This is a genomic window from Mycolicibacterium sp. Y3, from assembly GCF_051188035.1.
GTDB lineage: Bacteria > Actinomycetota > Actinomycetes > Mycobacteriales > Mycobacteriaceae > Mycobacterium > Mycobacterium fluoranthenivorans.
The window spans coordinates 115,344-230,385 of the sequence record NZ_JAVQLT010000002.1 but is presented as its reverse complement, the minus strand read 5'-3'; the positions used below and the strand labels follow the sequence as shown (position 1 = coordinate 230,385).

Below are 115,042 nucleotides of genomic sequence, written 5' to 3'. Positions count from 1 at the left end.
CGCCCCGGCCGAAACCCGCGACGCCACAGGCACACTCGTCCCGTCGTCGTACGTGGCGCGTCAACTACGACCCGGCCTGTACCAATTGTCGGAGGTCATCGACCCCCGCCCGGACACCGTGTGGCCGGTCTTCGTCGACCCGCCGCTGCATGTCGGTGGTTTGGGTGGGGCACCGCTGCCGACCGGATTGTTCGACTCGATCACCTCCACGATCAGCAGTGCTGCCAGCGCAGTGGGCAACGCGGTCACCACTGCCGCCTCGGCCACGGTGTCCGGGGCCAAAGCTGTGGGCACGTTCGTGAAGAACAACCCAATGGAAACCGCGATCATCGTCGCCGGTGCCGCGGTCGCGGTCACCGGTGTGGGCGGGCCAGCCGGGGCAGCCGCGATCGCCGCCGCCGTCGCCAATGTGAGTGCTGCCGGTTTGCAGATCGCCTCACAGGCCATGCCTGACAACCAAGCCCTGGGTGTGGCGTCCACGTTGGCTGACGCCGCGACGATGTTCACCCCGACCGGTGCGGCGAAGAAGATCGCCGAAGAAACGGCCGAAGTCGTCGCTGAACAGGCCCTCAAACACACCGACGACATCATTGATGCGACTAAAGTCGTGCCCAACCCAGCTCAGGTCCGCGAGGAGATCACCGCGGCTGGCGCGGCAGGGAAGCCACCGCTGCCCGGTGTCGGGACTCCGAAAGCCCCCAACGCACCACCAGCGGTGAAGGCGCCCGAAACTCCGGTGACGCCGTTGGCGCAGCGGGTTCCGTGTGCGGGGCAGTCGTTCAGCCCGGACACGCTGGTGCTACTCGCTGATGGATCAAAGCGACCGATCGCGGCCCTACAGGTGGGGGATCGAGTCTGGTCCACCGACCCGGACACCGGACGCGCCAGCGGCCAGGCGGTGGCGGCGGTGCTGGTCAACCACGACACCGACCTGCTCGACCTCACGATCACCAACCCCGCCGATGTCACCTCAGTGGTGCACACCACCGCCAGACACCCGTTCTACAGCCCTGTCCGCGCCCAGGCGCAGACCACTGGGTCGACGATCACCGGTTTGGCCAACACCACCACCCAGGCGCCTGCAGACACTGCCGGGTGGGTTGACGCCACCGACCTGCGCCCCGGCGACCAGCTCGCCACCCCGTTCTACGACAGCGTCGCCCACGTCGCCGGCCACACCCAGGTCCCTGGTACAGCCGACATGTGGGACCTCACCATCGAGACCACCCACACCTTCTACATCGCCACCCTCACCGCAGCAGTCCTCGTCCACAACTGCCCGACGCCGGCACCCATGGGGCCCGACGGTGCAGTCCCCAAAGTTCGGCCCGGGAACATCCCTTTGTCTGAACGTGTCCCGCCGGCGTCACCCACTCAACGAGCACTGGCCGGTGAACGCAATGCCGCCCGCAACGGGGACACCGCGGTGCATTGTCTGTATTGCGGAAAAGTAACTGATGGGCAGACCGAACATATTGTCCCAAGCGCCAAGGGGGGCAAGAACACAGAGGTCAACCTCGACCGTGCGTGCACGGGGTGCAATCAGTCGAAACGCGATCAGCCAGTGATGGATTGGCTCAAGCGCAAAGGAATGCAACCGTCCCAACAATCAATGAAGGTGATCCGGCGCGCATTGCGCGATGCCCAACGTCGGCCTTCTAGCCCAGCTGAACAGCGCCAAGTGCAACAGGAACGGGTTCAGGAAGTCACCGAGACACAGCGAACCAATGCTGCCAACTCCGCTCGGCAGTCGGACTCGCAAGGGACCCGCGGGAGCACAAGCGATAGCTCCGGGCACGATGGCAACAAACATGGCGACAAGAAGAAGCCGAGAAGGAAGAGCAAGATCAATCACCCTCGCCCCTAGGGTGGCCATCGTGCCGGGAGAATCTCGTTGAACACCCTGACAGATCTGGGTTTAGTCATAGGAAGGGGAAACCTTCGTGTCTGGTGAGCGAATATTTATCCTCGAGCCCAACCCGTCAACACGTCCAGAAGGCAGCCGGTACCTGCAATTCAAACTCGACGTCGATGATCGCGGGTGGCCGCCAGCTGACTGGGAATCGGTATGGGCTCAGCCCGATGAGGCCTTCTTTACCTACCGAATAGCGAGCATTCCTGCGTTTGTCGTTGACATAGCGGTGGGTGACCTAGTGCAGGGAAAACTTGGACCAGACGATGATCTTCACTTCGACCACAAGATCAAATCGGGTGGGCACTCAACTATCCGTGTCTACATGGACCACGAATTGCCCGACTCCCGTATCGCCGCAGTGCGAGCGGGGGTCACCTCTGCAGGATGCACCTACCAACTGACAAGCTGGGATGCCATCCTCGCCGTCGATATTCCTTCCGAAACGGCCTACGAGAGACTGTATTCTGACTGCCTCATTCCTTACGGCGAGGCCGGCGATCTCACAGTCGAAAAAGGATGTTGGACTTTCGACTGAGCACGCTTAGGTCAGAGTGCGCCGCCGGAAGCCACAAACCCGCCCGGTCTGGGCCAGCTGTGATGCGAATCAGATTGGCGGAGTTGAGGTACGGGCGCCGCGTGTGTGAGCTGATGGCGTCGGGTATTGACGGCTGGTTCTTTTCCCGTCCTCGGTCTATTTGCAAAGGATCGTCAATCATGAGACCTCACCCGCGATCTGCGGTACGTGCCACCACCGCCGCGCTGATGGTGGTGGCTTTGGCTTCTTGCAGCCAGCCCAATCGGAATGTGTCGTCACCGCCCAGCGACCCCGCCCCGGGCACGTGCCCGGCGGCGACTGCGGACCGCTGGGCCACTGCCGCTCCAACAGCTGACAGTCCCGGCGTCCGAGTACCCCAGCCGCCCTCATGGGACTCTGTGCCCGAGCTGATCAACGCCACTGCACCCATCGTGCTGCGCAACATAAGCCTTCAGCAGGGGAACTACGCGCCAGCGCTCACTGCCGTGGTCGGGGACTCTACAAATCAAAAGACGCCACAACACCTGCTAGACGGCAGCTACAAAGCCCTCACCAAGAACCGCACCAACCCCCAGCTCAAGAGCCAGCAGAGCACCGTCGTATGTGGGTACCCCGCCCTCACCCTCAACTACACCGTGGATGCGGCACCAGGCGGTCCCACTCAAACCGTGACCGCCCTCATCGTTGCCCCCACGGTCGGCGACAAGCTCTACACCGTGGCCGTCACCAGCATTACCACCCAGCCCAGCGACCCGACGTATCAACGTGATTCACAAGCCATGCTGAACGGAACCCAAGTCTTAGCACCCACCTAAACGTTCGGGACTGAGATATGAGGGGTGGTGTCTCGTATCTGAAGAAACGAGGTCAATCAGATCTTGTCGCACAACCGCTTCCGTGAAGGACGCTCAGCTTCACGAACTCGGTTCGCAGTGCGAGCGGAAGCCTTCGAGCCCGCCATCCAGGATGTTCTTTCACAGTCCGACTGGCGAGTCCCCGTTTCTGAGTCCACCCGTTTCTAGAGTCGGGTTGGTGTGATCCAGATTCAGTTGATGCTGCAGGCCACCGGGGTGTGGGTGCACCTGCAGGCCGCAGCGTACTCGGCCGGCGTTCGGTAGCCCAAGGCCGAGTGTCGGTGCCGTCGGGTGTGGTCATCCTTGAAGTCGCCGATGACCACGCGGGCCTCCAGCAGGGTGTTCCAGTGGTTGCGGTTGAGGCACTCCTTGCGTAGTCGGTTGTTGAACGATTCGATGTGTCCGTTGTTCCAGGGTGTGCCCGGCGGGATATACGACATACCGAACCGGCCGTCGCAGAACTGTTGCAGTGCTTGAGAAATGAACTCTGGTCCGTTGTCCATCCGGAGTACCTTCGGTGGTCCGCCTGCCGCGGCGAACACCTTCTTGAGCTCGTCGACGAGCCGCTCGGCGGTGATCGACCGCTCGACGATGTTCAGCAGCGAGACCCGGGTGTGTTCGTCGACCATCGACGCGATCTTGATGGCTTTGCCATCGATCGTGGAGTCGAACTGGAAGTCAATCGCCCACACCACGTTCGGGGCGTCGGCCTCGATCGGCGGGATCGAGGACACCCCAGCCCGCTTGCGCGGACTACGAATCTTGACCTGTAGGCCTTCCTCGCGCCACAGCCGGTGGATCTTCTTCTTGTTGACCTCACGGCGCTCGTCGTAGCGCAACGCCGCCCAGGCGCGGCGGAACCCATGGCACGGGTGTTTGGTGGCGTAGGAGCGCAGCCAGGCCCTCATCTCGGCGTCCGGATCAGCCGGGGTCTGCGCTTGCGGGAGGCGGCGACAAGTGGATCGGGCCAGCCCAACGGCTTTGCACGCCAACCGTTCCGACATGTCCAGCGTGGTGCTGAGCATGTCGACGGCGCGGCGCTTGGCAGCTGGGCCCAGAATTTTCCCTTCGCGACCTCCCGCAAAGCGTCCTTGACCAGCTCGGCCTCGGCGAGCAGCCGCTTGAGCCGGGCGTTTTGCTCGCGCAGCTCTTTGAGCTCCTTGGCGGCGTCGGTGTCCATCCCGCCGTAGGAGCGGCGCCAGTTGTACAACGTCGCCGCCGACACCTCGAGCTCGGCAGCGATCTCCTCGCCAGTCTTACCCTCGGCAGCCAGCTCATCAGCGCGGCGCAGCTTGCGCACGATGTCCTCTGCGGAATTCCGCTTCCGACCAGCCATACGTTTCATCGTCCCTTCTCGCCCGACATCGGGCCACAGGACTCTAAGACCGGCTGGACTCATTCAGCGGGAACACGCCAGTTCCACCGACTGACTCCAAATGAACTGTGGGTCACTGACATTACGCAACATCGCACGCGGGAAGGATGGCTGTACTGCTGCGCGGTGCTCGATGCGTTCAGCCGCCTGATCGTGGGCTGGTCGATGGACTCGAAGGCCGATGCCACGTTGGTGGTCAACGCGTTAGATATGGCCATCCGCAATCGTAGCCCCAAAGCCGGTGGCATCGTCCACGCCGACCACGGAACCCAGCCAGTTCACCTCTTGGGTTTTCGGGGAGAAGATCCGCTCTGCCGGGCTGGTTCCGTCGTTCGGATCCATCGGCGACGGCCTCGACAACGCCATGATGGAAAGCTTCTGGTCGTCCATGCAGATCGAGCTACTCGACCGCCAGAAGTGGAAAACCCGCGTCGAGCTGGCCAACGCGATCTTCGACTACATCGAGATCTTCCACAACCGCCAACGCCGCCACTCGGCGCTGAGCTACCGCACCCCGATCGAGTACGAACTATCCTTCACCAACGACACCCTCACCGCCGTCAGTTAGCCACCACGACTGGAACCCAACAGGTAGGGCAGGTCAAACTGTCACCTATTCGTGCAGCAGACCCGATCCTGTCTCGCACGCATGGGCGCGAATCGGTTAGTGGGCCTGCGGTATGCGCTGACGGGGGCTTTGAGTTGAGTGGCGTCGGTATCGGTGTTCGCGCCGGGTACCTGTGATGCGGATCGCGTGAGCGGGGTGGGGGGTGGGGGTTACGGGTGTGAGCTAATGGGGGCGACTCGGCGGCCCGGTTTTGTCCCCCGTCCCTTTGTCTACCCACCCCCCCCGGGTAGACATCTAAACGATCTCCCCCGATCGGGGACGGCGCGGCGGGCCGCCGAGTCCCCCCGCTTCGCATGACGTGGCGGTCAGTGCGCGCCGATGACGGCTTCGGCGGTGATGATGGCATCGATTGTTGCTCGTTGTTGTGACGTTGTTGGTGATTGATATTTCAGTCCGGTATATGTGACTGCGCGTGCTTTTGGCCTGGTCCAGGGGCTTTCGGCTTGATTGGTGCGTCGCGTGGGCGGGGTTCCTGTCCTGGGCGCCGACCTTCCTGGACCGTTGCTGTGAGCGAGGTCACGGTTTAGTGGGCGTTCGGTTTCGGGCCTGGCGCCCGACTACACCTGCAAATGCTCGTCGTTGCCGACGAGCGGGGGATCTGATGTAGGGGGAATGTCGTGGGGGATTTTCTGCCGGGCGACCGGCCGTGGTGGGATGCGCGTCGGTGGTGGCAGGTCGCGTTCGCGTTGGTCGTCACGGTGGCGCTGACCGTGGGTGGGGTGCACTGGCTTTCTGACCGCGAACGGACCGCCGGTGGCGAGGACGGGCCATCGGTGTCGGTGGCGCAGGGGTTCGCCGACGCGGCGTTGGCCGCGTTCAGCACCTCCACTACCGTCGCGGCTGGGCCGGCTTTGACGCCTGCGCAGCGGTCTGCGGGCCTGCCTGCCGAGCCGGTGGCCGGTTTGACCAGCCACACCCCGGCAGGGCCGGTGCAGGTGGTGCTCCCGGGTGGTTTGGGTGCTGCCCAGCACACGAGCGGTGGGCAGGTGGTCTACCCCGATACCGGTGCCGGGTTCGACATGCTGGCCGAGAACACCGGTACCGGGACCCGCACGGTGGCCCGCATCAACACCGCTGGTGGGGTGCGGATGGTCACCACCTTCGTGCGCACCCCGGCCGATACGGTGATGCTGGCCCACACCAACGGCTACCTGACGATCAACCGGGCCACCCCGACCGCCGAGACCGTCGGCATGTTCGCCCCGGCGGAAACCCGGGATGCCACAGGTCGTTTGGTGCCTGCATCGTATGTGGTCAAGAAGGTGGCCCCGCAGCTCTATGCCCTGGCCGAGGTGATCGATCCCCGCCCCGACACCGTGTGGCCGGTCTTCGTCGACCCGCCGCTGCATGTCGGTGGTTTGGGTGGGGCACCGCTGCCGGCTGGATTGTTCGATTCGATCACCTCGACGATCAGCAGTGCTGCCAGTGCGGTCGGGGATGCGGTCACTACCGCCGCCTCGGCTACGGTGGCCGGTGCCACCGCGGTCGGGACGTTCGTGAAGAACAACCCCTTGCAATCCGCGGTCCTGGTCGGCGGGGTCGCCCTCGCACTGACCGGGGTCGGCGGGCCGGCTGGGGCGGCGATGATCGCCAGCTCCGCGGTCAACCTCGCCTCAGCAGGGGTCGATATCGCCGCCGCGTTGAACCCCGAGAACCAGGCCCTGGGTACCTGGTCGAACGTGCTGGGTGTGATGTCGATGGTCACCCCGCAAGGCGCGGCGAAGGCCGCGGTCAAAGAGGTCGCCGAAAAGGCCACCGAAGAATTGGCCACCCACGCCGACGATGTAGCCAACGCCGCCAAAAAGGTCATCGACACCGCCACCGGAGCCCCTACCCCACCCACACAGCTGGCCAACGACATCGCTGGGGCACCGGCCGCAGCCAAACCACCCCTGCCCGGCGTAGAAACCCCCAAAGCACCGAACGCGCCACCGGGGCCTGATCTCCCGGTTCCAGGTGTCGCGCCCAAGCCTACGGGCGGAACGATTTCACCGAAAGTGAAAGATCTTGTCACCGAGGATCGAGTGGCGCGCAACCCCGACAGGAATCTTTACTGTGAGAACCCGGCGTGTGGGCAGCGGGTGTATCGCCAGGAGGGCACATTGGAGACGGGGGACAAGATCCCGCCCAACCGTGCCCAGTTCGATCACGATCAGACTCCAAAGTCTGCCGGCGGTACCGGCGGCAAGAATGGCGAAGACACCAAAATCCTCTGCATCGGCTGTAACGGCCCGGCCGGAAAAAGTGCGAAGACGCCCGAAGAATGGGCAGCGGTACAGAGGAAGGCCGGGGAGCGGTCGAGCGAGAGGATCCAGGCTTACGTCCGTGAAAATGGCGAACCAGAAGATGGTGTGATCCATTCGCCAAACATCCGTCCACAAGCCGCCGAACGGAACGCTCAAGCCCAACAACATTCCGAATCGTCCGCCAATCAGCATCGCGACAATGCGGTTTCCCAAGCCCGAAAATCCAACGCCGCTACTGAGTCACGCAACGGCAACACCAGTAGCGGCCAGAAGAAGCCCAAGAAGAAGACAACTAAGAAAAAGAGTAAGATAAACCACCCACGACCCAAATAACATTGGATACGGTTATATCAGATGCCCGATAGCATGACTGCCCGTAGCGCTTTCCTGCCCGGGTGCCAAACGAGTAAGGGCGTTCCGTGTGAACAGTGAAAAATCGGCTGACGACGAACGGTATCGACGCGTGGGGCCCTCGCTCACAAGTCAAATGCTGGCACCGTTGCCCGCGGAGTCTCCTGGAATTTCGCTGACCGAGCCGCTCTCAGATGCTGAATATAAGCAACTGGGAGAATTTCTCGCAGACTATCCAGACAAAGAGCTATTTGTAATGCAGGTTAAACCTGCTGAGTGGAGTGGTAAACCTTTGGTGGAGCGCGAGATCGCAGATCTCGAATTTCTACGATTATTTCCAAAGCTGAAGCGGTTCGCGTGCGATATGTTCTACCTAGAATCGTTCGATGGACTACGCCACCTAAGAGGTGAGTGCACATCGCTCATGATCAACAATCCCGCTCCACGGCGGATGTCGGTGAGAGTGCTCAGCGAATTGTCCAAGTTGGAGTACTTGATGCTCGATGGGCCGACTCGCGACTTGGACGCACTTAAGTCGTTGCCGAATCTGACGACGCTGAGCTTGGGCTACGCCCGAAAGCTGCCTGGCTTGGACTTTCTTCCAAGCAGCCTGCGTTCGTTCACGATGAACCTCGGCAGCATCACCGATATCAGTGCCATTGCCGACACCGCGCTGGAAACGTTGGCGTTCTTCAAAGTTGGCGGACTCGCCGACCTCGGTCCGATATCGCACCTCACCTCGCTGCGCGCACTTCGGCTGTACCACCTCAAGGAAGTCGCTAATTTGCCCGACATGTCGGCGCTGACCCAACTCACCGAACTCGTCATCGACGACCTCAAAAAACTCTCAGACACCCGCCCAGTCTTGACAGCCCCCAACCTGACCGAGCTCACAGTCACCAACCTGGCAAACATCGATCCCCAAGCTTGGGAAACCACTTGGAAAACCTGGATCGCTCAAGGTCGACGCCCCTTCTGGGATCAGTAAGCAAAGCGTCTTAGCGCGGTGTCTCGTTTTTAGAGAACCGAGGCGACTCAGATCCTGTCTCGCACGCATGGGCGCGAATCGGTTAGTGGGCCTGCGGTATGCGCTGACGGGGGCTTTGAGTTGAGTGGCGTCGGTACCGGCGTTCGCTCTCCCCCCGATCGGGGACGGCGCGGCGGCCGCCGAGTCCTCCCCTCGCCAAAACCACCCCAAACCCAAGGGCAAATAGCACCGTCCGTCAGCCTGAACCGTCCCGAGTTTGATGCCGGCTTCATGTTTGAGACATCGCCGGCTCGGACGCTCGGAGTTGAGCGTAGTAGGTGCTCTCGTATTCCTCGGGTGGGATGTAGTCCAAGATGCTGTGCAGACGGCGGTTGTTGTACCAGTCGACCCATTCCATCGTCGCGTACTCGACGTCGTCGAGGGTCCGCAACGGCCCAGGCCGAAACGGGCTCCCGGTGCTGATGGCCTCGGTCTTGAACAACCCGATGGTGGTCTCCGCCAACGCGTTGTCGTAGGCATCCCCAACGCTGCCGATCGATGCCGCAATACCCTCTAGCACAAGGGTTTCCGCGAAAGAGATCGACGTATACTGCGATCCGGCATCGCTATGGTGGATCAACCCTTCAGACACCTGCCGGCCGTGATGATCACGGCGCCACAACGCCATCTTCAGCGCAGTGGTGACCATGGCGGTGTCCTTGACCTTGGACACTTGCCAGCCCACGATCGCCCGGGAGAAGCAGTCGATCACCAACGCCACATACACAAACCCCGCCCAGGTCGGTACGTAGGTGAAGTCGGTGACCCACTTGCGGTTGGGTGCGGCGGCGCTGAAGTCGCGGTCCAGCAGATCGACTGGCCGATCGGCACCCTTGTCGGCAATGGTGGTGCGGTGCCTTCGGCCGCGAGTGATGCCCGACAGGCCCTCGTCGCGCATCAGCCGGTCCACCGTGCATCGGGCGACGCGGTGGCCCTGCCGGCGCAGGTAGGCGGTCATCTTGCGCCGCCCGTACATGCCCTCGGGAGTGCCGACGGTGGCCAGCAGCGCGTCTGTGAGCTGCGCATCCGAGCGCTTCCGCGCTGAGGGGCCGGCGGTCTTCCAGTTGCGATACGTCCGTGGGGCAACCTGCACACCCTGCTCACGCAGGACTGCGCAGGTCGACTCGACCCGGTATCCGGCCGCGCGCATCTGGTCGATGAAACCGCAGATCAGCGGTGGCGCGGGTCGAGCTCCCGCGCGAAGAAAATCGAGGCCGCCTTCAGAATCTCGTTTGCCTCCTTGAGATCCCGAACTTCACGCTCGAGTTCGCGGATGCGCTGCGCCTCAGCAGTCGTGACACCCGGACGCTCGGTGGCATCGACCTGGGCCTGCAACACCCACCGACGCAGCGACTCCACACCAACCCCGACCTTCGGACCGATCGCCTGGCAGGCGGAATACACCGACCGATACTCACCGAGATGATCGAGCACCATCTTCACCGCACGCTCGCGCTGCCCGACCGGGTAATGCTTGGCCATACTCGCCATCCTTCTCACAGAAGGAAGCGGCATCAAACCCGGGACGGTTCACCCCGCCACGGGAGGGCAGGTTGGGGCGTCGATAGGTGAGAAATGTTCACCGTCCGGGGCCGGCTCCACACCCAGTGGCCGACGTCTTGCTGATAGCCACTCCCGGACCGCCCTCCACTGAAAGCGTTGCCGGCGGTTCCACCACTGGACTTGCGGTGCGCCGCCGCCGTTAGAGTGACGGTGTGACCGGGGCCCCGCAGTTCGAGTACGGCGCGACTTCGCCAGCACCTTTGCGCGGGGCTCAGCCTCGTCGTGGCCGTGGGGGTGTGTGGGTGCTCGTCGCGGCAATTGTGGCGGTAGTAGTGCTCGCGGTGGGGGCCGTGATCTGGCGCGCCGGCGAGGACAACGCTCACGGTGGCCAGGCAGGCCGAGCAGCGTCAGCAACGGTGTCCGGAGATTATGAGCAGTGGGTTGCTGCGGTGTGTGCGCCGGGGTCTGTGTTGCAGAGTTCGGCACCGCAGTTTCTGGGCGCGCGCGACAGTGCGTCCTGCGCGGCTATTGACACCCCTGCCGGCTCTGCGCCGGTGGCATTGACCATCCTGACGTGGCCGACGTCGGTGGATGTGGCCGACCGGATGGCGCACTTTCCCGCGGCCCACGTGTACGCCGTGGCTGCAGGCAAGGACCGGGGCACCGTTTTCACGGCGTTGGGCAGCACCGATCGTTCGGTGCTAGAGCCGTTGACCCGTTTCGGGTTCATGATCATCGCGCTACCCTGAGACCCGTGGGCTGCCGGTCTAGGTTCTAGCTGCCCGTACTAGGCCAGAGCCGCGGCGTGTCGCGGGATGCGCTGAGTGAATCGGTACTGACAGTGATGCCCTCGGGCGTACTGCGATACGGCACAAGGATGTCGATCGCCGGTCCGGCGCGGTGTTCAAGGCGAACGTTCACCGCATCCCCTTCGAAGGGCTCGCGCACTGTCACATCGAGCACGGTGGCACGGGCCCGCAGGTCGGAGACGTCACCTTTGTTTTGCAGCGCGGCGATCACCGTGTCGACGCCGGTATCGGGGATCGGTGCGGAAAGTGATCGCATTCCGCGGTCCCCCGTATTGGCGATAACCAGCATGAACGGGGCCAAATTCTGGTGCGCCAACCCCTGCACAGCCAGCTGTATGCTGTCACGAAGAAGAAGGTCAAGGTCAGTTTGGGCGGCGGGATCTGTTGTGGCGCGCCAGTCCATTTCTCACCTCGATTCGCCGGGGGGCGTTTTGGTAGACAACAGTTTACGGGTCAATCCCGACGCATTGATCGACGGTGCGCAGCAGTTGAAAAACGCCCATGAAGAGTTAGCCGCCCTGCTGACCAAAATCGCCCATAGCCAAGACGCCTTGCGCGCAGTGTGGACCGGTAGCGCTGCCACCCGCGCCAACAGCAACTGGTCGACCCTGCATGACGCCTTCGGCGCCCATATCGACCAGCTAGCCGACCACGCCGAGGATCTGCATACCGCCGCCAGGGCGTATCGCGACCGCGATCAGCAGTCCCAAACTGCCCTCGATCAGCAGATGTGAGCATCGATGCCGACCTTTCAGTACGACCTGGCCGAGATGAGTGACTTCCTGGACCTGATCGACGACTCGATCGAACAGATCGGTACCCATCTCGATGCTGCGAGGGCAACGGTTTCCGCACTGCTGGAACAGTATTCGGGATCTGCGGCAGATGCCTTCACACACCTGCATCAGGACTGGCAGGACAGAGCCCACCAATATCTCACCGAATTGGGCGTCTTCCGCACCTTTGTGGCGACCGCGCGTGACAACTATGCCGAGGCGTTGCGCGCCAACCTGGATATGTTCGGGTCGTAAGGGGCCGATGCGATGAGTCACGTGACGCCCGAGCAGTTCTATCAGGTCGCCAACTCGTTGTGTGCCGCGTCCACGTCGATCGAATCGAGCCTGCGGGCACTCGACAACAAACTCGACGTCGCCCAGTCAGCGGGCACGTACACCACGGGCGGACCGGTGTGGGCGCAGAGTTACGACCAGTCGGCCTCCGATGTTTTCGAGCTCGGCTCCACGACCTCCATCGCCGCACGTGAACTCGGCTACCAGGTACACCAAGCCGGGCTGAACTGGGCGCACGCAGAAAACGAGTCCGGCGGCAACGGCGAGCAACCCACGCCGCCGCCACCGCAGGGCTCCACCTTGAGCACCAACCTGCACCCGACCAAGCATGCCGTCGGCGGGACGCACGAAAAACCCGAGCATTGGGACCTGATCGCGGACTACGTGCAACGCGAGTGGGCCGACTGCAAAGAGGGTTTGATCGGCACCGCGGGCACGAATTTCACGTCCTTTGGCGCCGAACGCAAAACGGCCGCAGAGACCCTGTGGACCGAGATCACCGGCGTGTTCACTACCGCTGCTCAGGACGAAAGCCCCGAGGTCAGCGGAATTATGGACGAGGTCGCCCACGTGTGCTCAGCACTCAATGCCTCCGGTGACACCGCGACGGCGTTGGGCGCGGCGTGCGCTGAGGTGCATCGTGTCGCCGACATCGATAAAAGCACCGGCCGCACCTCGCTGAAGGTATTGAGTGCCGTCATCATCTTCTACGAGCTCCAGAAGGCCACGACCTACGCCTCGCCCTGGGGCAAGATCTTGCGGGCCGGCATCGACAAGATGATCGAAGTCAACAAGGTCGCCTACGCGCGCGCCATGGACGCACTGATCGACGGCATCAACGACACCGTCGACACGGCCGCGAAATCCAACACCGGCATCTACACCACCGCCACCAGCAGCGCACAACTGCTGTCATCAATCCTGGACCGTAGCCCCCGTCAAACCCACCCGGTGCGCAATCGCGACGAGAGCGACAACTCCGAAGCCGGCAAGGAAGGCGAGCGTCGCGCCGGCATCCCCGACGGGACGCCCAAGCAGAAGGTGAACGTCACCCTCGACGGACACAACGTCGAGGTCGTCCCAGACTTGATCGACGACAACAACCACAACGTTGTCGAAGTGAAAAACACCAATGAAGTCCGGCCCTACAGCGAGCAGATCCGCGCCGAAGCCGAGTACGCCAAAGAGCGCGGATACACGATGACCCTCGTTGTCGATCACCGCACCCAGATCAATGACCCTCAGATCCAACAAATGATCGACTCCGGTCAGATTCAGTTGGTACGCAAGGAACTTGACGACAATGACGACCACTAACCACACCGCGGACAACGGTGGCGCGCGATGAGTGTTCCCCCATCCCACAGCAGGGCCCAGGCGCTCGCGCAGCTGCGAAACGCCATCGGAGCAATCGAATCGACCAGCGCCGACCTGGCGCGCAAAACACCGTCCCCACGCACTGCTAACCAGCCGTCATCCGGATCGGCGGACACCGGCACACCGCGCATTAGCTACCCCGGGATGCCCGAGGGCAAAGACTGGATGGACAACCTGCCGGCGTGGTGTCACGACGGTGAAAACGGCTTCGTCCGCCGCCTCATGGAGGACCTCGCCGCCGTCGGCGTGCCGTGCTACACCGTCAACGACTTGACCAAGGTCCGGTCGATTCCGCAAGGCATCCCGATCTTCCTGGACTGGCTGACGCACTTGGAAGAGCGCATCCCCGGCCCAGAAACACCGCACCGGGAAGCCATCCGCGGCAATCTGATCCGCAACCTCAACGATGCCGCCGCGCGCGGCAACCCGCAAGTTGTCAATGCGCTCATCGACCAGCTGAAGCGACAGCCCCGACCAAAAATTGGTGTGCCCGACTACGCTGCCCACGCCCTGGCCAAAGTCGCGACCAAACGAGAGTTCCCTCAGATCGCTGCCGTGCTGGCGGCCCTGCCGGCTGACGGGCCGAAAGGGCCCCTCATCGAATACATGGGCAAGGTGAAAACCCCAGAAGCCCGCGACATCGCACTGGCCTATCTGGACACCGAATGGGCCTACTACGCAATCAAAGCCCTCATCGCCATGAAAGCCGAAGGTGCCCGTGCCCGCATCGAGGCGCATCTGAACAGTCCCAACTCCGCGGTACGCCGCTACGCCCGCCAAGCCATGGAGAAACTGCCCGAATGAGCGAGGACCGTTACATCGACGTCACCAGTGTTGACGGCCAAGCCGCCCTGCTGGCACAGACACAACAAGCCATTAACGACATTGGCGCCACTTCGGCCACCTCGCCCGACGACTCGGTATGCGTGTGGGTGGACGTCAACGGCGCGGTCCTCAACATCGAACTCGACGACACCACCCGGCGCCTCGACTCCGACGAGCTCGCACGCCTGATCACCGCCACCGCTCAACAAGCCGCCCGCAACGCCGCCCAACGCGTCGCACGAGTGCTCATCGAAGTCGACCAGCGTCGCTCCGAAATGCTCGAAGAACTCAGCGAACTCGACCCCGGGATCGCCGACATCCTGCGCACCATCACAGACAAGAACCGCCCCGATACCGGCCCGTCGAACAACCCGTTCAGCTTCTTGTGACAGCGGTGCCCGCCGCGGCCTCGCGACCAATCAAGGGGTCAACTGAGGATCAGGGCAACGTTGGCAATAAGGTTGAATTGATTGTGGGACAGAGCCTCTCGCGGTTCGGTTGCGTCCAGCAGAGTGGTGTACGAGTCGGGCCTGATCAGCGGTACCGGCGTGTCGTAGCCGAGTGATTGAAGGTCATCGCGTGATTCTTCGAGGGACCGTCCAAAGTCACTCGAGCAAAGAAGGAACACACGCGATGACCGCTGCCCAGAATATCGACCTGCCCACCGTGCTGGCCGAACGACTCACCACCACCCACCCCGATGTGCTGCGCGAGTTGCTCGCCACGTTCATCCACACCCTGATGGGTGCTGAGGCCGATGCCCTGTGCGGCGCCGAGTACGGCCAGCGTTCGGCGCAGCGCACCAACTCCCGCAACGGCTACAGGCACCGCGAATTCGATACCCGTGCAGGGACATTGGATCTCGCGATCCCTAAGCTGCGGCACGGCTCGTACTTCCCGGAGTGGCTGCTGGAGCGTCGCAAACGTGCCGAGCGGGCCCTGACCACCGTGGTGGCGACCTGTTACCTGCTCGGGGTCTCGACACGGCGGATGGACAAACTCGTCGAAACGTTGGGCATCACCAGCCTGTCGAAGTCCCAGGTCAGTGTCATGGCCAAGGAACTCGACACCGCCGTCGAGGCGTTTCGCACGCGGCCCCTAGACGCCGGCCCGTATACGTTCATCGCCGCCGACGCGCTGGTGCTCAAGGTCCGCGAGAGTGGTCGGGTGGTCAACGTGCACGCGCTGATCGCGGTCGGGGTGAACGCCGAGGGCTATCGGGAGATTCTCGGTGTCGACGTCACCACCGCCGAGGACGGGGCCGGCTGGTTGACGTTTTGGCGGTCGCTGACCGCCCGCGGCCTGTCCGGGGTCAAGCTCGTCACCAGTGACGCTCACGCCGGCCTGGTGGCCGCGATCGGTGCCACCCTGCCCGGCGCAACGTGGCAGCGCTGCCGCACCCACTACACCACCAACCTGATGGCCGTCACCCCGAAAGCCTCGTGACCGTGGGTGCGCACCCTGCTGCACTCAGTGTTCGACCAACCCGACTCCGAATCGGTTGCCGCCCAATATGACCGGATCATCGACGCACTGACCGACAAACTTCCCAAGGTCGCCGACCACCTCGAAGCGGCCCGACCGGATCTGCTGGCATTCACCGCGTTCCCCAAACAGATCTGGCGCCAAATCTGGTCCAACAACCCCCAAGAGCGACTCAACAAGGAGATCCGCCGACGCACCGACGTCGTGGGCATCTTCCCCGACCGCGACGCCCTCATCCGTCTCGTCGGCGCCGTACTGGCCGAACAACACGACGAATGGGCCGAGTCCCGGCGCTACCTGGGCCTGGACGTCCTGAGCAAATCACGCACCGTCAACAACACCCCGGCAGAACAGGAGGCCACCCCCGCGGCACTACCCGCCTGAACCATCACATCGAAGAATCACACGACGACGTCGTACACCACGTCCCTGGACTTGACCCGCGGTTCCCTTCGGCGCACCTGCACTGGCCGGTGCACAGGTGTATGGACGCGAGGACAACGGTCGACTTCACCTGATGTCGCGCAATCCACCCTCTGTCTCACTCTGACTTGCGAGCGTGACCTGACCGGCCAACTCATCGACCATCCGTCACCCTTTCAGTCGAAGCGCATCCCGCAGTCGCCCATCGACACCAGGGTCTTCCGTGACGGGTGAACCTGCACGAACTGTGCGTCCGCTGAGCCGGCAACGCTGCGATCCAGTTGGACTCTGGAGCGTGCGTGGACGCCTTGTGGCCGCCGCATGTTGGCTTCTACGCGGCGGGGTGCCGACTACGCCCCGACAAGCTAGACGAGAAAGTCCGCTAACTGCTGATGTACACCTGCAATTTCCTGATCGATCCGGGGGCGATTCCAGACCTCTGAGCCGCCAAATGCCCACATCACGCCCAGCTCCCTGAGCTTGCCGATGATGAAGGAGAACTGCGGTAGCTTGAGGGGCGGTTGGTAGGAGGCCTGGTTGAAGTGGTCCAAGAGGTCACCGCGGAGGCGGTTTTGCATGGCCTCGTGGATGACGGGCGGACCCGCGATACCACCATTTTCCGGCAGGGACAGCCACAGTTCAACGTCGCTGGCACGCACGTCCCCGCGCAGGCAGAGCACGCGATAAGCAGCTGCGAGCGTTGACTGAGCCGGGCTCCACGCGGTGTAGTTGCCGACGAACGGAACGTCCTTGGCTATATCTGCCAGCTCACAAACCGTGTCAGGTGTAGCGGTCAGGCGAAGCAACATCGCTGGCTCAAAGAGCAACTGCATGCCAATGTGCCCGCGAATGGTCCCCTTGCTGATCGCCCTATCAACGATTTTGACACCACGTGTAGAGAATAGCTGCCCTGCGCCATCGTATACAGTCTTCAATCTGTTTATAATGGCGTCATTTGATTCGGCGCGCTGTAGCTTGACTGACATTATCTTGCTACTTCTCTTTCGCAAATCTCAATCGCGGCGGTGGCTACCCTGGGCCATTTTTAACACCGTGCTCCCCTAGCTGTCGATGCCCTGCGCAAATTCTGCCGCGGTCATGTCTGCGCGCCGATCCCGATGAGCGGCAGGCCCTCCACCACCAGCGCTTTGGCGCTGCCTGCCCAGAAGGCTTAGCGGCCGCGGCCTCCGCAGGCGTCCCATCGGCCTCTGCGCTAGGTCGTAACTGGAGGGCCGACCGATATCGTTATGTCACTTGTCGGAAGCGGGCAGCTATCCCCGCTAGCCACGAGGCGTATGTTTCTGGCGCAATGGCGACGTAGTAAGAGTGCCAGGTATCGAATAGCGCTCGCTTCAACTCCGATTCCGGGTGTGTCGCGACGATCTGATCGATTTTTGCCGCGAGCTTGGCCGCTTGCTCGGGTGACACCTTGTTTTCCGCCAAGTAATCTTCCACGACCTCCTGGCTGTCGTTTGCATCGAGTGACCAGTCCTCGTGAAAGTACGCTCCGAAGAACTGTCTCAACCTCATCGATGTATCGAAATCGTCTGTGCGCGTCATGGCTTCGGAAACCCAGTCAGCACACGAAAATCACCCGCACCATTGCTTACCAACGAGTCGGTCATCCGTCCCTATCCATCCAGGATGCCGCCTCTTCAGGGCGCACCGAATGTCACTGCTGTTCTCGCTGTGCGGCGAGGCGGCGCATGTCCTCTTCGACGCTGCGGGCGATTTCGCGGCCGCGGTCGGTCTCGGTAGCTGCTGCGGTGCCCTTGTCGGTGATCTGGAGCCAAATCCAGAACGCCCACTCGATAGGGGTGTCGTAGTAGCCGACGTAAATATGACGAATCTTGGCCATGGACTCGTCGAGAGGTTCGGCGAATGCGGCGAACCGATCATCTGGGGTATCCCGATGCCCCAGGAGAAACAAGCCTTCGGCGACCAGGGTGTACAGGGTGCTAAGGACCAGCTCTTGCCGTTGCGCCTGGGGGACGTCGGGACAGTACTTCGTCGCCATCGAATCCGCGTCGGCCAGACTGACCCAGTCGGACAGTCCGTCGTACAGCAGTTCTTCGCGCAGTTTGCCCGCGCAGTCTGGTGGTGTATCGGTGTTCATGGTCACGACCCTAGAACCTCCTGTTCGTGCCGGGTGCGGTGTTGTGGACGAATTGGTTGGTGGTGTGCATTGATGCGGCTCCTTATCCGTGACCCTCGAAGTCACGGATACTCTCCGACAGATCGCCTTCGCCCAGGATGGGGAACGGATGGTCGATACTGCCGGGCAGGTGCACCAGTTCCGGCCCCAATAATGCACCGGGGCCACCCTCGCCGAGGACCGGCAGGCCCTCCACCACCGGCGCCTCGGCCACCGGCGGTTTCGGTGCGGCGGGCTCCAGCACTGGTGCTTTCGGCGTAGCTGACGCGGCCGAACCTGATTCGGGTACCTCCGCGGCCTGCGTAGCAGCCTCGGCCGGCTCCGCAGGCGGCGGTGGGGTCGGGAAGTTGATGTCACCACCCTTGACGGGGTCCACGTGCAGTTTGATTCTGCCGCCGTCGGGCAGCGTCACCTGATCCGCCGGTAAAAGTATGTCGCTAGTCGGTCCGTACTTTGTGCTCTCCCCAAAGGGGTCTGCTGCACGAATAGGTGACATCTGAGTTGGCTTGCCCGGGACGGGTGAGCTGGAAGGATGTCCTTGTGCCCAGGCCCTACCCCCGAGAGTTCCGTGACGATGTTGTGCGGGTCGCTCGTAACCGCGATGACGGTGTGACGATCGAGCAGATCGCTACTGATTTCGGTGTGCACCCGATGACGCTGCACAAGTGGATTCGCCAAGCCGATATCGATGAGGGCACCAAGCCCGGGAAGAGCACCGGCGAGTCTGCGGAGCTGCGGGATGCGCGGCGGCGGATCAAGTTGTTGGAGCAGGAAAACGAGGTCCTGCGCCGGGCGACCGCGTATTTGTCGCAGGCCAATCTGCCGGGAAAAGGGTCTACCCGCTCGTGAAGGAGCTCGCCGCCGACGGGATTCCCGTCGCGGTGACGTGCCGGGTACTTAAGCTCGCCCGCCAGCCCTATTACCGCTGGCTGGACCAGCCGATCACTGACGCCGAACTCGTCGAGGCCTACCGCGCCAACGCCCTGTTCGACGCCCACCGCGACGATCCGGAGTTCGGGTATCGCTACCTGGTCGAAGAGGCCCGCGATGCTGGTGAGCCGATGGCCGAGCGGACCGCTTGGCGCATCTGCTCGCAGAATCGGTTGTGGAGCGTGTTCGGCAAGAAGCGCGGCAAGAACGGCAAAGTCGGGCCGCCGGTGCACGACGATCTCGTCGAGCGCGACTTCACAGCAGATGCACCAAATCAGTTGTGGCTCAGCGATATCACCGAACACCGGACCGGCGAAGGCAAGCTCTACCTGTGCGCAATCAAGGACGTGTTCTCCAACCGCATTGTCGGATACTCGATCGACTCCCGGATGAAATCCCGGTTGGCCACGACCGCGCTCAGTAGTGCGGTTGCACGACGAGGTGGAGTGGCCGGTTGCATTCTGCACAGCGACCGCGGCAGTCAATTTCGAAGCCGAAAGTTCGTTCACGCCTTGGGTCGTTACGACATGGTCGGCTCGATGGGCCGCGTCGGTGCCGCCGGCGACAATGCGGCCATGGAGAGCTTCTTCAGCCTCCTACAGAAGAACGTGCTCGATCGCCGCCGCTGGGCCACCCGCGAGGAGTTGAGGATCGCCATCGTCACCTGGATCGAACGGACCTACCACCGACGCCGACGCCAGGCCGGCCTCGGGCGCTTGACCCCGATCGAATACGAAGCGAGTATGACCACACCGGCCAGTCAGGCTGCGTGACCGCAACTGTCACCTGATCGTGCAGCAGACCCTCCCGCCGACGATCAGGCCGGCCGCGTTCTTGTGGTCAACGTGGCTGACATCGCACAGTTTATTGACGATAACGAGTTTCGGGTTGATCGGTTGATCACCGGCCGAGTCGAGGCCGACATCTTAGCCATGTCCGCCTTGCCTCTAGATGCGTTCTCGGATCGATCGCATACTCGTGTGCCGCTGATGCTTGCGCACGACGGGCGATCTGGCACCTGGGTGGGGATCGACCATGCAGTACCGGGCTCCTTCGATGGTACGGGCCCAGCGAATGTGTACAGGGGCGCGGTCGAATTCGGTGTCCATCGTGTCCTCGCTGAACAGATCGCCTACGCCGATCATCCCTCAGATCTGGATGTCCTTGCCGGAGTATTGAGTGCTGTGAAGGTCGACGGTTCGGCGTTTCCGCTTCGATTGCCCGCCCCGCAGCGATCCGACCCCACTGTTTACGTCGCCGATTTCCGCGTGAGCGAAGTCGAGGAGTGGGCGAAGGGCGTAGTAACCAGCGCATTCGCTGTGTACATAGATTCGTGGCTGGACGCCTTGATCCATCCTTGTCCGCCAGAGTGGTGCAGTGGCCCGTTGCACGCTCGGATTTACCTCACCCGGGACGCCGCGATGACAGACGGCTTCGCCCGTGAAGGATTCTATGGCGGTGACAGCGCATGTCAGCTGATTCTGGAGCGCGGGCGCACCCAGCTGTGGTTGTCGCTGCCGGCGCCCGAGAATCCCACACAGCGCGTCGCCGAGGCAGCTTATTCGGTGCTCGATCGAGTGGGATTGTCACCCAACCGCGATCCGGCCGGCAACGTCGAGGAGCACGTTCTGCCCCACTCGAACGAAGCCAACTGGTCACGGCCAGAGTACGTCGATATGCCCAATCTGGACGGTGGGCTCAAGCACGTCCCCCGAACGGCACTGCAGCGCTGACCGTGGTCGGTCCAATGACGCATTAAGCATCGACGCCGACCGGCGCGGGAACTGCTTGCAATAAAAAGCATCTCGTGAACGAGAATGTGCCGCCGCCGGTGCTGCCGTTGCGGCCATTCAATGCCATCGTCGACGTCCCGGCGCGCACTCGTGGGCGCGTAGCGCATTCCGAAGCAATGCGGGCGGTTTGCAAAACTCCAGCTCGCTTGTAAAAATCACGCAAACCTGGCAAATTTCCAGCACCAAGTTGCGCAACCCCCTGTATCGTCCGTGAAGTCCGTTAACAGTTGAGCCGGGCCGGGTTGACATGTGTTTGCCCGACTCACCATGGAGGGGGATCCTATGGGGGCATGGGCACTAAATAGTCAGGGCGACGACAACGATCTTGACCATCCGCGAGAACTCGAACGCCACGCGCGCCACCGCGCCTATCTGTTCGGATATCTGAGGATGTACCGGTGTTGACGACGGTCCAAACCCAGGCCAGAAGCGACGGTGAAAAGTAGGCCACGTGGTCGTGGTTATTGTGCCGTGTTGTCGGCTCTGGCGGAGGGCAGGGTGTCGATTCCGGTGTCCTTGAGCCGGTAGCTGGAGCCTTTGAGGGTCAGGACGTCGGCGTGGTGGACGATGCGGTCGATCATCGCCGCGGCCACGACTTGATCGCCGAACACGTCGCCCCAGCGGGCGAAAGGCAGGTTGGAAGTCAGGATCAATGAGGCATGTTCGTAGCGGCTGGAGACCAGCTGGAAGAACAGGTTCGCCGCATCTTGCTCGAATGGGATATAGCCGACTTCGTCGACGACGAGCAGCCCGATGCGGCGCAGCTTGGCCAGCTCGGCGGGAAGCCTGCCGGCGTTGTGGGCGGCCTTGAGACGGGCGACCCAGTCCACGGCGGTGGCGAACGCGATGCGATGCCCGGTTTGAGCGGCCTTGACCGCCAGTCCGATGGCGAGGTGGGTTTTGCCGGTCCCAGGTGGCCCGAGGAGTACGACGTTGGAGGCCTTGGTCAGGAACGCGCCGGTGCCTAGGTGGGCGATCATGTCCCGGTTCAGTGCTGGTTGGTGGTCGAAGTTGAGTGGATCGCGCCGACTTGTCAATCGGCTTACCATGACTCGGGATTCCTCACTATAAGTCCGAAACATGAAGTGATCTACGTAGTTTGGATTGAGAGGATGGCTGATTTGCGAGGGACTGGGGCGCGGCCGACCCAGCCGGAGGACTGGCCGCGATCCGGCGGGCGCCACGTCAGAAGGGCACAGTCGGCAGGTATTTGCCCTCCATCTGATCTTGCAGCAGACCCTGATGGCGTCGAACCTTGGACGGCTTCCCAGAGTACTCTACGAATCCTCTTGGCACTGAGGGCATTCAATGACGAAGGCCCACCGCGAGTTAATGACCAGTGGTGTCCACAACTGCTCAGCAGGATGGCCCACCGGCGGGGCTGTCTGCAGACAGCGCGCACAATGGGTGTCGATCGATGTATGCGGCACACATTGAGCCTAGAGTCTGCGCGACGCAGAGCGGTTCGCTGTAGGGGTAACGGCTGACACACTTCGCCTCCGCAGTTAACTAGTACACAGTCTGGATGTGCAGACAGGGCTGCCGCGGCCAGCCGGCACCGCCGAATCTGCAGCCGGGTGAAGCACGCCGGTATCAGTGGACCGATTTGGGGGTCTAGGGGCCATCTGGCTGGGGTTGGGGGTCGCGCTCCACCCTAGGCGAGCTGAACCGTCCCGGGTTTGATGCCGCTTCCTTCTGTGAGAAGGATGGCGAGTATGGCCAAGCATTACCCGGTCGGGCAGCGCGAGCGTGCGGTGAAGATGGTGCTCGATCATCTCGGTGAGTATCGGTCGGTGTATTCCGCCTGCCAGGCGATCGGTCCGAAGGTCGGGGTTGGTGTGGAGTCGCTGCGTCGGTGGGTGTTGCAGGCCCAGGTCGATGCCACCGAGCGTCCGGGTGTCACGACTGCTGAGGCGCAGCGCATCCGCGAACTCGAGCGTGAAGTTCGGGATCTCAAGGAGGCAAACGAGATTCTGAAGGCGGCCTCGATTTTCTTCGCGCGGGAGCTCGACCCGCGCCACCGCTGATCTGCGGTTTCATCGACCAGATGCGCGCGGCCGGATACCGGGTCGAGTCGACCTGCGCAGTCCTGCGTGAGCAGGGTGTGCAGGTTGCCCCACGGACGTATCGCAACTGGAAGACCGCCGGCCCCTCAGCGCGGAAGCGCTCGGATGCGCAGCTCACAGACGCGCTGCTGGCCACCGTCGGCACTCCCGAGGGCATGTACGGGCGGCGCAAGATGACCGCCCACCTGCGCCGGCAGGGCCACCGCGTCGCCCGATGCACGGTAGAACGGCTGATGCGCGACGAGGGCCTGTCGGGCATCACTCGCGGCCGAAGGCACCGCACCACCATTGCCGACAAGGGTGCCGATCGGCCAGTCGATCTGCTGGACCGCGACTTCAGCGCCGCCGCACCCAACCGCAAGTGGGTCACCGACTTCACCTACGTACCGACCTGGGCGGGGTTTGTGTATGTGGCGTTGGTGATCGACTGCTTCTCCCGGGCGATCGTGGGCTGGCAAGTGTCCAAGGTCAAGGACACCGCCATGGTCACCACTGCGCTGAAGATGGCGTTGTGGCGCCGTGATCATCACGGCCGGCAGGTGTCTGAAGGGTTGATCCACCATAGCGATGCCGGATCGCAGTATACGTCGATCTCTTTCGCGGAAACCCTTGTGCTAGAGGGTATTGCGGCATCGATCGGCAGCGTTGGGGATGCCTACGACAACGCGTTGGCGGAGACCACCATCGGGTTGTTCAAGACCGAGGCCATCAGCACCGGGAGCCCGTTTCGGCCTGGGCCGTTGCGGACCCTCGACGACGTCGAGTACGCGACGATGGAATGGGTCGACTGGTACAACAACCGCCGTCTGCACAGCATCTTGGACTACATCCCACCCGAGGAATACGAGAGCACCTACTACGCTCAACTCCGAGCGTCCGAGCCGGCGATGTCTCAAACATGAAGCCGGCATCAAACTCGGGACGGTTCAGACTACCACGGCAATCATGGACAACCGAGCACGTCCGAAATGAAGGCACCTCATAGACTCCCCCTGCAGTATCCCGAGGATCACGCCACCGGGTGACTGTGATCGAGCGCTGACTCGGAGTCGGACCTTGCAGCAAACGCGTAGTTGCCTCAGATCCGACCGCCGGCATAAGTACACCAGGGCAGACCCACTCGTGAGGCTCTGAGCGATCTATCGTGTTGACAATCACCAGAATTCTTCATCGTGTCCAGAATCACTTCTACTTGTGTTCGATCACGTCAACGGCCTTCCGCCGATGCGGAGCTGTGACGGCGTGGCTGGCACCCGCGGCGAGCGGCACCATGACGATCAACGCGAAGCCCACCTGCCACCACCGATGCGCACTCCACCCCGACTGGTCACCCGGCAGAAGATCCCCCACGATCATCACTGTTACCTTCTTCGTGGCCCATGCCAACAGGTTGTGAGGGTCGCTGACCAAATTTCGACAGCGATGGTCGAGGGGCTCCGGGTCAGGGGGAAGTCGGTGAGTTGGCCCCCGTGCCCCGATGGAAACATGCCGATGAAACCGACCGTCGTCGACGACCAGGCCATGTGGGTATCCCCATACCAACGGCCGACAATTCCACCAACACCAATTGGCGACTGAGGCCGCTGACCATGACCTTTCACAAACGTGCCCGTCTGGCACTCGTTATCTGCCTGGCGCTTTCCGTCGCCGCGTGCACCAATACCCCCGCTGCGCAGCCCAATCAGCTCAGTTCGGCAACCACTGCACCACCCGCGCCCGACTACGCACATATCCCCGGCCAATTCCCAGTTCCCGCCGCCACCACCGACCAAGGTGAGACCCAAGCGCCGGTGGGCGGCTGCGGCAACGTCGAAGGCATCGCTGAACAATCACAACTCAACATCGTTGACTGTTCAAAACCCCACGCCTACATCGTGATTCAGCGAGTCACCGTTCCCCAAGAATGTGTCGAAGATGCCGACCGATATCTGCACTTTCGGGATACCGGACAGGAATGGACGGCATGCCTCGATCTCGCGTGGGACGCCGCCGGCTGCATCAGCCTTGGCATGCAAATCACCAAAGTAGCGTGTGACGACGCAGCGGCAATCAACCGATTCAAAGCCGCCAACCAGCTCCTGAACACCACCACCGTGCAAGGCTGCCCAGACGGCGGCTACACCCACCCCATACGCCGATTCGCCATCTGCACCAAACCGGTGAGCTAGCGAACAACGACCGTGCCCGGAGCGCGAATTAGTAAGTGGGCTGACCCTCCCCGGTGTGTCGGGAGGTTCTCTTATCTGAGTGCCTCCTCGGTCTGAGGGTGCCGCTGGCGATGGTAGTAGAGCGCTTCAGCTCGGTCTGGCGTGAGGTCCTGGCAGTAGCCGTTAGGCCGCTGGCGGTTGTAGAAGGCGACCCATTCGGCGGTGACCAGGGACAGCTCGGTGGCGCCGGGCTAAAGCGGTTGGTGGTCAATGAGCTCGGTCTTGTAGCTGCTGTTCACCGATTCGGCCAGGGCGTTGTCGAAACTATCGCCTACCGATCCCACTGAGGGCAGGATGCCTTCGGCGGCCAGCCGTTCGGTGAAGGCAATCGCTGTGTATTGCGAGCCCGCGTCGCTGTGATGAATGAGCGACTCCAACGCTGTTGTACCGGAACGCTTTCTAGCGTCGATGGCGTGGTTGATCGCATCGGTCACGAGCCTTTGGGTCATCTCGGTGGCCACCTTCCAGCCGACGATCTTGCGGGCGTAGACGTCGGTGACGAAGGCGGTGTAGGCCCAGCCGGCGCGGGTTCGGCAGTAGGTGAAATCGGCCACCCACAAGAGGTCAGGAGCCTGGGCGACAAATCGCCGCTGCACCCGATCCGGTGCCCGTGTCGCGGCCGGGTCAGCGATGGTGGTGCGGACCCGGCGCCGCTTGCAGGCGCCGCGCCATCCCATCTCCCGCATTACCCGCTCCACCACGCACCGTGAGACATCGAGTCCGTTGGTGCGCAACACAATCCATGTCTTGCGGGCACCCAGGACGCGATACAGCGGGTTGGATTGACGGAGACGGTAGATCGCGTCGATCACCTGCGCGTCAGCCCAGTCAGCCTTCGATGGGCCGCCGCGGGCGCGGTGGGAGTAATACGTCGACGGGGCGATCGTGACGCCGCACTCGGACAGAACGGCGCACATCGACTCGACACCCCATTTGAGACCATCGGCACCCACCCGCTGGTGCTGGTGGGCGCTGATGAACTCCACGACTACGGAGAGGGCCGGTCGAGTTCGGCGGCGAAGAAAACCGATGCCGCTTTCAAGATCGCGTTGGCCCGCTTGAGTTCGGCATTCTCGCGGGCAGCTTGCGCAGTACCTCGGATTCCTCGGTGGTCTGCCCGGCTCGCTGCCCGGCGTCGATCTCGGCCTGGCGGACCCATTTGCGCACCGTTTCAGCGGTGCCGACACCCAGTAGGTCAGCGACCCGGCCCATCGCTTCCCACTCCGAGGTGGTGTCGCTGCGCAGATCGGCCACCATCTGCACCGCCCGCTGCTTCAGCTCGTCTGGATACCGCCTTGATGACTTCGAACCCACGTGTCCATCCTTCCCAACAGGAGAAGTCTCCGGACACCCCGGGGCAGATCAACCCCGAACAGTTCGTCGCGCTGGTGGCCAACCGCCTGGACTGGTTAGCAAGGTCGCCCCATGCGTTCAATCTCGGTACCTTGCCGTCGGTCGGTGGCAGCGAAGCTTTCGCGTAGTCCGTCCACGACGCCATCGGCGCCAGCGTCGAGCGGCATCCGATTCTGTACCCGCCCCAGATACCCGTCGGAGTGACGGCGTTCTACGTTCCGGGTCCAGACGGGAAAGATGTCGACAACATCTTCCGAGAGTTCGTTTTGCCCGTCCTGCTCACGCAATGTCATCTACCCCAGGAATTGCGTCATCCCTACGGTTCTGTCGATGAAGGGCAGGAGGAACGAGCCGACGCCGCGGGCCGCCGCACGTCGCATTCATCGAAGCTGTTGCCCTCAAAGGAGTTCCCCGGTCACCGAGAACTGTCGTCGTCGCACTATCTGACGGATGGCGCCATCGCAGTTGGTGGCAAGCGACAATCGACCACGATCAGCACTCCGACTTCAATCCTTACTGACGACCGAAATGTCCAGCGGCAGCCAAGGATGTCCACCGGCCCGGAGCGCCATCCTCGGTGTGCACATGTATAGCTTGCCCGACAGGCCCACAGACCTTATACACATGTGGCACTGGGATGTACGAGCGGAAACGGCGCGCCGTGGACACTACGTACAGATAAGGCCACCCAATCAGGAGTCACGGTTGTTCTCGCTGCGCGGAGAGTCGGCGCACGTCCTCTTCGGCCCGGGCGGAGGCGGCTACGGTGCCGGCAGGGTCGGGAAATTGATATCACCGCCGTTGGCGGGGTCCACGTGCACCTTGATCAACCGACCGTCTGGCAACGTGGCCTGGCCCTTGGGGATGGATATGGCGATAGTTGGCCCGAACTTCTTACTGTGTCCGAACCGGACCACGGTGCTGTCGGGGAGTCGGTACTGGCTGCCTCGACCACCCCGGTAGAGCGGGTCGCTCTGCAACTCCTGATCTGCGGCGAGGCGGCGCACGTCCTCTTCGACCCCACGGGCGAGCTCGCGGCCGTAGTCGGTCTCGGTCGCTACCGCGGTGCCCTTATCGGTGAGCTCGAACCAGAACCGGAACACCCAGTGCGACGTGTCGTCGTTGCAGTCGATGTAGGCGTGGCGGATCCGTGCCATGACCTCATCGAGTGGTTCGTCGAACGCGGCGAACCGGCCGTCCGGGGTGTCCAGACTCCCCGCGTCGAACAGACCCTCGACAACCAGTTCACGTAGGGTGTCGAGCAGGAGCTCGCGCCGCTGCGGCTCGGGGACGTCGGGGCAGAACTTGTCCGCGTCCGAATCCGCTTCAGCCAGGCTAACCCAGTCGTACAGCCCGTCGTAGAGCAGTTCCTGGCGCAGGTTGCGCGCAGATTCTGGTCTCACCATCGTGATCTTAGGGCCCCCCGAGCAACCCATACGCGGTCCACCTGCCGTCTTTCCACCGCAGGTAAACACCCGTGCTATCGCGTGTCCCGCACGGTGATCCGTCAGGTCCATCCTTCACCGCCGCAGCGATTGGGTAGTCGAACGGGAACATCGTGTCAAACACGCAGTAATGCGGGGCAGGCGCACGGTCGTAGCCTCGCTCGTAATCGCGGCCGTTGATTTTGAGGAACTCAGGCTGGGCGGACCACCAGTCGAAGACGCCGTAGCGGTCCCACATGGTGTATTGCGCCGACATCACGGGGATACCTACCAGCGCAACGACGATGATGGCGAGGCGTTTGCGACTGGCCATCACGGCTACTCCCCGGGGTATTGGATATGGAGAAAGCGGTAGGTGACCGCTTGCGGCTGGATTTGCCCGGCCTTGTCCACGAACGGTGGGTGACCAACGGTTCGTAGACACCATCCCCGACACGAGGCTGAGACCAGCGAAGAACGTCTGCAGTGTCATATTTTCCAGCGGACTCAGGGTGAGCCGACGCCGAAGGAGATGACGAGTTTGACGGCGGCGGGGTCGTCAGGTTTGTCGCGGTCGTGTTGGCGGTAGATGCCGCCGTACCCGCCGCCGCTGACGCTGTTGATCGGTTTGCCGGTTTTCGCGCGCGGGTCGGTGAACATGGTGGGCGGGATGTCCCAGGAGTCCACCTCGGCGCAGGGGTCGAAAACCCCGTTGGCGTACCACCGTTGCACCCCTGCCCCGATCTCCTGCGGGGCGGGGCGGTCTAGCGTTTCGGTGGAACCGGGGCGGGCAGACCCAGAGGTGGGTGCGGGTACCGCTGAGGGGCACGAAGGCGCGTGGCTGTAGCGGGTCAGGTCACCAGCCTGCACGCGGGCAAGATAAGCGTCGCTTGCGGCCATGGTGGTGGTGAACGCCACCTCGATGTTGTGGTAGTCCTCCATCCAGGTCGTTTCACTGGCCCACGCCTTGAACGGGGTGAAATCGGCGGGGACCGCCGCCGCCGGGACCAGCTCCGCATTGAGCTGGCGTACACCCTCCGCGGGCCGAGGCTCGGTGACACGGGTGACGTCGTCAGACCATCCGAAGAACAGCCAGCACAAGAAGAACAGGAAGACGCCCACGATCGAGACGCCCACCACCACGACGCCGGCCACCACCGCCCACCCCGACGCGGCAGCAGCGCGACCAACGTTGCGGCGGGATACCAGCTCCATCTAGCGATGACCTTGAGTGAACAACACCGACCCTGAACCGGTGAAGAGAAATCTTATCGCGGCGCCGGTGGCCTGCCGATCGTGCGCGGCATTGGACAAATCGTGCGTCACGGTGTCCATGGCCCTGGTCTCGGAGTTGCGCCAATCAGAGACATCGGTGCGGTAGGTCATCGTGTCGATCGACGCGACGGTGCCCGATCGCGGGTCACTGTTGTTCTCGCTGCGCGGCGAGGCGGCGCATGTCCTCTTCGACGCTGCGGGCGATTTCGCGGCCGCGGTCAGTCTCGGTGGCGGCAGCGGTGCCTTTGTCGGTGAGCTTGAACCAGAACCGCCACACCCAGTGGTCGCGGTCATTGTTGTTGTCGATGTAGGCGTGGCGGATTCGCGCCATGACCTCGTCGAGTGGTTCGTCGAACGCGGCGAATCGGCCGTCCGGGGTGTCCAAACTCCCTGCGAGGAACAAGCCCTCGGCCACCAGTTCACGCAGGGTGTCGAGCAGGAGTTCGTGTCGCTGCGGCTTGGGGAGGTCGGGGCAGTACTTCGCCGCTCGGGCATCCGCGTCAACCAGACTGACCCAGTCGATCAGTCCGCCGTGGAGCAGTTCCTGGCGCAGCCTGCGCGCAGATTCCGGCATGTTATCGGTGTTCATGTTCACGACCCTAGAACCTCCTGTCCGTGCAAGGGTGCGGTGTTTATGGGTAAACGGGGGATCGGGGTGTGCATGGTGTTGCGGTTGCTCATTCGTGGCCTTCGAAGTCACGGATACTCTCCGACAGGTCGTCGACACCCATGATGGGGAACGGATGGTCGATACTGCCGGGTAGGTGCACCAGCGGTGGCCCTAATGAGGCGCCGGGGCCACCCGCGGGTTGCGTCCAGCAGAGTGGTGTACGAGTCGGGCCTGATCAGCGGTACCGGCGTGTCGTAGCCGAGTGATTGAAGGTCATCGCGTGATTCTTCGAGGGACCGTCCAAAGTCACTCGAGCAAAGAAGGAACACACGCGATGACCGCTGCCCAGAATATCGACCTGCCCACCGTGCTGGCCGAACGACTCACCACCACCCACCCCGATGTGCTGCGCGAGTTGCTCGCCACGTTCATCCACACCCTGATGGGTGCTGAGGCCGATGCCCTGTGCGGCGCCGAGTACGGCCAGCGTTCGGCGCAGCGCACCAACTCCCGCAACGGCTACAGGCACCGCGAATTCGATACCCGTGCAGGGACATTGGATCTCGCGATCCCTAAGCTGCGGCACGGCTCGTACTTCCCGGAGTGGCTGCTGGAGCGTCGCAAACGTGCCGAGCGGGCCCTGACCACCGTGGTGGCGACCTGTTACCTGCTCGGGGTCTCGACACGGCGGATGGACAAACTCGTCGAAACGTTGGGCATCACCAGCCTGTCGAAGTCCCAGGTCAGTGTCATGGCCAAGGAACTCGACACCGCCGTCGAGGCGTTTCGCACGCGGCCCCTAGACGCCGGCCCGTATACGTTCATCGCCGCCGACGCGCTGGTGCTCAAGGTCCGCGAGAGTGGTCGGGTGGTCAACGTGCACGCGCTGATCGCGGTCGGGGTGAACGCCGAGGGCTATCGGGAGATTCTCGGTGTCGACGTCACCACCGCCGAGGACGGGGCCGGCTGGTTGACGTTTTGGCGGTCGCTGACCGCCCGCGGCCTGTCCGGGGTCAAGCTCGTCACCAGTGACGCTCACGCCGGCCTGGTGGCCGCGATCGGTGCCACCCTGCCCGGCGCAACGTGGCAGCGCTGCCGCACCCACTACACCACCAACCTGATGGCCGTCACCCCGAAAGCCTCGTGACCGTGGGTGCGCACCCTGCTGCACTCAGTGTTCGACCAACCCGACTCCGAATCGGTTGCCGCCCAATATGACCGGATCATCGACGCACTGACCGACAAACTTCCCAAGGTCGCCGACCACCTCGAAGCGGCCCGACCGGATCTGCTGGCATTCACCGCGTTCCCCAAACAGATCTGGCGCCAAATCTGGTCCAACAACCCCCAAGAGCGACTCAACAAGGAGATCCGCCGACGCACCGACGTCGTGGGCATCTTCCCCGACCGCGACGCCCTCATCCGTCTCGTCGGCGCCGTACTGGCCGAACAACACGACGAATGGGCCGAGTCCCGGCGCTACCTGGGCCTGGACGTCCTGAGCAAATCACGCACCGTCAACAACACCCCGGCAGAACAGGAGGCCACCCCCGCGGCACTACCCGCCTGAACCATCACATCGAAGAATCACACGACGACGTCGTACACCACGTCCCTGGACTTGACCCGGTTTTACTCTCGGCCACGGACCGATCGTAAAGGCCCTTCACGCCGAGCAACCTGAAGGGATGGCTCGGCGGCCCGAGGCCAGACATGCCAGAGAGGTGCAGACAGAACCCCGGAGATCGGGCCGACAGGGGGGGCTCACCCGAATCGATGAGCTGGACTGGCGGTCGTCGCGTACATACCTACAGACATAGGTGTCCTCCATTGTCTGTGACAGTTTGATGTGGCTCCGGTAGGACGGTTTCACTTGGCCCCTTTTTTGACTCGCCGGTGTGGTTGTGACGGTTTGAGTTGGCCCCACCTCAGTGTTGATCCATCGGATCAGGGTTGCGATGAAAGGGGCCGCCGGTGGTCGCGCTGGAGGTACGAGTGGAACAGTTCGCCGCTATTCGCCGGGACGCCCGGGTGGACGGGTTGTCGATCCGGGAATTGTCGATGAAGTACCGGGTGCACCGGCGCACGGTGAGACAAGCGCTGACCGATGCGGTGCCCCCACCACGTAAGACCCCGGTGCGCCGGTCGCCGAGACTTGACCCGTTCAAATCGGTGATTGATGCGATGTTGTGGGCTGATTCGACAGCCCCGCGCAAGCAGCGCCATACCGCGCGGCGGATTCTGCACCGCCTGATTGAGAACACGGCGCGGTCGATCTGTCGTATTCAACCGTCCGGGACTACGCCCGTGTGCGTCGTGCCCAGATCGATATCGAAGCGGGCCGCCGGGTGGAGGTGTTCGTCCCGCAGGAACACCCGCCCGGGGCGGAAGCCGAGGTCGATTTCGGTGAGGTGTGGGTGATGCTGGCCGGGGTGAAGACCAAGTGCCACATGTTCGTGTTCTGGCTGGCGCACTCGGGTAAGGCGATTCACCGGGTCTACCCGACCCAGGGCCAGGAAGCGTTCCTGGAGGGCCACATTGAGGCGTTCTCGGCGATCGGCGGTATCCCGACCCGCCATATCCGCTATGACAATCTGACGTGCGCAGTGGCTGCGGTACTGCATGGCACGGATCCGCGTCGCACCGAAAACCAGCGTTGGATCCTGTTTCGGTCACACTTCGGGTTCGATGCCCTCTACTGCCAGCCTGGTATCGCCGGGGCGCATGAAAAGGGCGGTGTGGAAGGCGAAGTCGGCCGCTTCCGCCGCAACCGCTTGTCCCCGATGCCGGAAGTGGATTCGCTGGCTGAGCTTAATGAGCGGATCCGCGGCTGGGAAGCCGAGGATGATCACCGGCGTGTCGGTGATCGGATCCGCACGATCGGGGAGGATTTCGCCACCGAGCAACCCCTGTTGGCGGCGTTGCCGTTTGAGCCGTTTGATCCTGGTTTGGTGCTGACTCCGCGGGTGGATCGTTCGGCGTTGATCACGGTGCGGATGGCGAAGTATTCGGTGCCGGTGCGGTTCATCGGCCGCAAGGTCCGGGTCTCTTTGCGGGCCAACGAAGTGGTGGTCTTCGACGGACGCACCCTGGTCACGACGCATCCACGGATCGCGATCCGGGGTGGGTCCAGTGTCCTGTTGGATCACTACCTGGAGGTCCTGACGGCCATCGCTGTCCGCCATCTCACGGTGTCAGTACCGCGGTGTACCTGCGCTGGAGAGACCACCAATGGACAACCTATGGGCTCCTCGGGGCGCCGTGACGCAGATCGGTAGATGTTCACTGCTCTTGATGAGTTCGAGCTCCACGCCGCTGTGCCGCCTTCGGTCAGGACATGTTGCTGCGGTCGGATCGTAGCGCGTGTCCATACCGGTAAGGCTGTGTGCGAGGTCACCGCCGGGTGGCGTTCGGTTTGGCGCCCGGTTCCCGACTACACCACGTAAGCCTCGGCCATTATTGCTGGCCGAATTGGGGACGCGGGAAACAACTGGGGGGTAGTCATGACGGGATACTCGACCGGGAGCCGGCGTAGCCGAGGATCACACGCAGCGGCTCGCGGCAGCCGAACAGATCTTTGCTCCACCAACCCGCCGGGGTGGCCATCAGTGCTGGTCGCACCGGTGCAGGTCCCCGCAGGAGGTGCAGTGCCCAGCCCGCTGCGTGCTACCACCGCTGGTGGGCGGCACCGCGCGGTACCGGCCCGATCGATCGGTGATCGCGGCCGCTGGGTACGCCTCGGTGTCGCGGCCGGGATGACCGCACTGCTGGTCCCCGTCGCGGGTCTGGTCATCCCGCTGATCAGCGCTGATCCCGCGGTGATAGCGCAGGCCTCTGCGACACCGAAACCAGGGTCTGCGGGTGGGAATCACTCCAAACCCGGGGACAACAAGAAAAAGAAGAAGACCGACAACAAGAAATCGAACAACAACCGGCAAGGTTCGTCGACCCGCAGCTCCAGCAGCGATTCGAGCGCGCAGCGCTCAGGGTCGAGCTTTTCTGAGCAGACCAACGCCAACAACCGCTGGAGCGCCGATGGTGCGAATCGCAGTGTGAACACCCGGATCTCCAGCCAAGCGCAACCGTCACAGCCGGCGCAGACACCGAGCCAGGTGCGGGAAGCGCCGCCGACCCGCGGGCAGCAGAACACCGCCCAGTCAGCCACGGCCCCGCAGGACACCACACCGGCACAGACCTCGCCGCCGGCTGCGCAGCAGCAGACCCCGACCGTGGTCATCCCCGCTCAGGGCGAATACGCCCCCGGCGAGCAGTCCACCACCACGGTCACCCCGGCAGCACCCAATGATCCGACCGGGCCCGCGACAGCGCTGGTGGTCGGGTTGGCTGCGGCCGGCGCCGGAGCGGCGTCACGGCGCAACGGCTCCCGCTCGTTGTCGGCCCCGTCGACTGCGACCGATCCCACTCAAGGCGTGCGGGGCGGGTTCAGCGTCACCCACATCGGCCAAACCGACGGCGACCAAACCCTGGTCACCCTGACCGACCCGTCCTCACCCGACCGCTACAACTTCGACGCCTCCCAGGTCGTACCCGACGGTGGCAGTCTGCGCGTCAACCCCGACCAAACCGTCTCCATCCTCGACGCCGCGGGCACCGCCACCGGTGACGGCTTCTCCGCACCCTGGGCACGCGACGCCACCGGCGCCGCCCAACCCACCCAATTCACCGCCAACGGAACAACCCTCACCCAAACCATCACCCCACGACCGGATGCGGTGTATCCGATCACCGCCGACCCCGACGGCATCAAGGTCGACAACTCGGCAATCAACAGCCTCACCCCACCGACGCCCCCGCCGACGCACCCGAACGACCCCGTGTTCGGGAAATCGGATATGTCAATAGCTGAACGGCTGGCATCAGGCATCGGAGGCCGCGCAGACGGCGAGGCTGCAGCCGAGTACCTGAGGGTGCGCGACTGGGACACTGCAGCAGACCTGATCCAGCACTATCTAGCCAATCAGAGCAGTACCGGTGATCCGTCGATCGGCCAGGACTTCCACCTGTCCACGGCACAGACGGACGCTTTGGGCACCGATCCGTACAACGGCGGCTACAATGCACAAGACAGCACTCCGATTGGTTCTTTGCCTGATTTGCTCAAGCAAGCCAGAAGTAGCGCACTCACTGCCGCAGCAGTCTCAGGGCAACCCACCTACACCGAGGTGTTCAACACCACTACGAGCGACATCCCAGGGTGGATCGAGGTGTCGGGAAGCTTGCCTGAAAATGTCTATGCGTTGGGTCGCTATCGGGTGCAGATCGTCACCCAGGTCGCATCGGCTGCTCAGACGCAGCCCGTGATCTCGCAGCGCTTCTACGTCTACGACTTCACCGACTACAACCACAGCCCCGATACCCTCACCAATTTCGGTGCAGTAACCAACGATCCGGTCGATGCAGCCAAGAAGACAGTGATCGATGAACTGAGCACTCTGCGCGACATCGGTTACGCCCGCACTTTCAACACATTCGGGGTCAGCAGCCTCCAGACCTACCTGCCAGGACAATGACCATCACGCGGCTCATGAAGACCAAGCGCGGGTGGCTGGCTGCCGTCGCGATCGTCTTCGTGGCGGCGTTGCCTCAAGGTTGCAGCGAGGACCAGATGTTGCATCCCGAGGTCACGACGTTATCGGAGGATCAAGCGCGAGACGTGATGCGCGATCTACGGATCACCATTCCTGACAGCTACAGCCTCATCGAAATGACCGAGGTGAAACCCCCAGTCACTGGGGATGCCTCTTATTCGGCCGCTTTTGGATCCGTGGCAGCCGACAACTCCCCAAATTTCCCCCACGTTGACGGAGCCCCCGCAGCCCTCTCGGTCACCTCCTGTAACTCCATCGCCGGAGGCCTTCAGCAGACCTGGAAGAAATACGGTTTCGACTGCGCCATGGCGAACATGAAGTACCTGTCCTTCACTCCGACCGACCGCTTGACGTCCCGGATCTCGGTCGCCACCGGCACCCTCCCCACGGGCCAAGCCCGCCTGTTCGTCTACTCGGCGGGCAACTGATCCGATAACACCGCCCAACCCCGGGGCCAGCGCAGCCCGCCCTCCCGGGGCCAGTTCAAGTTGACATAGCCACTCCATGCCAGTCCCGTCGCTACCGGCGTCGACAGTGAAGTACACCTCTGCGCGTCCTACGGATAACTGCCGCGCCGCCGTCGGCTACATGTGCAACCAGCAGGCCGATCGTCCTCGCTGTCTTACTCATGTGCTAATCGACTAGAACTGCTCCGAGCTCCGCTCAACCAACAATCGTTACGGATAGGCCGTCTCGGTTCTGTGTCGACCACCAGTGAATCCCTGGGAGAGGGTCGCCTCAGTCGCCAGTCTGGACTGATCCGATGTCGGCACTGTGGTTTTTGATCATGCGGCGCAGGCTGGTGCGGGCGGCGGCGAGATCGTCGTCGGCGATGGCCAGTTGGTCACGGGTCGAAGTCAGCTCGTTGGCGAGTTGGGTGTTCTCGCTGTGCAAGGAAGCGTTGGCGTCGACCAGTTCGTCGATGCGGCGCCGCAGCGACTCATTGGATTCGGCGTCGAGTCGCTGTCCGAGTCGGTCGTGCACGATGGTCTTCAGACGTGAGATCTCTGCCCGCAGCGCCTTATTGTCTTGGCGGGCCAGTTCCAGGTCTGTCCGCAGACTGGCCTGTGAAGCGGTGTCTGAACGCCGCGCAGAATGTGATTGCTGAGTCATCTGGGTGTCGCGGGCCTCGGCGATGTACTCACGAACGCCTTCGGCGTAGACCAGCCATTGCGACACCCCCGCGGCGCGGGCTACGGCGGCGTAGGTGATCTCGGTGCCGTCGCGGCGCATGGCATCGACGGTGCGGAACACCGCTGCCCGCTTGCGTGTTGAGGCGCTGCGGCGGGCTTCCCGTAACACATCGGCGGGCCGTCGAGTAGACGGCGCGGGTTTGGTGGTCATCGTGGCGGTTCCCCGGATCCGGGGTGGTGGTCGAGCACGGTCAGCGGCAACGCGATACCGCCCGTGCTTTCCGTAGTGTGGCGGAGGCTGCTTCGACACGAAGCTTATCTGCAGGGTCGAGTTGATCGAGGTTGTCGCGCATTACGGAGAGCACCTGCTGGAATGCTGCGATCTGGGCGGACAGATTGTCGATCACGAACGGAGCCGACCCCAACGCCTGCGCGGTTTCACGATCGGCTTTGAGTGCCACCAGGTGTTCCTCGATCGCCGGCAGGAAGGACGGATCGGGCCGATAGAACCCGCAGCCGGCGCACTGAAACCGGATGGGGCAGGCATGCCCACCCGCTTTGACGTTGGAGGGTTCGATGCAATTGCCGAAAGGCACTGCCACAGAACCGACCTGATACCGGCTGTTGACAGCGATTGGGGCTGATGATCCGGTGCGATCCGCGGCGTACTGTCCGACCACCTCTACTGCTTCGCGTTTACGGTCGGCGGTGATGGTGTAGTAGCCGGTCGTGGTGCTCATGGAGCGGTGATCGAGCAGGTCACGCAAGACATCGACAGCGACACCGTTGTCGGCGTGACGTTGCGCATACGAGTGCCGAAATGCGTAGGGGTAGATTCGCTTCCGGTCGAACGGCAGCGGCGATCCGGTGGCGTCGACCTCGTTGGTGTCCAGCCGGTCGAGGTTGTCGACCCAACTGCGCAGGACGGTGCTGAGGTGATAGGTCAGCAGGTGCCGGTGCCGGGCGAGTGCACCGGGAAACAAGTAGCTGTCGTCTGTCGATTGCTGCGGGCGGTGGGTCGTGTCCCATTCTTCGATAGCGTCGGCGGTGCTCGCCACGATCGGCAGTTGCCGGTTCATCCGACCCGCTTTGTGGTTGTCATACACCAGGATGGGTGAACCGTGGGCGTCGCGGCGCAGGCAGTTGCGTTTGAGGCTGACCACTTCCAGCGGCCGACGTCCAGTGTCACGCAACACGATGTAGGCGGTCCGAAACATCAGGTGCGTCAGCTCACTCGAGAGCGTCCCATGCTGGAACCCATCGCCGATGGTGGCCAGATTCGCATCGAGCTGGCGTTGGATGAGGGCCGGGATCGCCTTGCCCGAGCCGTCTTCCTCGGCTGGCGTCGCGGCATACAGCGCCAGGTGTTGGCGGTCGGGAACGAACTGCGCTGAGATATCAACGGTCTGTCGGCGGCGTGCGTGGGTGATCAGGCCGAAGAAGATGTTGTAGAGGTCGCGTCGGTACTTCGGGCTGCCAGGCTTCCCGCGGGGCATCGTGGCACCAGCGATGCCCTCGGCGACTCGTGTGGCGTCGGCAAAAGTCAACGCCGATGGATCATCACCTCGGGCGCCGCAGCTGCCCAGGGCAATCGACGCCAGACGTGTGGCGCGGAAGCATTCCCGCACGCTCGGCGCATCGCTTTGATCGGCGGCCCAGTCCATCAAAACCTTGCGCAGCCAGGACTGTTCGATCTCACCGAAATCGATGCCCTTGCGCTTGCGGGCACCGCGATACACCGGTTCGGGACTCAACCCGACATCTACCAGGTCCCAGACGGTGCGTTCCTGCGGGCTGCGGCCCAGCATTTCGTCGTAACCATTGCGCAGCGAACGGAAATAGTCGACCAAATGAGAGTGGACGTTCAGGTTGCCGGGTGTGCGGGCCAACAACCGTTCCAGCTCGGCGTCGGTTGCGGTGGCAAGGCTGGGCTCATACCGCAGGAAACGGGTCACCGAACGCACCGCACTGATATCGAGTCGTGTCTGCGCCGCATCCCGCTGCTGAATCGCATACAGCAGCTCCCACCGCAGCCGTGGCGTCACATGGACCAGGGTGAATTGGTTGTCGACGACACACGGCACCTGTTCGCGGGCCCACACCTCGATCGGATCGCTCGCCTTCATCGACCGGTACCGGCCGTAATGCAAATGGCACACACCCGGCTTCCGACCCATCGACGACCTGTCGCATCCCACCACCAAGCACGGCGGCCGATGATCGGGTTCAGGTATCGCGAAGTCCCCTGCTGCAATCCACGTCGCGACATCCAGTTCGGCACCCGCGGCCCGGCGCAGCTTCGCGAATTTGTTGTAGTGATAGAGGCACAGGTCCTGCGAGAACTGGCTGCGTGGGCATTTCTGCTGTTTCACGTGCGCGGTGCACTGCTGTTCTCCTTGGCCGAGAGTGTGCGCCCGCTGCTTACTCCGTTGCGGCTGATGACTGGCGATGAAATCCTCGTAGGGAAGCGTTGAGGCACGCAGTGCCCGCAAGCAGTGCCCACAGACCCGGCCGTGTGCGATCACAAAATCGCACGCGGCCACCGCGCAGTACTTGACTGTGGTCGTGGGATCCCCCGGCACACCGGTGAAAAGCCATGCAGCACCATCCCACTGACCCACCCGCCATCCGGGATCGACATGGGCTCTCAGCCATGCAACCCAGCGCGTCTCCTCCATACCGGTGTCGATCGCGGCGTGTTCGGTGTCAGGCAACGTGGGCAGCGGTAGTTGGGGCGTCATGGCAGCTCACCTTTCAGGTTGTGGACACGTTCGATCGCTTCGCGTTTCGCGTCATCGGTGGGGTGGCTGTACACCTCCATCGAATACGGCGAGACGTGCCCGAGCAGGGACTGCACCACATCACGCGGCACGCCGTTGGCCAGCCACCGCGTCGCCGCCGAGTGCCGCAAAATGTGCGGGCGGACAGTGAAACCCAGTTTCTGCGAGGCCCGGTCGAACACTCTTTTGGCGTTGTTGTACGTCATCGCAGACTCAATGGGAGGCCGCCTCAGGTTGACGAACACGAAATCGCTGGCATCGCCCTGCAGATCACTACGCTCATGCGAATACGCCGCGTAGTCGTCAACCACAGAGGCAGTGACCGGGATGTGCCGCGGGACACGGCTTTTAGCTGTCGCCCCGTTCGGATTCACCCTTCGCGTGACATGGACGTGTGGCCCCCGGATGCGGCATCCCAGCGCCGCGCTCGTCGACAGCAGGTGCATATCTTCCCGCCGTAAACCCAGTGCCTCTCCAATGCGCATTCCAGTCTCGGCGAGCAGACGCACCAACAGGCGGTCCCGGCGTTGAGGAAGCACCCCCAGCAGGCTCGTGATCTCCCCATCAGACACAGTGGCAGGGGCATGGTTGACTTCACGCAACACTACTGAGCGCGCGCGGATTCCACGGAACTGCTGATCTTCACCCCAGTCATAGCCGGCGGGGCGGCGCCACAGATACTTCGGCTGACTCAGCCCGTCGATCACCTCGTTGGCGACCCAACCCCGTGATGCGGAAAATCTCAGGAACTCACACACTGCCGTCACATTGGCGTTGGCGGTCTTGTTGGTGCGGAACCTCGGATCAGCACCAGTCAGCGCTGTTCCTCGTTTAATTGGTTCGGCCACAAGCACTCTCAAGTACTGGGAGAGGTCGTCGGCGGTGACCCGACGCCATTCCAACCGCTCCGCATCGCAATAGGTCAAGAACCGTGCAACACGCCCCGCATACGCGCGCTCAGTGTTGGACGACCGATCCAACGATCGCAGCCAGCCAAGAAAAGCAGTCGCCTCCCGGTGGAAGCCGAAATCCTGATCCACCACGACGAAACGCACAGCCGCCCCACTCGGCGCTGTCGCCCGCTCAGCGGTGTAATGCCGCGGCACCCGCCGAACATAACTCACACCCCAGTGACCTATGAGATAACACACTGGCGTGTCGAAATAAGCCGGCCCAACCTCCCACACCAAACACCCAACGACTGGGGTAGATAACCGCGATGGTGTTGGTGAACGGCGTTCCGGTAAGCAGGCAGGCGTGCGGGCGGTTCGGATTGGCTCGCCGCAGTAGAGACAGCTTGAGGTAGAGATCTAACGCTCGTTTGCTCGATCCGAGGCTGAAGCCCGCGGCTCGGGTTGTCACCGGCAGTCTTCGGAACTTGTCGGCTTCATCGACGATGAGGTAGTCCAGTCCAAGGCTCGTGAACGTCACGGCGTTGGGATCGTTTACCGCGCAACGCAATCGGCTCAGTCGCCCTTGCAGGGAGCGCACCGACGCGGCGATGCGCTTGCCGGTATATCCCTCGGTCCGAGCGTAGCTTTCCAACTCACTGAGCTGATCTTCTAACCATTCCCGTTCTGCACTGTCGGGCACCGGTAGCGAGGAGAACGTTTCGTGGGTCATGATCACCAGATCCCAGTCCCCAGTCGCGCAGCGTGCCACGAACCGGCGACGCGCGTCCCCGTGCAGGTCCTCACGCGACACAATCAGGAACCGACCCGCCGGCCACGCCTGGTAGCACTGACGTGTAATTTGCTCTATGAGGTGTAAAGGAACGGCTAACGCCGGTCGGTTGGCCAGCCCGAATTGTCGCAGCGTCATCGCCAAAGTTATTGTGGTGAGCGACTTTCCGAGGCCGACCTCGTGCGCGCAGAACACCGCGGGCGTTGATACGGCGCGGTCGACGAAGTCGCGTTGCCAGGGCCACAGCTCGACACCGCCGGCCAGGCCCGGAAAGGTCAGATGTGACCCGTCATGGCGGCGCAAGACGTGCGCGTTCATGGTCAGGTTGTACTGATCGACGATACGCCGCTCCCGGTCGGCGCTCTCCCATACCCACAGCGAAAACCGGCCCTGAATGGCCGCGAGCTTCTGTTCGGCAGCCTCGGTGGCGTCGGCGTTGCGTCTCTTGCGTCGGGTGTGGGATTGCTGGTCGTAGAACTCATCCCACACCACCGGCGCCGCACCGTTGAGGCCGATCTGCAGCAGCTCGAATGCATCCATGCGGTCTGTGCAGTACGCGATCCGCGCCTCCGGCGACAGCCGACCGCGCGCGGTCACCTCCCACGCCGCCAGCGGCGCAATGTGATCGACACTCACGCGGGCTCCGAACACTTCCCCACAGAAGTCGGCGATGTCACCGGCGGTGATCCACGGGGAGCCCAACTCGATACGGATGTCCTCGCGGGTCAGCCACGGCGGCTGCACCGCTTCTAGGGCGGCCACGTTGCGCTCGAATCGCGGATCCACGGCCGCCGCCCCCAGCGCCTCGCGCAGTTTCGCGCGGACGTCGCCACACAGGTAGTCCCGCGCGACCAGCGCCCGACCGTCGCGCGGATCGCGATAGACCAGCTCACCGAGGGCGGCGAAGGTGTCCTCCGGATCCGAGAAACCCAGCAGCGCGCCCACGCGGGCGAGGTCCAGGCCGCGGCCTTCACCCAGGCAGATCGCCAGCGCCTCACCGGGGGTGTCGGCGCGGGTAACGGGTTGCGGTCGCTTGTTGACCCGGTGCAGCAGGATCGGCGCCGGCGCGGCCTCCCCACTGTCCTGATCAAACGATTCCATCGCGAAGACCACCGGGGCGTCCGGGTCGCTTCTGAATCCGCCCAGGGGCGGAGTGCGCCACCCCAGCCGCGGCAGACCCGTCTCCGGGTCCGGCTTGCCCTCGGTCAGGGTGCCGCGGTTGAGCGCACCGTAGCGCTCCACATATGCCGCGTAGGCGTCCCGGCAAGCCACCCGCAGCGGTTCGATTGCCGCGTCGGGGCGATCCCAGTCGGATTCGGCGTCCAGCAGCGCCACCGCGGCATCGCGTAACCCGATCAAGGCCCGCAGTTCGGCGCTGGGCCGGTTCACCACCGTCAGTGCCCCGTCGGCGACACGCACCACCTGACCGTCCACCACGTGCAGGGACCCCTCTTTGCGGCCCTGGTCGTCGACGAGGCGGACATCGGCCAGATCTGCCGGCGCCGTGTCGGGCTCGGCGTAGGGCACCAACAGCGGCGCGACGGCGTCGAAAGCGCCGGCCACCGCGGCAGCGGGGTCGCCGGCATCCACGGCCAACGGATTGCGGTCATAGCCGGTGACCCGCATCGTGCCAGCCACCAGCTCGGGGTGGTCTCCCCAAAAGCTGCTCACCCACTCGCGTGCGTGACGCCCACCGACGACGCCCTCGACGGCTTCGCGGGCGGGCCCGTCGAGTGGACGGTGCCAGCCCTGCACGGCACTCTCATCGGCCCGCACACGCAGGATCAGCACGTCAGCGACCACGTCGGTTCCCGAGCTGCGGAAGTAGCCCGACGGCAATCGCACCGCGGCGATCAGGTCGGCGTGCTTCTCGATGCTGCTCGCCAGACCGTGAGTCGCGTCCAGTTCGTGCCGCGAGGTCACCACCACCACGTAACCGCCAGGGCGTACCGCCGTCACCGCGCGCGCCACGAAGTACTCATGCAGCGGCCCGTAGAAGCCGACCGCGCTGTCGTGCACCCGAGCCGCCGAGAACGGCACGTTACCGACCGCGGCGTCGAATCGCCGGTGCGGCAGCGACACCCGCTGCAACTCGCCGGTGACGATAGATGCACCCGGATGCAGCGCCCGTGCGACGCCCGCCGAAATCGGATCCGCTTCCACTCCGGTCAGCACGACGGGCAGATCAGCCGGCGCATACCGCAGGAACGCCCCAGCCCCACAGCCCAAGTCGAGCACCGAACCACCCGCGAAGCCGGCCGCCCGCAGCACCCCCCAGATGTGCCCCACCAACGCCGCCGGAGTGAAGAACGACGTATCGACGACACGGCCCGCCGCCCCCATCGCCTCCCCAGCGGCGTCGTCGAGCTCGTCAGCCAACTGAGCCCACGGCCCGGCCGGCTCCGCGTCGAACAACGCAGCCACCGGCCCCCAGCCGGGGAAAGCCTCGAGAATCGCACGCTGCCGGTCATCAGGAACACCGTCGCCCACCTCGGCGAGAGTCTGCGCGGCAGCAATCGCCCGCCGCGCCAACATCACGCCGCCAGCGCGCACCCGACCCGTTCGCGAAATCTCCAACGTCGACATATTCGTCTCCCCCTTCGGGAGTCCTGGGCCCGCCCGACTGGCTTGCCCTCTCGATCAACACCATACGGGGACCCACCGACAAACCGCCTCGACACTGCTCCGCACCAGTAGTAGTGAGTGGTGAAACCCGCTTGCATCCATCCGAATTCGACCCCTACCCCTCCCCTGTGCCGAGTGGGGAGGGTTGGCCGCCGCGGTGTGGTGGCCGGTGCGCATCGAAGCACCGGTCACCACACCGCTCAGTCGCGCTCAGTCCTCCTCGACGTCCACCACGTCATGCTCCTGGATCGCATCTGCCAGCAGCGAGCCGCGAAGATCCGCGATCGCCGCCGCCACCATCCGTTCGGTGACTTCCGACCCGGCCGCGTCCGCACTGTGCGACGCGACCGGAATGCGCACCCGCACGGTCACATCCACCTCGCACACGTAGTCCCGTGAACGCGGCCGCAACCCCTGCGCCATCATGAACCGGTCGAATCGCTCACACAGGTCGTTGTCGCTGGCGTACTCATGCGCCGCATCAACAATGCGCTCCAGGCGAGCCTCATGGTCCAACAGCGCCGACCGGGCCGCCGCCGCCTCGACCTGGCAACGGCGACTCACCCAGTATTCCGCCGCCAGCGCCGACGCCCACGCAGGCATCTCCCCCTCGGTCGGCACAGGATCGCCGGCCACCATCACTTCAGACACCGCGCCGGCCACCGCGACAGCGCGACCGTCCAGCCGAACCACCGCGCACTGGCGCTCCGCGCCGGCCACCGCGTTGTTCTGCACTACCGGCCAGCCGGTCACCGCACCATCCGGCAGTGGTGCACACACCACCGCACCCTCCGGCACGCCGGCAGCCAAAGCCTCCTCCACAGACCGCGACACCACGGCCACTGAACCCTCAATCACAGCAGTCACCACAACTCCCCTTTCCGGGAACCGCGGGCCGACCCCAATGGCCTGCCCTACACCAGCGATTCTACTACCCCGCACCGACACAATGACGCCGAAACCTCAACACCAACAGTCTCTTTCACCACCACCCCACCCTGTGCCGGGCGGGTGGTGGTGGGCGGCGCGCCAGAGCCCACCACCACCCCACGCACATGCCTAGACCAGCACCGCCGGCGTCAGGTTCGCGGTCAGACCACGGATCGCCTCGGGCGGCATCCCGCTCTGTAGTGCGGTATCCAGCATCACCGCCATGCGGTGCGTCGGGTTTTCGACCAACAGCGCCTCCAACCGCACCCCCGCCAACGGTCCCTCACCGCGAACGTAAGCGGCATGCGCCGCGGTGCACATGGCCTCAGCGCGGAACGGTTGTGGCAACACCCGCGCCAACTCCGACCACAACTGTTCAGCCGCCGCCGCTTCGTCGTCGCTGTGGACCAAGGTCATCGCCGCATCACGTACCCGCAGATCGGCCAACGCAGACCCGATTCGGGCCAGATCGACATCCGGCAGGACCACACCCTCACCTACACGCCGCACTGCGGCTACGACCTCGCGCACCGCCGCGGCCACATCCTCCACGGGGCCACCCGCACCGACCAGCAAGGGCGCCAACTCCGCTACCCGCGCCTGATCGACCGCGACGCTGGCCTTTAGCTCCTCACGGCTGCCGTACATCCGGTGGCCCGCCATCACCGCCGCAGCCGCAGCCACTGACGCAGCCGGATCATCGAGAACCCCAGCTTCGCCGCACTCGTCGAGGCACCACCACCGGCCTCCCGCCTCCACTCGGTCGACCACGGCCGCGTTGAGTATCTGCACTCCGCGTCGCTTCAACGCCGCGGCCAACTCGCCCACCATGTTCCGGTACTCACTCGCACACATTGCGCAGCTGGCACCCTCTTCCGACACGAACACCGCCGCCACCCCATCGGCACCGCTGCGCGCCGTGGTGTCCGCCAGCCGCTCCGGGGCCTCGGGCAATGCGGCATCACCGAGGTCCAGGCGCAACACGCACCCCAGCGCGTCCCCCTTGACTGTCACCAGCACCAATGAATCGACTGGCCGGAATCCAAGAATCGCAGCAAGATTCGCGATGACCGATCCCAACGTCTTGATTGCGTGCATTGCACTCCCCTTCCGGGAATCGAGGGCCGGTCCGACTGACCTGCCCAACACCGTGATACTAACGCAGCACACCGACAGAGAACCCCGAACAGTCAGCGGCACAACAGCATTTCCCGATCACGTCACACACCACCACACACACCCACTCTCCCACGCAGGGAGGTTCCCTTTTCGGGTGAGTGGGCCTGCCCCCAACGGCTTGCCCGTACCTCTCCAAACTACACGCCGCCACCGACGAGGAGGACAACGAAAAGCCCTCCGCGGCAACGCTTCATCGACCACCACCTCACTCCAGTGCCGGGTGGGGTGGTAGTGCGGTCGGCAAGACTTGCACGAAGCCGCCGACCACACTTCCCGCGCGTTACAACCCCAGTATCTCGTCTCGGTAATTGGTGTCCGAGGACGCCACCGCCGCCTCCCAGTCGACACCGAGCCCATCGCACAGATGCCGGAGATCCGACACCGCCGACGCGGCCTCATCGGTCAAGCTCCCGCCCGCCACACGCTGTGCGTAACCCACCAAAGCCAACGCCCCACGATTGGCACGAATGTCGTTGTCGCGCTGCGGATCATAACTTCCGCCCGGAAACTCGATCACGGACTCCCGCTCACTGAGCAGGTCGGCCAGCTCCTGAGCGGTCGACACCGGCAGCCGAGCTGCCCGGTACACCGGCCGCGCCTCCGGAGGGTTGCCGCGCACCGGCTGCTCGTCGTCACCCACCTGGGCGCCGTTCTCCCACGGCAGCAGCCCATTGGCGTCCGGCCACACCACCTGTACCGCGGCCGCGACCGACCCGTAGATCTCGCGCACCAGGTTCAGCTCCCTCGCGTCGCTCATCGCCACGGCCACCAACGCCACGTCGTCGACCAGGACACCCTCGATACGCTCACCGGTCTGCAGCGCACACTTCGACCCGACCATCCTGCGCGCCACCTCGTTGAGCAAACTATGCGCCACCCGGCCCGGCAGCCCATACACCGATAGCTCTGGCAGCCCCTGCTCCGACAGACCCACCGTGTATGCGAACGACGGTCCCAGTTGCGCCGCTGTCGCAAACACCGCGATCACCGTCCACCCGTTCGCCGCGATCTTGGCCCGCGTATCGGCAAGCACCGCCGCACGCATCGCCGACGCCTCCGGCTGCTGAGGTTGCTCGATTATTCCCATGATGAAGCCCCTTCCCTTGGGCTCAGCGGGCCCGCCCCAACGGCAGGCCCCAACACCAGGATTCTACGATCGCGCACCGACAACTCGTCGCACGCCGTCATCAGTCAACAGCAACAAATGTCGAGATGCAATGAAGATTGGCAGGACGCGCCTGGCTACTTTGACAAGTCGTCGGCGTGTCGCGAGAGCCGCTCAATGTTGCTCGACGAGCGCCCACGTCGACGACGGGGCCCTACGCGACGAGGTTGGTGCGCCGTCGCGGGGTGGGCTGGTCGTCAAGATGAGCACCATTCCGCCCAGTGGCGAGGTCGATGGCGCTTCCTATGCTCAGGCCGTGGCGAATGCCTTTGGAGTCCAGGTGGTTTCCACCGATCCAAATGTGATTCCCGGGATGCATCGAACCGACACCATCGACGTCGTCACCATCGTCGCCCGTGAAGTTGCACGCCGTTCTGAAGGCTGGTGAGACGGTACGCGCTCGGCGGTAGGTCGCTTGATCACGCTCCGTCGCGGAGTTGACACGTTGTCGAGCGGCGGTCGGTGCCGCTGCTCACTGTGACAGCGGCTTCACCTCGAGTAACGGCGGCCACCTGCAAAACGCAACAGCAGAATAGTGGTCACATCTCTGGCTGGAGTCGAGTCAGGTCACCTGCGCATGCCGTTTGGCGCTCCGCAGAGCGAATTGCTAGCGATACAAATGTATTTCGTCGGCTTGGTAGCCAAGCAGACCCGCGATGACGTTGTGGTTTGTTCCTCCTACAAAATCGGACCGATCCGCGCCGGCACCGAATGCCCGCTCGAACAGTTCGTTTGGAGATGCAACGTTCGGATCGTTAACGAAGTGGACGTCGACATCGCTGGGATCTCCAAAGGGATAGGCGGCTGCAGCCATCTGTCCTCCCCATCGACGTGGGTTCCCAACAACTTGCAGTGCGACACGCAGGCCACGTTCAACGCGGTGGCCCCGACTGCCGCCGATCGTCAAGGTCTCTGACATACTCCGCGCTAATGCAGCGTCGCGTTGATGAGCGGCAGTGATGAGGTCCCACAGATCGGTTTGCTCGAAATGGACACGGCGGGCAGACTGTTGAGCGTTAAACCGCCGGGCTTTGCGATGCAGTTGGCCAAGGGCGTCGACGACGGGATCCTCAATAAGTGGGCCGTTGCGGACCTGCACGGTGAAATTGCGGATCCGCTGGCCCGCCTCAAGGCCCAGGGCCGCGCGAACCCGGGAGAACATGTATGGATCAGAGGTACTGATGTCCTCAGCCACTGCGGGATCGAGTTCGATCACCGCTTCGGTCCCACACAGTTCGATCCAATACATACGCTCACCGAGATCGGCGACGCCGACCCCAACCGGCAGGTCGAGTTCGAGCGCGTCTCGCTCCAGTTCGGTCGCGGCGTTGCGCACCAGGCGTAGACAATCAACTTGCCGACGCGCGAACTCGCCGGTTAACAACGCCTGATCGTTCTGCAGCCTCCACGTCGTCCCCTGACGATTGGTCTCCACTGCCAAACCTGTCGCAAGCCAAACGCTTTTCAAGAAGCGTCCGGAAGGAATACATACACTGGGGTCGAGGAAGAGTTTCTCGACAGTGAGCAGCCGGCCCGCGGACCGGGCACCATCGACCGTGAGTGCGTGTGCTTCCGCGGCAGCGCGGTTTTCTCGGGTGTTGAAAATGGCAGCTACACTGATGGGCTGATCACCCAGCCGAAGTCGGATGCCAAGCATCGGCTCACGAAGCCAGGAGCGTCTTAGCGCTGCCCAGGAGATCAGGTCCAGAGTGTCCACCTGATCGGCGCCGATGATCATGAAGGTCGATTCGAGCCGCACCTCTTCGAGGTGACTTCGTGCGACCATGGCCGCGACCTTTGGGATCGCTGGCCGGCTGAGCACCATCTGGAAACGCCCGTGCAAGACGACTTCCACTGCCGGGTCGATCGCGGCGATCTCGACCCGTTGACCTTCGGTGACCGGTTCCCCCGGCTCTATGGGGCGGTTCTGCACCATCACGAACTTCTGATCGACCACCGCCGCCAACGCGTCGATCGCACCGTCGCCGGCACCAAACGTCGATTGCGCGTGAGCCACTACGCTGTCGGCGGGCGCGATGAAGGTTTCGTTGTCGGAAACCAGTTCCATTGTTGCGGCGATGATTGCCAATTCGTCACGTCCGAATCCGACGGCAGCATGGAGGCTTTGATCTGCCGCCAGTCGCTCGGATGCCAGCGGTGCAAGCTTGGCCAACGGCACAGCAAGGCCTGAATCGATGCCACCCCCGCGTGCCATGTGCTCTGCAAGAAGGACTTCGAAAGCTTCCTGGCCCACCTCGATGCGCTCGGCGGCGGACATCACACTGTTCCATATGTGTTCGCGACGCATCTCGTGGAACCACAGCTGACGGTCACGTGCGACGGTCAGAATCCGCGCATCCTCCAACTCGGCACGCAGCGTTCCCCATTGGACGGCTGTGACGCCGAGGTAAGGGGCGATTTTCTCGTCATCGATCGGCTCAACAAACACGGACAGGCGTCGCGCGGCAGCATTCGCAGTGGAAGACAGCCGCAGCAACGCGGCGTTCAGCACGTTCACGAACACGTCCGGCGGCGTGTACTCGTCGATTGGCTGCCTGGCACGCAAATGCGGGATAAGGCCCTCAATCAGGAGCGGATAACCATTGGTCAGTTCCCAAGCCCGATCGGTGAACGAGACGTCAATCCGTTCGGCGCGCAACCAGTCGGTTATCTGTTCTTGCGACATGCCATCCAGCAGAACAGTCGAACACCCCGCCTCGTTGAGGAGTTGGATGCCATCGCGGTTCAAGGCTGAGGCGTTCGACCACGCTACGACGATCTTGATTCGCTGTGGAGGATTCGTGGTGATTGACGCCAAGATGCGGCGGTCGTCGTCGCTGAGACGGTTGCCCTCATCGAGGGCTAAGACAATATCGCGATCGAGCACTTCCGCGGTTTTCTCTGCCAGCGCCATAATCACATTCAAAACGCCGGCATCGGTGCGTGACCTGATGTCGCGCCGGAGTTCCTCGTCCGGCGGGGTACGGAACCTGTGAAAAAAATCGGTGACCGCTGCACCCACGTCCGACCCAACCCTCACCCCGATGCGCGCTTTGGCCATCGCCAGCAGCTCCCTCGCAACCGCCTTCGCCAAATCCCGACCGATCGCGACGACTGTGGCTACGGCGGCGTCCACAAGCTGGTCACCCAAACGTCTCCAGGCCGAACGTTCCTGTACAACAAGGGATATCGCGTCCGCCAGGCTTGTCAGCAGTGCATTCTGCAACGCCCCGCTATCAAATCCACACACAACAGGAGCAGGGCAGGCTAGTCCGCTTTCCTCTCGATCTTGACTCGCCCGCAGAACGGCAGTCTTTCCTGTGCCGGAATCGCCGATCAGCAGTACAACGGGCGCAGTCGCGTTTCGCAGGGCCTCTACCTCTGGCCTCTCCGAGCGAGCGGCGCTGCTTCGCGAAGTAGTCATCGCACCGCCGACATCAACCTGCGAAGCGGCATGGAGCGCCTCCAAAACTAAGTGACCCCGGCTACCCACACGGCCGTACAGGGAGCTCGCACCATTATCCCGCCCCCTGCCGTCAGATCGGCGAGCTGCAGGGTGTGTCTTCGATCATCGGGCTCGCGGCGTCTTGCTATTTGCTCACCCACTCCCCATCCCTGTGCCGGGGGGGGTGGGTGAGCGGGCCGGCCGAGGTGTTATCAGTCAGCGACTGCGATGCGCACCGACCGGCCGGCGGACTCCAGTTCATAGGCACGGCGCGCGGCGGCCACCCGATGCACCCGCCGTGGAAAGACCGTCCCGTCGCGCTTGGTTCGAGCGTGCGGGTAGGCCCGCTCGAATACCTCCGGATCGTCGATCATCACCACGACGCTGACACCGTCGACCTCGGTGACGTCGAGCTGGCCGGCGCTCTCGACGATGAAGTCGTCAACGGCCTGTAGCTCGGCTACCAGCCCAGCCGGCGGCGCCGCGGTGCTGCGCTCGAACTTGGCGTACTTCTTGGCGTCGATACCCAGCAGCCGTGCTGTCTCTTCCTTCAGCAAGCCGGCCGCCAGACGGCGCACGGTCAGGTCACCGCGCTGCTCGCCGCGGTACACCTGCACGTCACGGCGATCCCGGCTCAGCTGCGCCGCGGCGCGACCGACCGCGACGTGCTGCAGCGACATCGGGTAGGGAACGAGGTCCCGAACCGTCCGAGCATCAGGATGAGCGTCCTCGAATTCGGTCTGGTCGACGACGGCGTGCAGCACCACGATGCCGTCAGCCGGCGCGGCGGCGAGTAGTCGCGCGACCTCGCCGTCGACGAACTCCTCCATAGCGATCAGCTCGTCGACGAGGTCCGGGCCCACCTCCAGTGCACCGGTCTCCCTCGACCGGTACTTGCGCAGATCGACCCGTAGCACCGGCACAAGGTCCTCGACCCGCAAGCTCAGCGCGTTGCGTCGAGCGATCAGGTCCGACCACAAGTAGGGCGGCTCGTCGATGTCGTCCTCCTGGATGTAGCTAGCGGCGGGCGACAGACCCACCAGTCCTACGGTCATGATTCCTTCTCCCTTCCGGAGATGTCGGGCCGACCCGTGTTGGCCTGCCCTTCCGTCTCGATAGTACCGCCGAAGTGCGCCGCCGCGCTTCACCCGCAGGGTTACGGTGGCGATCGGTCCCACACGACCGCGACGAGTACACCCGACCAACCCGCCAGCACATGTCCGGTGCCGACCTCGATACGCGCCCACCGCCAGGTCTCCGGCCCGGTGCTCTCGTGCAGGCCCACCACCAAGGCGCCCACCCGGAACTCCCACCCCCGGTTGAGCTACCAGCGGATCCACCTACTGAAGGCGGCCTTCCTGACAGCTGCGATGTCCGCGGCGACGAACCCGTCGAACCGAACAGACCGCTGGACCGCGCGGTGTCCTTGCAGCGACATGACCGAGTCAACCCTGATCTGCAGCTTGGCGACACCGGGGCCGGTGAGCTGGCGGTAGAGAGATTCGGCTCGATTCCATGGCCGGCCATGCACTCGAAGACGTACGAGCGCTGCCAGTCCCAGATCGGCCCGTAGGTGATCGTGCCGCTAGCTCGCCGCACGACGCCTCCGGCTTGAGCGCGTACCTGCCCGCGTGAACTTTGATGCCGGGCAGAGGTTTCAGCGGCCAGGCAGCGACGGCCTGGCGTGTACGAATCGATATCGCGCAGCAACGCCGGTCCAATAGTGGACGTTGCACGCCTAACTAGCGCGGATTCCCATTACTGCCGAGGGGCATTTTGGTGTGGCGCGCCCAAACTCGTGGGCGCATCTTTTCCCTGCTGCTCACCTCATCCTGTGAATCGATCTGCAGCTCCGCGGCAGTGATCCCGCGCCTCTTGAACCCGTCAATCAGATCGATCACAAAGGCACCGCCAAAGATCAGCCCCACCAGTGCGAGGCAGGATATCGCGATCAGCAAAAACACATCTGGAAGGTGAAACCACTGTTCAGTAGTCATCACTACCCTCCTTTCGGCCATACCATCGCAGCCTGCACCTCGCCCGATACCAGTCCCGAATTCTACTCGCGTTCGGGCTCACAAGAACCGTTCCCGCTGCGGCCCTTGCTGTCGCGAGGTAGAGGCGCTTCACACCTCGACGCATACCCGCCATCGAACCAGCTCCGCCGGGCGCCACGTCCAACTGCCACGTACTGCAGCGATGTCGGTGAGGGTCTCTTCTCCCTACCCGACCTGTCGGGCCGACCTCGTTCACCCATCCGTGAGGATCAAACTCTCGACGTGACGCGGCCCACCAGGGGTGAAAAGTAAGCCACCGGCCGCATCACCCTCCGATGGCTGGGGCGCGTCATGCTCAGCAGGGGACCCGTAAAGCGTTGCCAGACATAGTCCTCGGCCCAGCATCTTCAACCGCAAGCTCTATGCTCTCGGCTTCGACCACAACAGTTTCGTTTGGCCTCCAGAGGTCGGTCCCGCTGTGGCGTGGGTGCCGTCGAGCCCTACGCCACAGCGGGTACCTCTACCTGTCAGCCTGTTCGAGCTCCGAGGCGACGAATCGCACCGAAATCCCGGATAGGGCCTCCGTGGAGGCATCGACGCGACGAATATCGCGCAGCGCGCCCTGAACACCCACCACCTGGCACAACGAACCTTCAAGGCCTTCTGCACCAGAGACGCCTTCGCGGACTTTGACATAGGAACCAACGCCGAACATCGCTACTCCCCTTTACGGGAATCAGCGCTCTCCTCATTTGGCTTGCCCTACACAGCCGACATTAGCATCGGCCACCGACAACGGAGACGGCCATCTCGTGAGATGCGACGAGGCGCCGACATCTTTATGTTCGTCTCGCCAGCCTCAGTCGGTGAACTGCCGCCAAGCGTCCCGGCAGTGTCACGCGCTTCGCTAGGCTCAGTTCTCGTGACTGTAGACGACATGCTCAATTTCGTTGGGGCTCACCCGCAAATGTCCGTCGGGATCCTGGTTGGCGTCGTCTTCACCTTCATGGTTCACGCAATCCGCCGTATCAAACGGCTCATCACATCTGCCGTTATCATGGCGGTCTGCGGTGGCGGGGTTGCCAGCGCGGGCGCCACCGACTCAGCTGCACAGTTCGCCCACAGCATCCTCATGCATTTGCACTGACAGCGGCGAGGCTCACCGTTCTCGTGGTAGTGACATGCGTGGACTCGCCTCAGCACCAAGCAATTAACGGCACAACGCATGGCACTACCACGCAGACAGCCGTATAGAAATTAGCCAGTGCCGAAAGTTACACACCCCCAGAGACGCCGTCTCCGATGACACATGCGAACAGGCCGCGTGGGCGGCGGATGACCCTCCACATTGCATACGGGTCTGCTGCACGATCAGGTGACAGTTGCGGTCACGCAGCCTGACTGGCCGGTGTGGTCATACTCGCTTCGTATTCGATCGGGGTCAAGCGCCCGAGGCCGGCCTGGCGTCGGCGTCGGTGGTAGGTCCGTTCGATCCAGGTGACGATGGCGATCCTCAACTCCTCGCGGGTGGCCCAGCGGCGGCGATCGAGCACGTTCTTCTGTAGGAGGCTGAAGAAGCTCTCCATGGCCGCATTGTCGCCGGCGGCACCGACGCGGCCCATCGAGCCGACCATGTCGTAACGACCCAAGGCGTGAACGAACTTTCGGCTTCGAAATTGACTGCCGCGGTCGCTGTGCAGAATGCAACCGGCCACTCCACCTCGTCGTGCAACCGCACTACTGAGCGCGGTCGTGGCCAACCGGGATTTCATCCGGGAGTCGATCGAGTATCCGACAATGCGGTTGGAGAACACGTCCTTGATTGCGCACAGGTAGAGCTTGCCTTCGCCGGTCCGGTGTTCGGTGATATCGCTGAGCCACAACTGATTTGGTGCATCTGCTGTGAAGTCGCGCTCGACGAGATCGTCGTGCACCGGCGGCCCGACTTTGCCGTTCTTGCCGCGCTTCTTGCCGAACACGCTCCACAACCGATTCTGCGAGCAGATGCGCCAAGCGGTCCGCTCGGCCATCGGCTCACCAGCATCGCGGGCCTCTTCGACCAGGTAGCGATACCCGAACTCCGGATCGTCGCGGTGGGCGTCGAACAGGGCGTTGGCGCGGTAGGCCTCGACGAGTTCGGCGTCAGTGATCGGCTGGTCCAGCCAGCGGTAATAGGGCTGGCGGGCGAGCTTAAGTACCCGGCACGTCACCGCGACGGGAATCCCGTCGGCGGCGAGCTCCTTCACGAGCGGGTAGACCCTTTTCCCGGCAGATTGGCCTGCGACAAATACGCGGTCGCCCGGCGCAGGACCTCGTTTTCCTGCTCCAACAACTTGATCCGCCGCCGCGCATCCCGCAGCTCCGCAGACTCGCCGGTGCTCTTCCCGGGCTTGGTGCCCTCATCGATATCGGCTTGGCGAATCCACTTGTGCAGCGTCATCGGGTGCACACCGAAATCAGTAGCGATCTGCTCGATCGTCACACCGTCATCGCGGTTACGAGCGACCCGCACAACATCGTCACGGAACTCTCGGGGGTAGGGCCTGGGCACAAGGACATCCTTCCAGCTCACCCGTCCCGGGCAAGCCAACTCAGATGTCACCTATTCGTGCAGCAGACCCTACTGGGGCGCTGCACGAACCCATGATGGCCCGAGTCACCAATCGCCACCACGGAACAGCCAAACCTCTCGACATCGACACCATCACCGCCCTCACGATCACCGCGGAGGCGCATCAGGGCCGACTCCACCTCATCACGACGAAAGACGAGCTCGACCGAGCGGCAAACATTCTGGCCGCAGCGGACCGCATCCGGTTCCTCACCCCACACCTCCACACCGAGATGATCGGCGAGCTTCGATGGCCCGGCGATCCCGACCCCGACGCGGGAATCGACGTGCGCAGTCTCGAATTCGACGACGGCGACATGGCCGTGCTCGGAGTACTTCGTCGCCCAGACGTCATGGCCCACCTAGCGCAGTGGAACGCCGGCTCCGCACTCGGCGATGACATGAGAGACCGCGTCCTGGCCAGCTCCGCGCTGGCCATCATTACAGTGCACGGACAGACGTTGACCGACTATGCCCACGGAGGCGCGGCGGTCGAGGCAGTGTGGATCGCCGCGCAACAACGCGGGTGGGGCGTACAACCAGTCTCACCGGTGTTCCTCTACGCTCACACTCCAGCCGAGATAGCCGCACTCTCGAAGCCCTTTGCCGACGAATTATCCCAGCTTCAATCGGATTTCAACGCCTTGGTGCACGTGGACGCCGAAGACTCGATAGCACTAGTCCTGCGGCTAGCTATCACACCGCCGCCATCGGTGCCCAGCAGACGAAGCACCCACCGGGTCGTACTTGAACCGTAGCGATAAACGGCGGCCAACTTCATCGCCCACACCATCACGGGTCCTGACCCCAGGTGTTGGACACGCTGAATCCCGCAAGATTGGCGGGGGAAGCGAGATGATCCATCACGATGGCAAGGAAAAATTACCCGGACGAGTTCAAACGGGACGCGGTGGCGCTGTACCGAGACACTGAAGGCGCGACGATCACCCAGATCGCCGACGAACTCGGCATCAGTGGGGTGACGCTGTCGGCCTGGCGCAAGGCGGCCGGGGTGCCGATTCGGCATCGCAACCCCACCACTGGTGCCGCACCGGTATCGAGCGCAGAAACTGCTGACCAGGAGCTGGCCCGGCGACGTGCCGAAGTAGGGCAGCTACGTGCGGACAAGACCCGGTTGTCCATCGAGCGCGACATTCTGCTTTCGGCGGCCAAATATTTCGCCGGGGAGACGAACTGGTGAGCCGCTTCCAGTTCGTCGCCGACCACCTCGACACCTACCCGGTGAAGTGGCTGTGCGCGATCGTCGATATCGCGCGTTCCTCGTTCTACGCCTGGCTTGCTGGTGCCGATGGCCGCGCCGCCCGCGAAGCGGCTGACCAGGAACTGGCCGAACGGATCCGTACCATCCATGAGGCGGACAATACCTACGGGGCGCCGCGGATCAGCGCTGAACTCAACGACGGCGTGCCCGAGCAGGAGCGGGTCAACCACAAACGGGTGGCGCGGGTGATGTGGGCGGCCAAGATCGCCGGCTACCGACGCCGCCGCCGGGTGAAGACCACCACACCGGATCCGGCCAACCAGAAGGTCCCGGACCTGTTCAACCGGGACTTCACCGCAGCGGCACCCAACGAAAAGTACCTCAGAGACCTCACCTACCTGCCCTTGGCGGCCGGGTCGAATCTGTATCTCGCGACGGTGATCGATTACTTCTCCGGCCTAGTGGCGGGGTGGGCGATCGCTGAGCACATGCGCACCGAACTCGTCGAGGATGCCCTCATCGCCGCCGAAGCGATGCGAGGTTCACTGGCGGGTGCTGTGTTCCATTCGGATCACGGAAGTGATTACACCTCAACCAATTTCGCGACACTCTCCGCAGATCTGGGCGTCACCCAGTCTATGGGCGGGATCGGGTCAAGTGCCGATAACGCGCTCGCCGAATCGTTCAACGCCAGCCTCAGACGCGAGATCCTGCAGGACCGCAGCCAGTCGCTCAACGCTGCTACCTGCCGCCGCGAAGTGTTCCGATGGCTGGTCCGCTGCAACCTGAAACGGAGGCACTCCCGCTGCCGCTATTCCAGCCCGGCCAGCTACGAAAACACCCGCACATTCGCTACGCTGCCAGAAACTGCTTAATCCAAATCCCTTGTCCACCAACCGGGGTCAAGCCCCACCGCCCTCGACGCTGGCCTGGCCTTCGGCATCACCTATCGCGACGTCGGGTCGGGCGTCACCGCCCCCTTCGGCGCTCTGAACCCTATCCGGGAAGCCTGCACCTGCCACACGCGGTGACACCGGCACCGGCACTACCCATGGCCGAGCAACTCGCCACCACCAAACTGGGGCACGCACATAGCCCTCGACGAAGCAGCACAGAGCGGAGGCGAGGTTGGAGAACCGCGGAAAAGTGCTCGAGCGGTTCTTGCCACACAATCCCGACGATCGCGATAGCGTCGCGCAGCTAGGCGGCGATCTTGGCGACCCAGCTGATGAAGTCCGCGGCGTCGGTGTTCGAGCCGTGTCCCTCGTCCCAGTACATCAGGTGGCTGACGTCGTCGCCGAGGTTGTCCAGGCCGGCGGCCAGGTTGGCCGAGACGATGAGTGCGGTGTCGGTGTCCTTGGTACCGAGGCGAATCCACCAGTGCTTCGCCCGGTTCTCGTTGCGCCGGCCGATGAAGTACATCGGATTCATCAGGTTCAGCAACCCGGGGATGTCGGCGTCGAGCGTCCGGTTGGTGAGGCCGGTGGTGTTGCGGTCGAGGCTGAACTGAGTGAAGTGCCGACTCTCGGTCATGCCCGTGCCGAATTCGTTGTTCTCCGGAGCTGACAGGTCGAACGAGTCGAACGCCGGCGCCGACTTACGCCGGGGCCCCACGTGGGCGAGAAAGCCGTCCCAGGTGAACGATGCGGCTCCGTTCGACCAGGTGATGCCGGGATTGGCCGCCAGATAGGTGGTCCGGTCGGCATCCGGCAGGCCCGCCAGGTACCTAGTGGCCGACGGCTGCAGGTAGCTCCGTAGCAAGTAGTCGGCATAGTTTTCCGCGGTCAGCGGACCAAAATTGTTGCGGCCCAGAAGTTTCAGGCTGTCCTGATACTGAGCGAACTGGTCTCGCAGCGCCTTGGAAAGGCTCTGGTCGACCACCTTGCCGGTGCCATCGTTGACGTTGGCGCCCCAGTTCCATTCGTAGGCACCGTCTGCGTGCTCCAGATCCGTTATGGGGCACCAGCTTCCGCTAGCGAAGATGGCATCGCTGGCGTCGGCCGCACCGAGTTCGGTGAAGTACTTGGCATACTCCGGGCTGTCACCCGACGCACCCAGCAGTGCCGACAGTGCCCCACCGGCGCTGATGCCCGTCGAGACGATGCGATCGACGTTCCCCGGAACCCGGCCCTTATTGAAGCGCAGGTAGCGCACCGCGGACTTGAGGTCGACGATGGCGGCGGGCGCGGTGCCGTAGTAGACGCCCTTGGCGTCGGTCAGAGTGCGACCGCGGCAGCCTGGTTCGACCACGACGTAGCCGGCGGCCAGCGCCAGCTTCGGGAGGCTGACCTGCTTGCCCCCGCCGCCCTGCATGGCATTGCTGCCGGAGGGTGCCCCTCCCGGCGCGGCGCCGCTGGGCGGGGCGAGGGGACCCATCTCCATCGCCGCCCCGCCGACGCCGGTCGCGTCCTTGACCGATGCGGGCATGTAGCCGCCGACCGCGTTGGCGAACAGCACGGGGGCGTTGGTGACGTCGACGGGCTTTCCGTCGATGGTGACGGGGACGCTGATCACCAGACTCTGGTGGTCCGTGTCCACGGGTTTCGCCACGTAGGTCAGCGGCCCGTAGAAGCGGTAGACCACCACCTTGTCACCGGAGTCGGTGGTGATCGTCACGGTCTTCTCGGCGTAGGTGTCCTTGTCGAAGACCAGAGGACCCGACGGGGCAGGCGAGCCGGCGCTCGACTGCTGCGAACCCGACGAGCACGCCGCGATCGCCGTGACCCCGGCCAGCGCACCTAAACCGATCACGAACGATCGCCGGTTCACCGACCGCGACATCGGAAATATGCTCACGCCTGGCCGGCCGGTTGGGTCGTGGGGTCACTCCGGGTCATCGTTCAACTCCCTTTGGTCGTGGTGATTCCGCACGACCCGTTCGTCGTGCGACCTCGACAGTAACAACGCGCAATAGGCGGGCCCTATGGGCAACCTGGGTTAGGGCTGTGTACGGGTGACAAGTGGGCAACTGTAACGGCGACGAGCACTCAGCTCATGTGGTCACTGCACAACTCGAAGGGGCCTACCGCAGAATCGAGTCGCGAATACCGGCGATGTTGTAGGCGACTTTCCAGGTGACCATGTGTGCGTCGGCACCTCTGCCGGTGGCGGCAGGCAGGAACATGACGCAGTCGGGCGCGCTTCGTGGCCAGGGTTCGCCAGAGCCAGGCGTCGTATCCGATCTACCTGGTGCCCGAGTTCGCTGACATAACCCTTTTCGAGTTCGTAGGCATCGACGGCCAGACGATCATCGCCGCAGCCCCGAGCGAGCTGCCCCGGCTTCGCCGGCCGCCGCAACCAGCCTCCGCGGCAGGGGGATGCCGATGTGCCCCGACACCGCCGCAGCGGCGCCGGGGCACTGTGGGCCGCCGTCGGGGACCAGCCGCGGATCAGAAGGTCGGAGACCAGCTTCGTCGGCGATCCCGCCGACGAAGTCGTAGACCGCGGGCAGCACGGCGACGAAGCCGGCCTTGAGGATCGGGGCGAAGGCGACCGTGGAGAAGTGACGAGTCATGATGAGAACTAGGCGATTTGGCGTTGTTCGGCGATGGGTTCGGTGGCGGCGTGTCTGGTGGCGATGACTTCGCGCAGCTCAGCCATGGAGGCCTCGGGCAGGTAGCGGCGGGTGACCTGCCACGGGACTGCCCCCGGTTTGGTTGACTCCTGACCTGTGAGGATTCGTCCTTGCTGGAAGGATCAACCTCGTGCCAACACCGTTTCCTGCCGAGTTCCGCGCCGACGTCATCGCCGTGGCCCGCAAGGGCGAGGCGCCCCTGCGTCAGATCGCGAAGGATTTCGGAATCTCGGAGGCCTGCCTGCACCGCTGGCTCAAGATCGCCGACCGCGAGGACGGCCGCAGCCAGCCCACGTCACCGACCAATGCTGACGATATGGCTGCGCAGCTGCGCGAAGCACATAAGCGGATCAAACTCCTCGAGCAGGAAGCGGAGGTGATGCGCCGCGCGGTCGGATACTTGTCGCGGGACGCCAACCCAAAATGATGTACCCGCTGGTCCTCGACCTTGCCGATGACGGCGTGCCCGTCACGGTGACCTGCCGGGTCCTGGGATTCTCCACCCAGGCGTTCTACAAGTGGCGTAAAGCACCGCTTTCTCAGCGTGATTGGGACGATGCGCACCTGATCAACGCCGCCCGCGACATCCACGCCGATGACCCCGCCTTCGGGTACCGGTTCATCGCTGATGAGTTGCCCGGGCGTGGGATCACCGCCGGCGAGAACCGCGTCGGACGGCTGTGCTCGCAGGAACGAATCTGGTCGATCTTCGCCAAGAAGCGTGGACTGAACCGCCGATCCGGACCACCAGTACACGACGACCTCGTGCAACGTCAGTTCAGCGCCCAGGCCGCCAACCAGGTCTGGCTGGCCGACATCACCGAACACCGCACCGACGAAGGCAAGCTCTACCTCTGCGCCATCAAAGACGTCTACTCCAACCGAATCGTCGGCTACTCGATCGACTCCCGCATGAAGTCCTCACTGGCGGTGGCCGCCTTGACCAACGCCGTGGCCTTGCGTTCGCCCGTTTCGACGATTGTCCACTCCGACAGAGGCAGCCAATTTCGATCTCGCAAGTTCGTCCACGCTTTGTCACACAACGGATTACACGGATCGATGGGACGAGTCGGAGCGTGCGGTGACAATGCCGCAATGGAGTCGTTCTTCGCCCTGCTGCAACGTAACGTGCTCGACCGACGACGATGGTCCACCCGCGCCGAACTACGCCTGGCGATCGTGTCCTGGATCGAGCGGACCTACCACCGCCGCCGCCGGCAACGCGCACTCGGCAAGCTCACCCCGATAGAGTTCGAACTGCTCCACACACCAGTTGCAACCGCGGCCTGAAATTCACACCCCGCGAGTCAACTGAACTCGGGGCAGTCCCTTGCGTCATGAATGAGTTCACCGACGGCAATCAGTTGTTGCCGAAGTACACCTGCCAGCAGTGGAGTGAGGATAAGGCCGAAGTCCACCTAGTGGCGGACAACCCGCTCATTGGAGGCTGAGATACAGGCCCGTTGGTCACAACCACCGGCACCCATCCCGCAGTTCGTGCCCGTGCCAACGCCAACGGAACGTTAGCGTCGAGCACCAGGTCATCGGCCATCCCCAAGTTCAAATCGGCTCGCACTGAAGCGAACACCGCATCGTCGAGGGAGTACTCAGCACGAATGCGGTCCGCCAGCCGGTCGCGTGGCTCATACCCATCAGCGTCGGCGGCGACAAACCATTCGACATCACCGCCATGCATCGCGGTGAACCGCCGAGCCCACCTCAAGAAAGCCGCAGCACAGTCAACCAAGGTGTTGTCCAAGTCCAACAACAACAGCGGCATCGTCTGAGTGTCACACAGGGCCGCCGACGACGGCTGCGCCTACGAAATCGTCAGGCACGCGCCGGAGCCACTTCGAACCGTCCCACTGGGGCCAACTGAAGTTGACATAGCCAATCCGAGACGATATGCAGGGCATCGTGATCCCGCCTGCGCCCGGTTTCACCGGTCAAACCCGGCCAGCGTTGGCAGAACATTGGTTGGTGGCCGGATCAGCAAGCTCGGGCCCTGAACTTGGTCGGCCCCAGCGGCCACTCTCACGTACCCAGAGCGGCCGTTGGGCGATAAGCCAGACGGCGAGAACGGCATCTACGCAGTCGCGGCGATCCGCACAGTTGTCTGGGCACATCGCGTACGCCAGCGACAGCATCAAACTCACCGCGGAACCCGTCTCATGAGAGAGCGTAACTAGGTGGTGCTGCCGCTAGCAGCGTGTTTGCTTCCCGCCAGGCACGTGCGAGTCGAACGAGCTCGCGGGCGTCATCTATCAGTCCGTCAGCCGTGGACGGTGGACTGTTCGCGCTGGAGCGGACTTTGCCGCCCTGGTCCTTCGTCCTGCTCCCCAGCCGCAGGCAGATCGCGTACTGCATGGAGGGGCTCTGGGTCTGTCGTTGCGCGTAGGCCCTGTCCTCTTCGGCGATATAGCGGGACAGAGTCCGCAGTGCGTCGCGGATTTCGACGACCCTGATGTGCAGTCTGGCGCGGGGGTCGGACAGCCTGCGATGACTCGGGTTCGAGTGCACAACCTCAGGACAGGTGGCAACGAGCTCTGTCCACATTGGGCCTAGTTGGCGACGCAAACGAGTCAGCACGATCGCCATACCGGTGCGGTCGAATGCACTAAGCACTAGCGGGGTAGCGGCCAGCGTCGCGAACCCGACCGCATCCAGAATCGGCCAACGACTGTTCAACATGGCGAAGGTGTCGAGGGAGGCGGCGTGGCTTGAGGTTGCAATGAGTGCCACCGCGGACACCAGGAGTGTTTGCACCATCCACGAAGCAGCAAGTGCTGCAACTGAAAAGCAAGCCAGTAGACCCACTCCGTTGGGGCGTCCCATGAGCTCGCGTGCGGCAACGACCAAGAGCATGGCGCAGAAGACGACACTGAGTGCGCCGTGGGCGACAACTGCGACAATCGCCACCGCAGGTTTGCCCGAGTATGCGACGATCGCCCACCCCGAGTGGAGACTGCGGGACGCAGCGCCCGCAGGATCGCACGCCTGAATAAGCAGATATACCAGGGCGGTCGAACCTAATGTCATGAGCCACAAGCCAAGTAAGGCGCGGCGCGATAGCGGCTTGTTTAGCCACGCTAGGCCCAGTGACGCGAACGCCGCCGCGCTCAGCATGATCGTGGCTTCACTCAATTGGCCGAGTTCGGCGGGGGTCAGGAGCCCGCCGCTGGCACGAGCCAGTGACGATTGAACGATCGGGTCGCGGCTCGCAGCAACGCATGTCAACAGCAATACCGAGACGTTCAGGAGACGATCGGCCTTCGTCGATTTGAGAACTGACAGTCGCGCCACGAGGACGGCCGTCGGTATCAGCAGGAGCGCGAACGCCACCGGCGCTGGGAGTGCATCGTCGACCATGAGATTTCTCAGCGACCCAAGATGGTGTCGCGGAAAGACAGTCCCCTCTCCCGCACGCGATGGCGTCGAGACATAAGCAGCGAGGCGAACAGCTCCGCCTCCTCCTCTTGGTCGTTCTCAAAGGATGTGCGGCACAGCATCTGCGAGATCACCTCGGCGTCAAGCTCGTATAATCCCCCAGCGAGCAACTCTGAGACGCTTGCCACCACATCATCGCAGCCGGTGGGGGCCTGTTCTGGCCAGCCGAAGCGGTCCATCACGACGTGCCCCAATTCATGCAGGATGGTGTGTTCGGCGTGGTAGCGAGAAGTCGACGGGTCGAAGAAGACAATGTCGGTGCTGTCGCCGCGAATCCATATGCCGCACGGACGCTCTGACGGGGCCGAGGTCGCAGGATAGGGCTCGATGCGGATCGGCCGGCCGGTGTGGCGGCTCACCGATCTGGAGAATTCCTCGACCCCCCACGGGTCAGGGATATCCAATTCGCCGATCGCCGTCAGCACTCGTTCGGTGAGTGCATCAGGAGTGCCCGCCAATGCCCGCGTGCGTGGCGAGTCCCGGCGTCGCGGATCGATCGGGCCCTGCCGACCGGACAATGCCGCCAACCATGGCTGGCGCGCCCTAGTCATCAGCGTGCTGCCTGTTCGGCGGTCCGTAGGCCGCGCGATGTCGGCCAAGTGCTGCGCTGCGATTTCGCCGCAAGCACCCTGTGCCGCCTATCTGCGTATGGAACACCTGCATAACCGCCCCTGACCCTCCCCTGCGAACTATCTAAGGCCGTCGCCGCGCGCGTTCCCCCAGAACCCAGCGGCGCGACTTCACCATAGCAACCGATCCTATACGCTCGCACTGTCAAAACAATACAGACGTGTTGTTGGACCATACTCCTGTATTGTCTTGCGAATGGATGGCTCTGTCTTTCTCCCGCCCGAAGCGCCCGCGGAGATCACAAAACTCGACCTCATCCGTGACACCGCGATCAAATGCTTCGCCGAGCAGGGAATTGCCGCGACTGGACTACGAACCATCGCAGCCGAAGCTCACTGCAGCCCTGGCCTCATCCAGCACTACTTCGGCAGCAAGTCAGGGCTCATCGCAGCCGTCGACAAACACGTACTCACCGTCTTCAGCGAAGCGCTCGAACGCCAACCGTTAACCGCAGATCCCTCTATAGGCCTCGCCGAGGCCAGCGGCCGATTCGCCGCGCTCATGAGCAAGAACCCAGCAGTCATGGACTATGTCGGCCGCGCGTTAACCGAGGGCGGGAAAGTCGGCACAGTCATTTTCGACGGCCTCTTCAAGATCAGCCAGGCCCAAGGCGCCGCGTTCGCCGCGCAGGGCCTCGTCATGGACGACATCGACCCGGTATGGGGCCACATGGCGCCCCTGATTCTGCGGATCGGATCGATCATCCTGCGCCCGCACATCGAAAGGCACCTCGACGCACCCCTCTATCAACCCGACGAGACTCAGCGGTGGGACGCGGCCGTCACAAGCCTGATACGCAAAGGGCAGTTCACCAGCGTCGCCGATCGCGCCGACGCTCAGTAGTCGACGAGAGACTCACTCCACAGAGACGCGGCATTCCCAAGGCGGGCAGAATAGAACACCTGCCCGCTTCACCTCCATCCGTCACCGGAGGAACGTATGCCCGAGGAAACGATCCACACTGTCGACGTTGCCGCGCTACCACTCGCGCCAGCTAACCCGTTGTCTTGGCGGAAGCGCACCTACGCCGCGCGCCATTACGACCAGGGCCAGATCGACCTACGCGAATCCGGTGGGCCGATCACACGAGTGCAACTCGGCCCTGGCGGCGGCGGCCCGGCCATCGTCTTCGTCATGTCCCCAGCCGGAGCCCGAGACGCGCTCGCACGCAGCCACGATGCCACCGACCGCACCCTCGTTCACCACGAGATGCGCCACCTCATGGGCGACAACCTCGCTGACCTCCCCAACGCCCCCTGGATCGCCCGCAAGCGCACACTGCAGCAGGTCTTCACACCACAGCAGGTCAAGTCGTTCGCCGCGCACATGGCCGCAGCTGGCGAAGCCATCGCCCAAACCTGGGGCTCAGATACCACCGTCGACCTCGACGCTGAAGCCCGCCGCCTCACCATGCGCATCCTCGGCCGCACCGTGCTGGGCACCGACATCGAAAACCGCGCCGAATCCCTCGCTGAGCCACTCAACATCGCCCTGAGCTATGTCGCCGACCGCGGCATGCGCCCCGTCCGTGCCCCACACTGGCTACCCACTCCCGCGCGTCGGCGCGCCCGGGCCGCGGTGTCCACCATGCGCGAGCTCGCCGACGAGGTGGTCGCCAAATGCCGAGCTCACCCCGACCTCGACGCCCCACTTGTCCAGGCGCTCATCCGCGCAACTGATCCCGAGACCGGAAAAACGCTCTCCGACTTCGATATCAGCAGCGACCTGATCGCCTTCATGGTCGCCGGACACGACACCACAGCCACCGCGATCGCCTACGCGATGTGGCAACTTGGGCACCACCCCCAGATCCAAGGACGGGTCGCCGACGAAGTGCTCGCTCTTGGCGAACGACCCCTGACCCCCGACGATCTCGGGGGGCTCACCTACACCACACAGGTCATTCAAGAGGCCATGCGCCTCTGCCCACCAGTCGCAGTGGCCGGGCGCACCGCAGAACGCGACATCGCCATCGATGGCTACCGCGTGACCGCCGGCTCCATGGTGCTGGTCGGGATCTTCGGCCTCCACCGTGCACCCGAACTCTGGCCCGACCCGCTGACCTTCGACCCCAACCGATTCAGTCCCGAGAGCGTGCGCGACCGCGACTCCTGGCATTTCATTCCTTTCGGTAAGGGGCGGCGCACCTGCATCGGCGACCACTTCGCCATGTATGAAGCCGTCCTCGCGCTCGCCGCCATCATCCGCACCGCCGAAATCACCTCAATCGCCGATGAATTCCCACTTGCCGTCCCATTCACCATGGTAGCCGGTGGCCCGATCCCAGCCCGAGTGCGCCGCCGATCGGCTTAGCGGTGCCACGCCTCAGTGTTGGAGCGCGACAGCCCGGGACCCCCGGAGAGCGACGAAGCGAGGACCCGACCACGAGCCTAATAATCCGCGTGATGACGCTGTCTGCCCACGGCGACAGTGCCTGCCCTAAGCGGCGGGGCAGGGCGCAGTCAGCGCCAGTTCTCCGATAGACCACTTGGCGATAGGGCTCCCAGTTGTGTCCTGACTCGCGTACAGATCGAGGAAAATCGCCTTTGTCCTGCGCCGGATTTCGAAGGTGATATACCCCTTCGCATCTGCGGCCACTTCGGGGCCCAGCGGGGGCGTCGCAACACCGGTCTCACTGGCGCCTGCACCGAGATCGGGATGGCGTTCTCGGTCTCCAGCCAGAACGAGCTCGTCGGGATCTTCCCCTTAGCCGGCGTCACCTGGACATGAAAAGCGAGCACTTGGACACCGTCCGGTCGAACACAGATGACTGGGCTGGGCGTCGGATCGCTCTTCGTGGACCCGCAGGCCGCCAGGACGATCGCGCCAGCCATCACCACAAGGCCCCTAATGGCGTCATGCACGCCGCTTCTGCCCAACATCTTCCCTTCCCATTTTCGTTTTGATGCAACACTTTTCGTAACACTCTGCCGCACAATCCTTTACCTTCTATCGATATCAAGGGCTATAGACGAGGTGGGCGATACGTTCGGCAAGCATGATTGTTGTGAGGTTGGTGACGCTGGACGGCACGCACGGGATGACCGAGGCGTCTACGACGCGCAGTTTGGCGAATCCGTGCACGGCGCCGCGAGAGTCGACGACGGCCTGAGGTGAGCCTGCGGCGCCCTTAGGAACGGTCGAGGTGGGGTGACCGTAGATGGACAGATTGGATTCGATCACGCGCATTAGTTGCGAAGGCTCGTCGGGCAGTTCATGCGGGGCCACTAACCCTGCAAGTGCAGTCGCGAGCGCCGGGTGACGCTCCAGATCGCGGGCGAGCTGTACGCCTTCGGGCATGCGCCGGCGGTCATGGTCGGTGCCGAGGTAGTTGTGGTCAATCAGGGGCTGGAAACGCGAAGTGTGCCGTGTGATTCGGGAAGCACGAGAGCCGTTGATAGAGCAGTGATTCCTCCGGCAGGCATGAAAGGAGCTCCGTTGGGATGCACCGCGACGATGTTCAGGTCGAGTTCGCCGTCTGTGGCCTCACTAGAGGCAGTCCATAGCAGCGCGCCGAGGGCGGGAGTTACCGCCGCTCGATCTGGGGCGAGGGCGTAGACGGTGTGGAAAAACGGGTTCTCTTGCAGGTGGTGACCGACGGGCAGGTCGGTGTGGGGATTGATGCCGAGCGACGTCAGCTCGGCGGCGGGGCCGATGCCGGAGCGCAGCAGGATCGCGGCGCTTCCGTAGGTGCCGGCGGAGAGAATCACTTCATCGGAGTGTTGCACGTCGCCGTCTGCGGTGACGATCCCGGTTGCGCTCTCCCCTCGTAGCAGGACCCGATCAACGGTGACCCCGCTGCGCACAGTCAGATTCGAGCGCGCCCGTACCTCGGCGGTAAGGTAGACCAGTGCTGTATTCTGCCGCACTCCGTCTACAACGTTGACTGCGAAGGGTCCGACGCCGTTCTGCTCGGCGCCGTTGAAGTCGGTGATCCGCTTGTGGCCGCCGGCAATCGCGGCGTCGACGAAGGCGCGGTGTGCGGGGGTCAGGTCGGAGTCGCAAGTTGGCGCAAGGGCATTGGCCCGCTTCGTCCGTGAAAGTCATCGTGGCCGGTGGCGGTGTTCTCCAGGGCTCGGAAGTATTTCAGGGCGTCTGTGAAGGTCCAGTCGTCGAGCCCGTGCTCGATCGAGCACGCGAAGTCGGCGGGGCGGGGGCGGTGGGCGGCACCAACGTTGATAGCGAAACTTCCGCCGATCACTTTGCCGCGCATCGTGGGGATTTGGGGGCTGAGTGGTCCGCCTCGTGAGGTGTAGCCCCAGTCGTGGTGGAGATGGGCGATGCGGTCGGCGTCGAGCAGCGCGGCGGGGAATTCACCTGGGCCGTAGTCAGGTCCGGCTTCGAGTAGCACGACGCGGCGGGCGGGGTTTTCGCTCCGGCGTGCAGCAGGAACCGCCCCGGCGGATCCGGCGCCGACGATCAGGACATCTGTGGGTTCGTCAGGATGGGCATGCCCGGTTCCTTTCAGTCGTGTCGATGAACGCTCCGGGCCGGTCAGTGGAGGCAACACCGAGAGCGTGCGCTTGGGCGGTCAGGGTCGGCCGGGCGCTATCACGGTGTGGGCCTGCACTGTTTCGGTGGAGCGCGTTTGCCGTCCCGCCACGACGGGCACGCCTGGATTGTCATGACCTTCGCTGCTGTAGGGGAAGTCAACCGTCAGCTTCAGGGTGAAAAGTTCCAGCGCGCAGTGGTTTGTGCGGATTTGTTCCACTCAGGATCCGCTAGTGGCACTTTTCTTCCGTACCGCGGGTTGGCGGTAGGTGCCGTCGCCTGAGTTGTCTGCGCGGTCGGTTGGACATGCCGCGGACGGGTCGGTGCCCGATCGGCGGGGCCGTACGTCCAGGTGGTCGGCGATTTGGTGCCGTAGGAGTGACAATCGTTCATAAGGAAAGGGTTTGGTGGAAAGAACCAACCAATATTGCTACGGATCCGAGAACCACGCCGTCGGTAGGAATATCTTTTCGCCATGCATACCGGCGGCGCCGATGTTGTCCGGTACGTATGCGTCTCTATGTCATAGATCAGCCGCAATCGTGTGCACGTCAATGGGGGGGAAACAAATGCCAGTGTCAATCGGTCCTCCGGCGGCATGCTGGTGAACCAAGAGAAGTCATGCAGAGGGACTTCCGACATGCCCCCTAACTAACCGATTATGGAACTCTGGTGCGTGGAAACTCTGCGAACCCGCTGACGAGAATTCTGCGGGCACCCCGACCGCTCCAGGAGATGGGGAAAGCAATCTCACTCTCATCTACGGCGCGGCAATTCAGGATCCGTGGGGAACAGCGTCAGCATCAGGCTAAGCCTGATAACTACTGCACTATGTCGTGCAGCCCCCGTCCCCACAAGATAGAACCCACCGAGGCTGTGGGGCCAGTGATTTGCGGACCGCGACAACCGAACCCGCCGGCTCTGGGTGTGCAAAGGATCAGCTCCCGTCGGAGACCGCGGCGCCTCTCGATACTTATGTCCCGAGCGGACGCAATCACGACACTCGGCCGCTGGGTTAGAAGATTCTCATGCCCCGCAGGTGCGCTGCTTCGACGAGGTGTTCGGTATGTTTGCCGAGGGTGGAGGCTTCGAGTTCGATGAGTTCGTCGGTTCCGGTGCCGTCGTCTTTGCGGCGCAACCACATGGCGTAGTTGTCCCCGAGGGAGGTTCCCCATTTGGAGGGGTAGATGATGCCGTGGGGTCGTTGCCCGTCGACGAGGACGATCTGGTCGCGGATGTAGGTTGCGATGCCGGTGGTGAGCTGTTTGTGCCGTTCGGCTGAGCTGGTCAACTCGCTGACGGTGAGTTGGTCAATGTTGCAGTCTGCGAGCAGGTTTGAGCGCAGATGTTCAGATAACGTCGCAATTGACTGTGCGCCAGTGATGTTGACGAACCATCCGCTGGTGGGGAGCTGAAGTTCGTAGAGCGAACGGGATTCTCGCCACCCTTGTGAGATGGATCGGTACATCATCGCGCCGTGAGCGGGCAGTTCACGTGCGATCTGTTCGGCCAGCGTTGCCGCGTCGTCGGGGGTGACGTCGTCGAACAGTTCGGCTAGAGGTGTTTGTGGTGGGTCGGGTCGGATGTATTCCAGGACTTCCACCAGTGCCCCGGTTGCGCTGGTGCAGCCGTAGATCGTGCGCCCTGGGGCGTCCCATCGTGACCAGTCTTCGACGGGTTTTTCTGCCGGCACGCGTGGTGGAGGGTTGATGGGTCCGTACGTCGTGGTGGCGACACGAAAGATGGTTTGTCCTGAACTGGCGACGATGTTGAACCCGGTGGCGGTGCAGACGGTTGCGGCCGTAAACGACACCGACATCTACCCTTCCCCTACGCTGCGGACGGGCTGAGTATAGGGAGCGCCCGACGTCAGGCGTAGTAGGTGTCGGTGATGAACGCGTCCGCGGCGCGGAACACCACGGGCGCTTTATCGTCGCGGAGAAGCTCGACGGGTGTGCTCCCGTCCAGGCGCGGGTTCGCCGAAATCAGCCAGCTGCGGGCGACCTGATCGTTTTCGGCGTCCTCGATCAGCAGGAAGACGGTGTGGGCAGCCTTGAGACGGCGTGCCTTCGCATCGGAGGGTTCGGCGTGCATGCTCTCCCCTGGCGGGGTGGCCCATCGCGCTGGCATCGCGCGGCTCTTGGAACCGGCGATGTAGGCCGTCAAGGTGGGGCCCAGGCGGGCCAGCAGGTAGGCCACGACCTCGTGCGTGTCCATCCGGGCGGTGTCATCACCGGCTTTGACCAGCAGATCTGACATCGTGAAGCACCTCCTTAGATGGTTGTCGGCCTGCGGTGGCAATAGCGACACTACCGTAAACATCCGCGTAGTAGCCGTGTAGTAATGTCAGAATATACTGATAACGCACATCGATAGCACGTACATTTACGTCACAGCGGGGCGTTTTCGCAGTTCATAGCGATTTCACCGAATGAGTCGGCATCCTCGGGCCAGAAGCGACCCCGAATCGCGAGACGCGTACGGCCGGCGAGCTGGACCGCGCCAGTGCCCTAGCCAGCATAGCTTCGGAAGCTCTGTGATCCGACAGCCGCTTTGACTGTGGGCGGGTAGGGCGCGACACCGGGTCGCTGCTATCGGACACACGGCAACGTCATCCGCATTGGATGTCGAACGTATGTACTAGCCTCGCAGGTGGGCGGAGGGCCCGCCGAGTGCAGGAGTGATCTATGGGCGGCGGACCGAGCGCGGCGTACGGGTTCCTGTATCAGTATCTGGTTACAGCGGACTACTTTTTGAGCTTCCTGACCGCCGACGGTGTCGACGCTGCCGAGGTGGCGCTGCTGATCGAACCCACCGACCCCACCGCCGCAACGAGCATCGGCGCGGATCCGGACATCGTGGACTTCGCGATCGAGCACCGCGGTGAAATTGTCGAGCGAGTGCAGGTCAAGGGTTCCAGGGATCCGTCGGCCAACAAGCTGCACCCCGGTGAGGCCGCGGATGTGATGGGTCGGTTCCAGGCCCTGGGTGGTGTGCACCACCTGCTGACCAATAGGCCGTTGTCTGCCGGGCTGGCGGATACGTGCACGCGCGTAAAAGACGATGAGTCGCCGTTTGGCCAATTCGCTTATCCGGCTGCGGATCTCGACACGTTATCGTCTGGCCAGTTCATTCTTGTAGATCGCAGATCGGTGGACGATCTGGCCGCTTCGGTCGCCGGCCACGTTCGCTCGGCACGCGCAGATCGGATGCTCAGCCAAGGTGAACCGACGTCCCGAATAGTGTCAATGGTGCTGCTGCACCATATTTTTCGATCGGCGGCTGGTACTGGGGCGGAGCGGTCTACCGCCGTCGAGATTGTCGCACTGCTCAAGACGCCCGATCACGCCGTGGCGCATGTGTTGGGGAGTTTCGACTGGGGCGTTCCGATCGGCGGCATTCCGACCTTTAGTTCGACCGTTCCGCGGGTCGCGCAGCTCGACGAGATCTTCGCTGCACTGCAGCGTGATGGCAATGGCCGTCAGCCGCGTATGGCGATACTGACCGCTGCCACCGGCTACGGGAAGTCAGCGTTAGCGGCGAACTTCTGCCATTTGCATTACAACGCCTTTGAGTTCATGTGCTGGATCGACTGCCGCGAACACGACACGATGATGACCGCTGCTCGGCGCTACGCCGAGCAGCTCACCAACACGCGCCTCGGCCATAAGACCGACCCCACCAGCATCTTGCATGACGCTCTCGCCCGACACCGCGGCCGATGGCTGCTCGTGTTCGACGGCGCCACCTCCCGCAAAGCGATCGAGTCCCTGATACCCAAAAACACGGGAACGGCAAAATCATCGTCACCACGCCGAACGAGACGGCGTGGTGGCCTCAGGTGCCCAAGATTCCCATTCCGACCTTCAGCCTGGACGAGGCCACCACCTGTTTCGCCACCCACGCTGGTTTGGACCCGACCACCGAGCATCCGGGGGTACGGGATGTGATTGTGCGCCTGGGGTCGATCCCCTTGGCGGTCAGCATGGCGGGCATATATTTCGGCAACGCGGACGGATCGCTCGCCGAGCTGTCCGCCGCATACTTCGCCGAACTTGACGCCCTCGAAGACGAGGGCGCCATACCACCGGGAGTCAGCAACACCACGCTCTACGCGGCGATCCGGCATGCCGTCAGCTACCTCGGAGACGGACTCGGATCCCACTCGCCCGACGAAATGCGCATCGCCGCGGCGTTGCTCTACCATGCAGCGCTGCTTGCACCCGAAAAGATCCCGCTGAACCTCCTCATTGCCGCGTCCCCCGAGTCGGCCGAGATGCGGCTCGGCGAACTCCCGAAACCCACCGCGGCCGAACCAGCTGTACAACGCCGATACATCAGCATCTTCCGCACACAGTCGCTCGCTCAACGGATCGTGCTCACCGACAACTTCAACGCCAATAACGAGGCCGCCGAGACTATTCAGATCCATCCCCTCGTCCACGAAATACTGCGCGACATCTTCCTCCGCGACGTCCCGCCGGATCGACTCGGCGAGCAGCTGTCGATGATGTTGCACGCACTGCTCGGCTGGCTGAGCGCCATGCGGGATCGCAACGCGTTCATCGCCGTTGACCAATTAGCCGCACACGCCGACGCATTATTGGCAGTGATCCTCAAGGCTTCCCGGTTCGCGTTCCATGAACAGAACGAAATGACGTTCTTCCAGCTAACCAGGTTGATGCTGCAACTTGAATTGTCGACCTGCCGGATGAGCCGCGGCGATCTCAACTCCTCGGTCAACCTCGCACGCAGCGTCCTGCTCGATTTGGCCGACATGCCACGGGATCGTCACCGCGACACGTTGGCGCTCGTGGCGGCGTCCTCCATGGTCGTCGATCTCAGCACGGCCGCTACGCCACCGAGCACCTTGGCACCCTTTTCCGTACTGGCCGTGCAGACGCTCATCAGCTGTGAATCCTTCGGCGGAAGCGTCGCGCGCAAGGCCTTCGAAAAGGCTTATCTAGTGCGCTCTTTTCTCACCAACTGCCCCGAGTACCGCAACAACCCGACCATCGGGCGAACGATCAGAACCATCGACCAGATGATCACCCGCGACCCGAGCAACGAAGTCAGGCCGAACGTTGTAATGGACAGAATCTGGGACCTCATCCAGGCACGTGACCTCGAATCGATCGACTCGCTGATCGCAACGCTCAGCGACCACGCCCAACAGCTACGATGCGGTCACTGTCCGCTGCGTGGAAGTCGTTGTCGCCCTGCACCGACAGGACTTAGACAGCGCCCTGCCACGCGTCGATGAGGTCATCGCCATGCCGCTAGAAAACGAGCACCTCGGTATTCCCTTCACCCACGGCCTCGGGCACATCATGCGCACTCTGGAAGAACTGATCGCCATCCCCGTTCCCAAGGCCGACCACCTCGCCTCCCTCGCGGCGAGAGTGCGGGCACGCGGCGAAGCGCTCTACGCTGCGATGACCGATTCGTGACTCGCCCGCGCCCAGGTCAAGAGACTTAACTGGATCAGCCGACCAATCCGCAATGACACAAAGCCGTAAGGCTCCGATAATTGCCAATGACATTGAGCGCCGTCCAGGTCCCGCGGTCATGTCCCCCAAAGCACATAATCCTTCAGTCCCATCGTCTGAAATCATTGCGGTACAGCGACTTTGACACTGATCCACGATCAAATCGGTCTCCGCCTGAACGAAGGGGTTGGGCCCCCGACACACCCACACGATGAAGCACGCGCCTGAGGTGAGCCCTTCGTAGTGGTCCAGTCGTTGTGCAACTCTTTTGCCCGGATATTTGGGCAGGAAGAATCGGCAACGACATGACATCGAAGAAGCGCCGTCGGCATATGCCGGACCAGATCATCCGCAAGCTGGCCGAGGGCAACAAGCTCTTGGCGTCGGGCCAGGAACTGGACGCGGTGTGCCGACACCTGGAGGTCGCCGAGTTGACCTGGCATCGCTGGATTGCCCAGTACAGCGGCATGAAAGCCAGCGACACCAAACGGCTCAAAGAGCTCGAAGCCAAGAACGCCCGCCTCAAGAAAATGGTCGCCAACCAGGCTCTCGACATCGACATGCTCAAGAAGATCTCGGCGGGAAACTTTTAACCCCGAACCGCAAACGCAGCGCCGTTGAGGTGCTGCGTGAGCGGTTCGGGGTCTCTGAGCGCCGGGCCTGCACCGTGGTGGGCCTGCACCGGTCCACGATGGGCCTGGCCCCGCCACCGATGAGCACCGAGGAAGCCGAGTTACGTGCCTGGCTGCGCAAGTTCTCCACCGAACGGCCCAGCTGGGGTTGGCGACGGGCCGCCAAGATGGCCCGCCGGGCGGGCTAGACGGTCAACAACAAGCGCATCCGCCGGCTATGGAGCGACGAAGGACTGCGGGTCCCGCAGCGCCGCAGGAAGAAGCGGCTGACCGGCGTCGGTGTCGTAGTGGGGGCGATGTCATCGATCCGCCCGAATGTGATCTGGGCGATGGACTTTCAGTTCGACACCACCGCCGATGGCCGCACTCTGAAGATGCTCAACGTGATCGACGAGTTCACCCGCGAAGCACTGGCCATCATCGTGGATCGCTGTATCGATGCTGACGGCGTCGTCGCCGTCTTGGAGCACCTCGCCCTGCAGCGAGGTACCCCGGCCTATGTGCGTTTCGACAACGGCCCGGAGTTCGTGGCCAACGCCGTCAACGACTGGTGCCGATTCAACAGCGCCGCTTCGCTGTTCATTGATCCTGGCTCGCCGTGGCAGAAGGCCTGGATCGAATCGTTCAACGGCCGACTCCGCGACGAGTTGCTCAACGCGTGGCGCTTCGACTCGCTGCTCGAAGCACGGGTGATCATCGAGGACTGGCGCCGCGACTACAACGACAACCGGCCCCAAACCGCCCACGGTGAACTCACCCCATCCGAGTTCGCGCTCCACTGGACCCACGACCCGCCAACCCCAAGTCGCATGGTGAGGTGTGCCTGACCCCTTGATCGCAGAGATGCCGCGTGAAATTAGCGAAGGCTATGGCGCCTCCCCGTTGCGTTTGGTTGTTCTATTGCGATGGTAGTCCAGACCCAAGAAGCGGATCGTGTTGTGGAGCAACGCGATTCAGATCGCCAGAAACCCCTGGCGGGGTCGGTAGGCCCGCAGGGACTGCAGGACAGCTGCAGGGACACCCCCGACCCCGCCTGCAGCACTATGCGGGTCATCACGTCGTCCGCTGGCAGCGCGGCCAGCGCACCCCACGAACGCGAAATTCTCATTGATCACGCCGCCGTGCGAAGTCTGGGGCGTGTTCTGGGCGGATCCCGACGCCGAAGAGGTAGGCGGGGACCGCCGACAGTCCCGGCAGCCGCCCGGCCAGCTTCCGCAGCGCCTCGGGTGGCTGCAGTTGCAGGTCGCGGCCGGTCTGGCGGGACATCCCGCGGTGCATGACGCGCTGGAACGTCTGGGTGAAGACCGTGGGTAGGGTGCGTCGGCGTTGGACGGCGGCGAGGTCGCGGGTGCTGACCCGGTGGGCGAGCAGGGGTGCGGCCAGTAGCCGTGCGGTGGCGACGCCGTCCTGGATGGCGAGGTTGACTCCGACGCCGCCGGCCGGAGACATGGCGTGGGCGGCGTCGCCGATGCACAGCAGTCCGTCGGTGTACCAGCGGGGCAGGCGGTTGGACCGCACGTCGAGAAGTTTGACGTCGTCCCAGCTCGTCAGAGCATCGGTGGGGATTTCGGGGATCAATTCAGTCAGGTTGCGTTTCAGCGCCGCCAGGCCCTCGGCGCGCAGCGCTGTGTCGGCGCCTTTGGGAATGAAGTAGGCGATCTGGTAGTAGCCTTCGCGCGGGATGATGCCCAGGGTGTGACCGCCGGCCATGCGCGGGATCATGGAGTAGTGCCCGTCGGGTTCCCCTGGTAGCCGGAACCACCACAGGTCGAACGGCACCGGGTACTCGCGAGGTTTGAGCCCGGCCGCCTGCCGCAGGGTCGAGGTGCGTCCGTCGCAGGCCACGGTCAGCTCGGCCCGCAACTCGCCCGCTCCGTCGGGGCCCTGGTAGGTGACTCCGGTGATTTTCCCGCCCTCGCGCAGCACTCCGGTGGCCTCGCAGTTCATCCGCAGGGTGAACGTCGGCTCCTGCTCGGCGGCCTGCGCGAGCAGGTTCAGCAGGTCCCACTGCGGCACCATCGCCACGTAGGGATGGGGGTGGTGCAGGCGGCTGAAGTCGACGACCGTCGTCGGGTGCCCGCCTCCGTCGAGCCCGGGGAGCCCGACGCGTTCGATGATGCTCTTGGGCAGCGCGGCGAAGCCTTCTCCTAATCCGAGCTCGTCGAGCACGGCCATGGTGCTGGGATGCACGGTGTCGCCGCGGAAGTCACGCAGGAAGTCGCCGTGCTTCTCCAGCACGGTGACCTCGACCCCGGCGCGGGCCAGCAGCAGCCCCGCCATGATCCCGGCGGGGCCGCCGCCGGCGATCACGCACGTCGTGGATTCGGTCATGGGTATCACCTTCCGAAGGGCGCTGCGTCGTCGTTCGCGCAGTCACCCGCCTTGTAGAGAATCCGTTTGAGCTGGCGCAGCTCGGCGGCGGAGATGGAGCCCAGCAACTGCTGGTCGGCGAGCAGGGTGACGGCCTGGGCCCGTCTGAGCAGTTTTCGGCCCTCCGGTGTGAGCCGGGCCGGCAGCGTGCGGCCGGTCGATCCGTGCGAGCGGCTCACCGCACCGAGATCTTCCAGACGGTTGAGCACTTGGTTCATGGCCTGGGCCGTGACCTTCGTGGTGCGGGCCAAGTCCGCGCTGGACTGCCCCGGGTTGGTAGATAGCAGCCGCAGGCACACCACCTCGGGCAGCCCGATCCCCAGCCCGCGCAGTTCAGTGCTGACGTGCGGTCGCAACACCGTCACCACCCGGTGCAACAAGTACCCCAGTGGTAGTTCCTCGCCTGCTTCTGTCATAAAAAACATCCTCGCACGACTGAGGTCCGGACGGAGCGTTAGTCCCCGACTTGAGACAAAAAGCGTTGTTCAGCAGCATTATTCGATGACATGGGAGTGCGGGTCACAGATTCGGCTCTGGCTTCTTAACCATCAACATACTTGACATCTATCAAGTACGTTGTTATCAAGTAGCTTGTTATCTGATATGACACGGGAAGGGAAACTCAATGTTCGGTGCAGGCAAGTTCGGTGGTCCCGGTGATCCGGGTGGCTTCGGTCGGGGCTGGGGCGGTCCCGGTGTTCAAGGTGGCTTCGGTGGTCCCGGTGGCGGCTGGGGCGGTCCGGGTGGCTTCGGTGGTCCGGGGTTCGGGGGCCCCTTCAAGAAGGCCACCGTCGTCGCGGCCCTGCTGCTCGACGGCCCGGCCGATGCCGCCGAGGTGGTCAAGCGGCTCTCAAAGGCCAGCCACGGGGCGATCACACCGCCCAAGGAGCGCGCTGAACTGCTGCTCTCGGTGATGGCCGGCAAAGGGCTGGTCACCCTCAAAGACGGTGAGGCCACGTTGACCGAGTTGGGCCGTAACCTGCTGGCCTGGCGCGGGTTCAACGCCGACACCGCGCGCGCCCTGCTGGCCCAGGCCGAGAAGTTCGCCGACATCGTCAAGATCCGCCGCGAACTCAAGGCGACCGCGGAACTGGGCCGCACCATCACCTGGGCCGGCACCGACGAGCAAAAGAAGACGCTCAAGGAGGCCAAAGCCTCGATCCTGGCCGCGATCAAGGATGCAAAGCGCGCGCTGCACGAGGCACTCGCCGCCGGCACCCACGACCACGCGGGCCACGACCACGCCAGCCACGACCACGGGGCCACCGACCACTCCCCGGCCACGCTCAGTGACGAGGAACTGCAGACTCTGCGGACCCTGCTGGCCAAACTCACCCAGTAGCGCGAAGCGGCGGGAAGAGACCGGCTCCACAACGGGCCGGTCCCTTCCCGCCAACTCCGGCCCCGCCCGTACGGCATCACTGATCCGCCCCGGGGTGTCCGGAGACTTCTCCCGTTGGGAAGGATGGACACGTGGGTTCGAAGTCATCAAGGCGGTATCCAGACGAGCTGAAGCAGCGGGCGGTGCAGATGGTGGCCGATCTGCGCAGCGACACCACCTCGGAGTGGGAAGCGATGGGCCGGGTCGCTGACCTACTGGGTGTCGGCACCGCTGAAACGGTGCGCAAATGGGTCCGCCAGGCCGAGATCGACGCCGGGCAGCGAGCCGGGCAGACCACCGAGGAATCCGAGGTACTGCGCAAGCTGCCCGCGAGAATGCCGAACTCAAGCGGGCCAACGCGATCTTGAAAGCGGCATCGGTTTTCTTCGCCGCCGAACTCGACCGGCCCTCTCCGTAGTCGTGGAGTTCATCAGCGCCCACCAGCACCAGCGGGTGGGTGCCGATGGTCTCAAATGGGGTGTCGAGTCGATGTGCGCCGTTCTGTCCGAGTGCGGCGTCACGATCGCCCCGTCGACGTATTACTCCCACCGCGCCCGCGGCGGCCCATCGAAGGCTGACTGGGCTGACGCGCAGGTGATCGACGCGATCTACCGTCTCCGTCAATCCAACCCGCTGTATCGCGTCCTGGGTGCCCGCAAGACATGGATTGTGTTGCGCACCAACGGACTCGATGTCTCACGGTGCGTGGTGGAGCGGGTAATGCGGGAGATGGGATGGCGCGGCGCCTGCAAGCGGCGCCGGGTCCGCACCACCATCGCTGACCCGGCCGCGACACGGGCACCGGATCGGGTGCAGCGGCGATTTGTCGCCCAGGCTCCTGACCTCTTGTGGGTGGCCGATTTCACCTACTGCCGAACCCGCGCCGGCTGGGCCTACACCGCCTTCGTCACCGACGTCTACGCCCGCAAGATCGTCGGCTGGAAGGTGGCCACCGAGATGACCCAAAGGCTCGTGACCGATGCGATCAACCACGCCATCGACGCCAGAAAGCGTTCCGGTACAACAGCGTTGGAGTCGCTCATTCATCACAGCGACGCGGGCTCGCAATACACAGCGATTGCCTTCACCGAACGGCTGGCCGCCGAAGGCATCCTGCCCTCAGTGGGATCGGTAGGCGATAGTTTCGACAACGCCCTGGCCGAATCGGTGAACAGCAGCTACAAGACCGAGCTCATTGACCACCAACCGCTTTACCCCGGCGCCACCGAGCTGTCCCTGGTCACCGCCGAATGGGTCGCCTTCTACAACCGCCAGCGGCCTAACGGCTACTGCCAGGACCTCACGCCAGACCGAGCTGAAGCGCTCTACTACCATCGCCAGCGGCACCCTCAGACCGAGGAGGCACTCAGATAAGAGAACCTCCCGACACACCGGGGCGGATCAACGCCAACGCTGTCAGAAGGCTAGGCCGCCGAGCTTGTATCCGGGAGTCCGGCCCTTTTAGCAGTTCGATCAGCTAAACCCACGAGCCGTCGGATACGCCCTGCAACAGCGTCTTTGGACATCGGCGGATCAGCCAACCGGCCCAGCTCCAACAACGGCACATCCGGATGCTGCAGGCGCAGCCACCCAACTGCTGCCAAGTGATCTGGAGCGGCGTCCCCCAAAATCTCCAAGGCCCGCCGCACACGAGCCGTCGCGCGTGCCGCCGCCGCAGCAGCGCGCTTAGCATTGGCTGACTCGAGCGTCGCGCCGGCCGCCCGCATCTGCGCTTGCGGGAGCCGATGCCGGCGGTTGGTCCAAGAGTCGGATGACCGCGGCGCACCAATCTGGGACAGCAGCGCGCTCACATCACCGTCGGCGCGCACCACGACGCACTCTTGGCCTCGGATCTCACGTCGCTGCGCAGCAACCCCAAGGCGGCGCGCCAATCCGACGAGGGCCAGCCCGGCCTCCATGCCAGGACACCTCACGGTGATCCCCTGGCGCTGGCCCGCCGTTGTCAGAGCGCCGGCAGCCAGGAAGGCGCCTCTCCAGGCCGCTTCAATATCACCGCGGGTTCCGCCGACAACGTGTGCCGGCATGCCACGAACTGGCATGCCACGACGGTCAATCAGCCCGGTTTGGCGAGCGAGATCCTCTGCGCGGTGGGTGACGCGAACGAGGTGAAGGGCCCTCCCACCCGAACCCCCGTGAGGAGTGTGCAGAGCTGGCGCGGATCCGAACAACTCATAGAGCGCTGCGCTAAGCCGCTGAGCGGTAGGCCTGTGATCGACTTCGGCTTCGACGACGATCTTCTCGCCCACAACGCGAACTCCACCGGAAAACCTCAACAACGCAGCTACTTCAGCTATGCGCGCACTTGGCGCCCGCTCGACAACTGCGCTGAGCTCGTCTTTCGCCTCGCTCAACCGCTTGCCCCTCCCTCTCGTCCATGACGTTCATGACCTCAGCGCTCTTTCACGCCAACTACCCGCAACCATATTCTCAACGCTCGAACTCTCCGTGCCAGCGGCCGTTCCCCCATTGTGCTGTCCAAGAACGCCTCGCACAGAGCTAGCTAGACCGTGCACACTTGCCCACCGGCGTCACACCGTCACGCTCACGTAATGTGGCCTGCACCATGCTTTCCGATCCTGCCGCCTCAGCGTGGGTTGCTGCCGGTCGGCCACTTGTCGATGCCCCCACGTCCATGAGTGGCTGCTGCGGACGCTGTGGCGACGGGGGTCCCACCGTCGCCAGCTCGAACATCGTTTCTGAAAAGTTCACGGGGTTCAATACCTGGCCCTATGGGTCACGCCGGCTATGCGTGGTGTGTGCTTGGGCCTACAGTCGCCCACCTCGGGCAGTTCCCGCGATGGTGATCACCACCACCGCGGTCGCTGAGTACCCGAAGCCGGCATACCTGTTCCCGATGCTCAGCGACGGGGCGTTGCCGTCCACCCACTCGGTGATCGTGCCGTCCTCGCACCGAAAGCACATACTGGCGACCGCTGAATGGGGCCATCTGGTTACAGACGGTCTGGTGACACGGTGGGACTACGCAGCATCGTGTCGGCTGGTTGACCTGGCTCTTGTGCGCAGCGCCACCACTGAATGGGTGAAAGAACTCGCTAAGGCCAACCCCATGAACGGCAGCCAGATCGTATCCCGGGTCGAAGACACTGTTGTCCTCCCCGCGCCGCCCTACCCTCTGCTGAGCACCCAGCCTCGCGAGTCGTGGCCACGACTTATGGCGGCTTGGACCGCGGTGCAGCCATGGCGCTCCATACCCCCACGGGTCTGCTGCACGATCAGGTGACAGTTGCGGTCACGCAGCCTGACTGGCCGGTGTGGTCATACTCGCTTCGTATTCGATCGGGGTCAAGCGCCCGAGGCCGGCCTGGCGTCGGCGTCGGTGGTAGGTCCGTTCGATCCAGGTGACGATGGCGATCCTCAACTCCTCGCGGGTGGCCCAGCGGCGGCGATCGAGCACGTTCTTCTGTAGGAGGCTGAAGAAGCTCTCCATGGCCGCATTGTCGCCGGCGGCACCGACGCGGCCCATCGAGCCGACCATGTCGTAACGACCCAAGGCGTGAACGAACTTTCGGCTTCGAAATTGACTGCCGCGGTCGCTGTGCAGAATGCAACCGGCCACTCCACCTCGTCGTGCAACCGCACTACTGAGCGCGGTCGTGGCCAACCGGGATTTCATCCGGGAGTCGATCGAGTATCCGACAATGCGGTTGGAGAACACGTCCTTGATTGCGCACAGGTAGAGCTTGCCTTCGCCGGTCCGGTGTTCGGTGATATCGCTGAGCCACAACTGATTTGGTGCATCTGCTGTGAAGTCGCGCTCGACGAGATCGTCGTGCACCGGCGGCCCGACTTTGCCGTTCTTGCCGCGCTTCTTGCCGAACACGCTCCACAACCGATTCTGCGAGCAGATGCGCCAAGCGGTCCGCTCGGCCATCGGCTCACCAGCATCGCGGGCCTCTTCGACCAGGTAGCGATACCCGAACTCCGGATCGTCGCGGTGGGCGTCGAACAGGGCGTTGGCGCGGTAGGCCTCGACGAGTTCGGCGTCAGTGATCGGCTGGTCCAGCCAGCGGTAATAGGGCTGGCGGGCGAGCTTAAGTACCCGGCACGTCACCGCGACGGGAATCCCGTCGGCGGCGAGCTCCTTCACGAGCGGGTAGACCCTTTTCCCGGCAGATTGGCCTGCGACAAATACGCGGTCGCCCGGCGCAGGACCTCGTTTTCCTGCTCCAACAACTTGATCCGCCGCCGCGCATCCCGCAGCTCCGCAGACTCGCCGGTGCTCTTCCCGGGCTTGGTGCCCTCATCGATATCGGCTTGGCGAATCCACTTGTGCAGCGTCATCGGGTGCACACCGAAATCAGTAGCGATCTGCTCGATCGTCACACCGTCATCGCGGTTACGAGCGACCCGCACAACATCGTCACGGAACTCTCGGGGGTAGGGCCTGGGCACAAGGACATCCTTCCAGCTCACCCGTCCCGGGCAAGCCAACTCAGATGTCACCTATTCGTGCAGCAGACCCAACTGTCACCCGATCATGCAGCAGACCCATTCGCATGGTGTGACTAGTCGCATGACGTCGTGGCACGGACGGGGCCGCATGCTGGCCCGTCATACCAGTTGCGCTGTCCTCCATGTTGATCGCTTGACGGGCCTTCCGGTTGCCGTTACTACTCATGACCGGCGATCACGCCGCCGGGATGCTGCCCGTGCCGCGTGCCGTCGGAGTGTGTCCGGCCGATCTTCGAAACCTGGATCTGATAGGTGATCCCGTCGTCGTATTCGACTTCCAATGCGCCATCAAAGCCATTGATAACGTACTCGGCGACGGCCAGCACGGCGTTGTCGGTGACGTCGGTTGTCTCGCCGTCTAATCCGTCTCGGGACGTGTTCACATGGCCAGCGACAACGCGCTGGGTCTGGCCAATGAACTGAACGCCGATTGCGTTGTTCGTGTCATGCATTGCTGCGTCCTTCATACCGCCGATCATGCCTCCTGGGCCGGACACGGCATATCAGTCGCTACCGCCCACCTGGCTGTTGCGGCGGCGATCGCAGCGGACCCTCCGAGCCGCGAACACATGATGATGACTATAGTCTGCATTACTTCGTTTATAGTCGCCGTGTGGACATTGATCCTCGGCGTCTGACAGAGATTGGCGCACGGCTGCGATCGCTGCGCGAGGAACGCGGCGAGACCCAAGCCCACGTTGCACAGGCCGTCGGGCTGCACCGCACCTACTTGGGCCGTCTTGAGACTGGCCAGAAGAACGTCACGCTGGCCGTTCTCTACAAGCTCGCCGACTACTTCGAAGTGGCCGCCGCAACATTGCTTCCGGACTGAGCTCGCGATCCGCCACGTGACGGGCCCACTGCGAGCAGCCGCGTCTCCAGATTCAACCTCAGGGCGCAGAATGCGTGTCGCCCTGAGGGGCCAGACACACCATTGCTGGTGCCGGGAATGCCTCAGGGCTGACGTCGGTCACGCTACACCCGGGCGTCGCTTCTGGTCGAGCACCACTGATCACCGCGCCACGGCCGCTATCAGATGTGAGTGTCGACCAGGGCCGCGAGGTCGGGTAGCGGTGCATCATCCATCCACACCTGGGTGCGCCCAACCTCCAGTTGCCTCTTGGCCGGGTGCACTCTCCACTCACGCTGGCGCGTCATGACCATACAGGCGAGGACCTGGCCGTGGAACCATGTCGGCACCTCGATCTTGGCGACCGCGCTGATCCGACGCAGCAGGTAGGTGAGCGCTCGTCGACTGCCATTGGTGACTGCGATTTGGAGCCATGGTTTTCCGTGGACGGCGCCGATCACAACGATGTGAGGTTCGAGCCAGCGTTCCTGCTCCCACTCCGGCAAGATCTCCCCTCCCTGGGCGATCGTCGCGATCGCGGCGAGTGCGCGTGCGTACTGCTGCTCATTTCGGCGCTCGACGATGGCAGGTCCGCGCTGCAGCTGTGTGATTCGTTTGGCGGGGCACCGCGTTCGCCGCCGGCGGTCGCGCTTGGCGCCGCCGATCCATCGGCGCACCGTTGCCGGTGTCACGTCGGTGTAGTCGGCGACGGCAGCGATGTCGATGCCGCCCTTGTCGGTCCGGCCGTAGCATTCGGCAAGCATGTCGGTGAAGCGGCCTTGGGTCCACCGTGGTCCTGCTACAGGCTCGGCGCTCGCTGTCACGGTCGTGAGCCGAATCCGAAGTCTTCAATGGTGATGAATCCCCAGTCGGCGAGGTATTTCAGGCCGAGTACCTCGGTGAGCCAGGCGTGCAGGCCTTTGTCGCCGTCCTCCTCGTAGGCGCTGAGCATGGCTTCGACATCTGAGGGTTCGATGCTTTGCCTGACGGTGCGGTCTTTGGTGTATTCGTCAGTGTCGTTGCCGCCGGGGCCTTGGTTTCCACTGACCCACAGCGATGTTCCACGCGCCAGTGCGGCACGGCCCTGCGTACTGGCACGAAAGTCGGCGGTCGCGGATCTGCGGCCGGCTTTCGTGGTCGCCGCTTTCTTGGATTCAGTCTGGAGTGCGGCGAGGTGTTCGGCGGTGGGCTTCTGTTTTCCTGTGGCCCATCGACGGACGGTCGACGCCGCCACACCGAGCTTTTCGGCGGCGGCCCTGGCGTTCACCGCGGCACCGCGGGTGCCGCGCCCGAATGCTGCAAGCAGCATTCCTTTGGTGCTCGACTGGTCGGTGACATCGGCCTCGCGGCGACCCGATATCGCCCGGAAGAAGACCTGGCGCTGCGTATCGCGATAGCTTCTGATCGCCTCCTGGACTTGGCTTTTCGGTACTCTCAGCCTTCGTGCCGCGAGGTCGGCATCGACTGTTCCGGCGGCCACGGAGCCGAACTTGCCGAGATCGTCGCCGGTGAGGTTGCGGCGCCGGCGTAGTCGCGCCATTAGCTACCTGCCTCGGCGTCGGCGTGGGTGGCACACCTCGGGTGCAGTTCAGCCCATTCGTCGGGGTCTAGCAGCGCCGCCTTACCCTTATATGCGCCACCGTTGAGGTACTGGATGTGGTCGACCAAGAGTGCCGAACCCTCATGCTTGTACTGCCCGAATCCCCTACCCCAGGTTGCAGGTTCGCCGGGCCACGCCGCGCGCGGGTCGGGGCTATCAGAGACGTAGAGCACGGTGTCTTTCTCCGCGGCCACCGGCCAACGGTCCGTCGCTTGTCCGATCTGATCGATGCGGTAGGCGATGTTGGCGCTGGCCTTGCCGACGATGCTGTAGCGCTTCATGGGGTCATATCCGGTCTTGCCCTTGAGATTGGTATCTGATCCCAGGAGTCCAATTCCCGTGTTGCGGATGACTTTCGACTGATTACGGGCGGCCTGCGCATCGGCGTCGTTGATGTCAAGGGAGACCGAGGCGTCGCGTACACGCTCGTAGAAGCCTTTGAGCACGCGGCCGTGGTTAGGCCATGTATATGCCTCGACGACAGTGGGTTTGTAGCCTTGGACCAGGGCATGCTGCAGCCGTGCTGTCGTGGTCGGCTTCGGCGAGGTGAACTGCAGCCCCGCTGGGTTGAGCAGGAACGGCACTCGCCAGTCCTGCTGCTTAGGAATGACGATCGTGACCAGCCCGGGAGCCTTGATGAGCTCTTTCAAACGTTGCGGATCCTCGAACACGGATCCGTCCGGGAAGTGAACAGGCTCTCCGATCGGAAGTTCCAAGCCGGCTATGGCCGCCGGGTAGGACCCCCCTCGATCGTAGGCATGAACGTAGAGGCACTTCTGTTCGTCGGTGGTGAGTGTTCGCGTCCAATTGAACTCTCGTTCAACGTCATTGATAGTGAAGGGGAGATCGAAGGTGGAAGGAGCCAACGGGCCGTTGATCCATTCTTCGATCGTTGTGCCTTTCGGCCGGGTCTGCTTCATGAGGTCAATGGCGGTGACGCCTGGATTGATTTTGAGCGGGAAGCGTAGCGCATCGGCGAGCATCTTGAGTCGGTGCGCCACGGTGGCAGCAGGCGCAAGGTTGACCCCTCCGTCATCGTTGGAGCCGTCGATCAGAACCGGAACGTTCCCGACGATTTTCGGCGAATCATCTGGGCTGGCCATACCGGGAATCAGCGCGACCCACACGCCTTTTCGTGTCTTGTCTGCGGGAAAGACACGGGTCCAGATCCCCAGTCGAGCGGCCCCGCCCTCGCCTGCTCCACCGAGTTGCCAGCCGTCAGCGACCGCGGCGGCTACAAATGGGATTTCCTGGGTGATTTCGCGCAGCACGCCGTCGCGGTCCTTGGGCTTCTTCTCCAAGACGGTGTCGACGTCGATGCCGAAGGCCCGGCATGCTTCCTCGGTAATCCAGACCTGGCCGGGCTCCCCGTACCCGGGTGCCAATTGGTAGCCGAGCTGATGCGTGTAGGCCAGCTCGGCGACCTGACCCACGTGGCTGATCGGTTCATTGAGTTCCTTTTTCGTGCCGTCTGCCATCCAGAGTCCGTCAGTGTGCAGGACTGCTGCCGGGTTTCCGCCAAGTTCGACTGGTTGGCCGCGCTTAGGTGCGCGCCGGCGTGCAGTGCTGCGGCCGTCCTGGTGCTCGGAGCCCGTCGGGGTAGGGTCAGGCTCGGCTGTTCCCTGCTCGGCGGCGGCGACCTCGTCGTCGGATGTCTGCACTTCCGGTTCACGATCACCGTCAACCGATGGTGTCGACTCGCCAACACGGACGGGAGTTCCCGCAGCGATTTCGGGCCCGGCGTGGCCGGCCGGGATCGCGGACAGCCCAAGCGCCGCAGTGAGGGCGGCGCGGACGTCGTCGGTGGACTCAGCCAGCAGCAACGCGAGGATGGTCTGTTGAGTCAGTTCGGTGCGGGCGGCGGTGATCAGGCGTCCGAGCCGTGTGTGGGTGTCTGCAAGATCGATAGGCGGCTCGTCGGCTTCTGCGGGGGTGGGCCCGTACACCATGGTGGTGTCCTCGATGTAGATCGGCCAGCACCGGTGTTCGCGGGAGATGCGCATTGCAGCCCGCCGCGTCCGCCAGCGGGCGTGGGCGGCGATCGTCGCGGCGAAGACCGGCTGGTAGTGATGGCGCAGGTTGTCATCGGCCGACACAGAGTCACCAGGCGGCTCGTCCTGCAATGCCCACATGTGCGGGTCTGCCATGGCGGTCAGGTACTCATTGATCGCCAGGCTGATCAGGCGCAGTAGCGCGGGGTCGTTGACGAAGCGCTCCCGGGCGGTGCGGAGTTTCGTCGCCCAGGCTTCCAGAACGCGGTTCTGTTGCCGCCACACAACTGCTTCGCTGACGTCGAGCTGCTCGATGGTCAGCCCAGCACCGCCGTCACGGACATCTGCGGTCAGGCCGGCGAGGTCTTCGGTAGTGATCCATGCCTGGACGCGATGGCTGACAGCCATCTGCGGGTGCGGCAGCGGCAGCCCGTTGGGCAGCTGCAGGTCCTCGGCAGCGGGGAGTTCCACCAGCCACGTCCCGAACGGCCGCTTCGCCGACGAAGCCGCGGCGGCGGCAGCAGCCGCATCGAGCGGCTCGGAGGCCCCGTACCCGAAGGTCAGCATTCCCGCCGACGCCAGTGCCGGCGAGTCCTGGGTGAGACAGATCAGTTCGTCGCAGTGCTGAAACTCGCGCTCGATCTGGTCGATGTCAGTAGCCCACGGCGGTTGGATCCGCATCGGCAGGGTCACCCATGCCGGCAGTGTTCCCGGGCTGGACAGCACAGCGCCCCGCCCACTGGCGCTGCGGCCAGCCATGATGTGGTCCAGTACAGCCGCCCCGGAGTGCGCTGCGTTGGTAGTAGGCAGGACCCCGGTGGCATCGAACCATGCGCCGAGGCGGCGGCCGAGTTCCACTGCGTCGTCGACGACGGCCGAGTCTTCCCCGGCAAGCCAGGGGTGTCGCTCGGGCAGGATCTCCACCGTGAGCCGTTCAGGTCCGCGGCCGCGGGCCACGATGACCGCAGGCCCGGCACCGCCACGCAGTTCCCACCCCTGCTCTACCAATGGGGCCAGCGCGCGGCCCAGCCCGCCAGTATGGCCACCATCTTCATCCTCGGCCGCGCCACCGACCAACAACGCCACGGCCCCACCAACCACCCATACACGTGCAGGTGCGGGTTCCCCGCCGGGGAGCGGTACCGGTTTCAGCCCACCGAGCTTCCGAGCGGCCCACAGGATGAGCTTGCCGAGTTTCTCCGCCGTATCGACGGGGTCCGCCAGCCGCCTGCCGGCGACAGTGAACGAGCCGGCCGTTGTGAGGATCAGGGTATGGCGGCCGATCTCGATGTTCTCGCTCATGGCGCCTGGTCCAGCTGCGCGGCTCGGTAGGGACGCATCCGCGCGCTCGCACCCTGCTGGGTCATCCCCAGTACGGCGCCGACCTCAGTGAGGGTGGCGCCTGCCGCCAACGCCGCGGCCGCGGCGGGCCGATCGTCGAGTCCTGCCGCACGCAAGAGGGCCGCGCGGGTGAGCTGCACATCCTTGGTTTCGGCGGCATCTCCTCGCTCGACACTCTTCGTCAGCCGGGCCCGTTGCGACGGTGTCACCTTGCGACGAGCGATACGGCGCAGCCAGATATCCACCGCAGCTTCCAACGAAAAGTCGGCCATTTTCGCGGCAAATGATTCACCGTCCCGCTGTACCGCTGCCTGAATCAGCACAACCGTGGGATCGCTCCCGGTCATGGATTCACCTTCCGCCCTTTGTCTTCACATTCGTGACGATCATAACGACCATCCCTCAGCAGCACAACCAATAGTTGTGGATTGGCACAATATTTGCTTGTGCCCCAGGTTTACTTTCGCCCGGCGGAGCAGCCAGTGATCACCGGGGATCAGGCCTAGTCAGCTTCACTGCTGGTTCAGCCACGGAGGGATTCGACGAGCTTCAACTGCGTTCAGCGCAACCTGGGTGCCCAGCTCGCACGCTTCTACCGGCCGAGTCGGCGCCACCACGGCCGCGCAGCGCCGCACGCGATGTACCTGAATCCTGGATCTCTATCCAGCAGAACAGCGATATCGCTTGGCCCCGAAGCGGGATAGCCGATATCCGGGTCGTCGAAGTGCAGCAGTTCGACAGCATTCTCGGCAAAGACGCTGACACCAGCGGTCGATGGCGGTCCGACCAACAGGTGTCTATCTGGACTGCGGTTGTCACCGATCGCCAGGATTCCGCTGCCGACATTCAGTTGGCCATCGAACAACAGTGCTCCCAGACCGCGGCGGTCCATGCCGGCAAGTACCCGCACCCGTACTCGCCGACCGACTATGTCGCACTCATGAACACCCAACGTGTGCACCCACAGCGCCCGTTGCGGGGCCAGTGTAATACCGGAGTCGAACTCCTCGCGGACGTAGATGCCGACGCGGCCGTCGGCACTCGGGTCTTCGATCGTGAGCACGTTTCCGTCGGGAGTAGTGAACACATCGCACAGCACCGTGTTGAATGCGCCTCGCGTCATGACACGACGCGCAAGGCGTCGTCCCGAAGAGCGGCCGGTAGCTCAAGTAGCGCGGTCGTCAGACGCCGCACCATTGGATCGTGCGCCAGTTCAAGCCAATGCAGCTCGGCGTCGAGAATCTGGGTGTAGTCCGGATCCTCGTCAGTGAAGTACTCAGGGCGCACGCCGAAGAACTCGGCCAACTCAGTGATGACGCGCCAGGAGGGTCTCTTGCGCTGCCCGGAACGCAGTTGCGAGATGTAGGGCTCCGAGACATCGAATCCGCGCAGTCTGAGCGTGCGGGATACTTCCCTTCCGGTGTAGGGACCGCGGGCTGGTGGAAAGACAGCCGCGAAGAGCCGATTGAGCTTGTCAGGAAAGGCGGTTGGGTCAACTGGCGACACACGCGCCTGGACACTGTGCCGCCCCGGCTGCGAACCCCTTTCCCCGACGGGGTGCCTGGACTTCTCTGATGCCGCAGGCGGAGTCATGCCTGGCAAGCTACCTCCAACACGGACAACGCGTCCTTCAAAAAAGCCTGCACGCTTGCGATTTGCTGAAACAGCTTGCAACCGGAAATACCATGCCGCTGTTCACCACAGCCACCAACAGATCTTCCAAGATGCGTCCCATTCGCGATACTGTGCTGCGCCCTGGTCGCGGCTACCTCGCAGCCCGCCCTATGAATGGCTGCCACCCGCATCACGCCGCCGAGCAGGGCACCCAAAGGGCGTGGGCGATTCCTCGTTGCGGTTAGCCACATGTCTTGATAGCCACATCGCGTTCCGACGCTGCGATAGGCAACTGGTACTTGACCGCAGCGGTCAGATATCTCGCCACGTAGGCACATGGTTGATACTCTGGAATCCAGTCATCCAGTCCCCCATCGCCTTTTGATCGATTCGCATGTGCGGACACCGCGATCAGCTCGACGGGGTCATTGGCGAACATCTGCCTGCGTTTGGCATCCCATTTCCACGCGCCAGCATTCCACGAACGCCGCAGCGGCACAACATGATCTATATCAACATTGTGCAACTCCACAGACAGACCGGTGTATGGATCGGGATCGAGATATCCATCGATTACTTTGCAGTCACGAGTATTTGGCTTGAAGTGGACGTCCTGGAGCTGAGCCTTCAGGACCAAATTTCGGGTATCACAGCCCGTGGTATTGGCGGGATCGTTCCAGGCCGGGCCGAACACGCACCGTGCGCCCTTGGCGCAACTTCTTTCGTACCCGGGTACGTCGTCGATGCGGTCGACGACGGTCACCTGCGTCAGCAGAGCGGTCAGGTCCACTGCCGGTGACTCTGCTGATGCTGCGTTGGCAGGTGCACGGCCCTCGGCTCCGACATGCGGATGTAGCCACGCAGTCCCTGCTGCTGCCACCGCAACGGTCGCGGCGGCAGCTCGCCAGCCTCTTCTGCCGAAGATACCCATGAACCTTCCTCGAATGTCGGTGCGTCTTCGTTCAGCGTAGACGCGCAACACGGCTGTCCGTCCGCTATATCGGTTGCCCGACTGATGTTTTCGTCCCGCCCGGCATCTACTCCGGTTAGCAGCCAGCGATCCTGGCTAAGCTCTCGCGGTCGACGAAGCTGAGCGTGCTGATGTGGTGTGCCAGCGTTCCCGCCTCGGTGCCGTCGTCTATGGCTGCGGGCGGATAGGTCGTTTCTCGGCCGTCGGTATCGACGGTGATGAATCCTCCCTGCGCGCATCGCTGGCCCACTGCCCGCACATCGATCCCGGCCCCTTGGAGTGCCTTGATGAGCCAGTAACCGATCCGCACGGAGCGGCGTGGTTGGTGAAGGAATCCTGGCAGTGGATCAGCGCACCGGTGGCCGACTGGCCGATTAGCGAGCAGCCGGCGCAGGTGGTCGCGTTCAGGGAAGCTCATTTGAGCGACGTGGTAGGCCAGCGTCCCCGCTGGCGTTCCGTCGTCGACCAGTGCGGGGCGATAGTGCACCGCCCCTGTGGGGGTGCCGGCGATGAATCCTCCGCGGGCTTCGTCGGTGCCCAGGTCGTGAACGGTCCACCCGGTAGCCTGCAGGTCTGTGGCCAGCCAGTAGCCGATGCGAACCCGTTCGGTGGGTTGTCGGTGCAGGCCCGCGATGACATCAGTGCGCTGACGGGTCAGGACTGCTGCGGTGGCGGTCATGAGATGTCCTCGAGTGTGTGCCCGCGGTGCGGCAGTTGTCGTTGTGCGGTGATGATGTCGGCGCGGATCCGCAGTCGGTTTCCGAGCGGGATGGCCGCGGCCGCGCTGATGACGAAGATGACTATGGCGCCGGCGATCACTGCTGCCCCTCTGTTGTCTTCGCGCGGTGGGTGCCGCCGCCGTTGTTGGCCTGTTTCGCGGCGCTGGCGGCGGAGCTGTTGGTCCCCTCGTTGGATCCTGCTGCGACGCTGTGCTGGGCCGAGGTCGCCGGCTTCTTCGTGCTGTGCGCAGGTCGTGCGTGCCGCGGCCCGTTCGAAGCGTTAGCCGAACCGCCGTCGCTGGATGCTGCGTTGTTGGGCTGGCCGTCCGAGTTCTTCGCGGGTGTGGTGCTGCCGGCGTTCGTGCCGCTTTCCGATGATGTGGAACCCTTGCTCGTCGAGGTTGTCGCCGGCGAAGAAGTGGTGTCTGCCGTGGTGTCGGCATCGTCCTTACGGTGGCGTCCGCCCGAGGTCTCTGGCTTGGCGCTTGCCGCGTCGGCCTCTGCAGATGTTGTGGACGATGCGCCGGCCACTGCGGTCTTGGAGGCCGTCTCGTTGGAATCGCCGGCCTTAGCCGCAGCCTGCTCACTGCTCGCCGTGGCTGCCGTGGCCGAGGTCTTGTCCTTGTCCGTGGCGGGGTCCGGCGCCGCGGTTATCGCCGCCTGGCTGGTGGTGCTGACGGCTTTGGTGGTGTGCGGCTGAGCCAGGCTCGCCAGGGTGGCGCGGGTGCCGGCCAATGCTGCAGCGACGGAGTCTTCGGTGTGCTGCAGATCGCGTTGGAACCGCACGGCCGCAGCGCTGAGCGCTTTCTGCGGGTCTTTCATGGCGGGGCCGATGTTGAGCATGGCGCCCAGAGCGGCCTGGGTGAGCGGGGCCATGGCAGCGACCATGCTCACAAAGCGCGCCGAGACGTAGTTGGCGATGGCGGTGAAGGCCTTCTTCCCAGCGGTCGGCATCTGCTGGTATGCCGCTTCGATGATCGCGTTGGGGATGATCAGGCCGGTGTTGACCAGGCCGAAGCCGAGGGAGGTGAGCTGTAGGTAGGCGTCGCGGGCCTGGGACAGCTTGGGTGCGGTGTAGTCGGGTAGTGAGCCGTTGGCGGCTAGGTCGGCGATGAGTTTGGCGAGCACGAGTGCGGCCTGTTTGGGTGTGCCGTCGCTGTTGTAGAGGCCGTAGTTGGCTTCGGCGTTAAGCAGTCCGGTGTGGATGTCTTGGGCGGTGTACACGAACGCTGGCCCGGTGAACGACAGCCGGGTCCAGGCCGTGACGAAGTCCTGCAGGAATTGGGCCTGCTCGGTCTCGGTGACGCCGATGACAGGGACGGTAGCGTTGCCGTATTCGGTTCCCCAAATCTTCAGGCCCCCACCACCGTTGGCGACCATGGTCGCGTAAAGCGCCTGAATCTGCTGTAGCGCGGCGTTGTTCACATCAGCACCGGAGCTGAACGGCAGGGTGGTGCCGTACGGGTGATACGACAGTGCGTCGAAGTAGCCCTTCGCGCCAGCGGCATACATCGCCGTGAGGAAGTCCGAGGCGGTCTGACTGACCCCCTTGATGTTGCCGGCGGCGCCGAGCGCGCCCGCGACGACGATCGCGTCCGGGTTGGCCGCTTTGATTGCCGTGTAGGCGGCTTTGAGGACCTCTGTGTACTTGGCCGCGCTGACGGGGGCGAAGAAGACGACCCCGTTGGGTTCGTTCCAGATTTCGTAGGAGCCGATCTTGGTGCCGTAGCGCGACGCGACCGCTGAGGCGAAGTTGGCGTAGGCGGTTGGGTTCGGGGCTCCGGCCAGTACTGTGCCGTCCCAGGCAGGGTTGCCGGTGATGTCCCCGGTGATCGAAAAGCCCAGGGAGGACGCTGTATCGATGACGTTGTCCATCTTCGACCAGTCGTAGGTGTCGCGGGTGGGCTGGATGTAGACCCACGGCACGCCGACTCGCAGGTCGGTCACTCCAAGGCTCTTCATCTCGTTGAGGCGCTCGACGAGTTCGTCCTGGCTGAGGTTGTAGAGGGTGGAATCGGCGACGCCGATACTGGTGTTCGAGTTGGACGTGGATTCGTAGTCAACGAGTGCGACTGCGGTCGAGACGATCTGACGCTGGGCAGGTTGTTCGGCCGCCGAAGCGATCGGTATGCCCGCGTTCAAGGTCGTGGCCATGACGGTGGCGATGGTGGCGGCGGCCAGGGCCTGGCGTGCCCGCATGAGTGCATTCGGTGTGTACATCGGGTCTACTCCTTGATGGGCAACGGTTGTGGGGCGTGAAGGCATGGACTGGTTCAGTTGAGTGAGCGGGAGACAACGAGTGGCCGCTCAAGGGCGCAGCCCGATGTCGCAGCGTGTTGTTGGGTATCGGTGACCGCGAACCCTTTGAGGAGGCGCAGTTTCGGCGCGAAGTGGCCGCAGGTGCAATGCCCTTGCCAACGCCGGCCCACGGGGACTACCGAGGCGTTGCCGGGGTGCTTCACACCTGCGCCGGCGCCGCTACGTCTGGGGTTAGTCATCGTGTGCCTCACTGGTGGACTGGTGCTGTGTTGTCCGGTTCGTCGCGGCCGTCCGTGCGGCAGATTCAGCGTGGGGGGTCACTGCGTGCGGGGTTTCGCGCCCTCCGTTGAGGGCTGATCCCGTACTCACTTCGATGGACGCTTGCGGACGTGGCATCGGTGTGTGGGAGGTGCGCGCGGGCCTGCGCGGTTGCGGCTTCGCCGTGCGGCCGGGGCCCGAGCGCGATCCAGATTCCGGATCCGAGGGGGCATTCGCTGTGTCGTCAGAGCCCACTGGAGTTGCCGGCGTCGCGTCGGGTGTAGATGCGCCGTAGTCGTTGGGAGCTGTTGTCTTGGTGGACTTCCGAGGCCCAGCGATAGGTGTTTGTGACGCTGCCGATTTCGGCTCTGACGTGTGGAGCGAGCTGGTTGCAGAGTCTGGGGCCGCAGTGGTTGCGGCGTCTGCACTTACGGCAGCGGTGGCCGTCAGTTCGGTCGTGGCGGCGCGGAGCGTGGGAGTCCCGTCTGAGGCACCTGTGGCTGGGGCCGGTTTGTCAGTGCTGGCTTTCCACCTGGCGATGGCCGCCGCGGCGGCGGCCTGCGCCTGACGCAGCATGACGCCGGATCGGTTCGCCATTACCGTCATACCGTTGACGGAGGCGACGAACATCTGTTGGGCGAGTGCGGCGATCCCAGGGTCCGGTAGCGGTTCGTAGGCCGAGTCGACGATGGGCTTGAGCACTGCCTGCAGCTTCTGCAGGACCGGGTCGGTCACGCCGAGGGTCTGCAGTGGCCGAAGGATAGGCAGAAGGCCGGTGGCCGGAATGAGGTATCTGGTTGTTGTCGCTCCGAGCGAATTCACCGTCACCGTCACGTTCGATGCGGGAATGCTCGACAGATCGACGTTGTAAGACCAGGGGTTGTGGTAGGTGATGGCGCCTAGGACGGCGTTGATATCGGCGATCAAGTTGGCCTGTTGGACGGGCCAGTCGCTGAGCCCCTCGTACTGGTGGGCGATGATGACCGTGTCCCAAGGGCTCTCAGCGGGTGCCGTGACAAAGGTCAAGCCGGGCAGGTGAATTCCGCCGTTGCGCCCCATGATCCCTTCGGCGCTGCTCGGGTCACCAATTCTGACGAAGAGGAAGGTGCGGGTGTCTCCTGAGGCGATCTCGGCCTGTTCTACGACACTGGCCACAATGTTGCCCTGGGAGACGCCGATGATGACGATTCGATTACCCACTGGCACGGAGGAGATGGCCGCATTCAGCGCGGTCACGCCGGTCGCGACTGAGGGGTCCAACGCGATTCGGCCGATGACCGGAAAGAGGGAGGCTTCGTAGCCCAGCTGCAATGCTGTGGCGCCGAATCCCGTCAGCGCGGCGCTGATACTGCCGAGCGATACTGTGCCTTCGATTGCCGGATGGTTGCGGGTACCCGACATGAAGAACAGGGAGTCCTCGGCGTGCGCCTCCGACGTCGAGGTGATGCCGGCGGCGCCGACGATCACTGCGCATCCGGCCGCGGCGAGCCACTGGCGCCGGGCGCTCACGCGGCAGCCTGAGCGTGTGTGGCCTCGGCCGCATGCAGAAGGGGAGCCGGAGTCGCATCCGTTGATGTGTCGAGGGATTCATTGACGAGTTGAACCTCGATCGGACTCACCGGCGGTGTGCGCCCGGGTGGATCGACGAGGCGCTGTTCGCCGGCCGCGCCGCCTCCGGTCAGCACGGAGGCCGTGACCACGCTTGCCGTGACGACGGCGAACCTTCGTCCGTAAAACCAAGTAAGTGCGCTCAACGCCGGGTCCCCTACCCACGAAGGTGTGTTGAGGGGAACATATCAAAGGCGCCGTAACATCGTCTAGCTTTATATGACACAACTGAGGAATGTGCTCAGACCCGCACTCGACGTTGGATTAAGCGTCCGAAACTGATGTTTCGTGTGAGATAATGACGCGAAGCTGGCTTACTAGCAACGTGACAGCTGCCGCAGCCACCTGACTCGATCGCTGTAGATGCGGCGGCAAATCGGCAAAGGCCACCAGCGCGAGTTCCACTTGTTCAAGCTGTTCAACGATCATTTTCAATGCCTACGATTCTGGCGCATCGATGTCTGCCGCGGACCGCGCGATGAGCTCAGCGACCGATACGGCCGACTTCGCAGCAATCAGTGTCCTGCCCGCAATTCGTTGCGCAACCGCGTGGCGGTCGCCTATCGAACCGTCGCCAGTCGACACGGATGCTCCTTCGTCACCCAGTCAGTGACGTGAGCCTAATAGTGATTACGTCTACTTTGATCGTAAGGCGAGATCGGCGTGCAGCGCCGCGAGCCGACCGACGATCTTCACCGCGTCTTCGCGGGCAGTGTCCTCTTGCAGCTCCCGTACGGCGCCGGCCAACGCTTCAAGCGTGCGTTCCAACTCGTCGCGAATCGTGATGACGAAGTCGTGCCGGCGGTCGGCTTCCATCGCCGCCAGCATCTCTACCGATACCGCGGCGATCGCCGACACGGAGCGAGCAGCGATCAGCAGGCCTTGCGCAGCGTTGACCGCCGGCTGGCGATTCACGACGGCCGCCAGCTCGGATTCTTCAGCGCCATACAGTTCGGCCAGCCGCACCATCATCTGCTGTGGCGGCTTTGAGCGCCGCGACTCCCAACCGGTCACCAATACCCTGGAGACCCCGAGTTCCTCCGCAACGGCCTGTTGGGTCAACCCCGCCGCATACCGAAAATGCCTCAGCCCCCAGCGATCTCGGCTTGGCAGATCCAAGTAGTCCACTACCGAGCCGCCGAGTACTTCCACAATGCGGCACAACAGATCCATCGATGGACTCGTACGTCCACTTCTCAGCGATCCCACCGATGTCGGAGTGACCCCAAGCCGATCCGCCAAGTTGCGGCCGTTCAACTCCGACGCCGCATGTCGGTCCCGGAACTTCGCCGCCGAAAACACCTCAGCGAGAGAGTCGGCCATAGGCAAACCGTAACAAGGATGATGACCAACTAGCACAGATACCCCGAACGGCGCGCCCCTCAAGACTCGCCAGTAGCGCTCAGCTGCGCAGGTCAGAGCTACAATTGGACCCATCTGCACACTCTGAGACAGGACGCTTTCGTGGCCGAACGCATCATCCGCCAGCTCGTCGACGACCTCGACGGATCCGCTATCGCCGACGGGGCCGGCGAGCACATCGAGTTTGGGCTGCGAGGAACGACCTATGCGATCGACCTGTCGGATGTCAACGCGGCCAAGCTCGACGACGCCTTGAAGATTTTCATCGCCGCTGCGCGCCGTACCGGCGGGCGACACACCGTCAAGGCCGCGCGAACAACCCAATCAGAGTCCGAGGGCCGCAAAGCCCGCCTGACCGCGATCCGCCAGTGGGCACGCAAGCAAGGTTACGACGTGTCCTCCCGCGGCCGGATCAGCGCCGAGATCGTCGCCGAGTTCGACGCCACCCACTAAGCGCACCGACGGCCCTACCCGGTCTCACAGTTGGCGTGAACGCCCAAGCAGCACAGTCTCTATGCGCGCAGTCTTGTCACGGTCGGCTGCCGTGATCTGTTGAAAGGGTGGACCGCCGCCGGCAACGCGGATGCTCGTGAGGTCCCACAGCTTAGCTGTCCGCACCGACCCACCGCGGTAGTAGATCACCAGGAACAGTTCCAGTTCCTCGCTGATGAAATCCTGTGGGCCACTATCGTTTGTCCCCACCACCGACCACGACCCATGCCGGCGAGCCGCGTCCTCCAGGCGGCTCCTGCTCGCTAGCGCCACCACCGTCGCTTCAGTACTTGCCCGACCACATTCACGCAGCTGCTGCACATCGGCTCATCGATGAGCGCAACATCGACCTGATGCCGATCACCGGCGAGCCGCAGCCCGCATAACGCCAGCGGCGCCTTCCGCCCCAGCATCGCGGCCGCGAACCACTGCCACGCCCCAACCACATGCACCGTCTCTCCGACAGGGCCGGTGTTCGGGCCGCGGTACGCCGTCACGATCATGAGCGACCGCCAGACGCAGATCCCGCCGCCACTCGCGCCTTGATGGAACGCACCGATTCCCCGGTTTTCGATGACCCGGCAGCGTGCTTTGGCGACGTCGCAGCGCCCTTGCCGCCATGTTGACCGTGCGAGGCATCGCGGGTTTCATCAGCCGCGGCGCCAGGTGTCGCTTTTCCATGGCGGGAGGATCCGATCTCACCGCCCACGCCGCTGGGGGTCTTGCCCTCCGCGCCGCGTTTCGACGGCGCATCGGTAGCACCGCGGTTGGGGCTGGTTGTCGACGACTCAGATCCAGACCTCGGTGACGGCATGGACTCACCCTGTGCCTGCGCACCTGCCTTCGGCGTCTCGGCGTCTTTCGTCGGCGTCGCCGACTCCTGTGACGGGGCACTTACCGCGGATTCTTTGTCCGTCGCCCTGTTCTCGGACGCAGCGCCTGTTGCCTTCACCGGTGCGTTCGCCTCAGTCCGCGCCGTGACTGCTACCTCACTGGCGTCTTGCTCGGTGCCGTCTTCATCCCCACGCTCTACCCCTTTGGCCTGTGTCTTCGTAGCAGGAGTCGCGGACCCGGTCGCGGAGTCGGACTTCCCGACCGCCACGGCCGCGCCGTCGCTGACCGACCTGATGGCCGCGGCCGCAGACAGCGCCACGACTCGCGTGTTCGTGTGGGTGAGGACCCCCGTGACCGACGTCGCGGCATTCAGCCCAGTACCGATTGTGTTCAACGCAGCGGCTGTCACCGCCGCGGCAGTCTTCACTGCCGCATTGATGACTTTGGCGACGGTGTAGGGCAAGTTGTGCACGGCCGAAGGCAGCCCAGCCGTCTGCAGAAGACCGCTGGCCACCTTCGCTGTCGCGCTCGCTAGGGCAGCGATGACATTCCCGCCGGTAATGGTGAGCTTGGCAGCCGCGGTGAACGGAATCGAAGCCAGCGAGGACACGGTGTGGGCGACCGAAGCGCCGGTGGCCACGCCGGCACCAACCAGGATGCCCAACGCGGAGGTATAGCTCGCCGGGCTCAGGGGTGCGGCGCCAACGACATTGAGAACCCTCTCCACGGCCCCGGGTTCGGTGCCATCGCCAAGCCAAGTGCCCACCACACCGGAGGCCCCGTCAGCGAGCCGCGACACCGAGCTGCCCAGCGCCCCCGTCAGGGCAGGCACACCGCCATCCACTGCGGCCAGAATCGCCGTCACCGGCGCCGCGACAATACCTTGAACAGCCGTCAACGCCCCGCTGATCAGATCCACACCCACAGCCTTCTTCGTGGCGTTGACGACACCGTTGAAGGCAGACAGCGCATTATCGATCTGAGCGGTGACACCGGTCACCAGGGTGCTCGTCAGCGACAAGGCGTTCACACCCAGGTCGCCAACGCCGGCCAGCACCTCGGTAGCAGCCAGGCCGGCCACCCGCAGCGGGACACCGACCAGCCCGATATAGCTGCTCAGCGCCAGCGGATCGTTGAGCAGGTTGGCCACCGCATGCAGAGCTGTGCTCAGGGACCCGGTCAGCACTGAACTCAGCAAGTCGGCGAGCTGGCCTGTGGTGAGCGTGACCGTAGAGTTGGCCGACTTCACCGTCTCGGCAAGCCCCTTCAGACCGCTATTCGAGGAGGCCTTCAGCGCCGCGAGCACCTGGCGAAGAAACGTGTTGTCAGTCGCGGCGCTCAGCTGCTTCCACAGCGAATTGTTCAGACCTACCGCCGAATCCAGCGCGCCGATCAGGGTCCGGCCCGGCGCGCCGACCAGACCGGTGACCGTCGCGGACGCGTTCTCCAGCTCACGGTTGAGGTTGGCGATCAGCTTGTCGATATCGGCTGGCTTCACCGCGGCTGACAGGGCGATGGCGGGCATGCGCAGTTGGGCGATGGCCGGCGCAGGCGGCGCGGTCGTCAACGGCGCTGCAAGCAGAGGCGCAAAAGCCAGAGCGCTCACCACGGCCACCGAGATACTGGGCTGCAGAACTGTGCGGGTGATCGTCACGGGTGAATTCCTTCGGGTCCGGTGGGTGCCACGTTGACGGTGAACAATGCCGATGCGATGCCGCCGACTGTGCGACCAAGGGCGCCCTCAGGATTGGTGTAGGCCGTCATGCCGCCGCCCGACAGGACCGTCGCTGCGCCCACGGCAGCCAAGGTGCGACGCCAGCGCCGGCGCATCTTTCGGATAGCACCGGCGAACATCATTCCTGCTCAACGCTTTCGCTCACAGAGAAAAGTATGCCGGGTGAATCTACCTGTGCGTCCGCTTAAGAAACATTGCCGGACAGGGGGTTTGCTTCGGCGGAGCGGCGAGGGGGTAGGGCCCGCACTGGGGGAGAGCGCGGGTGGTACCGCCCCGCCGAAGCAACGTCTTCGAGTCTAGGGCCGCACCGAGCGCGCCAGTCCGCTTAAGCCGGATCAGTCGCATTCGTCTCTTAGAGACGGCCTTTCACTGAGCGGTTGAGTAGATCGTCTCCGTTGAGCAGCTCGTCGCGATCCAGCGCGGCCTCAGTGCGCGAAGCCTTGTCGTCCCGATTCGCACCGCCGTGCGGCGCCGCGCCACCGGCTCCCATACCCGGCATCATGGGCGGCATAAATCCACCCGACCCCAAGCTGGCTTGCCCCGCCGGCACGGCCGGCCCCGCGGTCGCCACCGGCGTACCGGGCGACCCGACCGGCGCGCTGGTCGTCGCGTTGGTCAGTGTCGGCTGCGACACCACACGTGTGGGGTCAGAGGACGTGTGCGTGATGGCGGGCTCGTCACCGCTACTGATGGAATCGCCTGGGGTGAAGCCACTATCACTTCCCGAATCTGACATCGGCGTGTACCCCGACCCCGGATAGCCCCCCGCCGGTGGAGCTCCAGCGGGGGCCGGGCTTGGAGCTCCCCCGGCCATCGCAGAGGCCGGTGCGGCCGCCAACGAACTCAGCAGCTGCTGCAGCTTCGCCCGGGCTGCCGGCGAGAGTTCCTCATCAGCGGACTTCTGGTCGGCCGACAACTGGTCAACGTTGTCGACCGAGTCGCTGTGGTACTTGTCCTCTGCGCGCTGTTTGCGGGCCAGCAGATCGCCGAGCTTTTCTTCCGCCCGGGCCAGGCGTCCCGGATCGCGTGGATTGTCTTCGCTTCCCGCTGCCAAGAGTTCCTGCTGCGCCGCTTCAATCTCCGCGGTGCTGGGGGCTGATCCTTTGTAGTTGTCTAGGGCCGTGGTGGCCCGCTGTTTGGCGGCGGTCACCGCGGCGGCGATCGTCTGCAGGTGCGCGGCGATCGCCTTACCGGTACGCAACTCTTCCCGCCACGCGTCACCGGCGGCTCCGGAGTCGCTGATCCCGAGCGAGTGCAACGCATCGGTCAGCGCGGCCGGGTTGGTCGGGGCACTCAGGGGCGATCTCAAGGCTTCACGCTTTCGTACCAATCGACGAACGCCCCGAAAATTACTGCGTTGACGAGGTTTTGCGCTTCATCTGCTGTGAGCGCGGTGACGGCGTCACTGACGGCGATGTCGAGTATCTTTCCGTGTTGCACCCGGACGAGGATGGTCGGCTGCTCCGGGTCATCCATGTAGGCGCCGATACGGTTGAGACGCGCGTTTCGCTCGTCAAGCGTGCTCTGCAGCTCGTTGAGAGCGTCTTTGATGGCGTCGACGTTCTTCGTTTCGGCCATCACACGTCCAGCGCTGTCAGCAGGGTCGTCGAGCAGGCCTGGTGTGCTTCGGTCAGCTGATGTAGCGCGGCGGTAACTGTGGCGCGGCCGGCGTTGACCAGCTGTGACCGGTAGGCGTTGTACTCGTGCTGGTACCAGTTGTTCGCTTTGGCAAGTTCTGGCGCTTTGGCCCACTCTGACGTGAATGTCGTAGATGCACCGTTGATTTGGTTCTTCGCGCCCACGATCGCAGCGGCGAACGCGTCGAGCTGATCGGCGATCAAGCGGTGCCGGATCTCAGAGTCTTCGGAGGCACGTAGATGGCTACCGGTTTTGGTGGCCACTGCCTCGGCAAACACGCCAGCATTGGCTGTCTGGGCCTCGGTGCGCGCTGTCTGCAGCTGTGGTTGCGCCGCGGCGCTGAGGGTAGCGGCGATGACGTCGCGGTGATGGCTGGCGCTGGCGATGATCTGGTCCTCGTCGTAGCGCTGTGGCCAGCGATCTTCAATGATGAGGTCGGCGTCCTCGCCGGTCAGTCGCTCAATCATTATTGGCGAGAAGGTTGAGTTCTACCAGGCATGCGCGGAAGTGGGCTTCCAGAGCCGCACCGGAGGCGGGGACTGACCCCAGCGTTACCAGGGGAAGAACCATATCGTCCCCGCCTCCGTGCACAGTGACCGTCACGGGACCTGAAGTGGCCCCGAAGCATCCTGGCGAACTGGTGTACATAGTCGGTTCTGTGCTTGTACTCAGCCGATCGAGTTGGCCGACCGAAGGTCACGCGCCGCGTTGGACGCCTTCGCCTCGATCACCGACGTGATGATGTGCTGGATGGTCTGAGTCGCCTCCTCAGTCACCCGGGAGTAGTCGTGGTTGAGCTCGTTGAACCGATCGACGAACTGACCCTGGTTGGCCTGGATGTAGCGCTGGCCGGTCTGGATACGGTCCTCGATCTGATGCTTCATGGTGTTCAGGTTCCCAGACAGCGTCGAAGTCGAGGACTCGATCGCACCGGGCCGATACTGCACGACATCGGACATAAGTGTGTTCTCCTTTGCGAATTACGTTGGGGATCGGGTGGTTACTGGTTGCCCAGGCCGCTGAACATGCCCGCCGACTCTTCCTCGGTGTGAAGGTCGTCGGCGTGCGCGGCGCGGATGTCCTCGAACAGCTGCTTGTCCTTGGCGACGATCTGCTCCACATGCTCGTTGGTGCGCTGCACCGCGAGCTGGCAGGCCTCCGAGGCGGCGCCGGTCATCGCACCGGATGCCTTGAGATCCTCGAACTCCCGGACCGCCGACTGCCATGTCTGACGCATCGCGTCGACATGTTGGTCCATCTCGGAGACCAGGTTATCGGCGACGCCATGGTCGATTGCAACATCCATTTCCGTTGTGTCCTTTCAATTCCCGATATCACAGGATGATGGTTTTAGTCTAACCCGCCCGAACGCTTGGGCAGCCACTCCGACAGAATGGCTTGCGCACGGGCGGTATCGGTATCAGCAATGGGTGCGACACCTGCTTCGATCGTCGATTCCCGCGCCGTTGTTTCCTCCTTCCCCCGCATACCAGCACCACCGAGACCGCCCATTCCAGATCCCGGTAACGACGAACTAGACGCTGGTACAGCGGTTTTCGGACCAGCGCTCAACGATTGCGTGTTGGACATGGCAGTCAGACCGCCCCCGGCCGGAGCCGAAGCACTCAATGCAGGCCGCAGACCCCCTACTCCCCCGCCGCTGGCGAAAGCACCACCACCGCCACCCGCCCCGCTGAGCGCGGGTGAACCCACCGCGCCGCCGGCAGCGAAAGGTGTGTAGGAGCCCAGCATCTCGTTACCGGAACCTGCCCCCATCCCATTGCCCATGCCTTGGAAGCTCGACATCAGCTGTTGCATCATCTGCGGCGGCGCGGAGAAGGCCTGCTGAAATGGTTGCAGTAGCTGCCCGGGCGCCGACATGGCCTGCTGAAATGGTTGCATCAACTGCGACGGATCCATGGCCTGCTGATTGGCCACCGACCCGGCGGTGTTCTGCGCCACGTTGGACACCGCCTGCTGAGCGGCATCCAGAGCCGGTTCGGCCGGATTCACCAACGGCGGCGGCGGCATCTTCGGCACGGGAACCGAAGCCGTAATCAGTTGGGCATCATACAAACTCATCTGCTCGGCGTTCTGCGTCCAATGCTCCACGTAGGCGGCGTCCAGGAAGGTGATCACCGGTGTGTTGATTCCGCAGAAGTTCGTCGCTACCGCCGTCGCCTGATCGATGCGGTTCTGGATCGACATGGCAGAGGGAATCATCCCGGCACGTGCAGCCGTGTAGGACGCCGCGACCACCGCACACGCCGCCGACAACCGAATGCACTCAGCCACCATCGACTGCAACCAAGCGCTATAGGCCGCGATCTTCCCCTGCCGCGCAGCCACAGTCAGCCCAGGCCACAGGACATCCATCCCCGCCGCGTGAGCCAGCAGAACACCCTGCTGAATCTCAAAATTCGCCGACAACGCCGTCAACGCGGCAGCCGCGGCGACATAGGTTTCAGGTCCGGTGCCGACCTCCAACCGGCCGGCATTCATATCCGGGGGATAGGTGGGCCAGGGCTCGGTCACGCCGCCTCCGAAAGGTAACGGCGAAAGACTGTGCCCGGCGCTACCGGCCGAACCCGGACCTTCTCACCGGATTGTGGTGCTTCAGCGATCATTCCGTCACCGATGTAGAGCTGTACGTGATGAGGACCGCCACCACCAGAGAACGCCGACGGGGGGAACGCCGCATCGCCGGGCCTGGGCGACAACACCGCACCGCCGCCACTGTATTGAGACTGCGAAGTCGACGAACCAACCACGTCGTTGCCGGTGGCCTCAGCCAACGCCCATCGGTAGAACCCCGAACAGTCGACACCTCTCTTGGCGTAATCCCCATGCGCATCGGCGGCACCGCCGCCGTCGCTGATCCCCTGCGAGGGCCCCGGCGATGCCCCGTGCCCACCACCCCACGCGTAGTCGACCACTCCAGCGGTCTTCGTCACAAAGGCATCGAGGCGCGATTTCAGATCCTTCGACCCGCCGGAATCGCCACCCACAGACCCAACAGATCCCATCGGCGACATCGACCCACCGAGACCGGAAGCTCCAGGCAACCCGCCCCCGCCTCCACCGAGCATCGATGTCAGCGGCGACAAAAGCTGTTGTGGGACCGACTGCGCACTCGACAACGCACCCTGAACGGGCTGCGCCAAACCTGCTAGCGCCGACATCGGCGCACTGGCCATACCGGGCACAGGCATATTCGATTTGAACGCCCCAAGTGGCGACCCGCCCGAACCCCCGGCCCCTCCGAAAGAACCAGAATTCCCTTTTCCGCCGATACCGCCAGAATTCCCGGCACCATCTTTACCGAATTTGGAAGCCGAATCTGCATCGTCAGCAACTATTCCCCTGGCCCCGGCGAGAGAATTGGAAACAGTCCCCTTGCCGGTGTCCTGAACGTTAGTGCCAAGCTGATTTGTAGAATTCACAAAACCGTCGAGCCCGCTGCGCCCAGGGCTCGACCCCGACGGCGCAGGAGTTTCCAAAGCGCCGCCGAGGCGGCCAAGCTGACCATTGACCGACGGCGCGTCAACGGTGGTGTCAGGACTCGTCATGCCCGGTCGCCCTCACCCGCGCGCTTACGTCGCAGTCCCGTAGGAAAACTGCATCGACGCGTCCGCTTCATCGGATTCGACCCCACGGGCATGCGCTTCAAGGCTTTCCGCCAAACGCAGCAGATCAGCTTGGAGCGCCTTACCCTTCGTCATCGCATCATGGACGCCAGCCTCCAACGCCGCCGCCGTGTCCGCATAGATCCCCGCCGGCGCACCATCAAGCGTGTTAACCGAAGCCTCTTGCCTGTAGGTCTCCACGACACCTGAATGGTCGTTGAGAAACGCGGCAACATCCGAATTGGCTATATCGCGAAGCTGCTGCGCCGTACTACGCAATTGCCCGAGATCGACAGAAGTTTCGACGGCCATGGGCCTATCTTATCTGCCGCAAAGCCCGATTCAGACGCTTAAACCATTCAAGCAATACGCGCGCGCTGCTCATATCGCGCGACGAATTCAGCGACCGCTTTTTCCCACCTACCAGCAGAGGCCGGCATGAAGGTCACATGGCAGCTGCCGTCGAGACGCCAGCTCGGAACACTCAGCACCGCACCCTGCTTGAACTGCAGTAACCCCAGAGCAGCGTCCCGGGACTGCTCAAGGTGATGGTTAGCCCACACCGAGACGCAGACCTGCGCGGCAGCCAGCGGCGCCTGCCCGAGAAGGCCAACAAGTTCAGCGGCACGATCAGCACCGACACCAGCCTCAGCCAGCACCGCAGCGGCACCATCAAGGCCCGGCCGCGCACGCTCATCATCTGCAGCATCCACCCGAACAGGCGCCACCGCAGCCAAAACCGGCATCGGCACCGTGACTTCCACAAGCTCCGTATGCGGATCCCCCGGTGCCAACACTTCCCACAGCAGTCGCGCCGCCTGCACCACCGGATCAGCGTGACCGCAGTCCACACCAGTCAACGACAGCGCCCCGCGAAACTGCACCGCAGCAGCAGCCACAACATCACTGACCGCGACCAGAAACTTCGACTGCGGCACCACCACAGCCGTCGCCTCCGCCAACTCCCGCAACTCCTCAGGTACCTCATCCCCAGCACCAGGACGGGCAACCGAGTCCCGGTACAACAGAGTGGTGCCGAACAGCGTCACCGGAGGCGCCGTAAACGCCTCCAGCACCGGCCTCTTCGACGCATCCAGCACCAAGCCATCAGCGGTCTCAACCACAATCCCCGCGCTCAGCAGCTCGCCACGCAACTGCTCATCGTGGCCAGCGACGCCCGTCGCCACACCCAACACAGCCGGGAAGGGGGCGACGAGCCCCACGCGATGCAAGTAGTCCCAGTGCAACGCACTGAACATGGCAGCGCCTACAGCGCAGCAAACGGCATCGCAGACACAAGATCGGTAGCCACCCCACCGACCTTGTTCCCCTGCGACACCGACAGGTACGACAGCAGATTCGCCCCCGACGCCTGGCAGATCGCATCAAGCTCAGCAACCTGCGCCTGCACCGACATCGTCGTCCGGGCCGACGCCAGCTCCGTCCCTGGCGGCGTCACCGAATGCGCGCTACCAGTCAACGCCAGATTGGAAGCCATATTCCCCAGATTGAAACCCTGCAGCGCCGAGAGCAGGCCCTCAATCTCACCGATACCGAGAAGTCCAAAGTCCATGCGCCCATTGTAAAGCCGCCATACCGCCAACAAGTCGCTTAAGCACCTTCGCTACGGCCCGGACGCCTCGTCCACCCGACTACCGGTCGCAGCACCGTCAGCCGGGCGCGTGACCGCAAGCCGGCGACGATAGGCGACCAACCAGGCCGCCACCCGATCACCGCTCGCCGGCAGGCGGGCCGCGCGCTCGGTGAGCACCTCAAGTTTGACCAGTCCCGCGTCGAGCAACGCTGCCGCGAAGACGACATCCTTCCCACGCCCGGCCGCCAGCTTGCTCACCACGAGATCGTGAGGTTCAACGAATTTCGGTGATGCTGGGTCGCTGGACTGCAGCGTCCAGGTCACCAGGCGCTCTCGCCAGCCCTCCGGCAGTTCGGCGGTGTCGATGTGCACGCCCTCGGCGTACACCCGGTGGGTGTGATGAAACGGCGACATCTCACCAATTGCAATTGCACCCTCGACGTCATCGGCTTTGCGCCGGTCGTCATCATCCAGGAATGCGATGTCGACTTCGCGCGAAAGTATCACGCTCTCAGGTAATTCCGAGTCGTCGTACGCTCCGAGGATCGCCTGCGAGCCCAGGACCAAAATCTCGGTATCCTTGGCGATCGCGCACGACGCCCGCAGAATATGGGCGAGCTCCTGTCGATTCACTTCGCGTGAACGCGGTACACGCGCTTGACGGCGCGCACTTCATCGTCGTCGAGCACGCCCGTGAACGGAGTGCACGAACGCAGCGTGGCCCCATGCTCCGACTGATCCAGCAGCGTATCGATTACCGCCACGACGCCCTCGTCGAGAACAGATTCCCACTCTCTGGTGTACGCAACGCTGTGACGTGCGCCGAGCTCGTAATCCCGTCGCACGTTCTCCCTCGCGATGCCAAGCACTCGCTCGGGATCCTGGATCAACTTTGAAACGACGGCCGCATGCAGCGCCGATGACTGAGAGTGCCCGTCGTCGTGGCGGCGCCCGCCCTTGGTCAACGCGGTGACGGCCTCAGCCGGAATGCGCCGGTGTGCGCCCACCATCACGAACGGGAGCTGGCCTTGCGTGCACATGTCCACGACGTGTTGGCGAGACACGCCAAGGCGACTGGCGACCTCGCCAGTCCGGAGAAACCGATCGGTAGACATATCACCACGGTAGGAACTATCCACAAAAAACGCAACGCCAGTTGGTGCCGTTCCATTTCCTCAGCAGAGTTCCCGCCGCGTCCTGGACCGCCCGCCAGCGAAAATGCCTGCGATGCGTGACTCGACAGCCGGTGCCGGCTAGCCGTGGTGCTGCACCCACACCAGACCCATCTCTGTAGCAGTGACCGCTACAGTACCGTGGTAGCCATCGCTACACTAGTGTCATGCCGCCCAGGCAAGACGACCACCCACAGTCGTGGAAGGTGGGGCCGGCGCTGTCGGTCAACATCGCATCTGCCGACTACGTGGTGGGCGATGAAGGCAATGACGTCGCGGCAATCAGACGGCGATTTGCGCGACGCAGCTCAGCTGTGCCGACTCCTTGGAATAACCGACGAGAGCGAGATCGAAGCAGTGGTACACCGCTACTTTGGCTCCAACACCAAGTTCGGCGCCCAAGAACTATTCTTTGAGCGCATCATCGCTGCACTCTGACACTTATTGTCCAACAGACTAATTGAGGACATTGATGCCGTCGACAATTTCCGCGAGCGCTGTACAGATCCGGGCCCGGGCCGAGCCAGAACCGGCCGGACCGGCCGCCGCATCCTACGGCGCCGACTCGGTGAGCGAGACGACCAGCATTGACCCTCACCGGCGCGATCTGAACTCGCACCGACAATCCGATCGTCGACATCGGACAACAGGACGACCTCGGCACCTCTCGTCGTACGCGACGCTGACACCATCAACCAATGTCTGAGTCTGTCGACCTGAGCGGCTTCACGGGCTGGGTGCCCTTTACCGCGCTGCCCACCGCCGACGTACCTACCGGCCCCGGTGTCTACGTGGTCGTGCGGCCCACCGAAGAACCGCCCAACTTCCTCGTAACGTCCCCGGCCGGCCACTTCAAGGGCAAGGACCCCACCGTGCCCATCGCCGAGCTACAGGCGCTCTGGGTGCCCAAGACGCGCATCGTCTACATCGGTAAGGCCACCGCAGGTGGCAGCGGACGCCGCGGCCTTGCGAAACGCCTCGATGAGTTCTGCAGGTTCGGCGCCGGCGAAGCGGTCGCCCATTCCGGTGGCCGCCGCATCTGGCAGCTCATTGATCACGCCGACCTTGTAGTCGGGTGGCGCGTCCTCAACGACGTAACCGACGCCGACGTAGCCTCCACCGAGTCCCAGCTGATCGCCCAGTTCCGTGCCCACCACGGGAAGCTTCCGTTCGCCAACATGCGCGGCTGACCAGGCCTGGCCCCCGGTGTCGGTGATCGGGCCGACAATAGGAACCGTGAGCGAAGACAACAGCGGCCTGTCCGTACGGCAGGCGCCCCGCAAACGGACCGACAACGCCCAGGTGGTCGACTTCACGCTGATGGTTACCGTGCCCGGCCAACCCGAGGCAATTCGCGTCTTCACCGCCTCTGAGGAATCCGAAGCCCACCGATACGCGACCGATACCGGCGGAACCGTTGTTCCACTGCCGCTTCCGCCGCCGGACGGCTACACCGCTGGCCCCGACGGACACCTCATACCTCAACCCACAGTCGCTTGCGCCAGCACGGCCGACTTCGCCCGCCCCATCGACGCTGACGAGGCCGAAGACTGAGCGACTCGGAATCGACGTCAGGCGGCTGACGCCGTCGGCAGTGTTTGGTAGCGCAGATACTGCGCGTACCAAGAGGCTCGTTCCAGGTCGCCCTCGAGGAGCGCTTCCCGGGTCGCCGCGTAGAGGTATCCGGCGATGCGGTTGTCGTAGCCGCGCGGCGAGCTCGTCAACTGCGCCTCGCCGGTCTCAGACCACCGCGACGCGAACATCGACGCCGATTCCAGCCTGGCCTGCCCGTCGCGGCGTAACAGAGTTGTCGGCAGATGCCATCGCCGTTCGGCTACGCCAAGCAGGTAGCGGATTTGCTCTTCGGCGAACGTCTCGGCGCGCAGGGTGTAGGCGGGCGCGGTTTCCCGGGGCGCGGTGTAGAGGTAACGGATCGCCCAGGCGGCGTCCATCGACATCGGAGTGAAAGGTATTCCAGGATCGCGGATTTCGGTGTTCCGCGTGAACGCGCAAGCGTGTTTGATCATCGATCGGTTCAAGCCGGGGTGGCGGTCGACTGCGGCGACGAGTTTGGTGACGGTGTCCGCGTTTCCGGCCCATTCCGACCGGAATCTCTCTCCAAGGTGGAAACCGTGCAGCAGGATTGAGGCCCGTGGGATGGTGATGTCGGCGGGCAGGATGGACAGATCGTCACCGGTGGCGATCGCCACTGCGATCCTGACGCCGTCGTCGATCAGCATGGTGGCTACCGACGCCGGCCAGCCACGCTCGCGCATCTGCGTCACGATCGACGCTGTGTTGAGGATCGTGATCCGCTGTTCAACGGGCAGGTCTTGCAGCCGTGGGGGCGCGGCTGCGGCCACGGCCAGCATCCCTGGCGGACCGAGGAGTTCGAGGACGCCGGCGGGCACAGTGCCCATGCTGGTGGGGACTGCGGTGATGCCGGGTGCGACTGGGGGTGCGGACAGCGGCGGCGGGGTGGGCGTTGGCGCCACTGGCGTCGACACCGGTGGTGGCGGCGCTGCGGGGGGCGGTGCTGATTGTGCCGGGGGTTGCGGCGAAGGCGGCGCAGCGGCCGGCGGCGCGGGAGCTGTGGGTGGTGCCGGCGCGACAGGGGCCACGCCCGCGGTGGACGGCACTCCTACCGTTCCTGCTGTTGGGGTGAACGCGACCGGGGCGCCGAACCCTCCTCCTGCGCCCACTGCGGCGGCGTTGGCGGCAGTGCCGATCGTGCCCGTGGCGGCGGCGACCTGCGTGGCCGGACCGCTGGCCAGGCCCCCGAGCCCGGCCCCCGCCGATGTCAGCCCGCTGACGGAGCCGGACGTTGCGGGTGCGCCGGCCAGTTCGGTCATCGCCACCGAGGGGCCGCCGGAGGGTCGCGCAGAGGACACTGGGGTTGCGGGTGACGGGCCCGACGCGACCGTCGGGTTGGACACCCCGACCGCTGCGGGGCCACCGGTACCGGCTTGATGTCCACTGCCGGAGTTGTTGTCGCCACCTAGGCCGCTGCTGTCGGAGCTCGAACCGCCGTCACTGCCCCCTGCGCCCGAATGCTCGCCGGAGGCCGAGAGGAGGTCTTTGACCGCCGAGTCTGACAGGACAGTGTTGTCTTTGCCGCCCATGTTTTGCGCCATGTCCATGGCTTTGGAAGCTAGTTCCTGGCCGGGGAGCTGCGAGCCCATACCGCCGCCACCGGGTTGGGGCATCTGCTGGGGCATCGCACCCATCATCGACGCGGGATTCATTGGCATCTGGTTGGACAGTTGTTCTGCGCCAGCGTTGTTCGCGCCCGATCCGGCGGATGCGGCGTCACTGCCGGCCGAGCCCAGGGCATCGCCCGTACCGACGTCCGCGCGGGTTGACATCGCTGCATCGGGAGTGGGGGTCGAACGTGAACCCATAGCTGCGTCCGCCTGCTTCGTGCCCATATTGCCGTTGATGGTGGCTTCCATCTGGTCGTGGAGCTGCCCCAGTGACGTTTCAGCGGACTGCAGGGTCTGTTCGAGCTGTTGGTGCAGGGTGGAGATGTCCTCGCGCGCGTCCTTCTTGGCTTTGTCGATCTTCTTCTGAATGTCTTGCTGCTCTGCGGCTTTCACCAGAGCCTTTTGCATCTCCAGCTGGGTGATTTCCGCGGTAGCCGACAGACAGGCACTGTTGATCTGGTTCTTACACGAGAGGATCTGCAGACCGAGGCTGCCGAAGGACTCGGCCAGTTTCTGGCAGAACTGTTCGATCGCCTCATGGCTGTCTGCGCTCTTGCCGAACTGGTCGCGGGAAGCGTCTGCGGTCAGGCCCTTGAAGACTTCATCGGACAAGCCGGCGATGGCGCTGCGGTACTCGGAAGCGATCACATTGTGGTGGCCCACCATGGCTGTCAGTGATGCGGCCGAGGTGGCGAACTTCTCTTCACTGTCCTCGGGGAAGTTGTGCTGGATGAGGTCGAAGGGGTCCGCGACTTTGTCGATGGCCATACTGTTTGTCCTTGTGCTCCAGGGCTTTACTTCGGGAAGGCGAACAGCGGAGGGTTCGGCACAAACCCATCGGGCATCTGCGCACCTACGGCCGAATCCTCGATATAGCGCTTGTCGATATAGGCGTTGGTGGTGTTAACGACGTACACACCGTTGTCGAGCCGCAAGGACATCAGCCCGACCGTGCCGATGCGGCCCGAACCGTAGTCCGCGGACCACACCGGCGTTCCGGCAAATGCATCCCCGAGACCATCGGCCCACCCCGGGTTCTTCGGGGCAATGCCCACGAAGTTCTCCCGGACCCATTTCACGTCGCCACATTCGGTGCCGTAGCCGACCGCCCGGGCCACCGGCCAGCACCACGTCTGGCCATGGTCTTGCGCATCGAGGATCCGGTCGGGGGCAAATCCTCCGGCCGCCATGGACTGATCCCCGACCAACGACGTCGCCGGCGCCGGCCACACCTTCGCATTCGCAGTGAACACCGCGAGGTCCGGGAACGGCGTCGGATTGGCCGCGTCGTAGACATATTCGGCCGGGTACTGATTGTCGGCGACCCGGCCGATCTCAACGCGACTCGTCTCCAACTGCCCAGCCGTGTTCATCTTGCTGATATCGGCGAACACGGGAGCGTTCTTCTCTCCACGCGCGCAGTGGCCGGCGATCAGGTAGTAGCGGATTCCGCCGGTGCCGACCAGCGGGAATCCCGCGGTGCAGCGGGCCGGGGTGGGCCCGGAGCCGACGTAGATGGGCATACCGCCGGCCAGCGCCATGGACGGCGGAGCTTTATCGGTTGACAGCGGTGGACCTTGATACTGCACCACGGGGTCGGCGGTGGTTGATTTCACCGCTGTGGCGTCGTGCGTGGTCGTGGTGCATCCGCTGACCACGGCCATCAGCACTGCCAGTGCGGCCGTACTCGCCGTGAATAGAGCTCGTCGCGTCCCCCGTCGCCTGTGCATATCTCCAGCGTAAGCGACGGAATCACGGGTGAGACCGCTTAACGAGGGCCGCCGCGCGCCCCTACAGACGCGCATAGATTTTGTAGGTTGCGTATCCTGCATAGAGGAGGTGATGGCAAATGGCCGAACTCTTCATCCTCGAACCCGTCTCCGTGGACGAGCCGGACGACCGGATCCCCGAGGACCTTCCCCTCGCGGGGCCGGAACGGACGGTGCTTGAGCGTGCGCTGCGAAAGACCGGGTTGGCAATCGTCGCTGTCGATGCCGTCGTCGACTCCGCTCCCCCCGGGCCTGACGGCCGACGGCTGCGGGCATCTGTGGCCGCCGTGGTCAACGACGCTTCCGACACTGAGCGCGACCGCCTCGAGTCTGCGGTCACCGCGGACTCGACGGACGACCTGGACGAGTCCTTCTGGGGGGCAGCCCCCGGTCCTGTCGCGGCTTCGCAGGCCCTGTTCGCCGACCTCAGGGATCAGTTCGCGCAACGGAGGCGACTGGCCGCGGAGAGCATCAGCCGCGATGAGGCCGCCGAGCTGCTCGGAGTGAGCCCGCAGAGCATCACTTCCAAACTCGGAGCCGGCAAGCTAGTCGGTATCAAGGCGGGCCGGGAGTGGCGACTACCTGCCTGGCAGTTCAGTCCGGATGACCCATCCGGCGTCCTGCCAGACCTCGACGCCCTGCAGCAGGCCTTCCCCGGTGGCGTAGTCAGTTTGTCGCAGTGGATGCAGCGACAGCAGCCTGAATTTGGCGGCCGCACCGCTGTCCACGAAATGCTCCAACGCGGTAGCGCGCCGGTGATCGCCCTCGCGGAGGCCCTGACCGCCGCCGCATGGTGAAGAAGCTCGAAGACCCAGACCGGCCGCTACCCAAGGCCCGGTACCGATGGACGTGGACGCCACAGCCGGCGGCGTCGCGGTGGCGCTGGTGTCGCGTGTACCACCGCAGCACGCATACGCCCGACGGAGTCACCTTCCGAGGATTTGGCCCGCTGTACCGGCTCGACCATCACCGCGAGTCCAACCCGGCGTCGATTGACTCGACCGGTCGGCGGATCCTCTACGTCGGAGAGGATCTTGCGACGTCGGCCAGTGAGGTGTTCGGCGAAGCTGGTGTTGCGAGCATCTGCCCGCTTTACCGGGTGTCGATCGTCGCTCCAACGGCGCCGATTCCGCTTTTCAATCTCGCCAGCCGCGGCGCCGCTATGGCCATCGGGGCCTTGCCAACCCTCGCCGATGGCAATGAGCCACGCGTGCTCACTCAGAGGTGGGCGCGCGGAATATACGAGGATCGGCCCGCTGGATCTGACATCAGCGGCGTGCGGTA

107 protein-coding genes and 10 pseudogenes (2 of these 117 only partly in view) are annotated in these 115,042 nt (G+C 63.8%); 43 read left to right on the top strand and 74 right to left on the bottom strand.

The genetic code is table 11. The features are described 5' to 3' along the window. Together QN239_RS32290 and QN239_RS32285 are read left to right on the top strand one after the other, a co-directional pair. Positions 1 to 1,867, top strand: the 3' portion of a protein-coding gene (locus QN239_RS32290; RefSeq protein ID WP_499017294.1) for a Hint domain-containing protein. The gene continues 578 nt to the left of window position 1, outside the view; the window shows 1,867 of its 2,445 coding nt (coding positions 579-2,445); its start codon lies off the left edge, out of view; the stop codon is at positions 1,865 to 1,867. Positions 1,868 to 1,943: 76 nt separating this feature from the next. Beyond that, the gene (locus tag QN239_RS32285; protein ID WP_499017293.1) at positions 1,944 to 2,450 is read left to right on the top strand and encodes a DUF4265 domain-containing protein; all 507 of its coding nucleotides are present in this window, start codon (positions 1,944 to 1,946) and stop codon (positions 2,448 to 2,450) included. Between the two features lie 187 nt (positions 2,451 to 2,637). On the opposite strand, the gene QN239_RS32280 is transcribed toward QN239_RS32285, so the two are convergent. Next, on the bottom strand, positions 2,638 to 2,787 hold the full coding sequence (locus QN239_RS32280) for a hypothetical protein (RefSeq protein WP_499017292.1): 150 nt from the start codon (positions 2,785 to 2,787) through the stop codon (positions 2,638 to 2,640). A gap of 61 nt (positions 2,788 to 2,848) precedes the next feature. On the opposite strand from QN239_RS32280, the gene QN239_RS32275 reads away from it, so the two are divergent. After that, the gene (locus tag QN239_RS32275; RefSeq protein WP_499017291.1) at positions 2,849 to 3,265 is read left to right on the top strand and encodes a hypothetical protein; all 417 of its coding nucleotides are present in this window, start codon (positions 2,849 to 2,851) and stop codon (positions 3,263 to 3,265) included. Positions 3,266 to 3,495: 230 nt separating this feature from the next. Here QN239_RS32275 and QN239_RS32270 read toward each other — a convergent pair. Continuing rightward, positions 3,496 to 4,640, bottom strand: a protein-coding gene (locus QN239_RS32270; RefSeq protein ID WP_499017290.1) for an IS3 family transposase whose coding sequence is annotated in 2 segments (ribosomal slippage) — positions 3,496 to 4,376 and positions 4,376 to 4,640 — 1,146 coding nt in all. Because the reading frame shifts where the segments join, the coding sequence is not laid out codon by codon here. Positions 4,641 to 4,715: 75 nt separating this feature from the next. Between QN239_RS32270 and QN239_RS32265 the strand changes: the two are divergent. The 3 genes and pseudogenes from QN239_RS32265 to QN239_RS32255 form a co-directional block, all read left to right on the top strand. Continuing rightward, positions 4,716 to 5,247 (top strand): annotated as a pseudogene (locus QN239_RS32265) (IS3 family transposase); the annotation flags it as partial. 1,079 nt (positions 5,248 to 6,326) lie between these two features. After that, entirely contained in the window at positions 6,327 to 7,886 is a 1,560-nt protein-coding gene (locus tag QN239_RS32260; RefSeq protein ID WP_499017289.1) for an HNH endonuclease, read from the top strand. A gap of 88 nt (positions 7,887 to 7,974) precedes the next feature. Continuing rightward, positions 7,975 to 8,892, top strand: coding sequence for a leucine-rich repeat domain-containing protein (locus tag QN239_RS32255; RefSeq protein WP_499017288.1), 918 nt, complete (start codon positions 7,975 to 7,977; stop codon positions 8,890 to 8,892). A gap of 268 nt (positions 8,893 to 9,160) precedes the next feature. Here the strand turns inward: QN239_RS32255 and QN239_RS32250 are convergent. After that, positions 9,161 to 10,413, bottom strand: a protein-coding gene (locus tag QN239_RS32250; RefSeq protein WP_499017287.1) for an IS3 family transposase whose coding sequence is annotated in 2 segments (ribosomal slippage) — positions 9,161 to 10,140 and positions 10,140 to 10,413 — 1,254 coding nt in all. Because the reading frame shifts where the segments join, the coding sequence is not laid out codon by codon here. Between the two features lie 437 nt (positions 10,414 to 10,850). Here QN239_RS32250 and QN239_RS32245 point away from each other — a divergent pair. After that, positions 10,851 to 11,183, top strand: a complete 333-nt coding sequence (locus QN239_RS32245; RefSeq protein ID WP_499017286.1) for a hypothetical protein — start codon at positions 10,851 to 10,853, stop codon at positions 11,181 to 11,183. A 25-nt stretch (positions 11,184 to 11,208) separates the two neighbouring features. Here the strand turns inward: QN239_RS32245 and QN239_RS32240 are convergent, their stop codons facing one another. Continuing rightward, a complete protein-coding gene (locus QN239_RS32240; protein WP_499017284.1) occupies positions 11,209 to 11,646 on the bottom strand; it encodes a hypothetical protein in 438 nt (145 codons plus the stop codon). On the opposite strand from QN239_RS32240, the gene QN239_RS32235 reads away from it, so the two are divergent. From QN239_RS32235 to QN239_RS32210, 6 genes and pseudogenes are all read left to right on the top strand, one after another. Beyond that, a complete protein-coding gene (locus QN239_RS32235; RefSeq protein ID WP_499017283.1) occupies positions 11,630 to 11,977 on the top strand; it encodes a WXG100 family type VII secretion target in 348 nt (115 codons plus the stop codon). The genes QN239_RS32240 and QN239_RS32235 overlap by 17 nt on opposite strands. 6 nt (positions 11,978 to 11,983) lie before the next feature. Next, positions 11,984 to 12,274 (top strand): WXG100 family type VII secretion target, encoded by a 291-nt coding sequence (locus QN239_RS32230; RefSeq protein WP_499017282.1) that lies wholly within the window; start codon positions 11,984 to 11,986, stop codon positions 12,272 to 12,274. A gap of 12 nt (positions 12,275 to 12,286) precedes the next feature. Then, positions 12,287 to 13,630 (top strand): putative toxin, encoded by a 1,344-nt coding sequence (locus tag QN239_RS32225; protein WP_499017281.1) that lies wholly within the window; start codon positions 12,287 to 12,289, stop codon positions 13,628 to 13,630. Positions 13,631 to 13,657: 27 nt separating this feature from the next. Further along, entirely contained in the window at positions 13,658 to 14,494 is an 837-nt protein-coding gene (locus QN239_RS32220) for a HEAT repeat domain-containing protein (protein ID WP_499017280.1), read from the top strand. After that, a complete protein-coding gene (locus QN239_RS32215) occupies positions 14,491 to 14,904 on the top strand; it encodes a YbaB/EbfC family nucleoid-associated protein (protein ID WP_499017279.1) in 414 nt (137 codons plus the stop codon). Before QN239_RS32220 ends, QN239_RS32215 begins: the two co-directional genes overlap by 4 nt. 244 nt (positions 14,905 to 15,148) lie before the next feature. Continuing rightward, positions 15,149 to 16,384: pseudogene (locus QN239_RS32210) on the top strand (IS256 family transposase). 404 nt (positions 16,385 to 16,788) lie between these two features. Here QN239_RS32210 and QN239_RS32205 read toward each other — a convergent pair. The 4 genes from QN239_RS32205 to QN239_RS32190 form a co-directional block, all read right to left on the bottom strand. Beyond that, positions 16,789 to 17,409 (bottom strand): hypothetical protein, encoded by a 621-nt coding sequence (locus tag QN239_RS32205; protein ID WP_499017278.1) that lies wholly within the window; start codon positions 17,407 to 17,409, stop codon positions 16,789 to 16,791. Positions 17,410 to 17,668: 259 nt separating this feature from the next. Further along, positions 17,669 to 17,983 (bottom strand): contact-dependent growth inhibition system immunity protein, encoded by a 315-nt coding sequence (locus QN239_RS32200; RefSeq protein WP_499017277.1) that lies wholly within the window; start codon positions 17,981 to 17,983, stop codon positions 17,669 to 17,671. A 112-nt stretch (positions 17,984 to 18,095) separates the two neighbouring features. Further along, a complete protein-coding gene (locus QN239_RS32195; RefSeq protein WP_499017276.1) occupies positions 18,096 to 18,539 on the bottom strand; it encodes a hypothetical protein in 444 nt (147 codons plus the stop codon). 82 nt (positions 18,540 to 18,621) lie between these two features. Next, the gene (locus tag QN239_RS32190; protein WP_499017275.1) at positions 18,622 to 18,990 is read right to left on the bottom strand and encodes a hypothetical protein; all 369 of its coding nucleotides are present in this window, start codon (positions 18,988 to 18,990) and stop codon (positions 18,622 to 18,624) included. A gap of 128 nt (positions 18,991 to 19,118) precedes the next feature. Between QN239_RS32190 and QN239_RS32185 the strand changes: the two genes are divergently transcribed. Both QN239_RS32185 and QN239_RS32180 read left to right on the top strand, forming a co-directional pair. After that, positions 19,119 to 20,281, top strand: a protein-coding gene (locus tag QN239_RS32185; protein WP_499008985.1) for an IS3 family transposase whose coding sequence is annotated in 2 segments (ribosomal slippage) — positions 19,119 to 19,403 and positions 19,406 to 20,281 — 1,161 coding nt in all. Because the reading frame shifts where the segments join, the coding sequence is not laid out codon by codon here. A 72-nt stretch (positions 20,282 to 20,353) separates the two neighbouring features. Then, on the top strand, positions 20,354 to 21,241 hold the full coding sequence (locus tag QN239_RS32180; RefSeq protein ID WP_499017273.1) for a hypothetical protein: 888 nt from the start codon (positions 20,354 to 20,356) through the stop codon (positions 21,239 to 21,241). A 521-nt stretch (positions 21,242 to 21,762) separates the two neighbouring features. Here the strand turns inward: QN239_RS32180 and istB are convergent. After that, a pseudogene (gene istB / locus QN239_RS32175) lies at positions 21,763 to 22,374 on the bottom strand (IS21-like element helper ATPase IstB); the annotation flags it as partial. A 642-nt stretch (positions 22,375 to 23,016) separates the two neighbouring features. On the opposite strand from istB, the gene QN239_RS32170 reads away from it, so the two are divergent. Beyond that, positions 23,017 to 24,269 (top strand): IS3 family transposase gene (locus QN239_RS32170; RefSeq protein WP_499017109.1). Its coding sequence is split into 2 segments (ribosomal slippage): positions 23,017 to 23,290 and positions 23,290 to 24,269, totalling 1,254 coding nucleotides; the frame shifts between segments, so codons are not numbered across the junction. Positions 24,270 to 24,555: 286 nt separating this feature from the next. On the opposite strand, the gene QN239_RS32165 is transcribed toward QN239_RS32170, so the two are convergent. Beyond that, positions 24,556 to 24,723: a hypothetical protein gene (locus tag QN239_RS32165; protein ID WP_499017272.1), complete on the bottom strand. Its 168-nt coding sequence runs from the start codon at positions 24,721 to 24,723 to the stop codon at positions 24,556 to 24,558. Positions 24,724 to 24,956: 233 nt separating this feature from the next. Between QN239_RS32165 and QN239_RS32160 the strand changes: the two genes are divergently transcribed. Continuing rightward, a complete protein-coding gene (locus QN239_RS32160) occupies positions 24,957 to 25,535 on the top strand; it encodes an LppU/SCO3897 family protein (protein ID WP_499017271.1) in 579 nt (192 codons plus the stop codon). Between the two features lie 71 nt (positions 25,536 to 25,606). On the opposite strand, the pseudogene QN239_RS32155 reads toward QN239_RS32160, so the two are convergent. From QN239_RS32155 to QN239_RS32140, 4 genes and pseudogenes are all read right to left on the bottom strand, one after another. Further along, positions 25,607 to 26,831, bottom strand: a pseudogene (locus tag QN239_RS32155) (IS3 family transposase). Between the two features lie 857 nt (positions 26,832 to 27,688). After that, positions 27,689 to 28,330, bottom strand: coding sequence for a hypothetical protein (locus QN239_RS32150; protein ID WP_499017270.1), 642 nt, complete (start codon positions 28,328 to 28,330; stop codon positions 27,689 to 27,691). Positions 28,331 to 28,340: 10 nt separating this feature from the next. After that, the gene (locus tag QN239_RS32145) at positions 28,341 to 28,685 is read right to left on the bottom strand and encodes a hypothetical protein (protein WP_499017269.1); all 345 of its coding nucleotides are present in this window, start codon (positions 28,683 to 28,685) and stop codon (positions 28,341 to 28,343) included. A gap of 173 nt (positions 28,686 to 28,858) precedes the next feature. Then, the gene (locus QN239_RS32140; protein WP_499017268.1) at positions 28,859 to 29,566 is read right to left on the bottom strand and encodes a hypothetical protein; all 708 of its coding nucleotides are present in this window, start codon (positions 29,564 to 29,566) and stop codon (positions 28,859 to 28,861) included. A gap of 40 nt (positions 29,567 to 29,606) precedes the next feature. Here QN239_RS32140 and QN239_RS32135 point away from each other — a divergent pair, with 40 nt between their 5' ends. Beyond that, the gene (locus QN239_RS32135; protein ID WP_499017267.1) at positions 29,607 to 29,732 is read left to right on the top strand and encodes a hypothetical protein; all 126 of its coding nucleotides are present in this window, start codon (positions 29,607 to 29,609) and stop codon (positions 29,730 to 29,732) included. Positions 29,733 to 29,771: 39 nt separating this feature from the next. Here the strand turns inward: QN239_RS32135 and QN239_RS32130 are convergent, their stop codons facing one another. Continuing rightward, positions 29,772 to 30,215, bottom strand: a complete 444-nt coding sequence (locus QN239_RS32130) for a hypothetical protein (protein ID WP_499017265.1) — start codon at positions 30,213 to 30,215, stop codon at positions 29,772 to 29,774. Positions 30,216 to 30,570: 355 nt separating this feature from the next. Here QN239_RS32130 and QN239_RS32125 point away from each other — a divergent pair. The 4 genes and pseudogenes from QN239_RS32125 (at position 30,571) to QN239_RS32110 (ending at position 36,273) form a co-directional block, all read left to right on the top strand. Further along, positions 30,571 to 31,806: pseudogene (locus QN239_RS32125) on the top strand (IS256 family transposase). 413 nt (positions 31,807 to 32,219) lie between these two features. Beyond that, positions 32,220 to 33,400: pseudogene (gene istA / locus QN239_RS32120) on the top strand (IS21 family transposase); the annotation flags it as partial. A gap of 483 nt (positions 33,401 to 33,883) precedes the next feature. Continuing rightward, the gene (locus tag QN239_RS32115) at positions 33,884 to 35,767 is read left to right on the top strand and encodes a hypothetical protein (protein WP_499017264.1); all 1,884 of its coding nucleotides are present in this window, start codon (positions 33,884 to 33,886) and stop codon (positions 35,765 to 35,767) included. A 14-nt stretch (positions 35,768 to 35,781) separates the two neighbouring features. Continuing rightward, positions 35,782 to 36,273, top strand: coding sequence for a hypothetical protein (locus tag QN239_RS32110; RefSeq protein ID WP_499017263.1), 492 nt, complete (start codon positions 35,782 to 35,784; stop codon positions 36,271 to 36,273). 310 nt (positions 36,274 to 36,583) lie between these two features. Here QN239_RS32110 and QN239_RS32105 read toward each other — a convergent pair whose 3' ends face one another. From QN239_RS32105 to QN239_RS32075, 7 genes are all read right to left on the bottom strand, one after another. Then, entirely contained in the window at positions 36,584 to 37,189 is a 606-nt protein-coding gene (locus QN239_RS32105) for a DUF6262 family protein (protein ID WP_499017262.1), read from the bottom strand. 40 nt (positions 37,190 to 37,229) lie between these two features. Next, positions 37,230 to 39,719, bottom strand: a complete 2,490-nt coding sequence (locus QN239_RS32100; RefSeq protein ID WP_499017261.1) for a tyrosine-type recombinase/integrase — start codon at positions 39,717 to 39,719, stop codon at positions 37,230 to 37,232. Next, the gene (locus QN239_RS32095) at positions 39,716 to 40,813 is read right to left on the bottom strand and encodes a tyrosine-type recombinase/integrase (protein ID WP_499017260.1); all 1,098 of its coding nucleotides are present in this window, start codon (positions 40,811 to 40,813) and stop codon (positions 39,716 to 39,718) included. The genes QN239_RS32100 and QN239_RS32095 overlap by 4 nt, the downstream gene beginning before the upstream one ends. A 28-nt stretch (positions 40,814 to 40,841) precedes the next feature. Next, positions 40,842 to 44,027, bottom strand: coding sequence for a DUF8437 domain-containing protein (locus tag QN239_RS32090; protein ID WP_499017259.1), 3,186 nt, complete (start codon positions 44,025 to 44,027; stop codon positions 40,842 to 40,844). Between the two features lie 249 nt (positions 44,028 to 44,276). Continuing rightward, positions 44,277 to 44,933, bottom strand: coding sequence for a hypothetical protein (locus tag QN239_RS32085; RefSeq protein ID WP_499017258.1), 657 nt, complete (start codon positions 44,931 to 44,933; stop codon positions 44,277 to 44,279). 192 nt (positions 44,934 to 45,125) lie between these two features. Then, entirely contained in the window at positions 45,126 to 46,094 is a 969-nt protein-coding gene (locus QN239_RS32080) for a DUF4192 domain-containing protein (RefSeq protein ID WP_499017257.1), read from the bottom strand. Positions 46,095 to 46,455: 361 nt separating this feature from the next. Continuing rightward, positions 46,456 to 47,262: a DUF4262 domain-containing protein gene (locus QN239_RS32075; protein ID WP_499017256.1), complete on the bottom strand. Its 807-nt coding sequence runs from the start codon at positions 47,260 to 47,262 to the stop codon at positions 46,456 to 46,458. 280 nt (positions 47,263 to 47,542) lie between these two features. Between QN239_RS32075 and QN239_RS32070 the strand changes: the two genes are divergently transcribed. Continuing rightward, the gene (locus QN239_RS32070; protein WP_499017254.1) at positions 47,543 to 47,728 is read left to right on the top strand and encodes a cupin domain-containing protein; all 186 of its coding nucleotides are present in this window, start codon (positions 47,543 to 47,545) and stop codon (positions 47,726 to 47,728) included. A gap of 219 nt (positions 47,729 to 47,947) precedes the next feature. On the opposite strand, the gene QN239_RS32065 is transcribed toward QN239_RS32070, so the two are convergent. The 5 genes from QN239_RS32065 to QN239_RS32045 all read right to left on the bottom strand — a co-directional run bounded on the left by QN239_RS32065 (position 47,948) and on the right by QN239_RS32045 (position 53,497). Next, complete coding sequence (locus QN239_RS32065; RefSeq protein WP_499017253.1) at positions 47,948 to 50,476, bottom strand: hypothetical protein; 2,529 nt, start codon at positions 50,474 to 50,476, stop codon at positions 47,948 to 47,950. 521 nt (positions 50,477 to 50,997) lie between these two features. After that, on the bottom strand, positions 50,998 to 51,840 hold the full coding sequence (locus tag QN239_RS32060; RefSeq protein WP_499017252.1) for a hypothetical protein: 843 nt from the start codon (positions 51,838 to 51,840) through the stop codon (positions 50,998 to 51,000). A gap of 101 nt (positions 51,841 to 51,941) precedes the next feature. Then, positions 51,942 to 52,085, bottom strand: coding sequence for a hypothetical protein (locus tag QN239_RS32055; protein ID WP_499017251.1), 144 nt, complete (start codon positions 52,083 to 52,085; stop codon positions 51,942 to 51,944). 442 nt (positions 52,086 to 52,527) lie between these two features. Next, on the bottom strand, positions 52,528 to 52,782 hold the full coding sequence (locus QN239_RS32050; RefSeq protein ID WP_499017250.1) for a hypothetical protein: 255 nt from the start codon (positions 52,780 to 52,782) through the stop codon (positions 52,528 to 52,530). A gap of 520 nt (positions 52,783 to 53,302) precedes the next feature. Continuing rightward, complete coding sequence (locus QN239_RS32045) at positions 53,303 to 53,497, bottom strand: hypothetical protein (protein ID WP_499017249.1); 195 nt, start codon at positions 53,495 to 53,497, stop codon at positions 53,303 to 53,305. A 207-nt stretch (positions 53,498 to 53,704) separates the two neighbouring features. On the opposite strand from QN239_RS32045, the gene QN239_RS32040 reads away from it, so the two are divergent. After that, entirely contained in the window at positions 53,705 to 53,929 is a 225-nt protein-coding gene (locus tag QN239_RS32040) for a hypothetical protein (protein WP_499017248.1), read from the top strand. A 241-nt stretch (positions 53,930 to 54,170) separates the two neighbouring features. Here QN239_RS32040 and QN239_RS32035 read toward each other — a convergent pair. Then, a protein-coding gene (locus tag QN239_RS32035) for an IS3 family transposase (protein ID WP_499008985.1) occupies positions 54,171 to 55,333 on the bottom strand; the annotation gives its coding sequence in 2 pieces (ribosomal slippage) (positions 54,171 to 55,046 and positions 55,049 to 55,333; 1,161 coding nt in all). A 95-nt stretch (positions 55,334 to 55,428) separates the two neighbouring features. Between QN239_RS32035 and QN239_RS32030 the strand changes: the two genes are divergently transcribed. Together QN239_RS32030 and QN239_RS32025 are read left to right on the top strand one after the other, a co-directional pair. Further along, the gene (locus QN239_RS32030) at positions 55,429 to 56,151 is read left to right on the top strand and encodes a nitroreductase family protein (RefSeq protein WP_499017247.1); all 723 of its coding nucleotides are present in this window, start codon (positions 55,429 to 55,431) and stop codon (positions 56,149 to 56,151) included. Positions 56,152 to 56,261: 110 nt separating this feature from the next. Further along, a protein-coding gene (locus tag QN239_RS32025; RefSeq protein WP_499017246.1) for an IS3 family transposase occupies positions 56,262 to 57,490 on the top strand; the annotation gives its coding sequence in 2 pieces (ribosomal slippage) (positions 56,262 to 56,574 and positions 56,574 to 57,490; 1,230 coding nt in all). Between the two features lie 325 nt (positions 57,491 to 57,815). On the opposite strand, the gene QN239_RS32020 is transcribed toward QN239_RS32025, so the two are convergent. Next, entirely contained in the window at positions 57,816 to 59,396 is a 1,581-nt protein-coding gene (locus QN239_RS32020; protein WP_499017245.1) for a subtype B tannase, read from the bottom strand. Positions 59,397 to 59,759: 363 nt separating this feature from the next. Here QN239_RS32020 and QN239_RS32015 point away from each other — a divergent pair. After that, positions 59,760 to 59,834: pseudogene (locus QN239_RS32015) on the top strand (hypothetical protein); the annotation flags it as partial. Between the two features lie 28 nt (positions 59,835 to 59,862). On the opposite strand, the gene QN239_RS32010 reads toward QN239_RS32015, so the two are convergent. Then, positions 59,863 to 60,129, bottom strand: coding sequence for a hypothetical protein (locus QN239_RS32010; RefSeq protein WP_499017309.1), 267 nt, complete (start codon positions 60,127 to 60,129; stop codon positions 59,863 to 59,865). A gap of 190 nt (positions 60,130 to 60,319) precedes the next feature. Here QN239_RS32010 and QN239_RS32005 point away from each other — a divergent pair. Continuing rightward, positions 60,320 to 61,479, top strand: a protein-coding gene (locus QN239_RS32005; protein WP_499017244.1) for an IS3 family transposase whose coding sequence is annotated in 2 segments (ribosomal slippage) — positions 60,320 to 60,611 and positions 60,611 to 61,479 — 1,161 coding nt in all. Because the reading frame shifts where the segments join, the coding sequence is not laid out codon by codon here. 70 nt (positions 61,480 to 61,549) lie between these two features. On the opposite strand, the gene QN239_RS32000 is transcribed toward QN239_RS32005, so the two are convergent. The 3 genes from QN239_RS32000 to QN239_RS31990 form a co-directional block, all read right to left on the bottom strand. Continuing rightward, positions 61,550 to 61,969 (bottom strand): HAD family hydrolase, encoded by a 420-nt coding sequence (locus QN239_RS32000; RefSeq protein WP_499017243.1) that lies wholly within the window; start codon positions 61,967 to 61,969, stop codon positions 61,550 to 61,552. 389 nt (positions 61,970 to 62,358) lie between these two features. Continuing rightward, complete coding sequence (locus QN239_RS31995) at positions 62,359 to 63,558, bottom strand: MAB_1171c family putative transporter (RefSeq protein WP_499017241.1); 1,200 nt, start codon at positions 63,556 to 63,558, stop codon at positions 62,359 to 62,361. 8 nt (positions 63,559 to 63,566) lie between these two features. Beyond that, positions 63,567 to 64,187 carry a hypothetical protein gene (locus tag QN239_RS31990; RefSeq protein ID WP_499017240.1) on the bottom strand — a complete coding sequence of 207 codons (621 nt, stop codon included), beginning with the start codon at positions 64,185 to 64,187 and terminating at the stop codon, positions 63,567 to 63,569. A 274-nt stretch (positions 64,188 to 64,461) separates the two neighbouring features. Between QN239_RS31990 and QN239_RS31985 the strand changes: the two genes are divergently transcribed. Continuing rightward, positions 64,462 to 65,109: a TetR/AcrR family transcriptional regulator gene (locus tag QN239_RS31985; protein ID WP_499017239.1), complete on the top strand. Its 648-nt coding sequence runs from the start codon at positions 64,462 to 64,464 to the stop codon at positions 65,107 to 65,109. Between the two features lie 96 nt (positions 65,110 to 65,205). Continuing rightward, positions 65,206 to 66,579 (top strand): cytochrome P450, encoded by a 1,374-nt coding sequence (locus QN239_RS31980; RefSeq protein WP_499017238.1) that lies wholly within the window; start codon positions 65,206 to 65,208, stop codon positions 66,577 to 66,579. A gap of 645 nt (positions 66,580 to 67,224) precedes the next feature. On the opposite strand, the gene QN239_RS31975 is transcribed toward QN239_RS31980, so the two are convergent. From QN239_RS31975 to QN239_RS31955, 5 genes are all read right to left on the bottom strand, one after another. Beyond that, a complete protein-coding gene (locus QN239_RS31975) occupies positions 67,225 to 67,566 on the bottom strand; it encodes a GMC oxidoreductase (protein ID WP_499017237.1) in 342 nt (113 codons plus the stop codon). A gap of 41 nt (positions 67,567 to 67,607) precedes the next feature. Then, a complete protein-coding gene (locus tag QN239_RS31970) occupies positions 67,608 to 68,258 on the bottom strand; it encodes a GMC family oxidoreductase N-terminal domain-containing protein (protein WP_499017307.1) in 651 nt (216 codons plus the stop codon). Further along, on the bottom strand, positions 68,255 to 68,773 hold the full coding sequence (locus QN239_RS31965) for a GMC family oxidoreductase N-terminal domain-containing protein (RefSeq protein ID WP_499017236.1): 519 nt from the start codon (positions 68,771 to 68,773) through the stop codon (positions 68,255 to 68,257). The genes QN239_RS31970 and QN239_RS31965 overlap by 4 nt, the downstream gene beginning before the upstream one ends. A 999-nt stretch (positions 68,774 to 69,772) precedes the next feature. Then, entirely contained in the window at positions 69,773 to 70,576 is an 804-nt protein-coding gene (locus tag QN239_RS31960; protein ID WP_499017235.1) for an RES domain-containing protein, read from the bottom strand. Positions 70,577 to 70,626: 50 nt separating this feature from the next. Further along, complete coding sequence (locus QN239_RS31955; RefSeq protein WP_499017234.1) at positions 70,627 to 71,016, bottom strand: hypothetical protein; 390 nt, start codon at positions 71,014 to 71,016, stop codon at positions 70,627 to 70,629. A 428-nt stretch (positions 71,017 to 71,444) separates the two neighbouring features. On the opposite strand from QN239_RS31955, the gene QN239_RS31950 reads away from it, so the two are divergent. From QN239_RS31950 to QN239_RS31935, 4 genes and pseudogenes are all read left to right on the top strand, one after another. Then, the gene (locus tag QN239_RS31950) at positions 71,445 to 72,707 is read left to right on the top strand and encodes a hypothetical protein (protein WP_499017233.1); all 1,263 of its coding nucleotides are present in this window, start codon (positions 71,445 to 71,447) and stop codon (positions 72,705 to 72,707) included. Continuing rightward, positions 72,599 to 74,020: a hypothetical protein gene (locus tag QN239_RS31945; RefSeq protein WP_499017232.1), complete on the top strand. Its 1,422-nt coding sequence runs from the start codon at positions 72,599 to 72,601 to the stop codon at positions 74,018 to 74,020. The genes QN239_RS31950 and QN239_RS31945 overlap by 109 nt, the downstream gene beginning before the upstream one ends. 10 nt (positions 74,021 to 74,030) lie before the next feature. Further along, complete coding sequence (locus QN239_RS31940; RefSeq protein ID WP_499017231.1) at positions 74,031 to 74,207, top strand: hypothetical protein; 177 nt, start codon at positions 74,031 to 74,033, stop codon at positions 74,205 to 74,207. Between the two features lie 344 nt (positions 74,208 to 74,551). After that, a pseudogene (locus tag QN239_RS31935) lies at positions 74,552 to 75,694 on the top strand (IS3 family transposase). Between the two features lie 288 nt (positions 75,695 to 75,982). On the opposite strand, the gene QN239_RS31930 reads toward QN239_RS31935, so the two are convergent. After that, positions 75,983 to 77,209 carry an FAD-dependent oxidoreductase gene (locus QN239_RS31930; RefSeq protein ID WP_499017230.1) on the bottom strand — a complete coding sequence of 409 codons (1,227 nt, stop codon included), beginning with the start codon at positions 77,207 to 77,209 and terminating at the stop codon, positions 75,983 to 75,985. A 5-nt stretch (positions 77,210 to 77,214) separates the two neighbouring features. Beyond that, positions 77,215 to 77,664 carry a MarR family winged helix-turn-helix transcriptional regulator gene (locus QN239_RS31925; protein WP_499017229.1) on the bottom strand — a complete coding sequence of 150 codons (450 nt, stop codon included), beginning with the start codon at positions 77,662 to 77,664 and terminating at the stop codon, positions 77,215 to 77,217. A gap of 209 nt (positions 77,665 to 77,873) precedes the next feature. On the opposite strand from QN239_RS31925, the pseudogene QN239_RS31920 reads away from it, so the two are divergent. Then, positions 77,874 to 78,458: pseudogene (locus QN239_RS31920) on the top strand (hypothetical protein); the annotation flags it as partial. 320 nt (positions 78,459 to 78,778) lie between these two features. Continuing rightward, positions 78,779 to 80,003: pseudogene (locus tag QN239_RS31915) on the top strand (IS3 family transposase). 50 nt (positions 80,004 to 80,053) lie between these two features. Here the strand turns inward: QN239_RS31915 and whiA are convergent. The 4 genes from whiA to QN239_RS31895 all read right to left on the bottom strand — a co-directional run bounded on the left by whiA (position 80,054) and on the right by QN239_RS31895 (position 83,590). Then, a complete protein-coding gene (gene whiA / locus QN239_RS31910) occupies positions 80,054 to 81,001 on the bottom strand; it encodes a DNA-binding protein WhiA (RefSeq protein ID WP_499017228.1) in 948 nt (315 codons plus the stop codon). Between the two features lie 415 nt (positions 81,002 to 81,416). Beyond that, positions 81,417 to 81,572, bottom strand: a complete 156-nt coding sequence (locus QN239_RS31905) for a hypothetical protein (RefSeq protein WP_499017227.1) — start codon at positions 81,570 to 81,572, stop codon at positions 81,417 to 81,419. 328 nt (positions 81,573 to 81,900) lie between these two features. Continuing rightward, a protein-coding gene (locus tag QN239_RS31900; protein WP_499008985.1) for an IS3 family transposase occupies positions 81,901 to 83,063 on the bottom strand; the annotation gives its coding sequence in 2 pieces (ribosomal slippage) (positions 81,901 to 82,776 and positions 82,779 to 83,063; 1,161 coding nt in all). A gap of 218 nt (positions 83,064 to 83,281) precedes the next feature. Next, positions 83,282 to 83,590 carry a DUF7446 family protein gene (locus QN239_RS31895; protein ID WP_499017226.1) on the bottom strand — a complete coding sequence of 103 codons (309 nt, stop codon included), beginning with the start codon at positions 83,588 to 83,590 and terminating at the stop codon, positions 83,282 to 83,284. Positions 83,591 to 83,736: 146 nt separating this feature from the next. Here QN239_RS31895 and QN239_RS31890 point away from each other — a divergent pair, with 146 nt between their 5' ends. Next, positions 83,737 to 83,955 (top strand): helix-turn-helix domain-containing protein, encoded by a 219-nt coding sequence (locus QN239_RS31890; RefSeq protein WP_499017225.1) that lies wholly within the window; start codon positions 83,737 to 83,739, stop codon positions 83,953 to 83,955. 200 nt (positions 83,956 to 84,155) lie between these two features. Here QN239_RS31890 and QN239_RS31885 read toward each other — a convergent pair whose 3' ends face one another. The 13 genes from QN239_RS31885 to QN239_RS31825 form a co-directional block, all read right to left on the bottom strand. Beyond that, positions 84,156 to 84,737, bottom strand: a complete 582-nt coding sequence (locus QN239_RS31885) for a hypothetical protein (RefSeq protein ID WP_499017224.1) — start codon at positions 84,735 to 84,737, stop codon at positions 84,156 to 84,158. A gap of 56 nt (positions 84,738 to 84,793) precedes the next feature. Continuing rightward, positions 84,794 to 85,513 carry a hypothetical protein gene (locus QN239_RS31880; protein ID WP_499017222.1) on the bottom strand — a complete coding sequence of 240 codons (720 nt, stop codon included), beginning with the start codon at positions 85,511 to 85,513 and terminating at the stop codon, positions 84,794 to 84,796. Next, the gene (locus QN239_RS31875; protein ID WP_499017221.1) at positions 85,513 to 88,866 is read right to left on the bottom strand and encodes a hypothetical protein; all 3,354 of its coding nucleotides are present in this window, start codon (positions 88,864 to 88,866) and stop codon (positions 85,513 to 85,515) included. The genes QN239_RS31880 and QN239_RS31875 overlap by 1 nt, the downstream gene beginning before the upstream one ends. After that, complete coding sequence (locus tag QN239_RS31870; protein ID WP_499017220.1) at positions 88,863 to 89,252, bottom strand: Fis family transcriptional regulator; 390 nt, start codon at positions 89,250 to 89,252, stop codon at positions 88,863 to 88,865. Before QN239_RS31870 ends, QN239_RS31875 begins: the two co-directional genes overlap by 4 nt. 245 nt (positions 89,253 to 89,497) lie before the next feature. Beyond that, the gene (locus tag QN239_RS31865) at positions 89,498 to 90,028 is read right to left on the bottom strand and encodes a hypothetical protein (protein ID WP_499017219.1); all 531 of its coding nucleotides are present in this window, start codon (positions 90,026 to 90,028) and stop codon (positions 89,498 to 89,500) included. Then, a complete protein-coding gene (locus QN239_RS31860) occupies positions 90,025 to 90,411 on the bottom strand; it encodes an XRE family transcriptional regulator (RefSeq protein ID WP_499017218.1) in 387 nt (128 codons plus the stop codon). Before QN239_RS31860 ends, QN239_RS31865 begins: the two co-directional genes overlap by 4 nt. A 349-nt stretch (positions 90,412 to 90,760) precedes the next feature. Continuing rightward, on the bottom strand, positions 90,761 to 91,450 hold the full coding sequence (locus QN239_RS31855; RefSeq protein ID WP_499017217.1) for an HNH endonuclease family protein: 690 nt from the start codon (positions 91,448 to 91,450) through the stop codon (positions 90,761 to 90,763). 115 nt (positions 91,451 to 91,565) lie between these two features. Beyond that, positions 91,566 to 92,168, bottom strand: a complete 603-nt coding sequence (locus QN239_RS31850) for a hypothetical protein (RefSeq protein WP_499017215.1) — start codon at positions 92,166 to 92,168, stop codon at positions 91,566 to 91,568. After that, positions 92,165 to 92,308 carry a hypothetical protein gene (locus QN239_RS31845; protein ID WP_499017214.1) on the bottom strand — a complete coding sequence of 48 codons (144 nt, stop codon included), beginning with the start codon at positions 92,306 to 92,308 and terminating at the stop codon, positions 92,165 to 92,167. The genes QN239_RS31850 and QN239_RS31845 overlap by 4 nt, the downstream gene beginning before the upstream one ends. Next, the gene (locus tag QN239_RS31840) at positions 92,305 to 94,428 is read right to left on the bottom strand and encodes a cellulase family glycosylhydrolase (protein ID WP_499017212.1); all 2,124 of its coding nucleotides are present in this window, start codon (positions 94,426 to 94,428) and stop codon (positions 92,305 to 92,307) included. The genes QN239_RS31845 and QN239_RS31840 overlap by 4 nt, the downstream gene beginning before the upstream one ends. A 270-nt stretch (positions 94,429 to 94,698) precedes the next feature. Then, on the bottom strand, positions 94,699 to 96,192 hold the full coding sequence (locus tag QN239_RS31835) for a PE-PPE domain-containing protein (RefSeq protein WP_499017211.1): 1,494 nt from the start codon (positions 96,190 to 96,192) through the stop codon (positions 94,699 to 94,701). 405 nt (positions 96,193 to 96,597) lie between these two features. Next, positions 96,598 to 96,762 (bottom strand): hypothetical protein, encoded by a 165-nt coding sequence (locus tag QN239_RS31830; RefSeq protein WP_499017210.1) that lies wholly within the window; start codon positions 96,760 to 96,762, stop codon positions 96,598 to 96,600. Between the two features lie 207 nt (positions 96,763 to 96,969). Beyond that, the gene (locus QN239_RS31825; protein WP_499017209.1) at positions 96,970 to 97,656 is read right to left on the bottom strand and encodes a helix-turn-helix domain-containing protein; all 687 of its coding nucleotides are present in this window, start codon (positions 97,654 to 97,656) and stop codon (positions 96,970 to 96,972) included. 141 nt (positions 97,657 to 97,797) lie between these two features. Between QN239_RS31825 and QN239_RS31820 the strand changes: the two genes are divergently transcribed. Next, complete coding sequence (locus tag QN239_RS31820) at positions 97,798 to 98,148, top strand: histone-like nucleoid-structuring protein Lsr2 (protein WP_499017207.1); 351 nt, start codon at positions 97,798 to 97,800, stop codon at positions 98,146 to 98,148. Positions 98,149 to 98,450: 302 nt separating this feature from the next. Here QN239_RS31820 and QN239_RS31815 read toward each other — a convergent pair whose 3' ends face one another. The 15 genes from QN239_RS31815 to QN239_RS31745 all read right to left on the bottom strand — a co-directional run bounded on the left by QN239_RS31815 (position 98,451) and on the right by QN239_RS31745 (position 108,729). Further along, a complete protein-coding gene (locus tag QN239_RS31815) occupies positions 98,451 to 98,690 on the bottom strand; it encodes a hypothetical protein (RefSeq protein WP_499017206.1) in 240 nt (79 codons plus the stop codon). Beyond that, complete coding sequence (locus tag QN239_RS31810) at positions 98,687 to 100,675, bottom strand: hypothetical protein (protein WP_499017205.1); 1,989 nt, start codon at positions 100,673 to 100,675, stop codon at positions 98,687 to 98,689. Before QN239_RS31810 ends, QN239_RS31815 begins: the two co-directional genes overlap by 4 nt. Then, entirely contained in the window at positions 100,672 to 100,875 is a 204-nt protein-coding gene (locus tag QN239_RS31805; RefSeq protein ID WP_499017204.1) for a hypothetical protein, read from the bottom strand. The genes QN239_RS31810 and QN239_RS31805 overlap by 4 nt, the downstream gene beginning before the upstream one ends. Before the next feature lie 233 nt (positions 100,876 to 101,108). Continuing rightward, complete coding sequence (locus QN239_RS31800; protein ID WP_499017203.1) at positions 101,109 to 102,065, bottom strand: hypothetical protein; 957 nt, start codon at positions 102,063 to 102,065, stop codon at positions 101,109 to 101,111. Beyond that, complete coding sequence (locus QN239_RS31795) at positions 102,062 to 102,334, bottom strand: hypothetical protein (protein WP_499017202.1); 273 nt, start codon at positions 102,332 to 102,334, stop codon at positions 102,062 to 102,064. Before QN239_RS31795 ends, QN239_RS31800 begins: the two co-directional genes overlap by 4 nt. Next, positions 102,334 to 102,861, bottom strand: a complete 528-nt coding sequence (locus QN239_RS31790; RefSeq protein WP_499017201.1) for a hypothetical protein — start codon at positions 102,859 to 102,861, stop codon at positions 102,334 to 102,336. Before QN239_RS31790 ends, QN239_RS31795 begins: the two co-directional genes overlap by 1 nt. A 201-nt stretch (positions 102,862 to 103,062) precedes the next feature. Continuing rightward, positions 103,063 to 103,353 (bottom strand): hypothetical protein, encoded by a 291-nt coding sequence (locus QN239_RS31785; RefSeq protein ID WP_499017200.1) that lies wholly within the window; start codon positions 103,351 to 103,353, stop codon positions 103,063 to 103,065. 41 nt (positions 103,354 to 103,394) lie between these two features. Then, positions 103,395 to 103,700: a hypothetical protein gene (locus QN239_RS31780; protein ID WP_499017199.1), complete on the bottom strand. Its 306-nt coding sequence runs from the start codon at positions 103,698 to 103,700 to the stop codon at positions 103,395 to 103,397. Between the two features lie 44 nt (positions 103,701 to 103,744). Further along, on the bottom strand, positions 103,745 to 104,929 hold the full coding sequence (locus QN239_RS31775; RefSeq protein ID WP_499017198.1) for a PPE domain-containing protein: 1,185 nt from the start codon (positions 104,927 to 104,929) through the stop codon (positions 103,745 to 103,747). Continuing rightward, positions 104,926 to 105,963: an NlpC/P60 family protein gene (locus QN239_RS31770; protein ID WP_499017197.1), complete on the bottom strand. Its 1,038-nt coding sequence runs from the start codon at positions 105,961 to 105,963 to the stop codon at positions 104,926 to 104,928. The genes QN239_RS31775 and QN239_RS31770 overlap by 4 nt, the downstream gene beginning before the upstream one ends. Before the next feature lie 24 nt (positions 105,964 to 105,987). Next, positions 105,988 to 106,332 (bottom strand): hypothetical protein, encoded by a 345-nt coding sequence (locus QN239_RS31765; RefSeq protein WP_499017196.1) that lies wholly within the window; start codon positions 106,330 to 106,332, stop codon positions 105,988 to 105,990. Positions 106,333 to 106,379: 47 nt separating this feature from the next. Next, complete coding sequence (locus QN239_RS31760; protein WP_499017195.1) at positions 106,380 to 107,279, bottom strand: hypothetical protein; 900 nt, start codon at positions 107,277 to 107,279, stop codon at positions 106,380 to 106,382. An 8-nt stretch (positions 107,280 to 107,287) separates the two neighbouring features. Next, positions 107,288 to 107,593: a hypothetical protein gene (locus tag QN239_RS31755; protein WP_499017194.1), complete on the bottom strand. Its 306-nt coding sequence runs from the start codon at positions 107,591 to 107,593 to the stop codon at positions 107,288 to 107,290. Positions 107,594 to 107,644: 51 nt separating this feature from the next. After that, positions 107,645 to 108,121, bottom strand: a complete 477-nt coding sequence (locus tag QN239_RS31750; protein ID WP_499017193.1) for a hypothetical protein — start codon at positions 108,119 to 108,121, stop codon at positions 107,645 to 107,647. A gap of 122 nt (positions 108,122 to 108,243) precedes the next feature. Further along, positions 108,244 to 108,729, bottom strand: coding sequence for an excisionase family DNA-binding protein (locus tag QN239_RS31745; protein ID WP_499017192.1), 486 nt, complete (start codon positions 108,727 to 108,729; stop codon positions 108,244 to 108,246). Positions 108,730 to 109,044: 315 nt separating this feature from the next. Between QN239_RS31745 and QN239_RS31740 the strand changes: the two genes are divergently transcribed. From QN239_RS31740 to QN239_RS31730, 3 genes are all read left to right on the top strand, one after another. Further along, positions 109,045 to 109,224, top strand: coding sequence for a hypothetical protein (locus QN239_RS31740; RefSeq protein WP_499017190.1), 180 nt, complete (start codon positions 109,045 to 109,047; stop codon positions 109,222 to 109,224). 260 nt (positions 109,225 to 109,484) lie between these two features. Further along, positions 109,485 to 109,976, top strand: a complete 492-nt coding sequence (locus QN239_RS31735; protein WP_499017189.1) for a hypothetical protein — start codon at positions 109,485 to 109,487, stop codon at positions 109,974 to 109,976. 46 nt (positions 109,977 to 110,022) lie between these two features. Beyond that, the gene (locus tag QN239_RS31730; RefSeq protein ID WP_499017188.1) at positions 110,023 to 110,340 is read left to right on the top strand and encodes a hypothetical protein; all 318 of its coding nucleotides are present in this window, start codon (positions 110,023 to 110,025) and stop codon (positions 110,338 to 110,340) included. A gap of 17 nt (positions 110,341 to 110,357) precedes the next feature. Here QN239_RS31730 and QN239_RS31725 read toward each other — a convergent pair whose 3' ends face one another. After that, positions 110,358 to 112,757 (bottom strand): hypothetical protein, encoded by a 2,400-nt coding sequence (locus QN239_RS31725; RefSeq protein ID WP_499017187.1) that lies wholly within the window; start codon positions 112,755 to 112,757, stop codon positions 110,358 to 110,360. Between the two features lie 26 nt (positions 112,758 to 112,783). Further along, positions 112,784 to 113,719 carry a chymotrypsin family serine protease gene (locus tag QN239_RS31720; RefSeq protein WP_499017186.1) on the bottom strand — a complete coding sequence of 312 codons (936 nt, stop codon included), beginning with the start codon at positions 113,717 to 113,719 and terminating at the stop codon, positions 112,784 to 112,786. Positions 113,720 to 113,838: 119 nt separating this feature from the next. Here QN239_RS31720 and QN239_RS31715 point away from each other — a divergent pair, with 119 nt between their 5' ends. Beyond that, on the top strand, positions 113,839 to 114,555 hold the full coding sequence (locus QN239_RS31715; RefSeq protein ID WP_499017185.1) for a helix-turn-helix domain-containing protein: 717 nt from the start codon (positions 113,839 to 113,841) through the stop codon (positions 114,553 to 114,555). Continuing rightward, a protein-coding gene (locus QN239_RS31710) for an RES domain-containing protein (RefSeq protein ID WP_499017184.1) crosses the window boundary here: on the top strand, positions 114,549 to 115,042 show its 5' portion. 211 nt of this gene lie beyond the right edge of the window; 494 of the gene's 705 nt are visible here — the first part of the coding sequence; it begins with the start codon at positions 114,549 to 114,551; its stop codon lies off the right edge, out of view. Before QN239_RS31715 ends, QN239_RS31710 begins: the two co-directional genes overlap by 7 nt.

What these genes read in the sequence shown, in the direction of transcription:
- QN239_RS32260 (WP_499017289.1), top strand. Translation starts at nt 6,327, where the DNA reads ATGCTGGCCGAGAACACCGGTACCGGGACCCGCACGGTGGCCCGCATC.
- QN239_RS32240 (WP_499017284.1), bottom strand. Translation starts at nt 11,646, where the DNA reads ATGGACTGGCGCGCCACAACAGATCCCGCCGCCCAAACTGACCTTGAC.
- QN239_RS32230 (WP_499017282.1), top strand. Translation starts at nt 11,984, where the DNA reads ATGCCGACCTTTCAGTACGACCTGGCCGAGATGAGTGACTTCCTGGAC.
- QN239_RS32225 (WP_499017281.1), top strand. Translation starts at nt 12,287, where the DNA reads ATGAGTCACGTGACGCCCGAGCAGTTCTATCAGGTCGCCAACTCGTTG.
- QN239_RS32220 (WP_499017280.1), top strand. Translation starts at nt 13,658, where the DNA reads ATGAGTGTTCCCCCATCCCACAGCAGGGCCCAGGCGCTCGCGCAGCTG.
- QN239_RS32215 (WP_499017279.1), top strand. Translation starts at nt 14,491, where the DNA reads ATGAGCGAGGACCGTTACATCGACGTCACCAGTGTTGACGGCCAAGCC.
- QN239_RS32205 (WP_499017278.1), bottom strand. Translation starts at nt 17,409, where the DNA reads ATGTCAGTCAAGCTACAGCGCGCCGAATCAAATGACGCCATTATAAAC.
- QN239_RS32200 (WP_499017277.1), bottom strand. Translation starts at nt 17,983, where the DNA reads ATGACGCGCACAGACGATTTCGATACATCGATGAGGTTGAGACAGTTC.
- QN239_RS32195 (WP_499017276.1), bottom strand. Translation starts at nt 18,539, where the DNA reads ATGAACACCGATACACCACCAGACTGCGCGGGCAAACTGCGCGAAGAA.
- QN239_RS32165 (WP_499017272.1), bottom strand. Translation starts at nt 24,723, where the DNA reads ATGATCGTGGGGGATCTTCTGCCGGGTGACCAGTCGGGGTGGAGTGCG.
- QN239_RS32160 (WP_499017271.1), top strand. Translation starts at nt 24,957, where the DNA reads ATGACCTTTCACAAACGTGCCCGTCTGGCACTCGTTATCTGCCTGGCG.
- QN239_RS32145 (WP_499017269.1), bottom strand. Translation starts at nt 28,685, where the DNA reads ATGGCCAGTCGCAAACGCCTCGCCATCATCGTCGTTGCGCTGGTAGGT.
- QN239_RS32140 (WP_499017268.1), bottom strand. Translation starts at nt 29,566, where the DNA reads ATGGAGCTGGTATCCCGCCGCAACGTTGGTCGCGCTGCTGCCGCGTCG.
- QN239_RS32130 (WP_499017265.1), bottom strand. Translation starts at nt 30,215, where the DNA reads ATGAACACCGATAACATGCCGGAATCTGCGCGCAGGCTGCGCCAGGAA.
- QN239_RS32110 (WP_499017263.1), top strand. Translation starts at nt 35,782, where the DNA reads ATGAAGACCAAGCGCGGGTGGCTGGCTGCCGTCGCGATCGTCTTCGTG.
- QN239_RS32105 (WP_499017262.1), bottom strand. Translation starts at nt 37,189, where the DNA reads ATGACCACCAAACCCGCGCCGTCTACTCGACGGCCCGCCGATGTGTTA.
- QN239_RS32100 (WP_499017261.1), bottom strand. Translation starts at nt 39,719, where the DNA reads ATGACGCCCCAACTACCGCTGCCCACGTTGCCTGACACCGAACACGCC.
- QN239_RS32090 (WP_499017259.1), bottom strand. Translation starts at nt 44,027, where the DNA reads ATGTCGACGTTGGAGATTTCGCGAACGGGTCGGGTGCGCGCTGGCGGC.
- QN239_RS32080 (WP_499017257.1), bottom strand. Translation starts at nt 46,094, where the DNA reads ATGCACGCAATCAAGACGTTGGGATCGGTCATCGCGAATCTTGCTGCG.
- QN239_RS32075 (WP_499017256.1), bottom strand. Translation starts at nt 47,262, where the DNA reads ATGGGAATAATCGAGCAACCTCAGCAGCCGGAGGCGTCGGCGATGCGT.
- QN239_RS32070 (WP_499017254.1), top strand. Translation starts at nt 47,543, where the DNA reads ATGAGCACCATTCCGCCCAGTGGCGAGGTCGATGGCGCTTCCTATGCT.
- QN239_RS32060 (WP_499017252.1), bottom strand. Translation starts at nt 51,840, where the DNA reads ATGACCGTAGGACTGGTGGGTCTGTCGCCCGCCGCTAGCTACATCCAG.
- QN239_RS32050 (WP_499017250.1), bottom strand. Translation starts at nt 52,782, where the DNA reads ATGACTACTGAACAGTGGTTTCACCTTCCAGATGTGTTTTTGCTGATC.
- QN239_RS32045 (WP_499017249.1), bottom strand. Translation starts at nt 53,497, where the DNA reads ATGTTCGGCGTTGGTTCCTATGTCAAAGTCCGCGAAGGCGTCTCTGGT.
- QN239_RS32030 (WP_499017247.1), top strand. Translation starts at nt 55,429, where the DNA reads ATGGCCCGAGTCACCAATCGCCACCACGGAACAGCCAAACCTCTCGAC.
- QN239_RS32020 (WP_499017245.1), bottom strand. Translation starts at nt 59,396, where the DNA reads ATGTCGCGGTCGGTGAACCGGCGATCGTTCGTGATCGGTTTAGGTGCG.
- QN239_RS32010 (WP_499017309.1), bottom strand. Translation starts at nt 60,129, where the DNA reads ATGACTCGTCACTTCTCCACGGTCGCCTTCGCCCCGATCCTCAAGGCC.
- QN239_RS32000 (WP_499017243.1), bottom strand. Translation starts at nt 61,969, where the DNA reads ATGCCGCTGTTGTTGTTGGACTTGGACAACACCTTGGTTGACTGTGCT.
- QN239_RS31995 (WP_499017241.1), bottom strand. Translation starts at nt 63,558, where the DNA reads ATGGTCGACGATGCACTCCCAGCGCCGGTGGCGTTCGCGCTCCTGCTG.
- QN239_RS31990 (WP_499017240.1), bottom strand. Translation starts at nt 64,187, where the DNA reads ATGACTAGGGCGCGCCAGCCATGGTTGGCGGCATTGTCCGGTCGGCAG.
- QN239_RS31985 (WP_499017239.1), top strand. Translation starts at nt 64,462, where the DNA reads ATGGATGGCTCTGTCTTTCTCCCGCCCGAAGCGCCCGCGGAGATCACA.
- QN239_RS31980 (WP_499017238.1), top strand. Translation starts at nt 65,206, where the DNA reads ATGCCCGAGGAAACGATCCACACTGTCGACGTTGCCGCGCTACCACTC.
- QN239_RS31975 (WP_499017237.1), bottom strand. Translation starts at nt 67,566, where the DNA reads ATGCCCGAAGGCGTACAGCTCGCCCGCGATCTGGAGCGTCACCCGGCG.
- QN239_RS31960 (WP_499017235.1), bottom strand. Translation starts at nt 70,576, where the DNA reads ATGTCGGTGTCGTTTACGGCCGCAACCGTCTGCACCGCCACCGGGTTC.
- QN239_RS31955 (WP_499017234.1), bottom strand. Translation starts at nt 71,016, where the DNA reads ATGTCAGATCTGCTGGTCAAAGCCGGTGATGACACCGCCCGGATGGAC.
- QN239_RS31950 (WP_499017233.1), top strand. Translation starts at nt 71,445, where the DNA reads ATGGGCGGCGGACCGAGCGCGGCGTACGGGTTCCTGTATCAGTATCTG.
- QN239_RS31940 (WP_499017231.1), top strand. Translation starts at nt 74,031, where the DNA reads ATGCCGCTAGAAAACGAGCACCTCGGTATTCCCTTCACCCACGGCCTC.
- QN239_RS31930 (WP_499017230.1), bottom strand. Translation starts at nt 77,209, where the DNA reads ATGACCGAATCCACGACGTGCGTGATCGCCGGCGGCGGCCCCGCCGGG.
- QN239_RS31925 (WP_499017229.1), bottom strand. Translation starts at nt 77,664, where the DNA reads ATGACAGAAGCAGGCGAGGAACTACCACTGGGGTACTTGTTGCACCGG.
- QN239_RS31905 (WP_499017227.1), bottom strand. Translation starts at nt 81,572, where the DNA reads ATGTGCTTTCGGTGCGAGGACGGCACGATCACCGAGTGGGTGGACGGC.
- QN239_RS31895 (WP_499017226.1), bottom strand. Translation starts at nt 83,590, where the DNA reads ATGAAGGACGCAGCAATGCATGACACGAACAACGCAATCGGCGTTCAG.
- QN239_RS31885 (WP_499017224.1), bottom strand. Translation starts at nt 84,737, where the DNA reads ATGCTTGCCGAATGCTACGGCCGGACCGACAAGGGCGGCATCGACATC.
- QN239_RS31880 (WP_499017222.1), bottom strand. Translation starts at nt 85,513, where the DNA reads ATGGCGCGACTACGCCGGCGCCGCAACCTCACCGGCGACGATCTCGGC.
- QN239_RS31875 (WP_499017221.1), bottom strand. Translation starts at nt 88,866, where the DNA reads ATGAGCGAGAACATCGAGATCGGCCGCCATACCCTGATCCTCACAACG.
- QN239_RS31870 (WP_499017220.1), bottom strand. Translation starts at nt 89,252, where the DNA reads ATGACCGGGAGCGATCCCACGGTTGTGCTGATTCAGGCAGCGGTACAG.
- QN239_RS31865 (WP_499017219.1), bottom strand. Translation starts at nt 90,028, where the DNA reads ATGACGCGAGGCGCATTCAACACGGTGCTGTGCGATGTGTTCACTACT.
- QN239_RS31855 (WP_499017217.1), bottom strand. Translation starts at nt 91,450, where the DNA reads ATGGGTATCTTCGGCAGAAGAGGCTGGCGAGCTGCCGCCGCGACCGTT.
- QN239_RS31850 (WP_499017215.1), bottom strand. Translation starts at nt 92,168, where the DNA reads ATGACCGCCACCGCAGCAGTCCTGACCCGTCAGCGCACTGATGTCATC.
- QN239_RS31840 (WP_499017212.1), bottom strand. Translation starts at nt 94,428, where the DNA reads ATGTACACACCGAATGCACTCATGCGGGCACGCCAGGCCCTGGCCGCC.
- QN239_RS31830 (WP_499017210.1), bottom strand. Translation starts at nt 96,762, where the DNA reads ATGATCGTTGAACAGCTTGAACAAGTGGAACTCGCGCTGGTGGCCTTT.
- QN239_RS31825 (WP_499017209.1), bottom strand. Translation starts at nt 97,656, where the DNA reads ATGGCCGACTCTCTCGCTGAGGTGTTTTCGGCGGCGAAGTTCCGGGAC.
- QN239_RS31815 (WP_499017206.1), bottom strand. Translation starts at nt 98,690, where the DNA reads ATGATCGTGACGGCGTACCGCGGCCCGAACACCGGCCCTGTCGGAGAG.
- QN239_RS31805 (WP_499017204.1), bottom strand. Translation starts at nt 100,875, where the DNA reads ATGTTCGCCGGTGCTATCCGAAAGATGCGCCGGCGCTGGCGTCGCACC.
- QN239_RS31795 (WP_499017202.1), bottom strand. Translation starts at nt 102,334, where the DNA reads ATGGCCGAAACGAAGAACGTCGACGCCATCAAAGACGCTCTCAACGAG.
- QN239_RS31790 (WP_499017201.1), bottom strand. Translation starts at nt 102,861, where the DNA reads ATGATTGAGCGACTGACCGGCGAGGACGCCGACCTCATCATTGAAGAT.
- QN239_RS31785 (WP_499017200.1), bottom strand. Translation starts at nt 103,353, where the DNA reads ATGTCCGATGTCGTGCAGTATCGGCCCGGTGCGATCGAGTCCTCGACT.
- QN239_RS31780 (WP_499017199.1), bottom strand. Translation starts at nt 103,700, where the DNA reads ATGGATGTTGCAATCGACCATGGCGTCGCCGATAACCTGGTCTCCGAG.
- QN239_RS31770 (WP_499017197.1), bottom strand. Translation starts at nt 105,963, where the DNA reads ATGACGAGTCCTGACACCACCGTTGACGCGCCGTCGGTCAATGGTCAG.
- QN239_RS31765 (WP_499017196.1), bottom strand. Translation starts at nt 106,332, where the DNA reads ATGGCCGTCGAAACTTCTGTCGATCTCGGGCAATTGCGTAGTACGGCG.
- QN239_RS31760 (WP_499017195.1), bottom strand. Translation starts at nt 107,279, where the DNA reads ATGTTCAGTGCGTTGCACTGGGACTACTTGCATCGCGTGGGGCTCGTC.
- QN239_RS31755 (WP_499017194.1), bottom strand. Translation starts at nt 107,593, where the DNA reads ATGGACTTTGGACTTCTCGGTATCGGTGAGATTGAGGGCCTGCTCTCG.
- QN239_RS31745 (WP_499017192.1), bottom strand. Translation starts at nt 108,729, where the DNA reads ATGTCTACCGATCGGTTTCTCCGGACTGGCGAGGTCGCCAGTCGCCTT.
- QN239_RS31740 (WP_499017190.1), top strand. Translation starts at nt 109,045, where the DNA reads ATGAAGGCAATGACGTCGCGGCAATCAGACGGCGATTTGCGCGACGCA.
- QN239_RS31735 (WP_499017189.1), top strand. Translation starts at nt 109,485, where the DNA reads ATGTCTGAGTCTGTCGACCTGAGCGGCTTCACGGGCTGGGTGCCCTTT.
- QN239_RS31725 (WP_499017187.1), bottom strand. Translation starts at nt 112,757, where the DNA reads ATGGCCATCGACAAAGTCGCGGACCCCTTCGACCTCATCCAGCACAAC.
- QN239_RS31720 (WP_499017186.1), bottom strand. Translation starts at nt 113,719, where the DNA reads ATGCACAGGCGACGGGGGACGCGACGAGCTCTATTCACGGCGAGTACG.
- QN239_RS31715 (WP_499017185.1), top strand. Translation starts at nt 113,839, where the DNA reads ATGGCCGAACTCTTCATCCTCGAACCCGTCTCCGTGGACGAGCCGGAC.